This window comes from Cellulomonas sp. S1-8 (assembly GCF_026184235.1).
GTDB lineage: Bacteria > Actinomycetota > Actinomycetes > Actinomycetales > Cellulomonadaceae > Cellulomonas.
Map to the genome: position 1 here is coordinate 341,160 of NZ_CP110806.1, position 112,141 is coordinate 453,300.

Annotated in this window: 110 protein-coding genes (2 of these 110 only partly in view); 49 read left to right on the top strand and 61 right to left on the bottom strand. The window is 74.9% G+C overall.

Annotated features, from left to right (window positions below):
- Both OKX07_RS01570 and OKX07_RS01575 read right to left on the bottom strand, forming a co-directional pair.
- Nucleotides 1-866 carry the 5' portion of a ribonuclease J gene (locus OKX07_RS01570; RefSeq protein WP_265630109.1) on the bottom strand. It extends 814 nt beyond the left edge of the window, so only the first 866 of its 1,680 coding nucleotides appear in the window; its start codon is at nt 864-866; the stop codon falls past the left edge of the window.
- Nucleotides 867-907: 41 nt separating this feature from the next.
- Nucleotides 908-1,345, bottom strand: a complete 438-nt coding sequence (locus OKX07_RS01575; protein WP_265630110.1) for a MerR family transcriptional regulator — start codon at nt 1,343-1,345, stop codon at nt 908-910.
- A 194-nt stretch (nt 1,346-1,539) separates the two neighbouring features.
- On the opposite strand from OKX07_RS01575, the gene OKX07_RS01580 reads away from it, so the two are divergent.
- The gene (locus tag OKX07_RS01580; RefSeq protein ID WP_265630111.1) at nt 1,540-2,598 is read left to right on the top strand and encodes a fatty acid desaturase family protein; all 1,059 of its coding nucleotides are present in this window, start codon (nt 1,540-1,542) and stop codon (nt 2,596-2,598) included.
- A gap of 87 nt (nt 2,599-2,685) precedes the next feature.
- Here OKX07_RS01580 and OKX07_RS01585 read toward each other — a convergent pair whose 3' ends face one another.
- From OKX07_RS01585 to OKX07_RS01600, 4 genes are all read right to left on the bottom strand, one after another.
- Nucleotides 2,686-3,477 (bottom strand): MerR family transcriptional regulator, encoded by a 792-nt coding sequence (locus OKX07_RS01585; RefSeq protein WP_265630113.1) that lies wholly within the window; start codon nt 3,475-3,477, stop codon nt 2,686-2,688.
- 131 nt (nt 3,478-3,608) lie between these two features.
- Nucleotides 3,609-4,013 (bottom strand): GNAT family N-acetyltransferase, encoded by a 405-nt coding sequence (locus OKX07_RS01590; RefSeq protein ID WP_265630114.1) that lies wholly within the window; start codon nt 4,011-4,013, stop codon nt 3,609-3,611.
- A gap of 14 nt (nt 4,014-4,027) precedes the next feature.
- Nucleotides 4,028-5,620 carry a calcium-binding protein gene (locus tag OKX07_RS01595; RefSeq protein WP_265630115.1) on the bottom strand — a complete coding sequence of 531 codons (1,593 nt, stop codon included), beginning with the start codon at nt 5,618-5,620 and terminating at the stop codon, nt 4,028-4,030.
- A gap of 117 nt (nt 5,621-5,737) precedes the next feature.
- Nucleotides 5,738-6,562 (bottom strand): tryptophan-rich sensory protein, encoded by an 825-nt coding sequence (locus OKX07_RS01600; protein WP_265630116.1) that lies wholly within the window; start codon nt 6,560-6,562, stop codon nt 5,738-5,740.
- A gap of 92 nt (nt 6,563-6,654) precedes the next feature.
- Here OKX07_RS01600 and yidD point away from each other — a divergent pair, with 92 nt between their 5' ends.
- The gene (gene yidD, locus OKX07_RS01605) at nt 6,655-6,945 is read left to right on the top strand and encodes a membrane protein insertion efficiency factor YidD (RefSeq protein ID WP_265630117.1); all 291 of its coding nucleotides are present in this window, start codon (nt 6,655-6,657) and stop codon (nt 6,943-6,945) included.
- A 33-nt stretch (nt 6,946-6,978) separates the two neighbouring features.
- Here yidD and OKX07_RS01610 read toward each other — a convergent pair whose 3' ends face one another.
- Complete coding sequence (locus OKX07_RS01610; RefSeq protein ID WP_265630118.1) at nt 6,979-7,578, bottom strand: TetR/AcrR family transcriptional regulator; 600 nt, start codon at nt 7,576-7,578, stop codon at nt 6,979-6,981.
- 74 nt (nt 7,579-7,652) lie between these two features.
- Between OKX07_RS01610 and OKX07_RS01615 the strand changes: the two genes are divergently transcribed.
- On the top strand, nt 7,653-8,381 hold the full coding sequence (locus OKX07_RS01615) for a DUF2306 domain-containing protein (RefSeq protein WP_265630119.1): 729 nt from the start codon (nt 7,653-7,655) through the stop codon (nt 8,379-8,381).
- A gap of 57 nt (nt 8,382-8,438) precedes the next feature.
- On the opposite strand, the gene OKX07_RS01620 is transcribed toward OKX07_RS01615, so the two are convergent.
- Nucleotides 8,439-9,140 carry an alpha/beta fold hydrolase gene (locus OKX07_RS01620; RefSeq protein ID WP_265630120.1) on the bottom strand — a complete coding sequence of 234 codons (702 nt, stop codon included), beginning with the start codon at nt 9,138-9,140 and terminating at the stop codon, nt 8,439-8,441.
- Between the two features lie 111 nt (nt 9,141-9,251).
- Here OKX07_RS01620 and OKX07_RS01625 point away from each other — a divergent pair, with 111 nt between their 5' ends.
- Complete coding sequence (locus OKX07_RS01625; protein ID WP_265630121.1) at nt 9,252-9,656, top strand: cupin domain-containing protein; 405 nt, start codon at nt 9,252-9,254, stop codon at nt 9,654-9,656.
- A gap of 222 nt (nt 9,657-9,878) precedes the next feature.
- Entirely contained in the window at nt 9,879-11,108 is a 1,230-nt protein-coding gene (locus OKX07_RS01630) for an AI-2E family transporter (RefSeq protein WP_265630123.1), read from the top strand.
- Here the strand turns inward: OKX07_RS01630 and OKX07_RS01635 are convergent.
- Nucleotides 11,105-12,082: an alpha/beta fold hydrolase gene (locus OKX07_RS01635; RefSeq protein ID WP_265630124.1), complete on the bottom strand. Its 978-nt coding sequence runs from the start codon at nt 12,080-12,082 to the stop codon at nt 11,105-11,107. The two genes, OKX07_RS01630 and OKX07_RS01635, sit on opposite strands and share 4 nt — an antisense overlap.
- Before the next feature lie 201 nt (nt 12,083-12,283).
- On the opposite strand from OKX07_RS01635, the gene OKX07_RS01640 reads away from it, so the two are divergent.
- Nucleotides 12,284-13,699, top strand: coding sequence for an ATP-binding protein (locus tag OKX07_RS01640; RefSeq protein ID WP_265630126.1), 1,416 nt, complete (start codon nt 12,284-12,286; stop codon nt 13,697-13,699).
- Between the two features lie 65 nt (nt 13,700-13,764).
- Here OKX07_RS01640 and OKX07_RS01645 read toward each other — a convergent pair whose 3' ends face one another.
- The 4 genes from OKX07_RS01645 to OKX07_RS01660 all read right to left on the bottom strand — a co-directional run bounded on the left by OKX07_RS01645 (nt 13,765) and on the right by OKX07_RS01660 (nt 18,245).
- Nucleotides 13,765-16,395, bottom strand: coding sequence for a LuxR C-terminal-related transcriptional regulator (locus tag OKX07_RS01645; protein WP_265630128.1), 2,631 nt, complete (start codon nt 16,393-16,395; stop codon nt 13,765-13,767).
- 131 nt (nt 16,396-16,526) lie between these two features.
- On the bottom strand, nt 16,527-17,138 hold the full coding sequence (locus OKX07_RS01650) for a potassium channel family protein (protein WP_265630129.1): 612 nt from the start codon (nt 17,136-17,138) through the stop codon (nt 16,527-16,529).
- 241 nt (nt 17,139-17,379) lie between these two features.
- Complete coding sequence (locus OKX07_RS01655) at nt 17,380-17,646, bottom strand: hypothetical protein (RefSeq protein WP_265630131.1); 267 nt, start codon at nt 17,644-17,646, stop codon at nt 17,380-17,382.
- Nucleotides 17,647-17,810: 164 nt separating this feature from the next.
- Nucleotides 17,811-18,245, bottom strand: a complete 435-nt coding sequence (locus OKX07_RS01660) for a hypothetical protein (protein ID WP_265630133.1) — start codon at nt 18,243-18,245, stop codon at nt 17,811-17,813.
- Between the two features lie 230 nt (nt 18,246-18,475).
- Between OKX07_RS01660 and OKX07_RS01665 the strand changes: the two genes are divergently transcribed.
- From OKX07_RS01665 to OKX07_RS01685, 5 genes are all read left to right on the top strand, one after another.
- A complete protein-coding gene (locus OKX07_RS01665) occupies nt 18,476-18,919 on the top strand; it encodes a DUF6325 family protein (protein WP_265630135.1) in 444 nt (147 codons plus the stop codon).
- A gap of 56 nt (nt 18,920-18,975) precedes the next feature.
- Nucleotides 18,976-19,299 carry an SHOCT domain-containing protein gene (locus tag OKX07_RS01670; protein ID WP_265630137.1) on the top strand — a complete coding sequence of 108 codons (324 nt, stop codon included), beginning with the start codon at nt 18,976-18,978 and terminating at the stop codon, nt 19,297-19,299.
- Between the two features lie 40 nt (nt 19,300-19,339).
- Complete coding sequence (locus OKX07_RS01675) at nt 19,340-19,792, top strand: SHOCT domain-containing protein (protein WP_265630138.1); 453 nt, start codon at nt 19,340-19,342, stop codon at nt 19,790-19,792.
- 111 nt (nt 19,793-19,903) lie between these two features.
- Nucleotides 19,904-22,063, top strand: coding sequence for an alkaline phosphatase family protein (locus tag OKX07_RS01680; protein ID WP_265630140.1), 2,160 nt, complete (start codon nt 19,904-19,906; stop codon nt 22,061-22,063).
- Nucleotides 22,064-22,232: 169 nt separating this feature from the next.
- Nucleotides 22,233-22,916, top strand: a complete 684-nt coding sequence (locus OKX07_RS01685) for a hypothetical protein (RefSeq protein ID WP_265630141.1) — start codon at nt 22,233-22,235, stop codon at nt 22,914-22,916.
- A 42-nt stretch (nt 22,917-22,958) separates the two neighbouring features.
- Here OKX07_RS01685 and OKX07_RS01690 read toward each other — a convergent pair whose 3' ends face one another.
- The 3 genes from OKX07_RS01690 to OKX07_RS01700 form a co-directional block, all read right to left on the bottom strand.
- Nucleotides 22,959-24,521 (bottom strand): SDR family NAD(P)-dependent oxidoreductase, encoded by a 1,563-nt coding sequence (locus tag OKX07_RS01690; RefSeq protein ID WP_265630142.1) that lies wholly within the window; start codon nt 24,519-24,521, stop codon nt 22,959-22,961.
- A gap of 167 nt (nt 24,522-24,688) precedes the next feature.
- Complete coding sequence (locus OKX07_RS01695; protein ID WP_265630143.1) at nt 24,689-25,969, bottom strand: RNA polymerase sigma factor; 1,281 nt, start codon at nt 25,967-25,969, stop codon at nt 24,689-24,691.
- A 95-nt stretch (nt 25,970-26,064) separates the two neighbouring features.
- The gene (locus OKX07_RS01700) at nt 26,065-26,493 is read right to left on the bottom strand and encodes a YciI family protein (protein WP_265630144.1); all 429 of its coding nucleotides are present in this window, start codon (nt 26,491-26,493) and stop codon (nt 26,065-26,067) included.
- Nucleotides 26,494-26,671: 178 nt separating this feature from the next.
- Here OKX07_RS01700 and OKX07_RS01705 point away from each other — a divergent pair, with 178 nt between their 5' ends.
- The gene (locus OKX07_RS01705) at nt 26,672-27,883 is read left to right on the top strand and encodes an FG-GAP-like repeat-containing protein (RefSeq protein WP_265630145.1); all 1,212 of its coding nucleotides are present in this window, start codon (nt 26,672-26,674) and stop codon (nt 27,881-27,883) included.
- Between the two features lie 35 nt (nt 27,884-27,918).
- On the opposite strand, the gene OKX07_RS01710 is transcribed toward OKX07_RS01705, so the two are convergent.
- Together OKX07_RS01710 and OKX07_RS01715 are read right to left on the bottom strand one after the other, a co-directional pair.
- Nucleotides 27,919-28,872: an SDR family oxidoreductase gene (locus OKX07_RS01710; protein WP_265630146.1), complete on the bottom strand. Its 954-nt coding sequence runs from the start codon at nt 28,870-28,872 to the stop codon at nt 27,919-27,921.
- A gap of 25 nt (nt 28,873-28,897) precedes the next feature.
- Entirely contained in the window at nt 28,898-29,653 is a 756-nt protein-coding gene (locus OKX07_RS01715) for a DUF3159 domain-containing protein (RefSeq protein WP_265630147.1), read from the bottom strand.
- A 190-nt stretch (nt 29,654-29,843) separates the two neighbouring features.
- Between OKX07_RS01715 and OKX07_RS01720 the strand changes: the two genes are divergently transcribed.
- Nucleotides 29,844-30,683, top strand: a complete 840-nt coding sequence (locus OKX07_RS01720) for a helix-turn-helix transcriptional regulator (protein WP_265630148.1) — start codon at nt 29,844-29,846, stop codon at nt 30,681-30,683.
- Nucleotides 30,684-30,725: 42 nt separating this feature from the next.
- On the opposite strand, the gene OKX07_RS01725 is transcribed toward OKX07_RS01720, so the two are convergent.
- From OKX07_RS01725 to OKX07_RS01735, 3 genes are all read right to left on the bottom strand, one after another.
- Nucleotides 30,726-31,706, bottom strand: a complete 981-nt coding sequence (locus tag OKX07_RS01725; RefSeq protein ID WP_265630149.1) for a DUF2332 domain-containing protein — start codon at nt 31,704-31,706, stop codon at nt 30,726-30,728.
- Nucleotides 31,707-31,826: 120 nt separating this feature from the next.
- The gene (locus tag OKX07_RS01730) at nt 31,827-32,201 is read right to left on the bottom strand and encodes a hypothetical protein (RefSeq protein WP_265630150.1); all 375 of its coding nucleotides are present in this window, start codon (nt 32,199-32,201) and stop codon (nt 31,827-31,829) included.
- A gap of 9 nt (nt 32,202-32,210) precedes the next feature.
- The gene (locus tag OKX07_RS01735) at nt 32,211-32,873 is read right to left on the bottom strand and encodes a hypothetical protein (RefSeq protein WP_265630151.1); all 663 of its coding nucleotides are present in this window, start codon (nt 32,871-32,873) and stop codon (nt 32,211-32,213) included.
- A 133-nt stretch (nt 32,874-33,006) separates the two neighbouring features.
- On the opposite strand from OKX07_RS01735, the gene OKX07_RS01740 reads away from it, so the two are divergent.
- Nucleotides 33,007-33,522, top strand: a complete 516-nt coding sequence (locus OKX07_RS01740) for a DUF3995 domain-containing protein (RefSeq protein ID WP_265630152.1) — start codon at nt 33,007-33,009, stop codon at nt 33,520-33,522.
- A 52-nt stretch (nt 33,523-33,574) separates the two neighbouring features.
- Nucleotides 33,575-34,444, top strand: a complete 870-nt coding sequence (locus OKX07_RS01745; RefSeq protein WP_265630153.1) for an AraC family transcriptional regulator — start codon at nt 33,575-33,577, stop codon at nt 34,442-34,444.
- Between the two features lie 33 nt (nt 34,445-34,477).
- Here the strand turns inward: OKX07_RS01745 and OKX07_RS01750 are convergent, their stop codons facing one another.
- From OKX07_RS01750 to OKX07_RS01760, 3 genes are all read right to left on the bottom strand, one after another.
- Entirely contained in the window at nt 34,478-36,127 is a 1,650-nt protein-coding gene (locus OKX07_RS01750) for a CYTH and CHAD domain-containing protein (protein ID WP_265630154.1), read from the bottom strand.
- 94 nt (nt 36,128-36,221) lie between these two features.
- Nucleotides 36,222-36,806 carry a GNAT family N-acetyltransferase gene (locus OKX07_RS01755; RefSeq protein WP_265630155.1) on the bottom strand — a complete coding sequence of 195 codons (585 nt, stop codon included), beginning with the start codon at nt 36,804-36,806 and terminating at the stop codon, nt 36,222-36,224.
- 128 nt (nt 36,807-36,934) lie between these two features.
- Nucleotides 36,935-37,636, bottom strand: a complete 702-nt coding sequence (locus tag OKX07_RS01760; protein WP_265630156.1) for a DUF4386 domain-containing protein — start codon at nt 37,634-37,636, stop codon at nt 36,935-36,937.
- Between the two features lie 310 nt (nt 37,637-37,946).
- Here OKX07_RS01760 and OKX07_RS01765 point away from each other — a divergent pair, with 310 nt between their 5' ends.
- The 3 genes from OKX07_RS01765 to OKX07_RS01775 are packed head-to-tail and all read left to right on the top strand — an operon-like array spanning nt 37,947 to nt 40,141.
- The gene (locus tag OKX07_RS01765) at nt 37,947-38,990 is read left to right on the top strand and encodes a S66 family peptidase (protein ID WP_265630157.1); all 1,044 of its coding nucleotides are present in this window, start codon (nt 37,947-37,949) and stop codon (nt 38,988-38,990) included.
- Nucleotides 38,990-39,520: a GNAT family N-acetyltransferase gene (locus OKX07_RS01770; RefSeq protein ID WP_265630158.1), complete on the top strand. Its 531-nt coding sequence runs from the start codon at nt 38,990-38,992 to the stop codon at nt 39,518-39,520. The genes OKX07_RS01765 and OKX07_RS01770 overlap by 1 nt, the downstream gene beginning before the upstream one ends.
- A 60-nt stretch (nt 39,521-39,580) precedes the next feature.
- A complete protein-coding gene (locus OKX07_RS01775; protein ID WP_265630159.1) occupies nt 39,581-40,141 on the top strand; it encodes a hypothetical protein in 561 nt (186 codons plus the stop codon).
- 13 nt (nt 40,142-40,154) lie between these two features.
- Here OKX07_RS01775 and OKX07_RS01780 read toward each other — a convergent pair whose 3' ends face one another.
- The 11 genes from OKX07_RS01780 to OKX07_RS01830 form a co-directional block, all read right to left on the bottom strand.
- Nucleotides 40,155-40,862, bottom strand: a complete 708-nt coding sequence (locus OKX07_RS01780) for a response regulator (RefSeq protein ID WP_265630160.1) — start codon at nt 40,860-40,862, stop codon at nt 40,155-40,157.
- Nucleotides 40,859-41,929: a sensor histidine kinase gene (locus OKX07_RS01785; RefSeq protein ID WP_265630161.1), complete on the bottom strand. Its 1,071-nt coding sequence runs from the start codon at nt 41,927-41,929 to the stop codon at nt 40,859-40,861. Before OKX07_RS01785 ends, OKX07_RS01780 begins: the two co-directional genes overlap by 4 nt.
- A gap of 107 nt (nt 41,930-42,036) precedes the next feature.
- Entirely contained in the window at nt 42,037-43,011 is a 975-nt protein-coding gene (locus OKX07_RS01790) for a hypothetical protein (RefSeq protein WP_265630162.1), read from the bottom strand.
- A 248-nt stretch (nt 43,012-43,259) separates the two neighbouring features.
- On the bottom strand, nt 43,260-43,700 hold the full coding sequence (locus OKX07_RS01795; RefSeq protein WP_265630163.1) for a hypothetical protein: 441 nt from the start codon (nt 43,698-43,700) through the stop codon (nt 43,260-43,262).
- Nucleotides 43,701-43,708: 8 nt separating this feature from the next.
- Nucleotides 43,709-48,037, bottom strand: a complete 4,329-nt coding sequence (locus tag OKX07_RS01800) for a DUF4157 domain-containing protein (protein WP_265630164.1) — start codon at nt 48,035-48,037, stop codon at nt 43,709-43,711.
- 158 nt (nt 48,038-48,195) lie between these two features.
- Entirely contained in the window at nt 48,196-50,709 is a 2,514-nt protein-coding gene (locus tag OKX07_RS01805) for a CHAT domain-containing protein (RefSeq protein ID WP_265630165.1), read from the bottom strand.
- A gap of 78 nt (nt 50,710-50,787) precedes the next feature.
- Entirely contained in the window at nt 50,788-52,446 is a 1,659-nt protein-coding gene (locus OKX07_RS01810; RefSeq protein WP_265630166.1) for a S8/S53 family peptidase, read from the bottom strand.
- Between the two features lie 9 nt (nt 52,447-52,455).
- On the bottom strand, nt 52,456-52,965 hold the full coding sequence (locus OKX07_RS01815) for a hypothetical protein (protein WP_265630167.1): 510 nt from the start codon (nt 52,963-52,965) through the stop codon (nt 52,456-52,458).
- The gene (locus OKX07_RS01820; protein ID WP_265630168.1) at nt 52,962-53,627 is read right to left on the bottom strand and encodes an RNA polymerase sigma factor; all 666 of its coding nucleotides are present in this window, start codon (nt 53,625-53,627) and stop codon (nt 52,962-52,964) included. Before OKX07_RS01820 ends, OKX07_RS01815 begins: the two co-directional genes overlap by 4 nt.
- A gap of 110 nt (nt 53,628-53,737) precedes the next feature.
- Entirely contained in the window at nt 53,738-54,529 is a 792-nt protein-coding gene (locus OKX07_RS01825) for an SRPBCC domain-containing protein (RefSeq protein ID WP_265630169.1), read from the bottom strand.
- Complete coding sequence (locus tag OKX07_RS01830; protein ID WP_265630170.1) at nt 54,526-55,104, bottom strand: winged helix-turn-helix domain-containing protein; 579 nt, start codon at nt 55,102-55,104, stop codon at nt 54,526-54,528. The genes OKX07_RS01825 and OKX07_RS01830 overlap by 4 nt, the downstream gene beginning before the upstream one ends.
- Nucleotides 55,105-55,380: 276 nt before the next feature.
- On the opposite strand from OKX07_RS01830, the gene OKX07_RS01835 reads away from it, so the two are divergent.
- Nucleotides 55,381-56,484: a hypothetical protein gene (locus tag OKX07_RS01835; protein ID WP_265630171.1), complete on the top strand. Its 1,104-nt coding sequence runs from the start codon at nt 55,381-55,383 to the stop codon at nt 56,482-56,484.
- A 643-nt stretch (nt 56,485-57,127) separates the two neighbouring features.
- Here OKX07_RS01835 and OKX07_RS01840 read toward each other — a convergent pair.
- A complete protein-coding gene (locus OKX07_RS01840; protein ID WP_265630172.1) occupies nt 57,128-58,120 on the bottom strand; it encodes a helix-turn-helix transcriptional regulator in 993 nt (330 codons plus the stop codon).
- A 103-nt stretch (nt 58,121-58,223) separates the two neighbouring features.
- Between OKX07_RS01840 and OKX07_RS01845 the strand changes: the two genes are divergently transcribed.
- A complete protein-coding gene (locus tag OKX07_RS01845; RefSeq protein ID WP_265630173.1) occupies nt 58,224-58,622 on the top strand; it encodes a VOC family protein in 399 nt (132 codons plus the stop codon).
- Between the two features lie 81 nt (nt 58,623-58,703).
- Here the strand turns inward: OKX07_RS01845 and OKX07_RS01850 are convergent, their stop codons facing one another.
- The 3 genes from OKX07_RS01850 to OKX07_RS20375 form a co-directional block, all read right to left on the bottom strand.
- Nucleotides 58,704-59,393, bottom strand: coding sequence for a histidine phosphatase family protein (locus OKX07_RS01850; protein ID WP_265630174.1), 690 nt, complete (start codon nt 59,391-59,393; stop codon nt 58,704-58,706).
- 237 nt (nt 59,394-59,630) lie between these two features.
- On the bottom strand, nt 59,631-60,410 hold the full coding sequence (locus tag OKX07_RS01855) for a class I SAM-dependent methyltransferase (protein ID WP_416220812.1): 780 nt from the start codon (nt 60,408-60,410) through the stop codon (nt 59,631-59,633).
- 100 nt (nt 60,411-60,510) lie between these two features.
- Nucleotides 60,511-60,969, bottom strand: coding sequence for a DUF1905 domain-containing protein (locus tag OKX07_RS20375; protein WP_322746816.1), 459 nt, complete (start codon nt 60,967-60,969; stop codon nt 60,511-60,513).
- A 119-nt stretch (nt 60,970-61,088) separates the two neighbouring features.
- On the opposite strand from OKX07_RS20375, the gene OKX07_RS01865 reads away from it, so the two are divergent.
- Both OKX07_RS01865 and OKX07_RS01870 read left to right on the top strand, forming a co-directional pair.
- Nucleotides 61,089-61,961 carry an aminoglycoside phosphotransferase family protein gene (locus OKX07_RS01865; protein WP_265630176.1) on the top strand — a complete coding sequence of 291 codons (873 nt, stop codon included), beginning with the start codon at nt 61,089-61,091 and terminating at the stop codon, nt 61,959-61,961.
- A 192-nt stretch (nt 61,962-62,153) separates the two neighbouring features.
- Nucleotides 62,154-62,579: a pyridoxamine 5'-phosphate oxidase family protein gene (locus tag OKX07_RS01870; protein ID WP_265630177.1), complete on the top strand. Its 426-nt coding sequence runs from the start codon at nt 62,154-62,156 to the stop codon at nt 62,577-62,579.
- Here OKX07_RS01870 and OKX07_RS01875 read toward each other — a convergent pair.
- The gene (locus OKX07_RS01875) at nt 62,560-63,153 is read right to left on the bottom strand and encodes a pyridoxamine 5'-phosphate oxidase family protein (protein WP_265630178.1); all 594 of its coding nucleotides are present in this window, start codon (nt 63,151-63,153) and stop codon (nt 62,560-62,562) included. The two genes, OKX07_RS01870 and OKX07_RS01875, sit on opposite strands and share 20 nt — an antisense overlap.
- A gap of 92 nt (nt 63,154-63,245) precedes the next feature.
- Between OKX07_RS01875 and OKX07_RS01880 the strand changes: the two genes are divergently transcribed.
- The 4 genes from OKX07_RS01880 to OKX07_RS01895 all read left to right on the top strand — a co-directional run bounded on the left by OKX07_RS01880 (nt 63,246) and on the right by OKX07_RS01895 (nt 66,850).
- On the top strand, nt 63,246-63,689 hold the full coding sequence (locus OKX07_RS01880) for a hypothetical protein (protein WP_265630179.1): 444 nt from the start codon (nt 63,246-63,248) through the stop codon (nt 63,687-63,689).
- A 220-nt stretch (nt 63,690-63,909) separates the two neighbouring features.
- Nucleotides 63,910-64,842: a CPBP family intramembrane glutamic endopeptidase gene (locus OKX07_RS01885; protein ID WP_265630180.1), complete on the top strand. Its 933-nt coding sequence runs from the start codon at nt 63,910-63,912 to the stop codon at nt 64,840-64,842.
- A 5-nt stretch (nt 64,843-64,847) separates the two neighbouring features.
- Complete coding sequence (locus OKX07_RS01890; protein ID WP_265630181.1) at nt 64,848-66,173, top strand: sensor histidine kinase; 1,326 nt, start codon at nt 64,848-64,850, stop codon at nt 66,171-66,173.
- Entirely contained in the window at nt 66,170-66,850 is a 681-nt protein-coding gene (locus tag OKX07_RS01895) for a response regulator (RefSeq protein ID WP_265630182.1), read from the top strand. Before OKX07_RS01890 ends, OKX07_RS01895 begins: the two co-directional genes overlap by 4 nt.
- Before the next feature lie 71 nt (nt 66,851-66,921).
- Here OKX07_RS01895 and OKX07_RS01900 read toward each other — a convergent pair whose 3' ends face one another.
- Nucleotides 66,922-67,905, bottom strand: a complete 984-nt coding sequence (locus tag OKX07_RS01900) for an SMP-30/gluconolactonase/LRE family protein (RefSeq protein ID WP_265630183.1) — start codon at nt 67,903-67,905, stop codon at nt 66,922-66,924.
- 218 nt (nt 67,906-68,123) lie between these two features.
- On the opposite strand from OKX07_RS01900, the gene OKX07_RS01905 reads away from it, so the two are divergent.
- Nucleotides 68,124-68,426, top strand: coding sequence for a hypothetical protein (locus tag OKX07_RS01905; protein ID WP_265630184.1), 303 nt, complete (start codon nt 68,124-68,126; stop codon nt 68,424-68,426).
- Nucleotides 68,427-68,450: 24 nt separating this feature from the next.
- Here OKX07_RS01905 and OKX07_RS01910 read toward each other — a convergent pair whose 3' ends face one another.
- The 6 genes from OKX07_RS01910 to OKX07_RS01935 all read right to left on the bottom strand — a co-directional run bounded on the left by OKX07_RS01910 (nt 68,451) and on the right by OKX07_RS01935 (nt 77,685).
- Entirely contained in the window at nt 68,451-68,993 is a 543-nt protein-coding gene (locus OKX07_RS01910; RefSeq protein ID WP_265630185.1) for a hypothetical protein, read from the bottom strand.
- Nucleotides 68,990-69,667 (bottom strand): winged helix-turn-helix domain-containing protein, encoded by a 678-nt coding sequence (locus tag OKX07_RS01915; RefSeq protein WP_265630186.1) that lies wholly within the window; start codon nt 69,665-69,667, stop codon nt 68,990-68,992. Before OKX07_RS01915 ends, OKX07_RS01910 begins: the two co-directional genes overlap by 4 nt.
- 48 nt (nt 69,668-69,715) lie before the next feature.
- Complete coding sequence (locus OKX07_RS01920) at nt 69,716-70,462, bottom strand: DUF4253 domain-containing protein (protein WP_265630187.1); 747 nt, start codon at nt 70,460-70,462, stop codon at nt 69,716-69,718.
- Between the two features lie 279 nt (nt 70,463-70,741).
- Nucleotides 70,742-72,997 (bottom strand): aminodeoxychorismate synthase component I, encoded by a 2,256-nt coding sequence (pabB, locus tag OKX07_RS01925; protein WP_265630188.1) that lies wholly within the window; start codon nt 72,995-72,997, stop codon nt 70,742-70,744.
- Entirely contained in the window at nt 72,994-73,584 is a 591-nt protein-coding gene (locus OKX07_RS01930) for an anthranilate synthase component II (protein ID WP_265630189.1), read from the bottom strand. The genes pabB and OKX07_RS01930 overlap by 4 nt, the downstream gene beginning before the upstream one ends.
- 42 nt (nt 73,585-73,626) lie before the next feature.
- The gene (locus tag OKX07_RS01935) at nt 73,627-77,685 is read right to left on the bottom strand and encodes a hybrid non-ribosomal peptide synthetase/SDR family oxidoreductase (RefSeq protein ID WP_265630190.1); all 4,059 of its coding nucleotides are present in this window, start codon (nt 77,683-77,685) and stop codon (nt 73,627-73,629) included.
- 302 nt (nt 77,686-77,987) lie between these two features.
- Between OKX07_RS01935 and OKX07_RS01940 the strand changes: the two genes are divergently transcribed.
- From OKX07_RS01940 to OKX07_RS01960, 5 genes are all read left to right on the top strand, one after another.
- The gene (locus OKX07_RS01940) at nt 77,988-79,100 is read left to right on the top strand and encodes a cupin domain-containing protein (protein ID WP_265630191.1); all 1,113 of its coding nucleotides are present in this window, start codon (nt 77,988-77,990) and stop codon (nt 79,098-79,100) included.
- Nucleotides 79,097-79,969 (top strand): fumarylacetoacetate hydrolase family protein, encoded by an 873-nt coding sequence (locus tag OKX07_RS01945; protein ID WP_416220813.1) that lies wholly within the window; start codon nt 79,097-79,099, stop codon nt 79,967-79,969. The genes OKX07_RS01940 and OKX07_RS01945 overlap by 4 nt, the downstream gene beginning before the upstream one ends.
- Before the next feature lies 1 nt (nt 79,970).
- Nucleotides 79,971-80,729, top strand: coding sequence for a maleylpyruvate isomerase family mycothiol-dependent enzyme (locus tag OKX07_RS01950; protein ID WP_265630192.1), 759 nt, complete (start codon nt 79,971-79,973; stop codon nt 80,727-80,729).
- A gap of 105 nt (nt 80,730-80,834) precedes the next feature.
- Complete coding sequence (locus tag OKX07_RS01955; protein WP_265630193.1) at nt 80,835-81,296, top strand: MarR family winged helix-turn-helix transcriptional regulator; 462 nt, start codon at nt 80,835-80,837, stop codon at nt 81,294-81,296.
- Nucleotides 81,297-81,399: 103 nt separating this feature from the next.
- A complete protein-coding gene (locus OKX07_RS01960) occupies nt 81,400-82,167 on the top strand; it encodes a phosphatase PAP2 family protein (protein WP_265630194.1) in 768 nt (255 codons plus the stop codon).
- A 309-nt stretch (nt 82,168-82,476) separates the two neighbouring features.
- Here the strand turns inward: OKX07_RS01960 and OKX07_RS01965 are convergent, their stop codons facing one another.
- The 4 genes from OKX07_RS01965 to OKX07_RS01980 are packed head-to-tail and all read right to left on the bottom strand — an operon-like array spanning nt 82,477 to nt 85,817.
- Complete coding sequence (locus OKX07_RS01965; protein WP_265630195.1) at nt 82,477-83,283, bottom strand: ABC transporter ATP-binding protein; 807 nt, start codon at nt 83,281-83,283, stop codon at nt 82,477-82,479.
- The gene (locus OKX07_RS01970) at nt 83,276-84,061 is read right to left on the bottom strand and encodes an ABC transporter permease (protein WP_265630196.1); all 786 of its coding nucleotides are present in this window, start codon (nt 84,059-84,061) and stop codon (nt 83,276-83,278) included. Before OKX07_RS01970 ends, OKX07_RS01965 begins: the two co-directional genes overlap by 8 nt.
- Nucleotides 84,061-84,831 (bottom strand): ABC transporter permease, encoded by a 771-nt coding sequence (locus OKX07_RS01975; protein WP_265630197.1) that lies wholly within the window; start codon nt 84,829-84,831, stop codon nt 84,061-84,063. Before OKX07_RS01975 ends, OKX07_RS01970 begins: the two co-directional genes overlap by 1 nt.
- Nucleotides 84,828-85,817: an ABC transporter substrate-binding protein gene (locus tag OKX07_RS01980; protein WP_265630198.1), complete on the bottom strand. Its 990-nt coding sequence runs from the start codon at nt 85,815-85,817 to the stop codon at nt 84,828-84,830. The genes OKX07_RS01975 and OKX07_RS01980 overlap by 4 nt, the downstream gene beginning before the upstream one ends.
- 188 nt (nt 85,818-86,005) lie before the next feature.
- Between OKX07_RS01980 and OKX07_RS01985 the strand changes: the two genes are divergently transcribed.
- The 5 genes from OKX07_RS01985 (at nt 86,006) to OKX07_RS02005 (ending at nt 91,445) form a co-directional block, all read left to right on the top strand.
- Nucleotides 86,006-86,854: a PaaX family transcriptional regulator C-terminal domain-containing protein gene (locus OKX07_RS01985; protein ID WP_265630199.1), complete on the top strand. Its 849-nt coding sequence runs from the start codon at nt 86,006-86,008 to the stop codon at nt 86,852-86,854.
- A gap of 155 nt (nt 86,855-87,009) precedes the next feature.
- Nucleotides 87,010-88,761 carry an AMP-binding protein gene (locus OKX07_RS01990; RefSeq protein WP_265630200.1) on the top strand — a complete coding sequence of 584 codons (1,752 nt, stop codon included), beginning with the start codon at nt 87,010-87,012 and terminating at the stop codon, nt 88,759-88,761.
- Complete coding sequence (locus OKX07_RS01995) at nt 88,758-89,948, top strand: thiolase family protein (protein WP_265630201.1); 1,191 nt, start codon at nt 88,758-88,760, stop codon at nt 89,946-89,948. The genes OKX07_RS01990 and OKX07_RS01995 overlap by 4 nt, the downstream gene beginning before the upstream one ends.
- A gap of 157 nt (nt 89,949-90,105) precedes the next feature.
- Nucleotides 90,106-90,522, top strand: coding sequence for a MaoC family dehydratase (locus OKX07_RS02000; protein WP_265631776.1), 417 nt, complete (start codon nt 90,106-90,108; stop codon nt 90,520-90,522).
- Between the two features lie 14 nt (nt 90,523-90,536).
- Nucleotides 90,537-91,445, top strand: coding sequence for an SDR family oxidoreductase (locus OKX07_RS02005; RefSeq protein WP_416220859.1), 909 nt, complete (start codon nt 90,537-90,539; stop codon nt 91,443-91,445).
- Here OKX07_RS02005 and OKX07_RS02010 read toward each other — a convergent pair.
- Nucleotides 91,417-92,373, bottom strand: a complete 957-nt coding sequence (locus tag OKX07_RS02010) for a PaaX family transcriptional regulator C-terminal domain-containing protein (protein WP_265630202.1) — start codon at nt 92,371-92,373, stop codon at nt 91,417-91,419. The genes OKX07_RS02005 and OKX07_RS02010 overlap by 29 nt on opposite strands.
- Nucleotides 92,374-92,482: 109 nt before the next feature.
- Between OKX07_RS02010 and OKX07_RS02015 the strand changes: the two genes are divergently transcribed.
- From OKX07_RS02015 to OKX07_RS02025, 3 genes are all read left to right on the top strand, one after another.
- Entirely contained in the window at nt 92,483-93,340 is an 858-nt protein-coding gene (locus tag OKX07_RS02015) for a fumarylacetoacetate hydrolase family protein (RefSeq protein WP_265630203.1), read from the top strand.
- 62 nt (nt 93,341-93,402) lie between these two features.
- A complete protein-coding gene (locus OKX07_RS02020; protein WP_265631777.1) occupies nt 93,403-95,433 on the top strand; it encodes an acetate--CoA ligase family protein in 2,031 nt (676 codons plus the stop codon).
- Nucleotides 95,430-96,677, top strand: coding sequence for an FAD-dependent monooxygenase (locus tag OKX07_RS02025; RefSeq protein ID WP_265630204.1), 1,248 nt, complete (start codon nt 95,430-95,432; stop codon nt 96,675-96,677). Before OKX07_RS02020 ends, OKX07_RS02025 begins: the two co-directional genes overlap by 4 nt.
- A 245-nt stretch (nt 96,678-96,922) precedes the next feature.
- Here OKX07_RS02025 and OKX07_RS02030 read toward each other — a convergent pair whose 3' ends face one another.
- Nucleotides 96,923-97,480, bottom strand: a complete 558-nt coding sequence (locus tag OKX07_RS02030) for a hypothetical protein (RefSeq protein WP_265630205.1) — start codon at nt 97,478-97,480, stop codon at nt 96,923-96,925.
- Between the two features lie 194 nt (nt 97,481-97,674).
- On the opposite strand from OKX07_RS02030, the gene OKX07_RS02035 reads away from it, so the two are divergent.
- Genes OKX07_RS02035 through OKX07_RS02045 form a run of 3 tightly spaced genes read left to right on the top strand, consistent with a single transcriptional unit; the run spans nt 97,675 to nt 99,966 of the window.
- Complete coding sequence (locus OKX07_RS02035) at nt 97,675-98,817, top strand: hypothetical protein (RefSeq protein ID WP_265630206.1); 1,143 nt, start codon at nt 97,675-97,677, stop codon at nt 98,815-98,817.
- Nucleotides 98,818-98,857: 40 nt separating this feature from the next.
- Entirely contained in the window at nt 98,858-99,538 is a 681-nt protein-coding gene (locus tag OKX07_RS02040; protein WP_265630207.1) for a HEAT repeat domain-containing protein, read from the top strand.
- Nucleotides 99,539-99,588: 50 nt separating this feature from the next.
- Nucleotides 99,589-99,966 (top strand): HNH endonuclease, encoded by a 378-nt coding sequence (locus tag OKX07_RS02045; protein WP_265630208.1) that lies wholly within the window; start codon nt 99,589-99,591, stop codon nt 99,964-99,966.
- A 16-nt stretch (nt 99,967-99,982) separates the two neighbouring features.
- Here OKX07_RS02045 and OKX07_RS02050 read toward each other — a convergent pair whose 3' ends face one another.
- Both OKX07_RS02050 and OKX07_RS02055 read right to left on the bottom strand, forming a co-directional pair.
- The gene (locus tag OKX07_RS02050) at nt 99,983-100,720 is read right to left on the bottom strand and encodes an SDR family oxidoreductase (protein WP_265630209.1); all 738 of its coding nucleotides are present in this window, start codon (nt 100,718-100,720) and stop codon (nt 99,983-99,985) included.
- A gap of 192 nt (nt 100,721-100,912) precedes the next feature.
- Complete coding sequence (locus tag OKX07_RS02055) at nt 100,913-101,905, bottom strand: hypothetical protein (RefSeq protein ID WP_265630210.1); 993 nt, start codon at nt 101,903-101,905, stop codon at nt 100,913-100,915.
- Between the two features lie 124 nt (nt 101,906-102,029).
- Here OKX07_RS02055 and OKX07_RS02060 point away from each other — a divergent pair, with 124 nt between their 5' ends.
- The gene (locus OKX07_RS02060) at nt 102,030-102,800 is read left to right on the top strand and encodes a TetR/AcrR family transcriptional regulator (protein WP_265630211.1); all 771 of its coding nucleotides are present in this window, start codon (nt 102,030-102,032) and stop codon (nt 102,798-102,800) included.
- Between the two features lie 40 nt (nt 102,801-102,840).
- Here OKX07_RS02060 and OKX07_RS02065 read toward each other — a convergent pair whose 3' ends face one another.
- A complete protein-coding gene (locus tag OKX07_RS02065; RefSeq protein ID WP_265630212.1) occupies nt 102,841-103,686 on the bottom strand; it encodes an alpha/beta hydrolase in 846 nt (281 codons plus the stop codon).
- Between the two features lie 220 nt (nt 103,687-103,906).
- Here OKX07_RS02065 and OKX07_RS02070 point away from each other — a divergent pair, with 220 nt between their 5' ends.
- Nucleotides 103,907-104,371: a group II truncated hemoglobin gene (locus OKX07_RS02070; protein WP_265630213.1), complete on the top strand. Its 465-nt coding sequence runs from the start codon at nt 103,907-103,909 to the stop codon at nt 104,369-104,371.
- Nucleotides 104,372-104,399: 28 nt separating this feature from the next.
- Here OKX07_RS02070 and OKX07_RS02075 read toward each other — a convergent pair whose 3' ends face one another.
- The 3 genes from OKX07_RS02075 to OKX07_RS02085 are packed head-to-tail and all read right to left on the bottom strand — an operon-like array spanning nt 104,400 to nt 105,949.
- Nucleotides 104,400-104,822, bottom strand: a complete 423-nt coding sequence (locus tag OKX07_RS02075; RefSeq protein WP_265630214.1) for a RidA family protein — start codon at nt 104,820-104,822, stop codon at nt 104,400-104,402.
- 11 nt (nt 104,823-104,833) lie between these two features.
- Entirely contained in the window at nt 104,834-105,355 is a 522-nt protein-coding gene (locus tag OKX07_RS02080; RefSeq protein ID WP_265630215.1) for a GNAT family N-acetyltransferase, read from the bottom strand.
- Nucleotides 105,356-105,406: 51 nt separating this feature from the next.
- Complete coding sequence (locus tag OKX07_RS02085) at nt 105,407-105,949, bottom strand: AAA family ATPase (RefSeq protein WP_265630216.1); 543 nt, start codon at nt 105,947-105,949, stop codon at nt 105,407-105,409.
- 164 nt (nt 105,950-106,113) lie between these two features.
- On the opposite strand from OKX07_RS02085, the gene OKX07_RS02090 reads away from it, so the two are divergent.
- The 3 genes from OKX07_RS02090 (at nt 106,114) to OKX07_RS02100 (ending at nt 109,455) form a co-directional block, all read left to right on the top strand.
- Entirely contained in the window at nt 106,114-106,863 is a 750-nt protein-coding gene (locus OKX07_RS02090; protein ID WP_265630217.1) for an ABC transporter ATP-binding protein, read from the top strand.
- A gap of 5 nt (nt 106,864-106,868) precedes the next feature.
- Complete coding sequence (locus OKX07_RS02095) at nt 106,869-108,755, top strand: FtsX-like permease family protein (protein ID WP_265631778.1); 1,887 nt, start codon at nt 106,869-106,871, stop codon at nt 108,753-108,755.
- Between the two features lie 166 nt (nt 108,756-108,921).
- Nucleotides 108,922-109,455 (top strand): VanZ family protein, encoded by a 534-nt coding sequence (locus OKX07_RS02100; RefSeq protein ID WP_265630218.1) that lies wholly within the window; start codon nt 108,922-108,924, stop codon nt 109,453-109,455.
- Nucleotides 109,456-109,473: 18 nt separating this feature from the next.
- Here OKX07_RS02100 and OKX07_RS02105 read toward each other — a convergent pair whose 3' ends face one another.
- Complete coding sequence (locus tag OKX07_RS02105) at nt 109,474-110,790, bottom strand: flavin-dependent oxidoreductase (RefSeq protein ID WP_265630219.1); 1,317 nt, start codon at nt 110,788-110,790, stop codon at nt 109,474-109,476.
- A gap of 11 nt (nt 110,791-110,801) precedes the next feature.
- Nucleotides 110,802-111,266 carry a DUF3237 domain-containing protein gene (locus OKX07_RS02110; protein ID WP_265630220.1) on the bottom strand — a complete coding sequence of 155 codons (465 nt, stop codon included), beginning with the start codon at nt 111,264-111,266 and terminating at the stop codon, nt 110,802-110,804.
- A 66-nt stretch (nt 111,267-111,332) separates the two neighbouring features.
- Between OKX07_RS02110 and OKX07_RS02115 the strand changes: the two genes are divergently transcribed.
- Nucleotides 111,333-112,141: the 5' portion of a serine hydrolase domain-containing protein gene (locus OKX07_RS02115; RefSeq protein WP_265630221.1), read on the top strand. 619 nt of this gene lie beyond the right edge of the window; 809 of the gene's 1,428 nt are visible here — the first part of the coding sequence; the start codon lies at nt 111,333-111,335; its stop codon lies off the right edge, out of view.

Here is a 112,141-nt window from a genome sequence, read left to right on the forward strand (position 1 = left end):
TCCACGACGACGCCGTCGGGGATCGTCAGGTAGCCCAGGTCCTGCGCGATCTTCATGTTGCGGACCATCGACCGGCCGACGAACCCGACCTTGCGGTTGTGCTGGACGGCCGCGTCGACGACCTGCTGGATCCGGTGCACGTGGCTGGCGAAGCTGGAGACGACCACGCGGCGCTTCGTCGAGGCGAACACCTCGCCGATCGCGGGCGTCAGGTCACGCTCGGAGATCGTGAACCCGGGCACCTCGGCGTTGGTGGAGTCGACGAGGAACATGTCGATGCCCTCGTCGGAGAGGCGGGCCAGGTGCCGCACGTCGGTGAGGCGCCCGTCGAGGGGGAACTGGTCCATCTTGAAGTCGCCGGTGTTGACGAGCATGCCCGCGGCGGTGCGGACCGCGACGGCCAGGCCGTCGGGGATGGAGTGGTTGACCGCGACGAACTCCAGGTCGAACGCACCGATCGTCGTCCGGTCACCCGCCTTGACCTCGGTGGTCACCGGGCGGATGCGGTGCTCCTCGAGCTTCGCCGTGATGAACGCGAGCGTCAGCCGCGAGCCGACGACGGGGATGTCGGGGCGCTCGCGCAGCAGGTACGGCACGCCGCCGATGTGGTCCTCGTGGCCGTGCGTCAGGACGATCGCGTCGATGTCCTGCCAGCGCCCGGCCAGCGACGTGAAGTCGGGCAGGATGACGTCGACGCCGGGGTGGTCCTCCTCGGGGAAGAGCACGCCGCAGTCGATGACGAGCAGGCGTCCGGCGTGCTCGAGCACCGTCATGTTCCGCCCGATCTCACCCAGCCCGCCCAGGGGTGTGATGCGCAGCCCCCGCGCCGGCAGTGCGGGAAGACGGTTCTGACGTGCGCGGGTCATGGAGCTCCTCGGGTCGGGTGCGGTACGGCGGTGGTGGATGGTCATGGGTGACCACCCGGGTCGACGTCACCGCGCGGGTGCAGCGCGCGCAGCTCGTCGGCGAAGGTCTCGGCGTTGGACAGCTGTTGGCGGAGGCTGGCGCACCGCTCCTCGACGGCGAGCCGGAACGCCTCGAGGCGTTCCGCGACCTGCCCGCGCTCGGCGTCGGCCGTCGCGGGGTCGTCGAGCGCGTCGATCGTCTCGAGCAGCTCACGCATCTCCTCGAGGGAGAAGTCGAGCGGCTTCATCCGACGCACCAGCTGGAGCCGGGCGATGTCCGTCTCCGCGTACAGGCGGAAGCCGCCCTGCGAGCGTGCCGACGGCACGACCAGGCCGACCTCTTCGTAGTAGCGGATCGTGCGGAGCGACAGGCGGGTGCGTTCCGCGACCTCACCGATCTGCTTGTGGTCGACGCCTGTGCGCCCGCCTCCTGCCGTCACAGGGGTCAAATCTACCGGCACGGGAGAGTGACCGGCGACGCGGACGCCCGCGCCAGGTCCGTTCGACCCGCCGAGGGGGGAACTTCCAGCGTACGCTCGGCGTCGTCACCGCCCGGGCCGTTATCTTCGTCCTGCCCGTCACCGGCGTCGGGCACCACGCGCCGTTCGGCCCCTGCGGAAAGGTCCGGAGATCCATGACGACGACAGGCACTGCCCGCGAGCAGTACGTCAGCGACTTCACCGAGCTGAATCGCACCGTGCAGGCGTCCGGGCTGATGCGCCGCCGGCACGCCTACTACTGGACGCGGTTCGTGACGTTGACGGTGCTGCTCGCACTGACCGTCGTGGCCTTCGTCCAGATCGGTGCGTCGTGGTGGCAGATGGTCACCGCCGCGGTCCTCGCGTTCCTGCTCGGTCAGGTGATGTTCCTGGGCCATGACGCCGCGCACCGCCAGATCTTCCAGTCCAACCGGTGGAACGACTGGGCCAGCCTCGTCATCGCCAACCTGTACGCCGGCATGAGCTACGGCTGGTGGCAGAACAAGCACTCCAAGCACCACGCGAAGCCCAACCAGATCGGCGCGGACCCCGACATCGGCACGGGCGCCCTGGTCTTCCACACCGAGGACCTCAAGGCGCCCCGCACCGGCCTGGTCGGCTGGTACACGCAGCGCCAGGGGTGGCTGTTCTTCCCGCTGCTGCTCCTCGAGGGCCTCAACCTGCACATCTCCGGGGTGAAGACGATCTTCGGGCGCGGGCCCGTCAAGCGCCGCCCCGTCGAGATCGCGTTCGTGACCCTGCGGCTCGGCAGCTACCTCGCGCTGGTCTTCTGGTTCCTGCCCGTCGGCATGGCCTTCGCGTTCCTCGGGGTCCAGCTCGGCCTGTTCGGCCTGTACATGGGCGCGGTGTTCGCCCCCAACCACAAGGGCATGCCGCTGGTTCCCCGCGACGCCCGCATCGACTTCCTGCGCCGTCAGGTGCTGATGAGCCGCAACGTCCGCGGCGGTCGCGCCACCGACATGATGATGGGCGGTCTGAACTACCAGATCGAGCACCACCTGTTCCCGAGCATGCCGCGGCCCCACCTGCGCAAGCTGCAGCCGATGGTCCGGGAGTTCTGCGCGGAGCGCGACGTGCCGTACAGCGAGGTGGGCCTGCTCGAGTCGTACGGGATCGTCATCCGCCACCTCAACGAGGTCGGCCTGAAGGCACGCGACCCGTTCCTCTGCCCCCTGGCCCAGGACCTGCGCTGAGTCCCCACGTCGAGTGCGGGGGACACCGCACGAGTGCGGGGGTCGTTTCCCCCGCACTCGACGCGTTTCCCCCGCACTCGACGGCGGTCACTCCCGCGCGGGGCGGACCTGCGCCTGGAGGGTGACGGTGCCGTCGGGGGCTGTGGCCTGGCGGTACACGCCGGTGGTGCGCAGGCCGCGTCGCGCCAGCTCGGCGTCGAGGGTGATCCACGCGTCGGCGACGTCGGCGGGGCGCTCGTCGAACGTCACCGACACCCCCTCGTCCACCGCGTCCACGTCGACGACGTCCAGCCCGGCCGCGCTCACGGCGGGCGACGTGGTGCCGACCGTGACGACGATCTCGTCGTCGGCGGTCCCGTCGTAGGTGTGGACGATCTCGACCTCGCTCACGTCCTGCGCCGCGACGTGGTCGCGGACGCGTGCCAGGAGCGCGGCGACGGCGTGCGGGATCTCGGTCTCGTCCCGCACCGACGAGCGGACGGCGACCAGCCGCAGCGCGGGCAGGGGGGTCAGGTGCAGCGTGCTCATGGCGGTACGGCTCCCGTGCTCGAGGGACGCGAGGCGCGAGCGCACCTCGGCGAGACGTGCCGATGCCTCGTCGACCTGGACCACCAGCTCGCGCTCGCGGGCCCGCAGCAGCTCGACCAGGCGCTGCTCGGTGAGCGTCGCGTCGAGCAGGGCGCCGATCGCGTCCAGCCCGAACCCCAGGGAACGCAGGGACGCCACCACCCGCACCCGCCCGACCTGGCTGTCCTCGTACCGGCGGTAGCCGGTGGACGGGTCGACGGCTGCCGGCTGCAGCAGCCCGAGCTGTTCCCAGTGGCGCAGCATGCGCCGGGACACCCCGGTGGTCTGCGCGACCTCTCCGATGCTCAACATGTCCCGACCATCGGACCCCGTCCCACGGTGTGAAGGTCAAGCGCGGAGTGTCGCCAGTGCCCAGAGTGGTCAGTCGTGGGGCGGTGTGAGCGCGCACATGCCTCATCTGTGACCACTTTCGGCGTGGCGCGTCAGACGAGCCGCAGCAGGCCGGCCTCGGTGGGGCGCAGGCCGCAGGCGTCCTCGTAGAAGTCGACCAGGTGGGGCTCGTAGTCGGCGTGCAGCCAGTGGGCGCCCGCGCGACGTGCCTCGTCGGCCGCCGCCCGGACCAGCGCGCTCCCGACGCCCTGCCGTCCGACGTCGGCGGCCACGCACGTGTCCAGCACGATCGCGTGCACGCCGCCGTCGCCGATGACGTTGACGAAACCCACGAGCCGACCGTCGAGGCGCGCGGTGACCCACGTCAGGCTGTGGTCCGCCAGGCGCTGCCGCCAGGGTGTCGGGGTCGGCGGGTGGTCGAACGCGGCCGCGTGCAGGGCGTCGAGCTCCGCGTCGGTCAGGTCACCGCGGGGCTGCAGGTCGATCGCCGGGTCCACGAGGACATCGTGCCTCAGTCGGTCCGGCTCCCGTCGTGGACCTCGAGGAACGGGTCGGCGACCTGCCCGTCGCCCGTCGGGGCACCCGTGGGAGTGGGGAGCATCGGCCCCCGCGACCCGGTGGGCGTCGGCGTGGGCGGCATCGGCGGGGTGGTCGGTGACGGCGACGTCGGCGGTGTCGGCCCGCGGGAACCCGTCGGCGTCGGCATGGGCGGCGTCGGCGAGCCCGTCGGCGACGGGGTGGGCCCGCGTGTCCCCGTCGGCGTCGGTGTCGGCGGAGGCGGCGGCATGGTGAACGTGGGGGTGGGGTCCGGCTCGTTGCACGACACCAGCTCGTCCGACGGGTCCGCCGTGCACGCGTCGGCGGCGGCGCCACCGTCGAGGCGGTCGTTGCCCTCGACGCCGTCGGCGCCTCGCAGCGCGTCGCTGCCGTCCAGGCCCTGCAGCAGGTCGGCACCCGGCCCGCCCACGAGGGTGTCCTCCCACCGCGAGCCCGTCAGGACGTCGTCCCCGTGGCCGCCGCGCACCTCCTCGATGTCGTGCCAGGACGCCCACGGCGCCGGGGCGCCCACGGAGTCGCCCTCGCCGGGCGCGCCGTCGCCGCCGAGCGCGTCGAGCGTCACCGTCACCGGTGCGGTGCGCGCGCTGTAGTCGGCGACGTCGTGCCCGGGCCCGCCGACGAGCTGGTGGGCGCCGTCGGGTGCGGCGCCCGTGACGAAGCGGTCGTCGCCCTGGCCACCCTCGGCCCGACCGCTGTCCCTGCCGTTGTCCAGCACGTCGTCGCCCCAGCCGCCCTGCAGCAGGTCGTGGCCGTCACCGCCCAGCAGGGTGTCGTCACCCTCGCCGCCGATGAGCACGTCGTCGCCCCCGAGCCCGCGGACGCGGTCGTCGCCGTCGCCCGCGCAGATGACGTCGGCGCGGCGCGTGCCGACCAGGTCGTCCGGGCCGTCGGTGCCGCGGATCGTGCACGGGCGCCCCGGTGCGGTGTCGTAGCGGACGTAGTCCCACGTCGACGTGCCCTGGTACGTCTCGAAGCCCAGCGCGACGGTGCCGCCGCCCGTGCCCGCGAACGTCTTGTCGATGACGGTGCGCCCGTCGACGGTGAGCCGGACCTGCTGCCCGCGCGCCTCCAGGTGGTACCTGTGCATGCGGGAGGTGTCGAGCGGGACGACCTCGCGGTCCGCGTACGGGTACAGGATGCACAGCCCGTCGACCCCGAACCCGAGGTGCATGAGGTCGGTCGTGTCGCCCACCCACAGCAGCGTCGCCGGCGTGCCGGTCTGCTCGTCGAGGCAGCCCTTCGTCGTGTCGCTGCCCAGACGCATGCGGAAGTCGACGTCCCAGCCCGTCAGGCGGTTTGCCGAGCCCGTCCAGTCGGCCGGTGTCTCGTACTCCAGCAGCATGACGAGCGTCTCCTCGCCGATGGTGATCGCACCGCCGCGCGTCGAGGCGACCGGTTCACCGCTGAATCCCCGCACCTGCCACGGGTCCGACGGCGCCCAGCGGAACTCCTGGCGCTGCACGTCACCCGCCCAGGCCGGAGCGGGCAGGAGCAGGGTGGCGGCCAGGACCGTGGCGACGGTCAGGCCGAGCCGGGTACGCCTCATCGTCGAGCTCCCCCTGTGGCAGGTGCTTCGCACGATAGGGACGCACGGGCCCGCGCGGGGCCGCGGCCAGGACGCGAAACGCTTCGTTCTGGCCGCACTGCCCGTCGGGGCAGGCCGTCAGCGGCGACGGGCCGCGACGGTCGTGACGATCGGGGCGAGCAGCGCGACGCCGGCGGCGACGAACGCGGCGGTCGCGACCGTCTCGTCGAGCACCGGGCCGTTCGTGCGGCCGATCCCGATCCACATCAGGCCCCAGGCCATCGCCAGGCCGATCGGGACGACGACGCTCGGCCGGACCCGGCCGAACGCCGCGTACGTCACGGCGAGCGCGGCGGCGGCCGTGATCACGACGACGGACCAGGTGGTCGCACCGAGGCCGAGCTCGCCGACGTCGGCGACGGACAGGAAGGCCGCGGTGTTCGCGAGCGTCGCGACGCTCACCCAGCCCAGGTACAGCCCGATCGTCACGTCGGTGACCAGGGACGTCGCGGTCCCGGTGTGCGGGAGGCGGACGAGCTTGACGTAGATCGTCGCCAGGACGGCGAGCAGCGAGACGATCACGAGCACGCTGCCGCCGACCGAGCCGGCCTGGACGACGCCGATCCACACGGCGTTGAGCAGCATCGACGCCAGCACCCACCACGAGACGGCGCGCAGGCGGGGGTCGGCGCCCTGGCGCGGCAGGGCCTGGACGACCGCGAAGACCGCCAGACCGGTGTAGATGAGCGACCAGATCGAGAACGCCGGGGTGTCCGGTGCGAGCGGGGTCGCGGTCGCGGACAGGGCGCCGCCCGCAGCCTCGGCGATCGGCTGGCCGCCGAACGCGCCCGAGCCGATCGTCGCGCCGACGATGGCGACGACCGCCCCGACGAGGACCGTGACCTGCCGGACCCGGTCACGGGAGGTGGTGGGAGTGTCGAGTGCCCTCTGCTTGGTCTCCATGGGACCAGGATGGCAACAGTCAGCCTGCTGAGCATCTTGAGAGATGTCCGGTTCGGCGCGCCGGACGAGGGGCCCGCACCTACGGTGAGGCGATGTCGCTCCCCGCTGCCGCAGTCGACCGTCTCATCGGGATCTACCAGCGCCGGCTCTCGCCCCGCAAGGGCTGGGGCTGCGCGCACCGCGTGGCGCACGGGGGTGCGTCCTGCTCGGCGGCGGTGCGTCAGCTGGTCGCGCAGCGGGGCGTCGGACGGGCGCTGCTCCCGACCGTGGCGCGGTTCGTCGCGTGCGCCCAGGCGGCCTCGCTCCTGGCGCAGACGGACGTCAGCGGCGTGTGCTGCTGCGGCGGCATCCCGATCCCGTTCCGCTTCCCCGGCCGCGGCTGACCCGCCCGTGGACCGCCCCCTCGCCGGGGGTGGTCAGCGCAGGAGGAGGGCGAAGGCGTCGGCGACCAGGGTCGCGTCGTCGTCGTCGAGCCCGAGCTTGGCGAATCCGCGCTGGCGCGAGAGCACGGCCAGGCCGTGCAGCATCGCCCAGATGCTCCGGGACAGGACGCGCGGGTCGGTGCCGGCCGGCAGGGCGCCCGCGTCCTGCGCCGCGACGACGGCCCGGACGAGCGGCACGAACGTCGGTGCGCCGGCCTCGATCACCTCGTCCCCGCGCTCGGTGAACATGATGGCGAAGACGGCCGGGTGCTCGCGGGCGAACGTCAGGTAGGCCACCCCGAGGGCGTGGAGCAGCTCGCGGGGGTCGGTCGCCGTGCGTGCGCCGCGCTCGAGAGCGGCCCCGAACAGGCCGTACCCCTCGACGCAGAGGGCGTCGAGCAGGGCGTCGCGGTCGGCGAAGTGCCGGTAGGGGGCGGCGGTGCTGACGCCGAGGCGCCGGGCCAGCGCGCTGAGGCTGAAGCCGTCCAGGCCGCGGTCGGCCAGCATCTCGCGCGCGCCGTCGAGCAGCGCCTCCCGCAGGGCCCCGTGGTGGTACGTGGTGCGCTCAGGCGGGGTTCGAGGGGCGGACGGCATGTTGACGACTCTAACATTCGGCCCTATGTTGCAACCGCTCACAATGTGAACGGCTCTCGCATCGGAGGATCGCCATGTCCACCACCACCGCTCGTCGCGCAGAGCCACGCACCCGTGGGCGGGTCAGGCGGGGGGCCGGCCTCGCCGTCGTCGGCGTCCTCGCGCTGACCATCGCCGTGATCTCCCTCGTGACCTACGGGACGGCGAGCCTCGACCAGCTCGCAGCGCAGGGCGGCGGCCTCGGTGGTGCGTACGCGCAGGCCGCGCCGTTCTTCCAGGTCGCCCTCTACGTGCACATCGCCACCGCATCGGTCGCGCTCCTGCTCGGACCGCTGCAGCTCTCGAGCACGCTCCGACGACGACGCCCCCGGCTGCACCGCGTCACCGGCCGCGTCTACCTCGTGGCGGTCGGCGTCGGGAGCGTGACGGGCCTGGCGATCCTGCCGGTCAACAGCGCGGGCCTCGTCGGGGTGTTCGGCTTCGGCACGCTCGCCGTGCTGTGGGCCGTCACCGCGACGCGCGCCCTGCGGGCCATCCGCGGCGGGGACGTCGCCGGGCACCAGGCCTGGATGCTGCGCAACTACGCCCTGACGTTCGCCGCGGTGACGCTGCGGCTCTGGACCGCCCTCCTGATGGGCGCGCACATGGCGGTCGCCGGCCCCGGCGCCGACGAGGGAGCCGCGTTCGCGAACGCCTACGCCGCCGTGCCCTTCCTGTGCTGGCTGCCCAACCTGGTGGTCGCCGAGTGGCTGGTGCGCCGCCGGGGACTGCCGTCGTACGCGCTGCCGACGACCCCGGTCTGAACAGTGGGGTGCGCCACTGGCGGGTGCGCGCGGACGGACGACCCGGCGGGGCCCGGGTCACCCAGGTGAACCCGCCCGCCACCCCCGCAGGAGCGCGACGAACTCGGCGGGCCGGGTCGGGTGCACGTCGTGCCCGGCGTCGATCGTCGCCATCGTCCCGGCGGGGAACCGGGCCGCGAGCCGCGCCAGGCGGCCCTGGTCGACGAAGCTCGTCGGTCCGCCGCCGATCACCAGCGTCGGCACCGCGACCTGCCCTGCCCGCCGCCACCACGCGGGCCGTCGCCGGTCGAGCTCGCGCAGCACGGTCGGTCGGACCTCGTGGTCGTACGGCACCGGGCCGCCGGGACGGTCCGGCGGCACCACGCGGACCGGCGGGGACCAGACCGGCGGGGGTGGAGGCGAGTCCTCGACGACGAGCGCCGCGACGAGGTCCGGCCGCGCCTGGGCGAGCACGATCGCCACGACACCGCCCATCGAGTGCCCGACGACGGTCGCCGCCCGCACCCCCAGCAGGTCCATCAGCCGCGCGACGTCGTCGGCCATCTCGGCGAGCGCATAGCTGCCCGGGCGGCCGCTCGCTCCGTGCCCGCGCAGGTCGGGGACCACGAGCCGGTGGTCGGCGACGAGCCGCGGGACCACCGCCTTCCACGAGGACCCGTCGCTGGCCGCGCCCATGCCGTGCAGGAGGACGACGGCGGGAGCGTCCTCGGGACCGTGCAGCTCGTACGCGAGGACGACCCCGGGCAGCTCGACGCGCATGCGGACATGGTGGCAGCCGCGTCGGCAGTGCGTGACGCGACGACGCCGCCCCTCCGCAGGCGGGATCGGCCCGCCCGCTGCAGGATCGACCTCGACACCATCCCCGACGAGGTGAGGTACCCCGTGGAGCACTGGACGATCGCGACCGCCGCGCAGGAGAGCCCGGACTTCCGGCGCGTGCTGTGGACCGGCGAGCACACGCAGCTCGTCATCATGACGATCCCGCCGGGCGGTGAGATCGGCGAGGAGGTCCACGAGGACACCGACCAGATCCTCACGTTCGTGTCCGGGACGGGCAAGGCCATCGTCTCGGGTCAGCAGCGCAACGTCGCGCAGGGCGACCTCGTCGTCGTCCCCGCCGGCCGCACGCACAACTTCCTCAACACGGGCGAGAACCCGCTGATCCTCTACACGGTCTACGGCCCGCCCGACCACGCCGAGGGCGCCGTCCACCACACCAAGGAGGAGGCCGACGCCCTGGAGGAGGCGGGCAAGGACGAGCCGCCCACCGAGTGACGGGCGCGGCGCCGGGCCCCTGGCCCGGCGCCGCCGGCCGTCCACCGGACGCTCCTCCTCGACGCGGCCCGCCCACGGACGGTCGCGCGCTCACCCGTAGCGGCTGATCCGCCACCCGGGCGGCGCGCGGGACCCTGGGACCCGGAGCAGAGGACGGGGTCCCACATGTTCTTCCGCCGTGCCGCACGACCGCCCCGAGGTGCCGCCGTCACGCCGGCGCCCGTGGTGCCGATCCCTGCCCTCCCCCCGGCCGCCGCGTCGTCGCGCGCGCGCTGGATCGTCCCGCTCCTGGTCGGGGCGGTGATCGCCGCGTGGGCGGGCATCCTGCTGTGGCGTGCCGCGTCGGCGATGGGCACGGTGTTCACGATCGTCGCCATCTCATGGTTCCTGTCCCTGGTGCTCGAACCCCCCGTCGGGTGGTTCGTGCGCCGGGGAGCCCGCCGGAGCACGGCCACCGGCGTGGTCGGGCTGGTGTCCCTGATCGGGGTCGTCGCTGTCGCGTGGGTCTTCGGCGATCTCTTCGTCGAGCAGCTCGTCGCGCTCGTCGAGGGCATCCCGGGGGTGCTCGCGGGACTCCGCGAGGCCGCCCAGGACGGTCTCGGCGTGGTCCTGCCCGAGTCCGACGTGCTGGTCTCCGGCGTGGTGCAGCGGTGGGGGGACGAGGTCGCCCTCGCGGTCGTGAGCATCGGCGACTCGATCATCGGGGCGTTGGTGATGGCGAGCTCGGTGCTGCTCGTCACCTACTACATGACGGCTGCCGGCCCGCGGATGCGCGTGGCGATCTGCCGGACGCTGACGCCGCGGCGCCAGGCCCAGGTCCTCCAGCTGTGGGGCATCGCCCAGACCAAGGTCTCGAACTTCATCAGCTCGCGCATCGCCCTGGCGGCGCTGTGCACCGTGTTCACCGGGGTCTTCCTGACGCTCGTCGGCGTCCCGTACGCGCTGCCGCTGGCGCTGTTCACCGGCGTGGTGTCGCAGTTCGTCCCGACCATCGGCACCTACATCGGCGGGGCGGTCCCCATCGCGGTCGCGCTCGTCGAGAGCGTCGGCATGGGCGTCGCGGTGCTGGTCTTCGTCGTCTGCTACCAGCAGGTCGAGAACCTGGTCTTCTCGCCCCGGATCGCCAGGTCCACGATGGAGCTCGACCCCGCCGTGTCCTTCCTCGCGGTCATCTCGTTCGGTGCGGTGTTCGGTGCCCTCGGGGCGTTCCTGGCGCTCCCGGTCGCGGCGACGATCCAGGCGGTCGCGACGACGTACGGGCGACGCCACGACCTCATCGACTCGGCGATGCTCACGGAGACGCCGGTCCGACGTGACGCGGACGCACCGCCCGGGCAGGCGAGCCCGTCGGACGGGCCGCCGGCTCCGACGGGCCGCTCGTGGCGACGGCTGATCCCCCGCCGCCGGGCCCGGTCCGCCGCTGCGCCCGCGCCCTCACCCGAGACGTCCTAGCTCGCGGTCCCGGTGGCGGGGTCCGCCGGCCCCGGCGGGTCGTCCCCGCTCGACCGGCGCGGGGTCAGGGGGCGGGCGGTGCCCGGCTCCGCGGGATCGTCGACGATCTCCTGGTCGGTCAACCACGCCCGGATGACGTTCGCGAGCTGCCCGGGGTGGCTGAAGTTGATGGCGTGCGCCGCGCCCTGGATCAGCACGACGGCGATGTGGTCGTGCGCCAGCACCTGGACCTCGCGGACCCGGCGCGGCCCGGGCATGAGCGGGTCACGGTCCCCGAGCACGGCGATCGTCGGGACCGGCACGGTCACGAGGCGTTCGAGCGCGGGGAAGCGCGTGAGCTCCTGGAAGGTCCGCAGGGCGTTGACGGCTCCGAAGTCGACGTAGTCCGGTACCGCGACGCGGGCCATGTGCCTGCTCTCGCGTCCGACGTCCGCCGCCAGCTGCCGCAGCGCGCGGGGCAGCGGCTGGTTCTGCAGGCCGCCGGCCGGCGACACGAGGACGAGGCGGTGCACGCGCCCCGGGTCGGCGTGCGCGACCTCGAGCGAGACCGCGCAGCCCATCGAGTTGCCCACCAGGACGACCTTGTCCATGCCGAGCCCGTCGAGGATCCCCTGGAGGTTCCGCGCGAGCTCGGGGATCCCCAGCGGGCGCGGCGTCCGTCCGCTGCGTCCGTACCCCGGCAGGTCCGGGACGACGTTCGTGCCCAGGTCGACGAGCCGGCGAGCCGTCGGCATGAGGTAGGAGCCCGAGATCGCGAACCCGTGCACGTGCACGATCGGCACGCCGTCGGACGTCGGGCCCTGCCGGTAGAACACGCGTACGCCGTCGACGTCCAGCCACCCCTCGTGCCAGCCCTCGTCGTCGGCCGTCGTCCGGGACCGTGCGGGGCCCGCAGGCCGCCGGCGCACGACACGGGGGAGGGGGGACCGCCACGACGGCACCGGCATGAGGCTCCCCTCCCGTGCACGGTCCACGCGCACCCGCGGACCGTCCCTCGACGCTCGCACGGTGCGCGGCCCGTCGCCTCACGCGGTGCGGGTGAGTGGCTGCGGCGGGGTGACGCCGCACGGCGCCGAGTCATCCGTCGGGGGTGACGCCCGCGGCGGCACCGCCGCACGAGGCTGACGAGGGACCCGCCCGATCTCCGGGTGCCGACGGACACGGAGGTGGCGGACATGACGACGAACCCGGGGGCACGATCTGCGGAGGCGACGTCGCTGGACGGGCGCACGTTCACCTTCGAGACCGACCGTGCGGTCCCGTTCCGCGCGGGGGACATGGTGCTGCTGCGCGCGGCCGGGGCCGCCGCGCTCGGGCAGGTGAGGCGGACCACGGCAGGTACCCACGGCGGGACGTCGCACGGCGAGGGGGCGGTCCTCATGGCGCTCGACGCCGACGGTGCGCCGGTCCGTGGTGAGGTGCCACCGTTCCTCGACGCGACGATCGACGGCGCGCCGGCCTCGCTGCTCGCGGCCTTCCAGCATGCGGCCGGTGCGACGCTCCCGGTCGGCTCGTGGCGTGGCAGCACGGTCGACGCGGTCGCGCTGCTGCGCGCCGGAGGCTTCAACCGGCACACGTTCCTGTGCGGTCAGAGCGGTTCCGGCAAGACCTACGCGCTCGGGGTCCTGCTCGAGCAGCTGCTGCTGGCGACGGATCTGCGCCTGGTCGTCCTCGACCCGAACGCCGACTTCGTGCGGCTCGGCGAGGTGCGCCCCGACGCACCCGGGCCGGCGTCCGACCGTCTGGGTGGCGGCGCCGTCCGTGTGCTGCGGGCCGACGGCTCCGGCGGTGAGCCGCTGCGCATGCGCTTCGCGACGATGCCGGCGCGGGCCCAGGCGGCGCTGCTGCAGCTCGACCCCGTCGCCGACCGGGGCGAGTACAGCCAGTTCCTGCGCACGGTCGCGTCACTGAAGGACGGGAGCGTCCCGCACCTCGTGGCCCACCTGCTCGACGGGTCCGCCGACGAGCGTGCGCTCGGGCAGCGCATCGAGAACCTCGGGATGCAGGACTGGGAGGTCTGGGCCCGCGACCTGCCGTCGGCGGCCGAGGTCATCCGCGAGGGGCCGCGTGCGACGGTCCTGGACCTCGGCGGCTTCCACCACCCGCTGGAGCCGCTCGCCGTGAGCCTCGACGTCCTGGAGGACCTCTGGGCGCGGCGCGCGGAGCGGGTCCCGACGCTCGTCGTCATCGACGAGGCGCACAACCTGTGCTCCGCCGAGCCGGGGGTCGCCGTCCAGGAGCGCGTGACCGAGCGGATCGCGCAGATCGCCGCCGAGGGGCGCAAGTACGGGCTCTGGCTGCTGCTGTCGACCCAACGACCCTCGAAGATCCACCCGCAGGTGCTCTCGCAGTGCGACAACCTGGCGCTCATGCGGATGAACTCGACCGCCGACCTCGACGAGCTCGCGGCGGTGTTCGGGTTCGTCCCCCCGGCGATGCTGCAGGCGTCCCCGCACTTCCTCCAGGGCGAGATGCTCCTCGCCGGTGCGTTCGTCCCGGTCCCCACGCTGGCGCGGGTGGGTGCGCGCCTGACCTTCGAGGGCGGGTCCGACGTCCCCGTGCCGCTGAGTGGTCTCACCCGCCACGGGTGAGACCGGGCCCGGACCCACGCCGACGGGCCGGCCGACGACGCCCGGCCCCGGGCGGCCGACGACGCTCAGCCGACGCGGGACGGTGCGTGGCTCGGCTCGTGCGGGACCCGGGCGTCGGCGTCGCCGGCCAGCAGGATGCCGAGCTCCCAGGCCCGTCGCACGGCCTCGTTGCGGCGCGAGGCCCCGAGCTTGCGCAGGATGCTGCGGACGTGCGTGCGCACCGTGTTCACGGAGACGTACATCGTCGCGGCGATCTCCTCGGTGTTCAGCAGGCCGGCCAGGAGGCCGAGGACCTCCGTCTCCTTGAGGGTCAGCGGCTCACGGAGCGGGCGCACCGCCACCGGGTCGCCCTGCGGACGGTGCGGGGCCGCGGCGCGCGGGAGCGCCTGCTGCTGTGCGCCCGGGGGCGCCGTGGGCTGCAGCCACGGGTGGCGGACGGCCACGCAGTCCAGCTCGAGCAGCAGCCGCCGCACCACCGGTGAGGACTCGTCGAAGGGCGCCCGCAGCCGCGTGGGTGCCGCGAGGCGGAGCGCCCGCTCGAGCACGGCGGTGGCCGTCGCCAGGTCTCCCGACTCGGCGGCTCGCGCGGCCTCGGCGAGCCAGGTCGTCACCTTCTGGCCGAGAGCCGACGTCGTGACCGCGTCGGGTGCGCGACCCGTGTCGCCCGCCCCGGCCGGTGCCCGGCGCACGGGGACGAGGCTGTGGCGGCGGAGGGGTTCGGCGGCTGCCGCGGCGGGCGCCGCGCCCTGCCGAGCCGGCGGTACCGCGGGGACGTCGTCCGCGGGGGGCACGGTCGCGGCCTCGAGCCACAGCTCGAGCCAGCTCGGCAGGTGGTCCGTGGGTGCGGCGCCCGGGCCCGCTCGATCTGCCCGGTCCGGCGGGACGAGCAGCCGCGCGTGCACGAGCGTCAGGACCGCCGCCGTGACCTCGTCCCGCTCCTCGTGGGCCGCGGCGGCACCGCGCTCGAGCCGGCGTGCGGCCTCGGCCTCGAGCGCACCCATCCCGGACCAGGCCCCGGTCACGGCCGCGGCGGTCGACGACGGCGCGAGCCCGTCGCGCACCGCGCGCACCGTCGCGTCGGCGCGCAGCAGCAGGTCCGCCCCGGTCCGGAGCCGTCCGGCCGCGGCGTCGATCACGGCGACGGCCCGCAGCGACGTCGCCAGCAGCTCCTCGCAGCCGGGCGACTCCGCGGCCTGCGTCGCGAGCACGAGCTGCTCGCGCGCGGCGGGGGTGTCACCCCGGAGCAGCAGCAGACGGCCGCGGCACAGTGCCAGGAGCGCCGGGATCTCGGGGTGCGCGGCGAGCGTGTGCGGGTCGAGCCGACCGCACAGCCGGTCCGCGTGCGCGAGCGCGGTCAACCCCCCGTCCGGGTCGGACCCGAGGTAGGCGCGGTGGGCATCGAGGATGACGACCGCGAGGCGTCGCGAGACCTGCACCCCGTCCGCGCGCCCGTGGTGGTCGAGGATCGCGGGCTCCGTGGCGACGGCCTGCACGGCGCCGTCGGGCACGACCGCAGCAGCGGGCGGGTACCGTCGCCCGGCGTCGGCCAGGTCCGCGGCCGCCGCGTGGCGCCGGGCCTCGTGCGGCCGGTCGTGCCGTGCGTACCAGTCGGCGGCGCGCCGGTGCAGGTGAGGCACCAGGGCCGGGCGCTCGTAGGCGAGCTGAGCACGCAGGAACTCCCGGAAGAGCGACTGGTAGCGGAAGCCGTCCGGGGAGCCGGGCACCGGTTCGATGAACGCGTTGCCGTGCGACATGAACTCGAGCACGCGGTCACGGGCGGGGACACCGGCGAGCGCCTCCACGAGCCCGGGGTGCAGGTCGTCGACGATGCTCGTCCGCAGCAGCACCTCGCGCACGTCGGCCGGCCGGGCCTCGAGCACCTCCCGCACGAAGTAGGCCGCCAGGCCGCCGCGCAGCTCCCGGACCGCCTGCTCGGTGTCGTACCGTCCCGCGAGCGCCATCGCCGCGCAGCGCAACCCGACCGCCCAGCCGCCGGTGAGCGCGAGCAGGGTGGCAGCGCCCTCGTCGCTCAGGTGCAGGCCGTAGGCCCGCAGGAGATCCGCCTGCTCGCCCGCGTCGAACGCCAGGTCGGACTCGCGGACCTCGGTGACGACGCCGTCCCGCCGGTACCGGTGCAGCGGGAGCAGCGGGTCCGTGCGGGTGAGCACCACGAGCCGCAGCCGGCCGCCGGTGCGGCGCAGGAGCTCGCCGACCGCGGTGGCGGGACCGCGCTGGTCGAGCGGGTCGGCCTCGTCCAGCACGAGGACGAGAGGCTGGGCCCGGTGTGCTATGCCGCTTGCCAGCAGCTCGGGCATCCCGTCACGGAGCTCTGCGGCGCCCGCGCGCGGTCCGCGCGGGCCCAGGTCGAGGCCGGCGTCGACGAGGCTCTCGGTGACCGCCGCCCAGAAGTCCCTCGGCCGATGGTCCGTCTCGTCCATCGTGATCCAGGCGACGGGGCCCGGGGCATCGCCTCGAGCGGCCCAGGACGACACGAGCGTCGTCTTGCCCGTCCCGGCGGACGCGCTCACGAGCGTCAGCGGACCGCGCACGCCACGTGCCACGAGCTCGACGAGGCGTTCCCGCGGCACGAGGTCGGGCGGCACGGCCGGCACCGCGTACCGGATCGACCGCGCGTGGGCTCGCGCCGCCGCCGTCACCGCTGCCGGCGGCTCGGTGGACGTCTGGTCCTGGGTCATGTCCGCTCCTCCGTCGTCGACGACCCACGACCACCGTCCGGCACGGGTGCGGCGGCGAGCGTCGGCATGCCCCTCCACGGCGGCGCGTCCACCCCCTTCCCCGACGCGCCGCCGACTGCGTCGCCCCACGATCAGTCAGGCACGACGAGCCGGGCCTCCCCCGTCGCGGGTGAGTTCTGCGGTCGACCTGCCGGGGCGGGCGCGTCCTCGACGTCCGTGCCGTGGCTCGTGCCGAGGCTCGTGAGAACCCGCAGGGCCGTGCCGACGTAGACGAGGTTCACGAGCATCTGCGCCGTGACCACCAGCCGTGCGAACGTCCCCACCGCGGTGATGTCACCGAACCCCACGGTCGCGATGACCGTCACGGTGAAGTAGAGCGCGTCCGTCTGGGTCTCGATGCCGTCGAACTGCTCGGGCGCCTGGAGCGCGATCACGTTGTACGTGACGGCGAAGAGCAGGACCAGGACGTAGAGCACGGTGAGCACGGCCTCGGCGCGCGCCGCGACCGTGCGGTCGGCCTGTGCCGCCCGCAGGCTGCGCCGCACCAGGAGCACGAACCCGACGAGCGCGACCGCCGAGCCCGCCCAGCGCGCCCCGGTGGCGACGTCGTGGAACGGCCCGTGAGCCGGCAGCGCGTAGTAGCAGAGGGTGAGCAGCACGAGCGTGAGGCTCGTCCGTCCCAGGAACCTCAGGACGAGGTGCGCGGTGCCGCGCCGCGCCGCGACCGGCGGGGCGGCGGTCATCGCGGGCCCGGGTCGGCAGGCGAGGGGACCCACCGTGCTCGGACGAGCGACAGTCCCCGTGCCGCGACCATCGACGCGATGTCGTCGGGCCCCTGTCCCGGGGGGAGGTGCACCGAGAAGACCGTGACGAGGGGGACCGACGCGCATGCCGAGCTGCCGAGCCAGCAGCAGCCCGCCGGGCCGGGGTCCCCGATCACCCGCAGCTCGTAGCCCGGACCGGACGGCTGCCGGCGGGACCCGCTCACGACGAGGGCCCTGCCGCGTCGTCCCGCACGGCGGTCGCGCGGTCCTCCAGCGGCCGCAGGTCGGGAACCCGGCGGACCTCGAGGAGCTCGAGCCCGAGCGCCCGCACCCGCGCGAGGAGCCCGAACAGCGCGGCCTCGTCGGGGAGGTCGCCGTACAGGACGACGCTGGCCCGCTCGGTCGCGACCGACACCGCCCCGAGGTGGCGCAGGTCGTCGAGGGACACCACTCCGGCCACCGACACCTCGTACGTCCCCCCGGTCATCCCCCGACAGTGCGCCCCGCCGGGCCGCGGGGCGTCATCCGGCCAGGGTGAGGAGACGCACGGGGCCCGACACGCGAGAGGCGCCGCGCACCCGGGGTGCGCGACGAGGGCACCTTCCCCCAGGCCTTCACCCACCTGGCACTGATCGACGCGGTCGCGCCAGGTCAGTAGTCCAGCGGGGCGGACCTGCGTCCGCGCGCGGTGAGCGCCCAGATGATGAAGACGTCGAGCGCGATGATGGTGAGCGCCCAGAACGGGTAGTACGGGATGAACGCGAAGTTGGCCAGCGCGCTGGTCGCGGCGAGGATCACGCCGACCACGCGGGCCCAGGTCTTGTCGGCGAGCAGGGCGAACCCCGCGCACAGGACCAGCAGCCCGAGCACGAGGTGGATCCACCCCCACGTCGTGAGGTCGAACTGCGCGACGTACCGCGGCGTCACGACGTAGAAGTCGTCCTGGAAGAGCGCGACCGAGCCCTGGATCGCGTGGAACGCCCCGATCATGATCATCAGCACGGCTGCGAACGCGGTCCCTCCGACGGCCGCGTCGCTCGCCGGTGCCTCGACCTGCTGGTCGCGCGTTCTCGTCTGCTCGCTCATGACCGAGTTCCTCTCGTCCGTCGTGCGCCCTGTCCTGCTCCCGTGGATCGTCGCGATCCCGGGCGGTCGCTGTCGTCGTGCGCGCTGGATGAGATCGCGCGGCAGGTGGCGAGCCGGCGGGGCCGGGCTGCACGGGGACGCCGTTCTCATCCGCCTCGGATGATGTCCCGGGGTACCGGGCGCCCGACGCTGGAGCTCCAGTACCGGACGAGTGCATCGAGGTGGTCGGCGTGACGATCGAGGACCTGGGGGACGTGGGGCCGATCGACTACATGGTGGTCGAGTTCCCCGAGAACCGGATGACAGGTGAGGGACTGCCTCTGCTCGTCGACCTCGTGGACCGTCAGATCATCCGGGTCCTCGACCTGGTCTTCGTGCGCAAGGACCTCGACGGCACCGTGAGCGGGATCGTCCTGGCCGACCTGGACGCCGACGGCGACCTCGACCTGACCGTCTTCGAGGGAGTGTCGTCGGGGCTGCTGGGCCAGGACGAGGTCGACGAGGCCGGTGCGGTGCTCGAGCCCGGGAGCGCCGGCGGCATCCTCGTCTACGAGAACCGGTGGGCCGCGCCGTTCGCCGCCGCCCTGCGCCGCGGGGGCGCGCAGCTCGTGGCCCACGGCCGCATCCCCGTGCAGGCGCTGCTCGCCGCCGAGGAAGCCAAGGAGCCGGTCTGAGCCTCGGGCGCAGACGTCGTCACCCCCTCACCCAGCCAAGGAAGGGAGCGCCCACCATGGGGCTGCTTCGAGGAGTCGCACGTACCGCGGTGGTCGCGGGGACCGCCACCGCCGTGTCCAACCGGGTGTCCCGTCGTCAGGCAGGTCGCTGGGCCGCGCAGGACGCGGGCCAGGCGCAGGAGGCCCCGCCTGCCGGCGCGCAGCAGCCGGTCTACGCCCAGCCCGTCGACGTCCAGCAGGCTCCCGCGCCCGCAGCCGCGGAACCGGTCGACATGAGCACCAAGCTCGCGCAGCTCAAGGACCTGGGGCAGCTGAAGGAGCAGGGCGTCCTCAGCGACGCCGAGTTCGAGGCCGAGAAGAGCCGCATCCTCGCGCAGTGACCGTCCGGCCACCCACCTGAGCACAGCGAAAGGGATCATCATGTCGACGTTCTGGGATGTCCTGTGGTTCATCTGCATCACGTACCTGTTCGTGGCCTACCTGATGGCGTTGTTCCACGTCCTGGGCGACCTGTTCCGGAACGAGAAGATGGGCGGGTTCGCGAAGGCGCTGTGGACCATCGGCCTGATCTTCGTCCCGATCCTCTCCCTGCTGCTCTACTTCGTCGTCCACGGCAGGGCCATGGCGGAGCGCGCGACGGAGTACATGATCGCGGCCAAGGCGAGCCAGGACGCCTACATCCGCGAGGTCGCCCAGGCGGCACCTGCCGGGGGCGGCGCGAGCCCGGTGGAGCAGGTGGCGCAGGCCAAGGCCCTCCTCGACGCGGGCGCGATCTCCCCCGAGGAGTTCCAGGCGATCAAGGCGTCGGCGCTGAGCGGCGCGATCGCACCGGCCGCCTCGCGGTCCTCGCGGTCGTCCGTGAACGCAGGGTGACCGCGGACCCCTCGTCCTAGCCCGCCGCGCGGTCGACGCCGTCGGCCCCTCCCGCCCTGCGCTCGCGGCGGGAGCGGCCGACGGCGACGCGCGTCGCAGGAGGTGTCGCACATGCACGAGCCCCCGGATCGACGACGACGAGGGCTGCGCGGGGCGGACGTCGCGTCGGCGGTGGGGTCGCTGGCCTCGACCGCGGTCGCGCTGCTCGCGGTGGCGGCACTGTCGGACAGCCTCCGGCTGGGCGTCGTCGAGGCCGTCGGGGTCGCCGTCCTCGTCGCGGTCCTCGACCTGGTCGCCCGGCCGGTCCTGCGGCTGCTCGCGCACCGGGGCGGGGCGGGCGTCGCCCTCCTCCTCGGACTCACGGTGCAGCTGGGGGCCGTGCTGCTCGCGCTGCGCGTGGTGACGCGCGACTCGGCCGTCCCGGTGCGCACGGCGGCCGTGACGCTGCTCGTGGTCGGTCTGACGGGGGCGGTCGTGCGGTGGTGCCTCGCCTCGGGCGACCACGAGTACGTCGTCGCCGACCTGGTCGCGCGGGCGCGACGGCACGACCCGTCGCGGGGTCGGTCCGGCGCGGCGGGACGGCCGGGCGTCGTCATCGTGCAGATCGACGGGCTGCCGTACCCCCTGCTCGACCAGGGCGTCGTCTCGGGCAACCTCCCGACGCTGGCGCGGTGGGTGCGGTCGGGGCGGTACACGGCGCAGCCGTGGTGGGTGCGGGTGCCCTCCACGACCCCGGCCAGCCAGGCCGGGCTGCTGCACGGGTGCAACGACGGGATCCCCGCGTTCCGGTGGTACGACCCCGAGCTGGGCCGGCTCGTCGTCGCCAACCGGCCCGCCGACGCCGCCCTCATCGAGCAGCGGCTGTCCGACGGCGCAGGGCTGCTCGCCGAGGGCGGCGTGAGCATCGGGAACCTCTTCTCGGGCGACGCGCCCACGAACCTCCTGGTGATGAGCCGCGCGGGCCGACGGGGAGGTCTCGGCCCGGGCGGGGCCTACCTCCGGTTCTTCGCCAGCCCGTTCGTCCTCGCGCGGGCGACGCTCTCGACCGTGGGGGAGATGGTCAAGGAGCTGTTCCAGGCGCGGCAGCAGCGTGCCCGCGGCATCGAGCCCCGCACGCACCGGGGGTGGGACTACGTCGTGCTCCGGGGACTGACGAACGCGCTGATGCGTCACCTGACCGTCGGGCTGGTCGCCGACCAGATGGTGCGAGGTGCGCCCGTGATCTACGTGAACTTCGTCGACTACGACGAGATCGCCCACCACGCGGGCCCGGCGCGCCGGGAGTCGCTCGACGCGCTCGCGGGGATCGACCGGGTCCTGCGGACCCTCGAGGAGATCCTGCCCGCAGCGGGCCGCGACTACCGGTTCGTCGTCCTGTCCGACCACGGCCAGTCGCAGGGGCCGACGTTCCGCCAGCTCACCGGCCGGTCGCTCGAGGACGTCGTCCGCGGGCTGACGACCGTCGACCCGGACGGCGCCGTCGCGGCGACCGGCGACGCGGAGAGCTGGGGCCAGCTCAACACCCTGCTGGCCGACGTCCTCTCGGCGTCGCCCGTCACCTCCCCCCTGGCCGAGCGGCACGCGCGCAGGGCGTCGCGCGGCGGCACCGGGGCCGGGACCGACGCCCGGGGACGGCGCGGCCAGGGTCCGCCCGCGGTGTGCGACCTCGTCGTGGCCGCCTCCGGGTGCCTGGGCCTCGTGTGGTTCCCCGCCGCCGCGGGCCGCGACCTCGAGGACCTGCGCTCGCGTCATCCGGCGCTGGTCCCGGGCCTGCTCGCGGAGCCGGCCGTCGGGTTCGTCGTCGTGCGCAGCTCCCAGGGTCCGCTCGCGCTGTCGACGACGGGCGTGCACGTGCTGCGCACCGGGACGGTGACCGGCGAGGACCCGCTCGCGGACTACGGGCCCGACGCCTGCCGCGACCTGCTGCGCGTGGCCTCGATGGTCGAGGCCCCCGACGTCCTGGTGCACTCGACGGTCGACCCCTCGACCGGGGAGGTCCACGCGTTCGAGGAGCTCGTGGGGTCGCACGGGGGGCTGGGCGGGGACCAGAACCACGCCGTCCTGCTGCACCCGGCGGAGTGGCCGCTGGCGCAGGACGGCTCGGATCCCGACGGCCGGCACGTGCTGCGCGGCGCCGACGCCGTCCACCGGCAGCTGGTCCGCTGGCTCGAGGACGCCGGGCTGCGGACGGTGGGCGTCGACGGCCGGCGCGACGACGTCCCGTCCACCGTGCCGAGGACGTCGACCTCGACGGTCGATCCCGCCTCGTGAGACGAGGCCGTCGCGAGACCGGGCTGAGTCAGCGATGAGCTCCTGGTACGACGACTCAGCCCGGTCTCGTCGAGGCGCCGTCCCAGGACGTGGTCCTCGGCCGGCCGTTCCTCACGCGGCGCGTCGTGGCCGACCGGCGCTCACCTGAGACATGCGTACGGTGGCCGCCATGGCCACCCGACCCGCGGACGACGTCACCTCGCGCGCCGACGTCGCGACTGACCCCCTGGCGCCCCTGCGCGACGCGGACCGCCGCGCCCGCCGGATCGCCACGGCCACCGTCGGCGGCACCCTCGTCGGGATGGCCGCGGCCGCGACCATCCCGCTGTGGTCCGCGCAGGAGCGCCTGCGGCCGGTCCTGTCGGCCGGCGACGTCCGGCAGGCGGTGCTCTGGGAGTGGGACCTCGGCCTGCACGACGGGTGGTGGGCGTTCGGGCTGGTCCTCCTCGTGCCGTGCCTCATGGTCGCGGCGGGTGCGGTCGTCGCGCGGCGCCGGCTCACGCGGGCGTCAGGCGCGGACGCCTTCCGCTCGGCGACGACACCTGCCGCCGGACCCGGCCAGGGTGGGGTCACGGCCGCTCAGCGTGAGGCGCGGGAGCGGGGCCGGCGCGGGAGGATCCGCACGCAGCAGGGCCACGTCGTCGCGCGCGAGCGCCGGGCCCTGAGCGTCTGGACGACCCTCGGTGGGACGTTCGCGCTGGTCCTGGGGACGTGGTTCGGCACGGCGCTCGCGGTCTCCGCGTCCGGCCTGCGGGCCACGACGGCGGGGGTCTGGCTCACGGCGGCGTCGTGGTGGGTCGTCCTGGTCCCGCTGGCCCTGTGGGGCGTGCTCACCACGGCCCGTCGGCGCTGACCTCCCGGCGCCGCAGGACGCACGCGGGCGGCCGCCCCCGCGTCACCACTGCGAGCGGGCGTAGTCCTTCAAGAAGCAGCCGTACAGGTCCTCGCCGGCCTCGCCGCGGACGATCGGGTCGTACACCCGCGCGGCGCCGTCGACCAGGTCGAGGGGGGCGTGGAATCCCTCCTCGGCGAGCCGGACCTTGGTGTAGTGGGGGCGCTCGTCGGTGATCCAGCCGGTGTCGACGGCGGTCATGAGGATGCCGTCGTCCAGCATCTCGGCCGCGCTGGTGCGCGTGAGCATGTTGAGCGCTGCCTTGCTCATGTTGGTGTGCGGGTGGCCGGGGCCCTTGTAGCCGCGGGAGAACACGCCCTCCATCGCGGAGACGTTGACGATGTACGTGCGGCGGGCGGGCGATGCCGCGAGGGCGGGTCGCAGGCGGCTGATGAGGATGAACGGCGCGGTCTGGTTGCAGAGCTGGACCTCGAGCAGCTCCATGGGGTCGACCTGCTCGACGGTCGCGACCCAGCTGTTGGTCTCGGCGACGTCGGGGATCAGGCCGCCCGCGTCGATCGACGTGCCGGCGACGAGCCGCTCGAGGGACGCGGCCTGCGCCGTCAGGGACTGGGCGACGAGCTCGTCGGCGTCGCGGGCCGCGCGCTCGATCGCCAGCGCCGGGCTGGACAGCTCGCTGACGGACCCGGCCAGCGCTCGCGGGTGCGCGTCGCTGGTGTGCCCGAACGTCGTGATCATGCGCGCGGCCTCGGCCGGCAGCGGCGCCGACTCGGCGTCGGCGATCCGCGAGTACGCGCCCGGGAGCCGCCGCACGGTCTGCGCGGCGTTGTTGATGAGGACGTCCAACGGGCCCTGCGCGGCGACGTGGTCCGCGAGCGAGACGACCTGCGCCGGGTCGCGCAGGTCGATCCCGACGACGTGCAGCCGGTCCAGCCAGTCGGCCGCGTCGTCCATAGCGCTGAACCGCCGGACGGCGTCGCGCGGGAACCGGGTCGTGATCGTCAGGTCGGCGCCGTCGCGCAGCAGGCGCAGCGCGATGTACATGCCGATCTTGGCGCGGCCCCCGGTGAGCAGCGCGCGGCGGCCCGTCAGGTCCGTGCGGGCGTCCCGCTTGGCGTGGTGCAGGGCCGCGCACGGCGGGCAGAGCTGGTGGTAGAACGCGTCGACGACCGTGTAGTCCTGCTTGCAGACGTAGCAGGCGCGCGCCCGCAGCAGGGTGCCGGCGGTCGCGGCCGTCGTCGCGGACGTCAGGCCCAGGCCGTTGGTCTCGTCGTCGATGCGCCCCGGGCTCCCGGTGGCGGTCGCCGCGACGACGGCGGCGTCGGCCTCGGCGATCAGCCGCCGCTTCTCACCCCGCCGGTGCTTCTTGGCGGCCTTGAACAGCGACGACGACGCGCGCCGGGCCGCCGCGTGCTGCGGGTGCTCCTGCGGCAGGACGGCGACCTGGTCCATGACCCGCAGGAACGTCGCGAAGTCGCCCGGGGTGACGCCGGGCTGCTCGGGCTGCGTGGCCTGCTCGGGCTCAGTGGCCTCGGAGGTGGCACCGGGGGTGCCGTCCGGGGCGTCGTCGGCGTGCTGCGCCGGCGTGCTCGTCTGCGCGCTCATGCGCCGTCCGTCCTGCGTGGGGTGGGCCCGCGCGGGGTCGCAGGCCCGGAGAATTCTACGCGGCCCCGCGTCGGGACGGGTCCTGCCGGCCCGCGTTCACCCCGTGACCGTGACCATGACCGTGACGGCGCGGCACGGCGCGCCGGGGGCATCCGCGCAGGGGCCCGTCAGCCGGGGTCCGGGGAGCGGTCCGGCCGCCCGCAGCCGGCGGCGCGTTCCAGCAGCAGGGCCCGCTCGCGCGCGTTGCGGGTCAGCGACGCGGCCCGCTCGAGCTCGAGCCGCGCCTCGGCGTGCCGCCCCAGCCGGGTCAGGAGGTCACCGCGCACGCTGGGCAGCAGGTGGTAGCCCTGCATCGACGGGACGGCCACGAGCTGGTCCACCAGCGCGAGCCCGGCCTGCGGCCCGAACGCCATGGACAGCGCGACCGCACGGTTCAGCTCGACCACCGGGGACGGGGTCGCGGCCGCCAGCTGCTCGTAGAGCGCGGCGATGCGCACCCAGTCGGTGTCCTCGAAGCGACGTGCCCGGGCGTGGCAGGCGGCGATCGCGGCCTGCAGCACGTACGGGCCGGGCGTGCCGTCGAGCAGCGCCTCGGCCCGTGCCAGTGCGGCCGCGCCGCGGCGGAGCAGCAGCCGGTCCCAGCGGGCCCGGTTCTGGTCGGCCAGCAGGACCGGCCGACCGTCGGGGCCCGTGCGGGCGGCCGTGCGGGAGGCCTGCAGCTCCATGAGCGCGACCAGGCCGTGCACCTCGGGCTCGCGCGGTGCCAGCCGGGCCAGGACCCGGCCCAGGCGCAGGGCGTCCTCGCAGAGCGCCGGCCGCATCCAGTCGTCGCCGGTGGTGGCCGAGTACCCCTCGTTGAAGATGAGGTAGACAACCTCGAGGACCGAGGAGAGCCGGGCGGCGAGGTCGTCGCCCTGCGGCACCTCGAACGGCACCCGGGCCTTGGCCAGGCTCGCCTTGGCGCGCACGATCCGTTGCGCCACGGTCGGTTCGGGTATCAGGAAGGCCCGGGCGATCTCCCCGGTGGTCAGGCCTCCCAGCAGGCGCAGGGTCAGTGCGACGCGGGCCCGGGTGGGGAGCACCGGGTGGCAGGCGACGAACATGAGCCGCAGCAGGTCGTCACCGATGCCGTCGTCCTCGGCGACCGTCGCGCCGACGTCCGGGGTGGACTCCTCGAGCTCCCGTCCGACCTCCTCGACCTTGCGCCGCAAGGTCGCCTCGCGCCGGATCCGGTCGATCGCGCGACGCCTCGCGACGGTCATCAGCCACGCACCGGGGTTGCGCGGCACGCCCTGGTCGGGCCACTGCTCGAGCGCCGCGACCAGGGCGTCCTGCGCCAGCTCCTCGGCCACGCCGACGTCACGGACGAGCCGGGTCAGCCCGGCGACGAGCCGGGGCGCCTCGATCCGCCAGACGGCCTCGACGGCACGGTGGGCGTCGGTGGACACCGTCACCGTCTACCCCACCGCGCCATCGGGCGCAACGGTGCCCCTGCCGGGCGGGCTCGCGCGGGGCGTCACGCGAGGCGCCACGGCGGTCCTGGTCAGGTCCCGGCGACGGTCGCGCGCCGCCTCTCCACGGCCTCCTGCTGCTCGGGGGTGAAGCTCTCACCGAAGTCGTCGGCGTGGAAGACCCGCCGGATCTCGATGTTGGTCGGCCCGTCGCCCGACCGCTCGACGGGGCAGCGCTCGAACCACGCGACGCACTCCTCGAGCGACTTCATCTCGACCAGGAAGTAGCCGGCGACGAGCTCCTTGGTCTCGGTGAACGGCCCGTCGACGACGGTCCGCTCGTCGCCGTCGAAGTAGATCCGGGCGCCCTGGGCGCTGGACGCGAGGCCGCCGGCGTCCAGCAGGACGCCCGCGTCGACCATCTCCTGGACGAACCCGCCCATCGTGTCGAAGTCCTCGGTGGCGGGCAGCACACCGGCCTCGCTGTCCGCCGTGGCCTTGACGATCACCATGAACCGCATCGCTGTCTCCTCCGGGTCGGTCGTCGTGTCACCTGTGCGTCGAACGGGGACCGGCCCGGTCGACACCCGGGGGCAACCGGGCGACCGGGGTGCGATCCGGCCCCGATCCGGGCCCCGGTGCCCTAGCCTCTGACCGTCCCTCCCCGCGTCACCGACGACGCCCGCCACAGAGGTCCTCATGCACCGGTCCCTCGTGTCCTGTCTCGCGGCAGCCGCCCTCGCCGCGGGCTTCCTGACGGCCCTGCCGACCGCCGCGTCGGCTGCGCCGGGGCCGGGTGAGCCGGTCCTCGACATCGCGCACTCGCTGCCGACCGGCGGGATGAACCTGTGGCGGCTGCCCATCGCCGCGGAGAACCCGACGCTGGGCCAGCCGATGCTGCAGGCGACCCTCGAGGCGGGCGGCTTCCGCTACGACCGGTCGCGCACGGCCACCGGCGACTTCGGCAACGTGACCGGGGTCGACGACGGCAGCCCCGACCAGCTGATCTCCCACGGCCAGCCGAACGGCGGCGTGCTGCTGTGGGTCGTCGGCGGCGGTCCCGACGCGACACCGCGGCTCTGGGCGGACCTGCGCGGCGGCGGCTGGAGCTGGGAGAGCTCCCGCCAGCTCGTCGGCGACGCCGACGGCGACGGGTACGACGACGTCATCTCCGTCCACCGCACCGACGCCCCCACCGGTCCGGCCGCCAACGTGTGGGTGCACCGCGGCACGGGCGCCGGCTTCCAGGACCCGGCGCTGTGGGCGGTCGTCCCGCGCACCGTCGGCCCGTCCATGCCGTCGGACTTCCTGCCCGGTGAGCCGTTCGTGGACGTCCGCTACACCGTCGCCGACCTGAACGGCGACGGGTTCGACGACCTCGTCGCGACGCACCGCGGGAGCCGCCGACCGCTCGCCGGGATCGCGATGTACTACGCCCCCTGGATCAACACCGGAGCGGGCTTCGTCGCGCGCGCCGGCGCGGGGCCGGCACCCGCGTCCCAGGGCTGGTCCTACGACGCGAGCCGGGACGTGGCCGCCGACACCAACGGTGACGGGACCGACGAGCTCTTCACGATCCACCAGCAGCCGGGCGACGGCATCCTCGTCTGGGAGCGCTGGGGCGAGGCGCTCAACGTCCACGACCTGCGCTCCGACCTGCGCACCGGCGGGTGGAGCTACAGCGGCTCGCGTCAGGTCGCCGCCGACGTCAGCGGTGACGGCATCGACGAGCTCGTGAGCATCCACGACCAGGTCGGTGGCGGCCTGCTCGTCTGGGCGCACGGCTTCCAGCGACGCGGGAACCTGGGTGCGCTGCCCTCGGACCTCAGCGTCATCGCCGACCTGCGCGGCGGCGGCTGGGACTTCCGGGCGAGCCGCGAGAGCGTCGGCGTCGCGAACGGCACCCGCTAGGCGCACCGGCCCGGCGTGCCGGACCCCGGGGCCCGTCACGCCACCCCGGCGGCCGTCGCGAACGACACCCCCGCCAACGCCTCGGACACCGTCCAGACCTTGGCCGCCTCCTCCGGGTCGCGCAGCGGCCGGTAGAGCGCGTGCTCGGCCGGGCCGCCCCCGAGGTTGCCGAACCCGTCGGGCCCGTAGATCCGCCCGCCGACGGCCTGCGGCGACGTCGCGGCGTACAGCGCGGGCAGCGCGGCGCTGTCCGGCGTCCCGAGCAGGATCCCCGCACGCGACAGCCGGCGGATCGTGGCGATCTGCGGGGTGTCGCGCTCGCGGCCCAGCTCCGGCCGGGCGCCGAGCAGGCTCGTCGGGGCGACGCCAGGGTGCGACAGGTTGCTGGTGATGCCCCAGCCGGCGGCGCGGCTGCGCCGCTCGAGCTCCTGCCCGAACAGCCCGAACGCGATCTTCGACTGGCCGTAGGCACGTCGGCCGTCGTAGAAGGTCTCCCAGCTGAGGTCGTCCCAGTGCATCGCCCCGCTCCGGGCGGCGACGCTGACCTGGGACGTGATCCGGGCACGGCCCGCGACCAGCAGCGGCAGCAGGTGCGCGACGAGCGCCACGTGCCCCAGGTGGTTGGTGCCGAGCTGCAGCTCGAAGCCGTCGACGGTGGTCTGCCGCTCCGGTGGGGTCATCACCCCGGCGTTGTTGATCAGCAGGTGGATCGGCTGCCCGTCGGCGCGCAGCTCCTGGCCGAGGGCCGCGACCGACCCCAGGGACGCCAGGTCGAGGTCGCGCAGCGACACGCGGGCGCCGGGGTGCTCGTGCCGGATCCGGGCGACGGCGGCCTCGCCCTTGGACCGGTTGCGGACGGGCAGGATCACCTCCGCGCCGGCGCCGGCGAGGCGCTGGGCGATCTTCAGGCCGATCCCGTCGCTGGCTCCGGTGACGAGGGCGCGGCGGCCGGACAGGGCGGGCAGGGTCAGGTGGGGGGTGCGAGGCATGGCGGTGCTCCAGGTGTCGGGGGTGTCAGCGGGTGGTGGTGCGCGGAGCCGTGGCGGCGGCCGGTGACGTGGCGAGCGACGTCGCGACGCGGCGGGCGACGACGAACGTGAGGGCGAAGTGCACGGCGAACGACGGTGTGGCGACCACCTGGATCACGCCCAGCACCGCCGGCTCGTCGGCCAGGTAGAACACGACCCGCAGGACGAGGTTCGCCGCGGCCATGGCCAGGCCGATCAGCGAGCTGACCGTGTAGACGCTCCGCAGGGCGGGGCGCCGGGGCCAGTCGCGGGGGCCGTTGACCAGGCGGTTGACCATGAGGCCGGTCAGGGGGCGGCCGGCCAGCAGCGAGACGACGTACGCGAGGACGAACACGACCGGCAGCACCATCGTCGGCAGGAAGAACGCGCGTGCCTCGCCGGCCAGGGCGGCGACGGTCGCGCAGACCCCGGCGACCACGAGCCCGGCGATCGCGGCACCCGGCGACTCCCGGCGGGCGAGCCGGACCCCGCACGCGACCAGGGCGGTGACACCGAGGGCGACGAACGCGACGCCCAGCCCTCCGGCGGCGTCACCTGCGACGAAGGCGATCGTCGGGGCGACGCCGACAGCCATGCCGACGGGCCCGCCGACGCGCTCCAGCGCCCGCCGGGCGGCGGCGCGTGCCTCGGACGTCGGGACCGGGTCCGGCAGGCCGAGCACCCGACGGGCGGTCGCGCTGGCTCCGGTCGGTGCGACGGCGGACACCGGGGGCAGGGTGGCGGGCGCTGGTGGACGACTCATGGGTTCCTCCTCGGTCGGGCTGTGCTGCCAGCGTCACGCCGTGCCGGCGGCCCCACCAGGGCCTGCCGATCCGCCCCAGCCGACGGCCGGGGCAAGCGGGCGTCGACGCGAAGGGGGGATCGACGGGCCGTGGCACGCCTGCCGGTCCCGGGGTAGGAACGACGTACCGAGCGCGAGGAGAGTGGACCGGGTGATCGACCGAGCAGGACTCGCGGAGTTCCTTCGCAGCCGACGGCACGCCCTGCAGCCGCAGGACGTCGGACTGCCCCGGGGCGTCCGACGTCGGACCGCGGGGCTGCGGCGCGAGGAGGTCGCCGCGCTGTGCCACATGTCGATCGACTACTACGCGCGCCTCGAGCGCGAGCGCGGCCCCCGACCGTCCGCGCAGATGATCGCCTCGATCGCGCAGGGCCTGCACCTCGGCCTCGACGAGCGCGACCACCTGTTCCGCCTCGCGGGGCACCAGCCGCCACCGCGTGGTGCGCTGAGCGAGCACGTCAGCCCGGGCCTGCTGCGCATCCTGGACCGCCTGACCGACACCCCGGCCGAGGTCGTCACCGAGCTGGGCGAGACCCTGCGGCAGACCCCGCTGGGCGTGGCCCTGCTGGGCGACACCACCGGGTACACCGGTCCGGCGCGCAGCCTGGGCTACCGGTGGTTCACCGACCCCGGCACCCGGTCGCTGTACCGGGCCGAGGACCACGCGTTCCTGTCCCGGCTGTACGCCTCGCACCTGCGGGCGGTCGTCACGCTGCGCGGCCCCCAGTCACCCGCGGCGCACCTGGCCGACCTCGCCCTGGCGCGCAGCGAGGAGCTGCGACGCCTGTGGGAGACGCACGAGGTGGGCCTGCGCCCGCACGAGGTCAAGCACCTCGTCCACCCCGAGGTCGGTGCGCTCGAGCTGCACTGCCAGACGCTCCTGGACCCGCAGCAGTCGCACCTGCTGCTCGTCTACACCGCGGTGCCGGGCACCGAGAGCTACGAGAAGCTGCAGCTGTTGTCGGTGATCGGCGCGCCCGCGCTCGTCTGACGCGGCCCGGGACCGGCACCGGCACCGCCACCGGCGGGACGCTCAGTCGTCGAGCCCTCGCACCGAGCGCCCGTGCGGGTCGGCGTACGCGCGCGGCACCCCGTCGACCGAGACCACGAAAGCGCGATCGACCCGGTCCGACGCGAGCGCCGTCGTCACGGGCAGGACGCGCGCGCCCTCGTTGCTGATCCAGTGACCGGGCAGGCCGGTCACCATCGCGACGAACCTGGCCCTCGCCGCGGCGTCGAGGTAGGCCAGGACGGCGCTGTGGACGACGACGAGCGTGGCGTCCGGCGGTGCCTGCGCCGCGAGCGCCGGCAGCGCGTCGAGCAGGTCACCGGCCACGACCCGCGGCGGGTCGCGGCGTGCCACGCCCAGCGCGGCCCGCAGCCGGGTGCGACGGTCGTCGTGCTCCGGCCAGACGAGCGTCTCGAGCCAGGCGCACGCGTCGTCGTCGACGACGTCCACGGGGGCCAGGTCGATGCCCGCCCGCCACACGACGTCGGGCAGGCGCGCCGGCGCGTCGACGCCGGGACCGAGCGCACAGGGCAGGACCACGTCCGCGGGGCCGTCGGCGGGGTCGATCGCCGTGCCGTCGTCGTAGCGGTAGGAGTACCGGTCGGCCAGGAGGCACAGGCCGGCGGCCGCGCCCACCTCGAGGAGCGCGAGCGGCTGGGGGAGCGCAGCGAGGAACGGCAGCAGGACGGCGCAGCGACCGGCCTCGTTGGTCTGCGTCGCGCGCGCGAGGATCGTCGCCCGCACGGCCGGCCACTGCGCGAGGAGCGTCGCGCGCAGGTCGTCGTACGCGCCGTGCGCGCCGTGCCACCGGGCCGCGGCGAGGACCAGGTTCGGCTGCCGCTTGCCGGGCGGCAGCGTCGCCAGCAGGTCCGCGACGACGGCGTCCTCGCCGACCCCCAGCGCCCACGCCTCGTACACCGGCGAGACGCCCCGCGCCTCGCGCTCACCGAACGCGCGGTAGGTCGTCGCGACGTCCGCCGCGCCCAGGTGGATGGCCGGGTCCATCGCCACAGGATGCCGTGCCGGGGCGACTTCCCGGCGCGCCCCGGCCGTCGGTGGCTGGTCGGTGCCGGGCGTGCAGCGTCCCGCTCCGAGGCGACGCGTGTGCGGAGGGTCGCAGCGCGCTCAGGGCCGCGTCAGGTACCCGTCGCGCAGGTGCTGCGCGTACGCCTCGGTGACCTGCGGCGTCGCCCCGCGCTGCCCGCCGGTGCGTTCCCGCATCGGGATCACCGGCACGCGGACGCCCCCGCGGGTCCGCACGACGGCATGCCCACCGTCGAGGCCGACACCGGCTCGCAGTCCCTCGCGGACGCCCCCGGGCAGCTCCCACACGCGGCGCCACCGGTTGAGCCCGACGAGGACGGTCGCGTCGGGGCGGCGGACGACGACGAGCGCGAGCGGGCACGGTGCGCCCGCGTCGTCCACCGTCTCCTCGTCCACGGCGTGGAGCCCGGTCAGCAGGCTGCCGTCGGCGTCGGTGATCGGCAGGTCGAGAGGCACGCGCGGAGCCTAGCGTCGTCGTCCCGGGGGACGGCCGGTCGGGGTGACGAGCGGGGCGAGCACCACCAGCGCGGCCGCCGCGACGACGTGCCACACGGCGTGGCCCTGCAGGACCGACGCGGGGTCGCACAGCGGTCCGCCCGTCCGGGACAGCGCGCCGACGCTTCCGCCGACGGTCAGGAGCCCGACCGCGACGGCGACCCGAGGCCGCACGTCGGCTCGGCGACGGGCGCGCTCGAGCAGCAGGAGCGCGGCGACCGCGGCCACCCCCACCTGCGCCAGGTCACCGGCCCGAGGCCATGCCAGGACGACCACCAGGAGCGCGCCCGTCGGGACGGCCCACCACCACCAGCGGCGTGGCCGGCCGCTCAGCGCGGCGACCGCGTCCGCCGCGAGGAAGCAGAGCACCCCGGCGAGCGGCAGGTCGTGGGCCGCGTCGGACCAGCGGGGGTCGGGCCCGTGCTGCACGAAGGAACCGACGCCGACGCCCGCGACGAGCACCGCGTACGCCCAGGGCACGGGCTGCCCCGCCCGCCTGCGCAGGACGACCAGGACGACGGCGGCGGCGACGAACACCCACGAGGTGATCGCGGAGACCGGCTCGACGAGCGGCCCCGCGGCCGACCACTCGCACCCGGGCCCCGGCCCCTCGACGACGGTGACGGTCTCCACGCCCCCATCTCAGCGGCCGACCGATGCGCTGTCACGCCGCGGCACCAGCATTCCCGTGCAGCGTTCGGGACGCTGGACGTCCCGAACGCTGCACACGAGCGGGGGTCGTCGGCGTGGTCGGTACCGTGACGGCATGACCTCACCGGGGGTGCCGCCCGCGTGGGTCGGGTGGGGAGCCGCGGTCTGCGCGTTCGCCTTCGCCGCGGTCAGCCTGGCGTGGGCGCTGGGCAGCACGGTCGGCCTGGACACCCTCGGCGGCTCGATCGAGCGGATGGCCCGTGACCGGGACCCGACGCTGCTCGCCGCCAACGCGGTTGCCCTGGTGCTCAAGGTGCTCGGAGGCGTGCTGGCGCTCGCGCTGGTCCAGCCGTGGGGACGCCGGCTCCCGCGTCGTCCGCTGCTCGCGCTGGGCTGGCTCGGCGCGACGGTCCTGGTGCTGTACGGCGTGCTCCAGGTGGCGTCGGTCGCCCTCGTCGCGGTGGGTGTGATCGTCCCGTCGGAGCCGATCTCCGACCAGGCCCTCGCGTGGCGGCTGCTGCTGTGGGAGCCGTGGTTCCTCGTGTGGGGGCTGCTGCTGGGCGGCGCCACCCTGCGCAGCCAGCGCCTACGCCGCCCGACGACATCACCTGATCCCGACGGGCACAGATGATCGGGTCGCGCGGTGCGCGGGCCCACCACAGTGGGACGCGGAAGGGGGCACCGTGATCGCCTGGCTCAACCGGCTCGTCGACCTCGTGGAGGAGAACCTCACCGAGGAGCTCGACGTCGTCCGTCTCGCGGCGGCGCTCGGCACCACCGAGTACCACCTGCGCCGCATGTTCTCTTCCCTGGCGGGGATGCCGCTGTCGGAGTACGTGCGCCGCCGGCGCATGACGGTCGCCGCGGCGGAGGTCGTCACCGGGTCCACGGACCTGCTCGGCATCGCCGTGCGCTACGGGTACGGCTCGGCGGAGGCCTTCGGCCGGGCGTTCCAGTCCGTGCACGGTGCCAGCCCGGGTCGCGCACGGCGAGACGGCGGCCCCCTGCGCACCCAGCCGCGCCTCACGTTCCGCCTGACCGTCGAAGGAGCACGTCCCATGGATGTCCGCATCGTCACCCGGCCCGCCTCCCGCCTCGCCGGGCACGCCTGGCGGGTCCCGCTCGTGCACCACGGGGTCAACCCCGTCATCCGGCAGCACGTCGCCGACCTGTCCCCCCAGGAGCACCTGCGGCTCAAGGCCCTGGGCGACGCGGAGCCGCACGGGCTGCTCGCAGTGAGCACCGACATCGACCCGGACCGTCGGGAGGGGACGGAGCTGACGTACCTGCACGGCGTGGCCGTCACGGACGCGGTGGCGGTCCCCGACGACCTCGACGTCGTGACCGTCGCGGCGGGCACGTGGGCCGTGTTCCGCGCTGCGGGTCCCTACCCCGACACCCTGCAGGCGGTGTGGGCCGCGACCGCGACCGAGTGGTTCCCGTCGAACCCGTGGCGCCTGCGGCCCGGGCCCGAGGTGGTCGCCGTGATCGACCGCGCCGACGACTTCAGCACCGCGACGGTCGAGCTGTGGCTCCCGGTGGAGGGGGCGTGAGCCGGGTCGGCGCGGTCGGCGCCCCGCGACAGGTCAGCCCAGCCAGCGGCGCAGCTTCTTCCTCGACGCGGCGGACCAGGCGTCGTCGGCCAGGGCGGCGGTCTGCTCGGCCCGGACGTCCTCCTGCGCGTGGAGGCGTCCGTAGGTGAACGCGGTGCCGGGCTCCGTGGTGCGGGCGGCGAGGTCGTAGAGCCGGGCCCGGGTGTTCAGGGAGTCGAGGTGGTCGCCGAGCGCCTCCTGGACCCCCTCCATGGCGGCGGCGAGACGACGGGCGTCCTTGCCGAACACGGGGACGACCGCCTCGGCCGCGTACCGCGCGCGCTTGGCCGCCTTGCGTGCGTCGTGCAGCAGCTCCTCGCGACGGGCCGGGTCCTGCGTCCGGTGCGCCGCGCGCATCGCGGCGCGCACGCGGCGGTCGCTCCGCGCCACGAGCGCGGGCAGCACCGAGCCTGCGGCACGACGCGCGCGCTTCCTCAGCGGCGGATCGGCGATGAGCTCCCGCAGCGCCGTCAGCAGCGCCCGGTACCGGTCGCTGTCGAGCTGGGCGAGGACGTGGTCGTGGGCGGCGCGGTAGTCGTCGTCGAGGTCGCGGCGCACCGCGTCGTCGACGGCGTCCTGCAGGCGCGCGCCGTCGGGCTCGTGGTCCACGGCCGATCCCACCCGGTCGCGCAGGACCTCCGCGTCGCGCGCCGTGCCGAGCACACCGGCGAGCCACCTCAGCTCCGTGCCGATGGGCCGGGTGCGGCTGGTGTCGAAGAGCGGCGCGAAGGTCGTGAGCGCGCTGCGCAGGCGCCGGCTGGCGACCCGCATCGCGTGCACCGCGCCGGGGACGTCGAGGCGGACCGGGAGGTCCTGGGAGCGGATCTGGTCGACCTGCGCACCGAGGTGGGCCAGGGCGACGTCGGCGGCGGGCGTCGACCTGCGCGGGCGCGCCGGACGTCCGGACCGCTTCCCGCGCGACCGGCCGACGCGGGCCGTGCCGCTCGACGAGGCCGCGCCGGTCGACGAGGCCGCGCCGCCCGACGGAGCCGGGCCGAGGGTCCGGGTCAGCGCCGAGGTCGAGGTGGCCGGCGTCGATCCTGCCGCCCGCAGGACGGAATCGAGGGCGTCGAGGAGGCCGTGCGAGCCGTCCACCTGCTCGACCGCGATCTCGCGCCAGGTGGTCGGTGCGTCGTCGGGCTCCTGGCCCGCCGGGGCGTGCAGGCGATGTGCGGTGACCCGGTCGTCGGCGACCTCCGCCTGGACGCGCCCGTCGGCGTCGACGACGCGGTGCAGCGCTCGTCGCGTCTCGATCAGGGCGACCGGGACGAGCGCGCGTCCCTCCGTGACCGCGGACGTCGTCGCCACCAGGTGAGGCGGCACCCGGGTCGCCCCCCGGCCCAGGGGCAGTCGGACCTGCGACCGGGTGCGGCCCGCGACCGGCACCGTCAGGTACCAGCCCGCGCCGGGCCCCCCGGTGCGCCGGTGCACCGTCACCCCGACGCGTGCCAGGTCGAGATCGGCGGTGTCGAAGTACGTCGTGCGCCGACGGTGCGTGCCCGCGTCGTCCGCCGCCCACGTCGGCCCGTCCTCGGGCTCCGCAGCGCGGGCCGACGCGACCGGCCCCGCCAGGTCCGGCAGCTCGAACCCTGCGTCGACGTCGTACCGCGCCTCGACCACTCGATGTGTTCTCGCCTGAGCCATCGTCCAGTGGTACCACCCGGGGACGTCGCGCACCCGGTGGTCGGCGGGATACCGCGCAGCACGCGCGCGAGTTGTCGCCTGACGGGGAGCGCGCTCACCCGGGAACGAGGCGATCGGGGTCGGCGATGCGGGCGTGCAGGTGCATGTCGTGCCACCCGTCGGCGTGCAGGCCACGGCCGACCGCGGTGCCCTCGGCCGCGTAGCCGGCCTTCAGGGCGACCCGGCACGACGCCGGGTTGCGGGTGGAGTGGTCGAGCTCGGCGCGGTGCACGCCCCGGTCGAAGGCCCACGCGGTCGCGGCTCCGAGCGCGGCGGCGGCCACGCCGCGCCCCCGGGCGTGGGGCAGCACCCAGTAGGAGAGCCCCACGCACGCCTCGTGCAGGTTCACCTGCCGGATGCTCACCTGCCCGACGACGTCCCCGCCGGCGGTGACGGCCCAGCCCGCTCCCGTGTCCTGCGCCCACCGCTCCTCCCAGTGCGCCACCCAGGTCGCCGCCTCGGTGGCCGTCATGGTGCGGGCGTGCCAGTGCTGGACGGCGGGGTCGCGGTAGGCGTCGACGACCGCGTCCGCGTCGTCGGGCCGCCAGGGCCGCAGGACGAGGTCGCCGGCGCCCAGGACGGGCTGCGCGATGCGCGCGAAGGCGCCGGCGGGCAGGGCGGGGGCCGTGGTGGTCGCCATGCCGCCGATGCTGCCGCGGTGCGGCTCGCGAGCGCACTGACATCTCACGAGGGAGCCCGGCCGGCTGGGCTCGCGAGCCGTGCCGCTCCACCTTCGCGGGCGCCGGCACCGCGGGGTGACGTCCCCGCTCACGCGTGCGCGTCGGTCCCCGGCGCGGTGCGGGCCGCGGGCCGGATCCCCAGCGAGACCAGGTAGCCGAGCATCCACAGCTCGCCGAACGTGGCCGGGAAGGTGAGTGCGTCGACCAGGGCGTCCGGCGCGTCGGGCAGGCTGGCGGAGACGAAGGCGCTCACCAGGTACCCGGCCCCGCCGACGATGAGGACCCAGCCGAGCGGCACCGGCCAGCGTCGCGACGTGACCACGACGTATCCCATGGGGATGAGCCACAGGCCGAAGAACAGGGCGCCGACGCCCCAGGCGTTGTACGCCAGCTCGTACAGGAGCTGTGCCGTGGCCGCGGTGTCCCCGGCCGGTGCGAGAGCGGGGTCGGCCACGACCGTCCGAGCGGTCCAGAGGAAGGTGGCGCCGACGAGGATCGCGACCGCGTTGAAGCACCCGAAGACGGCGACGGCGACGGCCGCGAACCGGTCGAGGTCCCGCAGGAGGCGGTGGAACCAGAGCGCGGCCAGCACCTGCGAGACGACGAGCGCCATCTCGATCACGAGGCCGGCGTCGGCCAGGGACGCGTGCTCCACGAGGTTGGCCGCGGTCGCGTCCGGGTCGCCCGCGACGTACAGCCGCGGCCGGATCAGCAGGAAGCCGAGCATGCCGGTGATGCCTAGTGCCAGGTACCACAGGCCGGTGATGCGGGCGGTGCGGACGGTGTCCATGTCAGAGCGCTCCTGTCGGGAAGGGAGTGGCATCGATGTCAAACATCTTTGACATCGACCGTAGGTCCATGACGGGGATCGTGTCAAGAATCTTTGACATCCCCTTGGTGCTGCCTCCGGTGCCGCCGAGCGCTCGTCGCTGCGGCTAGGGTCGGCTGCTCAGCTCACGTGACGTCGGCCGCCAGGACCGTCCGACCCCGGGGCCTGATCCCCAGCACGACGAGGTAGCCGACCATCCAGAGCTCGCCCAGCCGAGCGCCGCCGGGACCACGCTCTCGCTCCGTGCGGGCGGGACTGGTTGGCTGTCCGGATGTCGTCCCTGGTCCCTGCGCGCAAGCTCGTCCCCGGCGACCGCGTCGCGGTGGTCTCGCCGTCGTTCGCCGCGCCCGGGTTCGCCCCCGCCGTGCACGAGCAGGCCATGCGGCGGCTCGTCGCCGCGACCGGCCTCGTGCCCGTCGAGTACCCGACCACGCGGCGGCTCGGCGCGTCGCCCCAGGACCGCGCGCGCGACCTCGACGCCGCGTTCGCCGACCCGACCGTCCGCGCCGTGCTCGCGACGATCGGCGGCGACGACCAGATCACGGTCGTCCCCCTCCTCGACGCCGATGCCGTCCGCGCGGACCCCAAGCCGTTCCTCGGCTACAGCGACAACACCAACCTGCTGAGCTGGCTGTGGCAGCTGGGCGTCCCGGGCTTCTACGGTGGCTCCACCCAGGTGCACCTCGGACCCGGCCCGGCGGTCGACGACGTGCACCTCGCCTCGCTGCGCGCCGCGCTCCTCACCGGCGGGACGCTCACGCTGACCGAGCCGGGGGAGTCCGAGGACCTCGGTCACGATTGGCTCGACCCGCGCGCCCTCGTCGAGCACGGCGAGCGCGAGCCGACCGAGCCGTGGACGTGGGCCGGACCGGCGCGCTCCGTCACGGGCCGCACCTGGGGCGGCTGCCTCGAGGTGCTCGACTGGCTCGCCCTGGCGGACCGCATCCCGCCGACGGCGGCGCTGGAGGGCGCGATCCTGCTGCTCGAGACCAGCGAGGAGCTGCCGTCGGCCGGGACGGTCCGGCGGTGGGTGCGCGCGCTCGGCGAGCGCGGCCTGCTCGCGGCGGTCGCGGGCGTGTGCGTCGCGCGACCGCCGGTGACGGCCTTCGAGGTGCGCCTCGACGCGACGGAGCGCGCGGCGCGCCGGGCGGAGCAGCGGGACGCCGTGGTCGAGGAGGTCCACCGGTACAACCCCGGTGCCGTCGTGTGCGTCGGGGTGCCCTTCGGCCACACGCGGCCCCAGTGGATCGTCCCGTACGGCGGTGAGATGACGCTCGACGGCGTCACCCGGACCGTGACGGCGTCGTACGCGTGATGCCGTCGATCCCGGACCCGGTGCCCGACACGGGTGTCCCGCGCCGTCCCCTGCTGCGCGCCGCCGCGCTCGACGACGCCGAGCGGGCCGGCGCTCTCCACCACGCGTGCTGGGTGGAGACCTTCGCCGGCCTCGCGAGCCCCGAGCTGTGGGACCGCTTGACGGTGGACCGCAGCGTCGCGACCTGGCGACGCCTGCTCGCGGGCGGGCTCGACGCCACCGTGGCCGACCTCGACGGCGCGCTCGTCGGCGTCGCCGTCGCGGGACGGGCCCAGGACCGCGGTGGGCACCCGCCCGTGCGGGAGCGTGAGCTCGGGAACCTGTACGTGCTCGCGGCTCACCACGGCACGGGTGTCGGCCAGGCGTTGCTCGACGCCGTCCTCCCGCCGGGCACCCGCGCCCAGGTCTGGGCCGCCCGGGACACCCCACGCGCCCGGCGTTTCTACGAGCGCAACGGCTTCCGCGCGGACGGCGCCACCGAGGACGGGTCGACGTTCGGCGGGGTCGTGTCGTTGCGCCTGGTCCGCTGAGCAGTGCGTCCGCGTCCCGCACGTCGGCCATGGTCCGCACGGCGGCGCTACCGTTCCCCGGTGACCCGCACCCGCCACGTCGTCCTCGTCGCGTCCGCCGTGCTCCTGCTGGGGGCGTGCGCGGGACTGCGCGGTGGGGCCGCGTCGACCGGTCCGCTGGAACCGCCCCCGGACCTCGCGGACCGGCTGGCGTTCGTCGGGATCGCGCCCGACCTCGTGTACGTCACCGACGTCGAGGGGTTCGACCTGGCGACGCAGTCGGTGGGCGTCAGTGGTGACGAGGGCATGTCGGCGGCGTACGTCGGCGCGGCGGGCATGGTCATGCTGACGACGTCGCGGGACGCGACCCCCGGGGTGGCCCCGTGCGCCGACCTGGCCGACGCCGCGGGCCCGTCCGTGCAGTGCACCGGCGAGCGCGACGGCGCGTACGTCCTGCTCGACGGTGACGGCGTCGAGCCGGCCGTCCTGCGCGCGGCCGGCGAGGCCGTGCGCGTGCCGCGCGAGGACGAGCTGGACGCGCTCTTCGCGGACCTGCCGGAGGTCTCGGAGCCCGTGGAGCGCGGTGACCTGCCGCCGGGCGGGGACGGCGCGCCGGTCGACCCGCCGGGCGTCGGCGGCTGACGCGCGCGCCGGGTCAGTCGCGGACGGAGCGTGGCGTCCGTCCGGGGCCGTCGGGCGTCGCACCGCCCGGGACCACCAGCCCCGTCTCGTAGGCGAAGACGACGACCTGCGCGCGGTCCCGCAGGTCGAGCTTGTGCAGGACGCGCTTGACGTGGGTCCGGACCGTCTCCTCGGAGATGAAGAGCCGGCTCGCGAGCTCCGCGTTGGACCAGCCCGCGGCGAGGGCGACGAGCACCTCCCGCTCGCGCTCCGTCAGCGCGCCGACCGCCGCGACCTCGGCGGCGGGGCGTGCGGCGGGTGCGGGCCGGGCGAACTCGGCGATCAGGCGCCGGGTGACCGACGGCGAGAGGAGCGCGTCGCCCGCGGCCACCACCCGGACCGCGGCGATGAGGTCCTCCGGGGTCGTGCGCTTGAGCAGGAAGCCCGCCGCACCGGCTCGCAGGGCGTCGAAGACGTACTCGTCGTGCTCGAACGTCGTCACGATGACGACGCGGGTCTGCGGGACCTCGGCGGTGACCTGCGCGGTCGCCTCGATGCCGTCGAGCACGGGCATCCGGACGTCCAGGAGCGCGACGTCGGGCCGCTCCGCCCGGATGAGCGCCACCCCGGCACGGCCGTCCGCGGCCTCGCCGACCACGACGACGTCGTCCGTGCTCTCCAGGATCATCCGGATCCCGCCGCGGACGAGCGCGTCGTCGTCGACGACCACCACGCGGATCACCGGGCCACCGGGACCGTGCACCGCACACGCCAGCCGCCGCGGGCGTCGGGCCCGATGTCGGACGTGCCGCCGAGCGCGTCGACGCGTGCCCGGATCCCCTCGATCCCGCGGCCCGGCGCACCGGCGGCGGGTGGGGTGGCCGGGCGGTCCGTGACCGTCACGTCGAGGGCGTCGCGGCCGTACCGGATCTCGACGTCGGTCGGGGCGCCGGGGGCGTGCTTCGCGACGTTGGTCAGGGCCTCCTGCACGACCCGGTAGGCCGCGCGGTCGACGCCGGCCGGCAGGGCGCGGGGCTCGCCGACCACGGTCAGCCGCACGGGCACCCCCGCGCCTGTCACGCGCTCCGCGAGCTCGCCCAGGGCGTCGATCCCCGGGGACGGCCGCGGTGAGGTCGGGTCGAGCACGCCGAGGGTGCGGTCGAGCTCGGCGAGCGCGTCACGACCCACGGCCTCGACGGTCGCCAGGGCGTCGGCCGTCAGGGCGACGTCGCGGCCCAGCATCCGCCGCCCCGCCCCCGCCTGCAGGATCATCACGTTGAGGGCGTGGCCGACGATGTCGTGGACGTCGCGCGTGATGCGCTCGCGCTCCTCGAGGACGGCGTGCTCCTGGCGCCGCCGCTCGGCCTCCGTCGCGAGCACCGCGCGCTCGGCCACGAGGTGGCGCCGCTGCTGCTCGGACTGGCCGGCCGCCCAGGCCAGCGCCCACCCTGCGATGAGGACGGCCGGGAGCAGCGGGACGTCCGTCGCGGGGACGAGGGCCCAGTAGCCGGCGACGCCGAGCAGGCCGATCACCAGGCCGACGACGGCGCGCCTGCGGGTGGCGGCGTAGGCGCCCACGGCGTACAGGCCGATCACGTTCGGGTACGGGTACAGGCCGGCGTCGTAGAACCACGCCGCGATCGCGAGCAGCGCTGCCGATCCGGCCAGGTACGCCCCGATCGGCCAGCGCCGACGCACGGCCAGGGACCCGCCGATCACCGCCGCGAGCACGAAGGGCAGCGGCGACCCGGTGTCCTCGGCGGCGGCCTCGATGGTGAGCAGCATCGTGGCGAAGAGCGCGAGCGCCACGTCGAGCAGGGTCCTCGCCCGGTCCGACGCCGCGGACCGGACCGGGAGGCCCGGGGCCCGGAGGCGTGACCGTGCCACGTCGTCCACCGCCGCCTCCCGACCGTGCGTCATGCGGCGCGCCGCGCACCCAGCACAGCATCCTTGACCGACCACCCGAGCGCGGCAACCACCGTCAGCGCGGCGAGGCCGATCCCGGCCGCCGCCGGCCACGACAGCTCGAGCATCGACCGCCCGGCGTAGGCCTGGGCGGCGACGCCCGCGGTCAGCGCGACGTAGGCGCCGGCCGCGACCGCCATCGTGCGGGTCCGACCGGCGGCCGGCAGCGCGGAGCGGCCGAGCAGCAGGGCGAGCACCCCCAGGACCTGCAGCCCGTGCAGCGCGACCGCGTGCGCCAGGCGCCCCGAGCCCGCCGCCCCGATGACGACGGTCGCCGGGATCGTCTCGTACTCGTCGACGTGCGCCAGGCCCCGACCGATGAGGTCGCCACCCAGCGCGGACCCGACCAGCGTGAGCGCCAGGCCGACGAGCACCGCGACGACCGTCGGCGCCGGCCGCCGCAGCCGCGCCGCCGCCCACACCGTCAGGACGACCAGCCCGAGGGTGTAGACGCCGACCGCGACGGCCATGAGCGTGAAGACGAGCGCGTCGACGGGGTCGCCCAGGACGTTGAAGTGCGACTCCGTCCCGCGCCACGTCTGCGCCGTGATCAGGGCGACCTCCGCGACGCCGCCGCCGACCAGCATGCCCGCGGCGGTGCGGCCCCACAGCCGGCTGTGCGGCAGCGTGCCCAGGACCCACCCGGCCGCCACGGTGGACATCCCGAAGGACACGCCGAACAGGATCGCCTTGCGCCAGGAGAGCGGCCCGTCCCACCCCCCGCCGTCGACCGCGAGGACGACGACGTGGACCAGACCGGACACGACGAGCAGGACCCCCGCGAGGTAGACGACCCGCTGGTAGCCGTGCCGGGGTGCGGCGTCCCGCAGCGCACCGTCGGCCTGCGCGAGGATCCGCTGCACCGGGCCGGCGGGTGCCGGGTCTGCGGGTGCCGGGCGGGAAGGTGCGGTGCGGATGACGTCCATGTCGCCATCGTCGCGAGCGGGCACGTCCCGGCGCGTCCCCACCGGTGGTCATCTTGCCGTCACCCGCCGGGGTGATGGACGCGCCGGCTGACCTGGTCGACGCCGGGCCGACGGCATGGCGTGCAGCCCTTCGCCGCCCTGCCTCGATCGGCGTCGATCGCGGTACCGGCCGTACGTGGACGTCTACCGGTGGCCGGGCCGCGTCCTGCACGTCCACCGTGCCCGGACGAGCCGAGCCGTCACCACTCCTACGGCGCCTGCCACCACGTGTGCCCGGCGGGGATGCCGGCCGGGACCGGCGGGCGGCGGCGCGCCACCACGACCGCTAGCTCCCGGTCCACCTCGGCCAGGTCGAACGCCGGCAGCGGCGGCTGCGGCCACGTCCCCATGTCCAGCAGGTCCTGGTAGCCGGTCCGTGCCAGGAGCGCCTCCTGCAGCGCGTCGTCGTCGTCCGGCTCCAGGGCCAACGAGTCGATCGTCAGCGCGGCCTGCCGGACCAGCTCGCCGACCGCCGCCGCCGCGGTCCGCACCGCCTCGCGCTCCGCTGCCACCGACGGCTCCGCGACCAACGACGACGCCAGCGCCGCCTCCGCACGCCCCACGCAGGTCAGCGCCTGCCGCGCCGTGTCGGACCAGTTCTGCAGGGCCGCCGCCTCCAGGTGCTGCCGGGCGGCGACGAGGTGTGACACGGCCGAGGTCACCGGCCACCCGGCTTTCCGTGGCTGGCGATCAGCGCCCAGTTCTCCCGGGTGATGACGATCGTCTGCACGTCCTTCCCCTCGCTCGAGCGCTTGAAGACCATCCTCAGGGCACCCTCACCAGCGTCCTCGACCTTGACCAGAGCACCGTCGGACACCGTACGCCGCGCACTGGCCAGATAGGCCTGCGCCCGGCCCGCGGGCGTCGACGCGGTGCCTTGCTCGCTCAACGGCAGCTCGCTGAAGTGCTTGTCCGGGTGGTACGCGGCGTTGGTCTCGCTGCCGAAGGTGAGCTTGGTGGCGTTGCCGCGGACCAGCTCCGGGGTCGCGATCCCGTCGACGTCCGCCCAGCCCAGGCCACCCAGGTCCCTCATCGTGCCCGCCCGCGTGGTCAGCGCGGTCTCGACCAGGGTGATGTCGTCGGTCAGGATCTTCGCGGCGGCGGCCTTCTTGTTCACGTTGGCGTACTGCGGGGCGGTGAGCGTCTTTGCCGTCTCGTCGACCTGCTTCTTGAAGAACTCCCACCGGTCGACGAAGTCGTTGGGGCTGGCCGCGCCGTCGGCCGCCCACGTCGCCGCCTTCTGCCGCGCACCCTGGTCCACGGCCGACGCGAGGCCGCCGCCGTCCTTCATCGTCCTGGTGATCCGCTCGACCACGCGCGGCTCGGCGGTCAGCAGGTTCGGGTGGCTGCCGACTCCGTAGGCGTCCAGGATCGCCGTCGCCTCCGGCGGCATCGGTGGGCGGACGACCGGGAACGTCGGCTGCACCGCGGCGACACCCGGTGTGCCGACGCCCATCTGGATCTCGGACGGCCGGATGCCGCGGTCGAGCAGCCCGTTCAGCTCCGCGGGCGAGTGCCTGCCGAGCAGGCCCACGACCTGTTCCGGCTTCTCCATCCGCGGCACCAGGGCGGCCAGCTCGGAGGCGTTGGCGCAGCGGGGCAGCGCGGCCACCGCCTGCTCGGGGGTCAGTCCGGTGGCCGGGAGCCGGAGCACGCCGGCCTGGTCGCCGGCGGACAGCCCGAGCAGCCGGTCCGCGATCCGCGGGTCCTTCGCCCAGTCCAGCACCGCCTCGGCGATGTGGGCGTTGTCCGCGCTGCGCAGCAGCAGGCTCAACCCCTCGGCGTCGCCGGTCTTGAGGAGCAGCCGCTCCGCCGTGACGACGTCCGGTGCGTGGTCGAGCACCAGCCCCAGCCTGCGGGAGTCGCCGGCCAGGTCGATCATCCGGGCGATCGTGGTGGGGTCGCCGTGCATCAGCGCGTACTGGAGGTGGCGGACGTCGCTGGTCCTGGCGAGCATCCGTTCCAGCAGCACCGCGTCGTTCGTGGTGCTCAGCAGGTCCTCGAGCTTCGCGAAGTCCTTCACCTTGGCCATCAGCTGCTCGGCCAGCACGGGGTTCGACTTCATCAGGGTGCTCAGGTGGGCCAGCTCGGCCGGGACGTCTCCGGCGCCGCGCCCGGCCAGCCGGAGCGCGGCCCACACCGCCGCCAGGCCGCCCACCAGCAGGATGTTGATGCCCAGGCCGATCCACGCGGTGCGCAGGGCGGCGCGCGCCTGCTCGACGGTCACGCCGCCGACCGCACCGGTCGGGTCGAGCAGGGCGAGGTCCACCAGCTCGTACGCGTCGACGACGCCCTTGACGCCCATCGCGATGCCGGCCGCCACGTCCACGCCGGCGAGCACCAGCCCGGCGGCGCCGGGGACGACCAGCGAGGCGACGGTCAGCAGCCCCAGCGCGATGAAGATCAGGAACTGCCGGTCCAGCTGGGCGACCCGCTCCTCCCACTGCCAGCGCGCGATCGCGTACGCAAGGAACGGGTTCTGCGGCACGATCGCCCAGCGGTCGAGCGCCGCGCCGAGCGTCACCCAGTGCTCGTAGCCGACGAGGCCGAGCCGGACCCGCGCCTCGTCGTACACGGCCCGGGAGTAGTCCACCGGCTTGTAGTCGCCGTCGAGGATGCGTTGACGCACCTTCTCGAACCCGGCCACCGCGTCGGTGAGGTCGTCCTTCTTGTCCTCGGCGGTGTCGTCGTCCTGCAGCGCCTCGGCCTGCCCGCGCATGAAGTCGCGGGCCTGGATCAGCTGCGGCAGCTCGGTCGCGGTGACCATCTGGCCGTTCATCTCGGCCGAGTCGAGGTCCCCGGACTGCAGGCGGGTGATCAGGTCGTCGAGGAAGTGGGCGACGATCCGGAACCGCGCGGACGCCTGGGCGCGGTAGGTGGGCCAGCTCGCCAGGTGCTCCTTCATCTCGTCGCGGTTGCGGGTGACCTGCTCCAGCGCGACCGTCTTGAGCATCGGCACCCAGGTGTTCGTGATGAACTCCTCGGCGTACTGCGCCTCGGCTCGCACGATCCCCGCGATCGCGTCGAAGCCGGTGTCGAGCTGCCCGGCGATCTGCATCCTCGCGGCCGTCTGCTGTGCCTCGATCGCCGACCTCAGCCCGCCCAGGCCCTGGAACACGGCGAGCAGACCGGCCACGCCGCGCGCGTCCTCACCGTTCACCGACCAGGCCGCCGCGATCCCCTGGTACCACGCCAGCAGCCCGTGCTCCAGCAACGCACCCGGCTGCAGCGACGCGGTGAGCGCGCTGGTCAGCGCGGCGACGGCCGCGACCTTCTGGCTGTAGCCGTAGGGGTCCTGCGCGATCGCGAACTCCTCGCTGGTCAGCTGCGCGGGCCCGACGCTGGCGAACCGGTCGGCGAGGCCGGCGTGGAAGGCCTGCAACGAGCGGCCGACCGTGACGAGGGTCCGGACGGCGGTGAAGGCGGCCCGTTGCCCGACGTCCGACCAGAAGGCTCCGACGAAGCCGGGCTGGGTCGGGGCCCACCGGGGGAAGTCCTTGCCGAGCGCCTCGAGCAGCTCCGCGCGCAGCCCCGAGATGTCGGCCGTCTGCACGAACTTCTCCGGGGTGCGCCCGTCGGCCACCCATCGGTCGAGCAGGAACTTCTCCATCGTGCGCGGCGCGGCCTCGGCGACGTACCGGGTGACGAGCTCGCGGCGGAGCGCGTCCATCTCACCGGTCGGCTCGAGGGCGGACACGTCGAAGTCGTCCGGGATCAGGCGGGTGTCACGGAGGGTGGGCAGCCACTGAGCCAGGAACGCCTCGCTGTGCGTGCGCGTCATGTCCGCGGTCGCCAGCTCCGACGGTGCCGGGTCGGTCGCGGCGTAGCGCGCGTAGATGATCGGCCCGAGCAGGTCCGGGTGCGGCGACAGGCCCGGAGCGGGCTGGGGACCCTGCGCGCCCTCCCGGTCCAGGACCGACAGGGCCAGCTCGAACCGGTCCCGGCGGGCGGCGTCCAGCACGGTCCGGTCGGGACCCGGCGAGGTCCCGCGCAGCGCGGCGACCTCCGCGGCCCAGTCGATGTCCCCGGGGCGCAGGGTGCCGGACGCCTCCAGGTTCTGCTCGAGCGGGTACCGCAGCGCCGACGCGCGGATCGCCGCGGCGCGGGCCGCGAACCGCGCCGGGTAGCGGGTCAGCACCCGGGCGGACGGCCACCCGGCGAGGTCCCGGCGCAGGTCCTCGGCGACCGGTGGGCTCTGCAGGTAGACCTGGCTCTCGTGCACCGGGCCGGCGTCGTCCCGCAGCGCGGCGACGATCTGGGTCTCGATGACGGCGATGTCCTGCGGCTGCGCGCGCAGGTGGTCGACGAGCCCCCGCTCGAGGTCGGCGGTCTTCCACCAGTAGCTCACCGTGGTGCCCGCGACGTCGACGCCGAGCAGCAGGTCGGTGTCGGTCAGGTCGCCCGGCGACCGCCGGACCTCGCCCGTCGGGTGCGTGCGCACGTCCGCCGTCCGGCCGCTCGTGATCGCGTCGGCGACGGCCTCGGCCTCCTTCTCCGCTGTGCTCTCCGGGTCGCTGACCGTGAGGCCGCCGTCACCCGGGGAGGCCGCCGGCGCGGGACCGCCCTGGAGGGTGTGGGCGACCTCGTGGGCGATCAGGTGGTCGCCCGACGGGGTCCCGGGGCGGTACCGCCCGGCACCGAAGAACACGTCCTGCCCGGTGGTGAACGCCTGGGCGTCCAGCGAGTCGGCGAGCCCGGCCGCAGCGGGGTCGCGGTGCACGCGCACCCCGGTCAGGTCCGCACCGAGACCCGACTCCAGCCGGGCCCGCACGTCCCCGGCCAGCGGCTCGCCGCCGCCCAGCCGGCCGGCGATCTGCGGCGCGAGCCCCGACGGGTCAGCCGGTGCGCCGCGCCGCTGGACCATCCGGGCCACGGCGCGGTTCCCGGCGTCCAGCAGCCCGAGCCCGGGGGCGGGCGCGCGCCTGGCGTCCGGCTCGGCCTGCCGCGCCGGCTCCCTCGGGGTACGCCGTCGATCGCTCTGCGCCATCCGTCCCAGTGTGCGCGGCTCTGCCCGCGTGCCACCCCGCGCGAACGGGCAGAGAAGACGGCACGACCGCGCCGCGGGCCGGGAGGTGTCGGCAGGGGAGAGGGTCGTACCTGCGACTTCTGTGGTAGACGGGTGAGGCGCAGCGCGCGTCGGCCGCCTCACCACCCCGCCCCGTGGACCGCGAACGGGGTGCGGACGCGCAGCGACGTCGAGGCGTCGCGCAGCGCCTGGGACGGCGGGCTGCCCGTCGCCAGCTCGCGGTGGACCGCGCCCAGCAGGTCGCACGCGGCGTCGTCGTTGACGCTCGCACCGGCCGCGACCACGCAGCGCGCTCCCGCGTGGAGCCAGGCCTGCGCCATGCCGAGCGCCTCGCGCCCCCACCCGCTCGCCGAGCGTCCCAGCTCGCACGCCGACAGCACCACGACCGCCGGGACGCGGTCGAGCGCGTCGATGTCGTAGCCGAACCACGGGCCGTCGACCAGCTCGAACGCGGAGAACAGCGGGTTCTCCGCCGAGTGGCGGCCGTGGGCGACGACGTGCAGCACGTCGACGGACCGCGCGAGGTCGCCTACGGCGGACGCGGTCGCCTCCCCGTCGAGCAGCACCCGCGGGGTCGACCAGCGTGCGGCGCCCGCGCGCACCTCGTCCGCGGCCCGGGCGACGCCCGGCCCCGCCGCGAACCCCGCCCGGACGGCTCCGTCCAGCCCACCGAGGCCCGGCGCGCCGGCGGCCCGCTGCTCCAGCCAGCGTCCGGCCGACGTGGGCCGGGTCAGCGCGACCGGGGCGAGGGAGCCGAGCATCTCCCAGGGCACCCGGGACAGCACCCCGGTCGGCGTCAGGACCAGGCGGTCGTGCCGCAGCAGGTGCCGCACGGGCGCGACGAGGAGCGCGTCCAGGCGTGCCAGCCGCTCGTCGAGCGAGGCGCGGACGACGGACGCCATCGCCGGGGGCAGGTCGGCCCCCGCCATGTCGAGGTCCGGCAGGAGCCCGTCGAGCAGCGTCCGCACGGGGGCCCACTCGCCCAGGTCGACCACACGGGCGTCGTCCGACACGACGAGCGCCGCCAGCCGGTCACCGGACCACACGTGCGCGAGGAGGTCAGCGCCGGTCGCGGCGAGCTCGGCGCGGACGGCGTCGAGCGGGACCAGCGCACCCGACGCCCCACCTGCCGCACCCTCGCGCGCCCACGTCCGGCGCCGGACGGCGTCCCGCAGCTCGGCCTCCCGCCGGGTGTCGCCCGACGCACCGCCGAGCAGCCGCAGCCGTCGGAGCTCGGTGAGCTGCGCGGCGGTCTCGGGCTCGGCGGGCGGTCGCAGCGGCAGCACCCGGCTCGCGAGGCTCCGCGCCCGCTCGGACCACTCGAACACCCGCCGCGGATCCCCACCGGCGACCGCGGCGCGCAGGCCGTGGAGCACGAGGGTGCGCCCGCGCAGCGCCGCGCTGGACTGCAGGTCGATGCTGCCGAACGCACGCTGCCACTGCTCCAGCTCGTCGAGGCCCGCGGACGCGTGGGCCAGCACGCGGGACGGGCGTCCGCGGGCCTCGGCGAGCTCGGCCCGCACCTCCTCGGAGAGCAGTCGCACGGAGATCGAGGCCGAGGCCGGGACGCGCACACCCCGGACCTGCTCGCCGGCGACGTCCGGACGGCCCGTCCGCAGGGCGAGGCGTGCGGCCTGCAGCCGGACGGCGGCGGCCTCGACGGTCAGACCGCGCGCCGTCAGCGCGCGCGCGGTCCCGTCCGCCCGCTCGGCGAGCACCGCGACCCGTCGCCCCGCCGGACGTGACCCGGCCGGCGGCCCGGTCGGCAGCGCGAGCACCTCGCCGCTGACCGCACAGGCGTCGGCGCGCAGCGCACCGAGCTCGTTGCCGCGCGCGCGGAACCGGTGCGCGGCCCGGCGCGCGGAGGCCGCCGCGGCCGCCGGGTCCACCGCGAGCAGCGCGTCGGCGAGCGCGAGCTCGGCCTCGGCCTGCGCCTGCCGCAGCCGGCGCCGGCGGAAGACCTCGAGCACGTCGGTCAGCAGCGCCGCGGCCTCGGCACTCTCACCTGCGGCGCGCAGCACCGCGGCGCGGTCGGTGTCGCAGACCGCGAGCGCGACGGGGGACAGCGCCACGAGGACCGCACGCGCCTGCTCCATGAGCCGCAGCGCCCCGACGAGGTCCCCGCGGACGAGCGCCGCGTACCCCTGGTTGTGCTGTGCCTTGGCCTGCTCGACGGCCTCGGCGCTGCGGGCGAACTGCTCGGCGGCGCGCGTCAGGTCGTCCTCGGCGCGCGTGACGTCGCCCTGGTCCAGGTGCACGAGCCCCCGGTTGAGGAGCACGCGGCCCAGGCGTGCGGGGTCGTCCGCGAGCGCGCCGGTCGAGGCGGTCAGGTGCTCGAGCGCGGCCTCGACGTGGCCGCGGCGCAGCTCGATGAGCCCCATCTGGCTGACGAGGACGGCGCGGGTGTGCGGGCGCAGCCCGGTGACCGCGAGCGCCGCCCGGCACCGCGCGAGCGCCTGCTCCGGGTCCCCGGTCTCGGCGAGCAGGTACGCGCGGGTGCCCTCGATCCGGGCCGCGAGGTCCGGGTCGTCGGTGCGCCGGGCGGCCTCGAGCAGGCTCCGCTCGGCGCGCGCGTGCCGGCCGGCGTTGCCGTGCTCGACACCACGGTCGTAGAGCTCGCGCGCGGACGGCATGGCCCGATTGTGTCCGCCGGGCAGGGCGCAGACCAGGCGCCTGCCCGAGTGGGCCGGGCGCCCGCTCGTCCTCCCGCCTCACCCCCCGAGCGGCGGCTCCTGCCGCAGGGCCGCGAGCGCGCGCTTGCGCGCCGCCTCCCGCGACGACCCGTCGCCCGCGGGGATCTGCCCCAGCAGCCGGTCCGCGACCCGTCCCGCGACCACGGGCGCCGCGAAGGAGGTGCCGCTCCACAGGGCGAACCCGCCGGTGAAGTCGTCGGGGTCGATGGTCCGGCGCGTCCGACCACCGTGGACCGTCCGGGCGAGCGGCTGCGCCCCGCCGGTGAAGGCGGGCATGGTGCTCAGGACGGCGGCCCCGCGCTCGTGGGTCTGCACCCAGGGGCCGTCGTTGGTGAACAACGCGTCCGTCCCGTCGGGGTTGAGGGCGCCGACGGCGACGAGGGGTACCGCGTCGGGGTCGCGCTGCGGCAGCGGGTCGACGTCGCCCGGTGCCGTCCGGGCCGGGTCCCACGGCGCGAACGCCGCGGGGAACATGGGGCGGTCGGTCGCGTCGTTGCCGGCCGAGCAGACGACCACCGTCCCGCAGCGCCCCATGGACGCGAGGATCTCGTACAGCGTCGGGTCGAACAGCGCGTCGTACGGGGTCTCGTGGTAGTAGCCCATCGACAGGTTGAGCACGTCGACCGGCAGGCCGTCCGGGAGCCCGCCCGCGTGGTGCAGGACGAGGTTCGCGATGGCGGTCAGCGCGTCGACCAGCTCGGACTCCACGACGGCGCCCTCCGACCCGACGACCCGCCACGCCAGCACGTCGGCGTCGGGGGCGGCCTGGTGGACCAGCCCGGCGATGAACGTCCCGTGCCCGGCGACCCCGTCGAGCGCGCCGTCGAGCGGGCCGTGCTGGTCGGGGTGGCGCTCCGGGTCGTCGTGCGCGGAGGTGTGCCCGATCGTCGGGCCGGGGACGGCGATCGTGTTGACGTGCCCGAGCCACGTGTGGTCCCCGCACCCGGTGTCGAGCAGCCCGACGACGGGCCGACGACCCTCGACCTTCTCGTGCCGCGCCGGCGGGGCCCCGACGAACGCGACCGGCTGGAGCCCCCCGCTGCCCGCCGCGGCGTACGTCGAGGCCGCACCCCCGGCCGCCGCGTAGGGGTTGGTCGAGTGGAACGGGTTGGTCGAGTGGAACGGGTTCGTGGAGTGGAACGGGTTGGTCGAGTGGAACGGGTTCGTGGAGTGGAACGGGTTCGCGCCGATGCCCGCGCCGATCGTCAGGACGTGGTCGAGCCCGACCCCGCGCAGACGGTCGTCGTCGGCGGGCAGCTGCGCCCGCAGCGCCTGGAGCAGCCGCCACGCGTCGGGCGCCGCCGCACCGGGCGTGGCGCGCAGGAGCAGCCGCACGAGCCCGGGCCGCCCGGTGGCCCACGGCAGGCGCCGCCGACGCGCCGCGGTGTCCTCGTCCGGCTCGTCGAGCACGACCCGGCGGTAGGCGGGATCGCGCTCGACCGTCCACCCCAGCTCCGCGGCGATCTCCTGCAGCGCGCCGATGGCCTCCTGCGTGGGGCCGAGCGTCGAGACCAGCAGGTGCCCCGGGACGTACCCGGTGGGCGCGACGCCGTGACCGTCGACGTCGTCGTCCGCTGGCTCGAGCACCGCGAAGGGCGGTCGACTCGGGACGTGGCGGCGGAACCACCCGGGCCCCGCAGGCTTGCCGTCGTCGGCCTTCGGTCGCTGCGTGGCCATGCAGATCTCCTAGAGGGTGAGGGGTGGGGTCGTGAGCCAGAGGGGCGCGACGCCGTCGTCGGTGGGCGGCTGCCCCTCGGGGACGGCGAGGAGCCGGAGCGCGACGGTGCCCGCGGCGACGTCCGCGATCTCGAACCGGCCGTGCGGGGTCGACGTCGTCCGCAGCTCGACGGCGTCGCCACCCCGCGCGGCGCGTCGGTCGAGCCGCACGTCGTAGGTCGCGGACGGGGTGATCCACCCGTCCAGGCGTCGGCGCCCGTCGGCCAGCGAGCTGAGGCGCACCATGACGGTGACGGCACCCGAGCCGAACGTGAGCGTGCGGCTGTCCGGCCCGCCGCGCACCCCGGCGAGCCGTTCCGTCGACTCGACGAGCGTGAGGATCTCGTACTCCTCGTCCAGCCCCTGCGTCGCGAGCGCGGCGAGGACGGAGCCGACCAGCCCGTCCGGTACCGGGTCCCGGTGCTCCCACATCGACCGCAGCCGCACCAGCAGCATCCGGTCCTCGTCCTGCGCGGTCACGGGGCACCTCCTTCGGCCAGCAGTGCCTGGCGGAGCCGCGTGAGGCACCGGCCGCGTGTCGGCCCGATGCTCCCCACGGGCATCCCCAGGTCCTTCGAGAGCCGGGCGTAGTCGGGACGGTCGTCGAAGGCGACGACGCGCAGCAGGCGCCGGCAGCGCTCCGAGAGCAGGCGCACGCACCGCCAGAGCAGGTCGTCCGAGTCCCGCGTGACGGCCTCCTGCTCGGCGGAGTCGACGTGGTCGGCGAAGTGCTCGAGCACGTCGTCCTCGACCAGGACCGACGGGCTCCTGCGGCGGGCGACGCGCCACGCCTCGCGGCGCGCCGTCGTCGTCAGCCAGGCGGCGACCGCCTGCGGGTCGGTGATCGACTCCCCGCGCCGCACCAGCGTCATCCAGGTGGTCTGCACGACGTCCTCGGCGTCGCCGCGCTCGAGGCCGTAGGCCCGCACGACGTGCCACAGGACGGGCGTCATCACCGTCACGAGGTCGTCCATGGCGCCGGGCCTGCCGTCGCGCCAGGAGCGGAAGGCGGCGGCGGCGCGGTCCCAGGTGGACGGCGCGGTCGAGGGCGCGGGGGTGGGCTCGGGGGAGGGCGCACCGTGCTGCGCGCGCCGCTCGGGCGCGTCACCTGCGGCATCCCCGGCCATGGTGGTCATCTTCATGGTGGCCACAGGAGGTACGCAACGAACGTCGTGATACGCGGCACGTCCGGGCACAGTGACCGGCGCCGACGGCGGCAGGTGCTGCCGCCGTCGGCGCGTGCCCTGCGGGGTCAGGCGGACACGGAGAGCCCCTGCAGCCACGCCTGCCAGGCCGGCTCCTCGCGCCGCACGTAGTCAGCCGCGTCGGCGGAGAACAGGTAGGCGCGGACGCCCGCGGTCGCCTCGCCCTCGCCGTACCCGTACGTGAAGAGGGACAGCATCCCGGGCACCGGTGCGGTGAGCCGGACCAGCGTCTGGCGCTCGCCGACGCGCTCCACGGTGCCGGTGGCGCCGCGCACGTCGACCGTCGAACCCACGTCGCCCAGCCCGAGCGCGTCGCGCAGGGCCGACCACAGCGCCGACGCGTCGCCGGGGTGGGACGCGGTGACCTCCAGCTGCGTGGCCTCCTGACCGGGGAAGTGGGCCAGGTACAGGCGCAGGTTGTCGAAGAACGGCAGCCAGGAGGAGCCCATGTCGTCCCACCACTCCTGCTCCCACTCCGCGCCGGTCCCGAACCCGCTGGTGGTGACGCGCACGACGCAGGTGCCGCCGGACTGCGCCTCGACCAGGAACTCGGACGTCAGCGGGCTGAGCGTGTCCGGGTCCTTGCCCATGAGGGCGGCCCAGTCCTCCTGGTAGGCGATGCGGCGCGGCGGGTCCCAGCCGGTGACCTGGCCGTCCGATCCCATCTCCGGTCCCATGGAGAAGTGCAGGGAGCCGCCCTCGCGCTCCTCCATCCGGGTCGGCAGGAACCAGGCGCTCATGCCCTGGGCGGTGGCGACGGCCTCCCAGACCTGGTCCGGGGTACCCGGGACCTCGACGGTGAACTCCAGGCGGTACGGCACGTTCAGGGCGGTGCTCATGAGTCCTCCTGCGGACGGGGGTGGGCGGCGACGACGAGCCGGTACGGCCGCCCGTCGTCGTGGTGGTAGCGCGCGGTCAGGTCGAGCACCGCGGCGGTGAGGTCGTCGGCGAAGGCCGCCCGGTCGGCGGCCGACCGGAAGCCGATCTGCGTGTCGATCGTGAGCGTCGGCAGGCGCTTGCCCGACGCCCCGGCACGACGCGCCAGGGTGCCGACCTCGCGTACGAGGCGCCCGGCCAGCGCGACCAGGTAGCCCGCCGACAGGTGGTCGTCGTTGGCGTCCGGGTCTGCCGCGGACGCGCTGACGGCCGCCGGCGAGACGACGTACGACGCCGCCGACGCCTGCAGCACGCGCTCGGTGATGCCGCCGTGCCGACGCTCCTCGGCCAGCTCCACCAGGCCGTGCGCCTCGAGCGCCTTGAGGTGGTAGTTGACCTTCTGGCGCGCGATGCCGACGCGGGCGGCGAGCCCGGCGGCGGAGGCCGGGACGGCCAGCTCGCCGAGGAGCCGGGCCCGGACCGGGTCCAGCGCGGCTGCTGCTGCGTCCGCGCTCTCGATGACTTCGATGTCCTGCACGGCTACACCGTCCCATTGACAAGAAAAACTGTCAAGGGTCGGGTCGGCGCCCGTCTCGGGTGTCCGCAGCGCCCCCGGGACAGCGACGTTGCGTTCTGCACACCGGCCCGCGGCGGCGCCAGTGCACCGGGTGCGGCACCACGTGGCCTCGGCCACACTCCTACGCATCCGCCGCCGACGGGCCTGGCATCCGCACGAGGGACGCCGTCTGCGGGCCGGTGCAGCGACGAAGGCCGGTGCAGGACGAAGGCCGGTGCAGCGACGGAGGGAGGCGACGTGCGACGACGTGACACCTGGCGCCGAGCCCTCCTGGCATCAGCCGCCGGTGCCGGCCTCTGGGTCGCCGGCGCGGCGCTCGCGGCTCCCGCCCAGGCGTCCGAGCCGCCGTCTGCCGGGCTGCTGGGTGGTGTGGTCGACGTGGTCGACGGCGTGCTCGCGGGCGTCGACAGCGCGGTCGGGGCGGTCGTCCCGGCCGACGCGACGTCGCCGGTCGGGGACGTGCTCGGTGCCGTGCTGGCACCCGTGACGCCTGTGGTCGCCGACGTGGTCGCCCCCGTCGGCGAGGTCGTGGCTCCGGCCACCGCGGCGCTCGCACCCGTGACCGACGTGGTCGGAGACGTCGCCGCACCCGTGACCGACGTCGTCGGAGACGTCGCCGCACCCGTGACCGCACCCGTCGCGGACCTCGTGGCGCCCGTGACCACGCCGGTCGCGTCCGCGGTCGCGCCCGTCACGGCCCCGGTGCTCGGCGCGCTCGACCCGGTGGTCGACGCGGTGGTCGACGCGCTGGCGCCCGTGCTGACACCCGTCGGCGACCTGCTCGCCCCGGTGACGTCCCCGCTCGCACCCGTCGTCGCGCCGCTCGCGCCCGTGACGGGGGGCGCACTCGCACCCGTCGTCGACGGGCTGGTGGCCGGCGTCGGCGAGTCCGCACCCGGTGCCGGGGCCGCGCCTCCCGGCACGCCGGCGGTCCCGGTTCCGGCGGTCTCGGTGGCCGACGCGGTCGCGGTCGACGTCGTCGAGGTTCCCGCGACGACCACGGCACCCGCCGTCGCCCGGTCCGTCGACCGGCGCCCTGCCGCGGACGCCGAGCCCCCGCGACCGGCCGCGGACGCGCCCGTCGTCGCCACGCCGGTGCTGACGGCCACCGCTCCCGATCACCCCGTGGCGCCGTCGGCGCCCGCAGCGCCGCCCGCCGTGCCGACGGCGCCGTCCGCCTCGGGTGGCGCAGCCCCCACGACCTCGGCGAAGCCCGCCGACGTCGCCGTGCTCCCCGGCACGGCCCGCACCGGCGCGCTCGTCGCGCACGGTGCCGCCGCGGCCGACGACGACGTGGCCCCGGCCGGCCTCGCGCCGCGACCCGGCGCCCGCCCCGCCTGACCCGCCCCGCTCACCGGCCGAGGTCCGCGATCGTCGCGACCTCGTGCCCGGCGAGACCACGTGGACCCGTCGCGCGCGACGGGATCGATCTCCCGCGGCGTCAGCAGCGGGACCGACGACGCCGACCGGAGGACGACGACGACCGGTCGACGACCGGGTGAGCGACGGCCGGGCGGTACCTGCGGACACGGTGACGCCCAGGCCGGGCCGTCGGGGTGGGCGAAGGACGGGTCGGAGGGGGCCCGAGCCTCGCCCACCGCGACGGCCGTCGAGAGACCAGGGGACGAGAGGGACGAGCATGTGCGAGAACGAGACGACAGGGCGGGTCGCACACCCCGCCGAACCGGGGCTCCCGGAGCAGCGCGGTCTGACGGACGCGGGTGACGACCCGTGGTCGTCGGCGCGCACGGACGCGCCTCACACGGTGGTGCCGGCGGACGACGACGTCCGCCGCTGGGCGTGGCGGGTCACGGGCTGACCGGGGACCCACCGGGTCGCGCCGCGACGCGTTCGGGACGTCAGGCGTCCCGAACGCTCCACGGCGTGGCGCTCGACGGGTCACAGGAGGACGCGTCGCGACACCGCCCACCCGCGACACGGACGCAGGTCGCCGAGCGCCAGTCCTCGTGCAGCGTTCGGGACCTCAGGTGTCCCGAACGCTGCTCGCGGGGGCGTCCGCCGGCGGCGGGGTGGCGTTCCGTTCGACCAGCGCGGCGCCGATCCGGGCGAGCTCGGCACGCACCGACGCGGGCTCGACGACCTCGACGTCACCGCTCCAGCCGGCGAGGTGCCGGGCGACGTCGAGTGCGGTCGGCGCCGTCACGTGCGCCCGGGCGCGCCCGTCGTCGTGCGTGCCCGCGGGTTCGCAGTGGCGCCCCATCCGGTCCCGAAGGATCGGCAGCAGGCGCGGGTCGATGAGCACGGTCGCGCGCAGCGTCGAGCGCCGCTGCTCGACCTCCTCGACCGTGCGCGCCCAGAGGAGTTCGACGTCGAGGTCGTCGGGGCGCTGCGCGGGCAGGTCCGTGACCTCGGCGTGCTCGACGCGGTCGAGCCGGAACGTGCGCGCGCCGCGCTCGGTCCCGGCGAGCAGGTACCAGGTGCCGTCCTTGTCGGCCAGGCCCCAGGGGTCGACGAGGCGCTCGGACGGCGCGCTCGTGCGGCCCGCGTACCGCAGGCGGACGCGGCGGCGTCGGACGACGGCGTCCTCGAGCTCGTCGGCGAGCGGGGGCCGGGACCGGCCCTCCTCACCCCAGCCCACGGGGTCGACCACCACGGCGTCGGCGGCCGCGGCGGCCTCGGCGCGGAACGTCCGGGGGAGCGCGCGTAGCACCTTCCGCAGCGCCGAGCGCGCCTCGGGCCGTCCGCGCCCGGACGACGCCGGCCCGAGGAGCGCGAACAGGGCGCGCGCCTCGGGCGCCGTGAGGCCCGTGAGGTCGGTGCGCGCCCCGCCGACGAGCTGCCAGCCACCGCCGCGCCCGGCCTGCGGGTACACCGGCACGCCGGCCGCGGCGAGCGCCTCGAGGTCGCGGCGGGCGGTCGCGAGCGACACCTCGAGCTCGCGTGCGACCTCCGCGGCCGTGGTGCGGCCGCGGGTCTGGAGCAGCAGGAGGGTGGCGACGAGCCGGTCCGCGCGCATGGGACGAGCATGGGCCACAAAGTGCTCACTCCGTGAGCACTTCACCGGCGAGGGTGGAGATGTGAGGGCGGGACGGACCGCCCGCCGACGAGAGGACCACACCATGCTCCGCGGACTCGCCACCGTGAACGTCTACGCCGCCGACCACGCCGCCGCGACCCGCTGGTACGCCGAGCTGCTCGGCATCGAGCCGTACTTCGAGCGTCCCGGGTACAACGAGTTCCGCGTCGGCGACTACGAGCACGAGCTCGGGATCATCGACCGCCGCTACGCCCCCGCAGGGGAGCCCGACGTCCCCGGCGGTGCGATCGCGCACTGGCACGTCGACGACCTCCCCGCCGCCGTGGACCGGCTCCTCGCGCTCGGTGCGACGCTGCGCGAGCCGATCACCGAGCGCGGCGCGGGCTTCGTCACGGCGTCGGTGGTCGACCCGTTCGGCAACGTCCTCGGCGTCATGACCAACCCGCACTACGTGCAGATCCTGGACCGCGACCGGGCGTGAGGGTCACGTCGCGCAGCGTTCGGGTCGTCAGGCGTCCCGAACGCTGCGCGGGCGTCGAGCGCGATCCCGGTCGGGACGCCGTCAGGCGCGCAGGTGGGCCACGTCGCCCACGGTCACGACGGCGCGGCTGTGGAAGAACCTGTCCTCGCGCAGCGTCGTGATGCTGCCCGACGGCACCGGGAACGCGACGTGGCCTGCCGCCTCGATCGGCATGCCGATCCACGCGGCGACGACCAGCCCCGCGGTGAAGCCGTGGGTCACCACGACGAGCTCGTCGGCGTCCTGCGCGAGCAGGTCCGTCATGGCCTCGTAGACGCGGACGGCCACGTCGAGCCGGGTCTCCGCGCCCGCGATGCCCACGTGGTGCCGCAGACGGTCCCCGACGGCCGGGGGCGGCACGAAGCGCGCGTCGAGCCACGACTGCGGCCGGCCACCGGCCTCCCCGTACGAGATCTCCCGCAGCCGCGGGTCGAGCGTCGGGTCGATGCCCCAGGCCTCGCCGACGATCTCGGCGGTCCGGCGCGTCCGCCGCAGGTCCGACGCGACGACAGCGACCCGGGCCGAGGCATCGATGCGCGCACCCAGCGCCGCGGTGATCGCCGCCGCCTCGCGCTCCCCGCGCGGCGTCAACGCCGAGTCGAACTGCCCGCCGACCAGCCCGTCGACGTGGTGCGTCGCCTCGGGATGCGTCACGACGCTGACCGTGCGCTCGCGCGCCGGCACCACGCCGGGGATGGGCGGGAGCGGGAAGGGGGGTGATGTGGCGGTCACGGGTCAAGGGTGGCACCGCTCGTCGTGCCGCCTGTGCAGGCCACACGTCTCCTTCGCGATGTGCGCGACCAGCGAATCGAGGTGCAGGCAACCCGTCGCCGTCGACGGCCCCGCGAGCACCGAGCACCTCGACCGACCCGACCCCCCGCCACGCCGTCAGGCCGGGGGCGGAGAGTGTGAAGCGTTGATACCGCAGGGCGGCAGCAACGCTTCACACTTCTGGAGCTGGGGGCCGGTTCAGGCGTGCGCCACGACCAGGCGGAGGGCTCCGGCGCGCTCGGGCTGCGTGCGCAGGTGCCCGTGCGCGCGGTCCCAGGCGCCGCTCGCGAGGTCGGCGCGCAGCCGGGCCAGGCCGCGCTCGGCCACGTCGGCGCCGGCCATGGCGAGCGCGGACGTCGCACCGAGCACCTCCGGACGCAGGAACGCCTCGGGGCGTCCGTAGAACGCCTCGCCGAACCCGTCGACGCAGTCCCACGGCACCGGGACCGACTCGACACGGACCGCCGAGCTGCCCGCCGCGAGGGTGTCCGTCAGGTGCTCGATCGTCGGGAACCGCGCCTGCTCCAGGGCGAAGACCTCGGGGACGTACTCGGCCAGCCAGAACTCCTGCAGCGCGACCGCGTCGAACGTGAGGACGACCACCGGCCCGCGGCTGACGCGCCGCATCTCACGCAGGCCCTGGTCGACGTCGCCCCACTGGTGGACGGTCACCGTCAACATCACGGCGTCGACGCTGTCGTCGTCGAGGGGCAGGTGCTCCGCGGTCGCGTCGAGGGCCGGTGCGGCACCCACGGGACGCTGGGCGCGCATCGTCGCGGACGGCTCGACGGCCAGCACCCAGCGGTCGCTCGGCTCGTACGACCCTGCGCCGGCCCCGACGTTGAGGACCGTCCGGGCCCCGCCGAGTGCCGCGTGCACCCGTGCCTCGATCCGCGGGTCGGGTCGGCGCACCGCGGCGTACCCGGTGCCGTGCCGCTCGTAGTCGAAGTCCCCTGCCGGTGTCCCGCGCTGCGCCACGGGAGACATCGAACCATCGGCCGGTCGCCCCGCCGGTCGTCATCCCGGCACGTGGGCCCCCGCGTGCCGACCCTGCGCCGAAGGGTGCCTGCGGCGGACGTCAGGGGGCGGGGTGTCCCGCGGCGTCCGGGACGCGGCCGGGCGCCTCGGCGGCGGGGTCGTAGTAGTCGTCGTCGTCCGCCGGGTCGTGACGGACGACCCGGCGGGGTCGCGCGGGCGCCGACGCGGCCCGGTCGTCCGGGTCGTCCTGCGGCTCGTCCCCGGGGCCGTCGGGGTCGTCGACGACGACCACGAGCGCGACGTCGTCGCCCAGCTCGACGCCCTCCGCCCGCCGGGCGGCGACCTTGACCGGGACCATGAAGCCGCCGTCCTTGGGGAAGATCGACGTCGTGAACGTCGTCGCGCCCAGGGTCACGCTCGCGGGGATGCAGCCCCAGCCGTAGGTCACGCGCGACGCGACGACGCGCAGGCGTGCCACCTCCGGGTCCGGGAGCGCGACGAAGTGGTACGGCGCCGGCCCGCGCCACCACACCACCTCACCACCGAACCGCAGCTCCACGCAGGCGAGCATGGCAGCGCCCACCGACACCCGGGAAGCCCCGCACGGGGCGCACGCCCCAGGGCGGCACGCAGAAAATGCCCTGCCGTCGCCGCCGCGCGCGCCTACCGTCGGACGCGATGCACGACGACGAGCTGACCCTCACGACGGACCAGGTGCGTGCCCTCGTCGCGGACCAGCACCCGCGCTGGCGCGACCTGCCCGTGCGGGCCCTGCCGCACCGCGGCACCGACCACGCGATGTTCCGGCTCGGGGACGACCTCGCCGTCCGCATGGCGCGGATCGTCGGGGCACGGGACGCGGTTGAGCACGAGGCCGCGTCGACCGAGCGCCTCGCGACGCTGCTCGGCGTCGAGGCGCCCGTGCCCGTGGCCGTCGGCGAGCCCGGGCACGGGTACCCGTGGCGGTGGTCCGTCGTCCGGTGGGTCGACGGCGCGACGCCGACGGAGCCGACGCCCGCGCTCGCGGACGACCTCGCGGACGTCGTGCTGCGGCTGCGCGCCCTGGACGTCCCGGGCCGGGTCAATGCCCGACGTGCCCACCCGCTCGCCGACCTCACGGACCTGCTGGTCGCCGACGCGCGGGCCGTCCGCGACGAGATCCCGCTCGATCTCGTGCTCCGCGCGTGGGAGGTGTCGTGTGCGGCCGATCCGTGGGACGGGGTCGGTGTCTGGCTGCACGGCGACCTCGCGCCCGGCAACCTCGTCGTGCGCGACGGCCGGCTCGTGGGGCTGCTCGACTGGGGCGGGGCCGGGCTCGGCGACCCCGCGGGGGACCTCGGCCCGGCGTGGAACCTCCTCGACGCACCGTCCCGCGCCGTGTTCCGCGCTGCGCTCGGCGAGGACGACGCGACGTGGGTGCGCGGGCGTGGCTGGGCGCTGCGGCAGGCGCTGCTGCAGCTGCCCTACTACCGCACGCGCTACGTGCCGCTAGCCGACCACGCGCGCGCGACGATCCGCGCGGTCCTCCAGGACGCGGGCCTGACTCCCTGACGCGCCCGGGGTCGAGCTGCAGCGTTCGGGACGTCAGACGTCCCGAACGCTGCAACGCGATGTCGTTGGGGGACCTCACCGGCGGATCGCTCGCGGCAGATCGTCCGTGGCGCGGGCGCAGCGACGCGGAATGGGCGCGGGTCGGGCTGCGGTTGTCCCTCACATGAGCCGTCCCCGCCACCAGGAGCCGCGATGAGCGCCGACCCGTCCCTGACCGCCGACGACATCGAGCTGCTGCGTCGCCCGCTGCACGGCTTCCTCACCGTCGCCTCCGGTCCCGTGCCGCCGCAGCCGCGTCCGGTGTGGTTCGAGCTCGCGGACGACGGCACCGTCCAGCTGTTCACCGGCCCCGACACCCTCAAGGTGCGGCGGCTGGGCCGCGACCCCCGCGCGTCGATCGTCGTCGCCGCCCCGGTGGGCGAGCGGGAGCACTGGGTGTCGGTCTCCGGACGGGTCACCGTCGAGGCCGACGGTGCGCACGACCTGGCCGCGCGCCTCGCCGCCCGCTACTGGGACCTGGCCGACCCGGTCCGCGCGCAGGACCTTGCGGGGATCCTCGCGGAGGACCAGGTCCGGCTCGTGCTCCACCCGGAGAGCGTCAGCCGCTACGCGTACTGACGGCCGACGGGAAGCGCCAGCGCGTCTGGCTGTAGGGCTCGGCCTTCGCGAACGCGAAGACCGTCCGCGGCGCCACGCGGAACACGAGGGCGGGGGTCGCGGCGGCGTCCTGGTGGAACGTCCCGTCGTGGACGTCGAAGCGCCACTGCTCGCCGTGCGCCGCGACGTACGCGTCGGCGACCCGCCGCAGCACCGCGTCGTCGCGCTCGCGCACGGCCTCACCCTCCACGACGACGTCGAGGCCGGCGTCCGTGAAGCCGTCGGCGGCGGTGAGCACGCACGCCGTGGCGTGCTCGAGGTTGCGCGCCTTCTGCTCCTGCGCGCCGGTGCAGAACCACAGCGCGTCGTCGAGCCACACCGCGAGGAGCGGCGTCACGTGCGGCCGGCCGTCGCGGCGGACGGTGCACAGCAGCAGCGTGCGCGCCGTGCGCAGCCGGTCGCGCGCGGTGGACCAGGCGAGTGGCTCGGCGCCGGGGGAGGAGAACCGCGGGTCGAGCTCGGCGGTCGGCTCGGCGGTCGGCTCGGCGGTCGGCTCGGCGGTCGTCGTCGCGGACGTCGTGGGATCCGTCGTCATAGGAGGGCAGACCGCGTCGGCCGCCTCGACTCATCGGTCCCGGCGGCGGTCCCCGGCGGCGGTTCCGGCACGCCGGGGGCTACGGTGCGCGCATGAGCAACCTGAGTGCGGTCGGCGACCGTGACGCGTGGCGCTGCTGGCTGTGCGACGAGCCGGTGGACCCTGACGCCTCGGTCAACTCCGACCTCGGCCCCAGCGTCGACCTCGGCGCCGTCGGCAAGTCGAAGAAGGCCCCGGCCGGTGCGGAGCGGCTCGCCCACCGGGCCTGCAACACCCGCAAGGGCGCGGTCAAGCCCGTCGTGGCGTGGTCGCCGGACCTGTTCGTCGTCGACCCCGCCCCCATCGCGGAGACCGTCGAGCGTCTGGGCCGCAAGGGCGGACGCGAGGTGGTGGCGCGCTGCCCCAGCCGTGCGGACGCCGACGAGGCCGCCGCGTGGCTGGTCGACCGGCTGTCGCGGTTCGCCCCCGACCTGGCCGTCGCGACGCAGGTCGAGCCGGGCGGCGGGCAGTTCCTGCTGGTGCTGCGCGCCGCCTGACGCCACCGCGCAGCGGCCTCGACGTCACCCCCACCCCGTCGACCGGAACCTCACTCACCGCTGGTGCGCCCGTGCGGTGAGTGACGTTGCGCTCGGGGGTCGTGACGCCTGCATCCTTCGATGCAACCGCCGACGTTCCACCCTCCGCCCGGCGCGGCAGCAGGTCGCCGTTTCCTAACGTCGAGTCACGTCAGACCGACCCCGACGAAAGGACAGTCCGATGAGCGTCGTCACTGCTCAGGCTCCCGCACCACCCCGGCGGGGAGGCGCGCTCGACATCGTCCGGCGCCGCCCGCTGCTGTCGTTCTTCGTGCTGGCGCTCCTGGCCAGCTGGATCGCGTGGATCCCGTACATCCTGTCGAACCACGGCCTGGGCATCTGGGACTTCAGCTTCCCCGGCGGCACGGGCGGTGGGCAGCTGCTCGGCATGCTCCCCGGCGCCTACCTCGGCCCCATCGGCGCGGCGCTCTTCGTCACGGCGATCGCGGACGGCCGTGCGGGACTGCGCGCGTGGGCGCGCCGGCTGTGGAACTGGAAGGTCAGCTGGAAGTGGTACGTCGGCATCCTCCTGAGCGTCCCCGCCGCGTTGATCCTCTCCGGTCTCGTGTTCTCCGGTGGGCAGGCGCACATGCCGTCCGCGATGATCCTGGGCGCCCTCGTGCCCGGGCTGCTCGTCCAGATGGTGACGACCGGCCTCGCCGAGGAGCCGGGCTGGCGCGACTTCGCGCTGCCGCGCATGCAGCGCATCATCGGTGCCCCCGGTGCGGCCGTGGCGATCGGCGCGCTGTGGGGCGTGTGGCACCTGCCGCTGTTCGTCACGGAGTGGGCGGACTGGAGCGGGACGGCGTGGTACCGGGGGCCGGAGTTCGTCGCCTTCTGCATCGCGTTCAACGTCGTGATGACCTGGGTGTTCAACCGGACCGGGCAGAGCCTGCCGATGGCGATGCTGCTGCACTGCAGCGTCAACAACTTCTCGGGTGTGTGGGGCGAGATCTTCCCGATGTGGGACGGCCCGATGTTCCTGCACCTGCTGCTGGTGACGGCGACCGTGGCCGGTGCGGTGACGCTCCTCGGCTCGCGGGGACGGCTCGGGTACCACCCGGACCCCGCCGACCACCTCGAGCACCAGCTCCCGGCGGCACGTCTATCGTGACGTCGATGATCGAGCGTCCTGCTCAGCACCGCCGCCGGCCGACGGACGTCGTGCCGGCGGCGTGCTGGGTGCTGTCGGTCGGGCTGCTCGCGGCGTCCGTCGTCGTGAGCAGCACCGACCCGGCGACCGCGAGCGGCGTGCCGGGGTTCGACGACGCCGCGTGGTGGTGGTCGGTCGGGGTGCTGGCGCTGCAGGCGGCCGCGCTGGCGTGGTGGGGCGGGCGTCCCCGTGCGGCCCTCCTGGCCGTCGCGGCCCTGATGCCTGCGCTCCTGGTCCTCGGTGACGGGATCGGGGTCGGGCTCATCGCGGTGATGGTCGCGACGTACCGGGCGGTCCTCGCGCGGCCCGCACGGCGTCTGACGCCGACGCTGCTGGGTGCCGGCGCGCTGGTCGCCGCCGCGGTGGCGGCCACAGCGCTGCGCGGTGGCGTCGACGGGTGGCCCGCGGTCGTCGCCGGCCTCCTGCAGGCCGTCGGCGGGGTCGGCCTGCCGGTCGTCGCCGCGAGCGTCGTCGGCTCGCGACGCGACGCGCTCGACGCCCTGGCGGGCACCGCCGAGGCGCAGAGCCGGGAGCGTGACGCCCTGGTGCAGGTCGCCGTCGAGCGGGAGCGGACCGCGATGGCACGCGAGCTGCACGACATCGCGGCCCACCACCTGTCGGGCATCGCCGTGATGACCGGGGCCATCGGCCGGCAGATCGACGTCGACCCGGACGGTGCCAAGGTCGCCGTCGCGCAGGTGCGGGAGCAGAGCACGGCCATGCTGCGGGACCTGCGCAACCTCGTGGTGCTGCTGCGGGACGTGGACGGGCCGGGAGAGCCCGGCGGCCCGGTGCGCATGGAGACCCTGGCGGGCATCGGTGAGCTCGTCGCGGGGGCGCAGGAGGCAGGGTCGGCGGTCTCGCTGGAGACGTCCGGCCCGGTGGCGGAGCTCGCCGCCTCGGGTGCCGTCGGTCCGCTGGCGCAGCTCGCGGCGTACCGCGTCGTCCAGGAGGCGCTGGCGAACGCCGCCCGCCACGCGCCCGGCGCGCGCTGCGAGGTGACCCTCGACGCGCGCGACGAGGGCCGTGTCGAGGTGGTGGTCCGCAACGGTCCGCCGGCCGAGGGGGAGGCGCCCGCGCACCACGACCCCGGCTACGGTCTGGTCGGGATGCACGAGCGCGCCGAGCTGACCGGCGCCACCCTGCGGTACGGGCCGACGCTCGCCGGTGGCTGGCAGGTCACGCTGTCGGTCCCCGCGACCGTCGCCCCGGCCGTACCCCCATCCGTACCCCCGGCCATACCCCCGGCCGTCGACCCGGCGCCGACGACGAGTGAAGGGCAGGACCGATGAGCGAGGCCGCCGCCGTGCGGGTGGTCGTGGCGGACGACCAGCCCCTCGTCCGCATGGGGTTGTCCACGATGCTGGCGACCGAGCCGGGCATCGAGGTCGTCGGACAGGCCGCCGACGGCACCGCCGCCGTGGAGCTGGCCCGCGCGCTGCGGCCCGACGTGGTCTGCATGGACATCCGCATGCCCGGGAAGGACGGCATCGCCGCGACGCGCGAGCTGTGCGGACCCGACGTCGACGACCCGATCCCCGTCCTGATCCTCACGACCTTCGACGTCGACGAGTACCTGTTCGGTGCGCTCGAGGCCGGCGCGTCCGGCTTCCTGCTCAAGGACGCCGAGCCGGCGACGCTCGTCGAGGCCGTCCGCTCGGTGGCCGCCGGGCACGGCATGCTCGCGAACGCCCTGACCCGGCGCGTCCTGCGCGAGGTCGTCACGCGGCGCCGGACGCAACCCGTGACCGCCGCCCGGGCGAGCGAGCTGCTCACCCCGCGCGAGCTGGACATCGTCCTGCTGCTGGCGCAGGGCATGTCCAACGAGGAGATCGCGCGCGAGCTGTTCCTCGAGGTGTCGACCGTGAAGTCCCACCTGGCCCGCGTGATGCCGAAGCTGGGTGTGAAGTCGCGGCTGCAGGCGGTCGTGTGGGCGTACCAGAACGGGATCGTCGACGTCGGGGGCTGACGCGCCCGTCGTTCGGCGGCTCATGAGCCCCGCAAGGCCGCCGAACGACGAGCTGGGCAGACGGGGAGACGTCAGGGGACCGGGATCCGCGACACCGTGAACGGTTCCGGGGTGCCGCCGGCGGACCGGGTCTCGAACTGGCTGTTGACCACCAGCAGGCTGCGGCCGGCCCGGGCGATGGTCGTCGGGTCGTCGAACGACGGGTCCGTCGTGCGGGACACGACGGTCCCGGAGGTCAGGTCGCGGGAGAGGCGCACGGTCACGACGGACGGGGGGCCGGCCGTCCACTCGGCCGCGAGCAGCCGGTTGCCGTCGAGCAGCAGGCCGTCGCCGGCGACGGACCCGCCGCCGAGGTCGATGACCTCGACGCTCCCGTCGGTCAGCCCGACGCGGAACAGCTCACCGGTCCGCGTCTTCGCGACGACGGCGGTCCGCCCGTCACGCGAGATCACGAGGCCGTTCGCGTTGACGTCCTGGTCGTACGTGAAGACGGTCCCCTCGAAGGACACGACCGGCTCGAGCAGCTCCGTGCCCGTCGTCGTCCGCTCGCTCGCGGCGATCCGGTAGAGGATCGGGCGCATGGAGTCCGTGACGTACACGTCACCCTGCGCGCTGACGGCGATGTCGTTGACGAACGTCGGCGTGCCGTCCTGCGCGACCTGCCACGACCCGGTCAGCTCGCGCGTCCGCAGGTCGTACGCCCACACCCGTCCGGTGGCGCCGCCGGCGACGAGCAGCGTCCGGCCGTCGACCTTCAGCCCGACCGCCATCGCGCGGCCGTCCTGCCCGCCGGGCAGGAACGGGGTGGCCGTCGGCTCGTCGAGGTCGCCGCGGTAGATGGTCCCGTCGGTCGTGCTGCTGACGTAGAAGTCGTCGCCACGGGCCGCGACGCCCTCGGGGTACACGTCGTCCGCGGCGGCACCGACGGGGTCGAGCAGGTAGGTCGTCGGCCGGCCGCGGCCGGGCCCGTTCGGATCGTGCGCGGCCGCCGGGACGGCCGCCACGAGCGTGAGCGCGACGGCGGCGGCAAGGGTGGTTGTGAGGCTGGAGCGCATCGGTGTACCCCTTCGACGGGGGCGTCCGTCTCACCGGGCGCGGGCCCCCACCGACGCCGGGAGTGCGCCGGGGATCGGGACGAACCAGCGCGGCACCCACGGTAGGGACGGCCCTGCGCGCAGGGCCAGACGTCGGTGGGCCCACGGTCCCGTGCGGGCCGTGGCGTGGACGACGCGGTGGAACGGGCGGGCGTACCGACCGCACCTACGCTCGGGACATGGACCCGGCGCAGGCCCGCCGCGAGCTGCCGTGGTGCGGGCCGCTGGACCACAACCCCGCCAACGTCATGCGCACGGTGGACGGTCGGCTCGTCGTCCTCGACCTGCTCTACGCGGACGGCCCGGACCTGTACGCGACCGCCGCCTCGGACCCTGACCGCGTCGTCGCGCTGATCCCCGAGGACGAGCGACGGTTCATGACCGAGATCCCGCTGACCACCTCGGGGCCGTGGGATCCCGTGTGGCTCGAGGCGACGCGAGCCGGGCTCGCCGCGGCCGACGCGCGGGCGGCGAGCGGGTGATCGAGGACGGGCCGGGCTGCGGGGTCACAGGCCCTCGAGGACGTCCGCGGCGAGCGCCTCGAGGTACTCGCCTGGCGGCCGTTCGACGGGGTAGGTCGGCCCGAACACCTCGTCGGTGATCGCGACGGCCTGCGCCGGGGAGGTGATGCCCAGCCGCCCGAAGAGCAGGGCGAGGTCGGGCAGGTCACGATCGCGGCCGGCCAGCATCTTCATGGCGAGCAGGTGACGCTCGGAGGAGACCAGGACGTGGAGGCCCGGCAGGACGATCTCGGTCGCCTCGGTGTCGGGCGCTGCGGGGACCCGCGAGGTGATCCGGTCGTTCAGCCACTCGACGGGCAGGTCGTGCCGGTCGGCGACGTCCCGGACCGCGGCGGCGAGCTGTCCCCGGTCGGAGCGGAACACAGCGTCGATGTCGCGGGTGCTCGCGCGACCGTCGAAGAGCAGTGTCATCGCCGCGCCGCCCGCGACGTAGACGGTCGCCGTCCAGCCCCGCGAGTGGAGGTACGCGCCGACCTCGGTCAGCAGCCGGTGGACGTCCTCGCGCGCGAGCGCCGGGTCCGGGGTCATGCGCCCGTGAAGTTGCGGGCGTCGAACCAGATGCCGAGGCGCGACAGCTCGGGCGGCGTGTTCTGCATCGCCATCACCGCGCGGGCGCCGCGGCCGCTGGGCCACCACCATGCGGCCAACGGCTCGCGCTCGGTCCAGGCCGGTGCGCCGCGCCCGAGCAGTCTCATCCGGTACCGCACGGCGCCGGCGAGCAGCGCGTCCCACCGGTCGTCCCCGGTGGAGTCCGGTGCGGCGAGCATGACGTCGAGGCGGTCGAGGGCCGCGACCAGGGGGACCTGGTTCACCGAGTCGCACACGAGCCTGCTCGCCCACGCGGCGTCACGGTCGTTCAGTGCGTCGCGGACCCGCTCGGCCACCTCGGGGAGAGTCAGCCACCACCGGACGTCGCGGTCACGCTCGGCCTCGATCGTCGATGCGGCGGTGAACGCGTCGCGGACCGCGGCCATGAACGGGTCGGCGTAGTCGACGCTGAGCAGCCGCCGCCTGCCCCGCGGCGTCGCCCGCACGACGTGGGCGTCGACGAGCCGGCCGACCTCCCGGGCGACGGACGACGCCGGGTGGCCGGTGCTGCGCGCAAGGTCGGCCGCCGTGCGCGTGCCGTCACCGGACAGCACGAGGTCCCGCAGGACGTCGCGTTGCACGTCGGTGCGGAACAGCACCGTCGAACCGGCCATGGACCGAGCCTATCTCTCAGAAGGTGAGACATAGGAGGGAGCGACCCGTCAGTCCCACCAGAAGTACCAGGACCCCGATCCCACCTGGTCCTGCGCCAGCTCCCTGATCGTGCCGACCCCCTGGTCGACGACGTCACCGCAGTAGGCGTACTGCTCGCGCGCGACGGCGTGCGCCTCGGCCGGGGTCGTGGGCGGCCGTCGGACGACGACCTCGAGCACCTGGTCGCCGGTGAGGGACACCAGCTCGGCACCGAAGCGCTCGTGCCAGTCCCGCAGGACGACGCCGTGGTCGACGGGTTCCATGTCGTAGTTGACGCCGCCCTCCCAGCCCAGGATCACCGGCACCTGCCAGCCGTGGGTCGCGGGCACGAGCGCCACCAGCCCGTCCTGCTCGGCGGCGGTGAAGGTCGGGGCATGGCGCCGCACGACGGGCGGGGGCTCGTCCCCGGGCGGGGTGTCGTCGACGTCCAGGTCGGCGTAGCGCGCGTGCCGCTGCGCGCGCAGCGCGACGAGGTCGGCCGTCGACATGGCCGTGGCTCGCCGCAGCTCGGCCGCGTCGTCGTAGTCGTCGCGCGACTCGGGGGTCAGCGCGGCGGCGAGGTCGCCGAGGTCGCTGCCCAGCAGCACCGGCCACAGGCCGCTGGCGGGGTGCTCGTCGCGCAGGCGGTGCCACCAGGCGACGAGGTCCCCTGCCGGCGCGGCGAACCCGCGCACCTCGACGCCGGAGCCGGTGACGCCCAGGACGTGCGTCGGCGGCGTCGCACCGGGCAGGGAGGCCGCCGGCAGGGAGCTCACCGGTGGGGAACCCGGCGCCGGCGGGGACGGCGCCGGTCGAGGCGACGGCGAGGGCTCCGCGCTCCGGGAGTCGCCGCCGAGGATCCTGCGCCACCAGCTCATGGGCTCATCGCACCACGACGACGCCCAGACCGAGCCGGAACGACCAACGATCAGCCGAACGGACGAGGTGCCCACCCGCCCCGCAACTGTGGCCCCCGACAGTGGTCGCAGATGTGCCCACGATCCACGCCGGGGAGTCCAGAGGTGACCACGATCCACTCGCCGACGCCCGGCTCCTCAGCCGTCGCCCAGGATCGCCGCTGTCAGACTCGCGCTGAGCGTGGGGTCGGCGTCCAGGCGCGCGTCGTCCAGGCTCACCGCGGGGACGACGCCCATCAGCGCGTTCATGACGAGCACCTGGTCGGCGGCCCGCAGGTCCGCGGGCGTGAGGCGGCGGTCCTCGACGGTGTAGCCCCGGCGGGGCAGGAGCCGCCGCACCTCGGCCGCCGTGGTGCCGGGCAGGGCGTGCGCGGAGAGGGGGAAGCGCACCGTGTCGCCGTACACGCCGCACACGCTCGCGGTGTTCGTCTCCGAGACCGCGCCGTCGGCGTCGAGGACCACCGCCTCGTCGGCGTCGTGGTCCCGGGCCCAGTCGCCCGCCAGCTTGTAGTGCAGGTAGCTGAGGGTCTTGTGGTCGGCGAGGTGGGTGTGCCGGGCGTGCGGGTACGTCCGCAGACGCAGCCCGCCCCGCAGGGCGAGGGCCTCGCGCGGCGCGTACGGCCGGGCGGTGGCGAACAGGACGGGCGACAGCGGTGCGTCGCTCGGGTTGCCCGCGGCGGCGACCAGCTTGACCGCGGCGGTCGTCTGCGCGAGCCCGTTCCGCTCGACGAGGTGCGCGATGACGTCGGCCCAGGTGACGTCGGGGGGAGCGCCCCCGAACAGCGCGCGCCAGGTGCGCTCGAAGCGCTCGACGTGGGCCCCCAGGAGGATCGGGCGGCCGGCCTGGACCCGCAGCGTCTCGAAGAACCCGTACCCGGACCCCAGGCCTTCGCTGTCGAGCGGCACCGTGGCGGCCGAGCGGGGGAGGAACTTCCCGTCCCGCCAGACCGTGCGGTCGGCGTGGTCCTGGCCACCGCCCGCCTGCAGCGCGTCCATCAGCGTCCGCCCCTTGTGCAGCGTCTCCTCGAACTCGCTGGCCGGGTCCGAGTCGAAGACGATGCCGCCCCCGACGGAGAACACGGCCCGGCCACCCGTGAACGTCGCCGTGCGGATCGCGATCGATAGGTCCATCGTGCCGTCGAACCCGACGTAGCCGATGCTGCCCGTGTAGACGTGCCGACGGACCGGCTCCAGCTCGTCGATGACCTCCATCGCCCGGATCTTGGGGCAGCCGGTGATCGACCCGCCGGGGAAGGTCGCGCGCAGCAGGTCGACGGCGTCCGTACCGGGATCGAGCTCGCCCGTCACGGTGGACACCAGGTGGTGGACGTTCTCGTACGTCTCGAGGCGCTTGTGCTCGGTCACGCGCACCGAGCCCGGGCGGCAGACCTTGCCGATGTCGTTGCGCAGCAGGTCGACGATCATCGACAGCTCGGCGTCGTCCTTCGGGCTGTCCTGCAGCTCGGCCCGCAGGGCGGCGTCCGCGGCCGGGGTCGCGCCGCGCGGCCGGGTCCCCTTGATGGGCCGCGTCTCCACCTCCCCGGCCCGCAGCCGGATGAACCGCTCGGGTGAGGTCGAGACGATCTGGTGGTCTCCCGCGTCGACGTAGGAGAAGAAGGGCGCCGGGTTGGCGGCGAACATGGTGGCGAACAGGTCGAACGGGTCGCCCGTGAACGGGGTCTCGAAGCGCTGCGACATGTTCACCTGGTAGACGTCGCCGTCGACGATGTACCGGCCGATGGCCTCGACGGCCGCCAGGTACTCCTCGCGGGAGAACGCCGACGTGCACGCTCCCGCCGCCCGCGGCGCCGGCTCCCGGCGCGCCGCCGGTGCCCGCAGCATCTCCGTGAAGCGCGCCACCCGCCGGCCGACCGCCGCGTCGTCGTCGTCCTGCAGACGCATCACGAGGAGCGTCGTCTCGTCGGTCACCCGGTCCTGGACCAGCAGGACGCTGGGTGCGACGAGGTGCATCAGGGGCAGCCCGAGGTCGTCGACGCTCGTCCGGGGCAGGTCCTCCAGGCAGTCCTTCAGGTCGTACGCGAGGTAGCCGAGCAGCCCGCCGGTCAGCGGCAGCCCCTCCTGCGGCGGCAGCTCGACGTGCCGGAGCACCCGGCGCAGCGTCGTGAACGGGTCCTCGTCCACCTCGACGCGCCGGTCGCCGTCGACGAGCGTGGTCCGCGTGCGCTGCCCGCGCAGCGTCAGCCACGGGTCCACGCCCAGGACGTGGTGGCGCGCGCTGTCCAGGTCGCCGCCGCTGAGCAGGGCGACCGTCCCGGGCCGGTGGGCGAACCGGCGCACCACCTCGACGAACGGCTCGTCCAGCACCAGGGCCTCGCGGTGGACGCCCGTCACCGTGCGGAACGACGCCGGCCGGCCGTCGGTCGCGACGCTCATGCGCGCACCCCGTCCAGCGGGCCGGTGCGCAGGAAGTTCTCGATGAGCGCGAACCCGTGCTCGGTGAGGAAGCTCTCGGGGTGGAACTGGACGCCGGACAGCGGGTGGCGGACGTGCTGGACGCCCATCGGCACGCCGTCCGCCGAGCGCGCGTTGACCCGCAGCCCGTCGCCGATGCCCGTCGTGGCGAGCGAGTGGTACCGCGCCACGGTGAACGGCGCAGGAACCCCGGCGAACAGGCCCGTGCCGTCGTGGTCGACGGCGCTGCGCTTGCCGTGCATCGGGACCGGCGCGTGCACCGTGCTCCCGCCGAAGGCCTCGACGATGCACTGCATGCCCAGGCACACGCCCAGGATGGGGACCTCGCCGTGGAGCCGGCGGATCAGCTCGGTCGAGATCCCGGCGGCGCTCGGGCTCTTCGGTCCGGGGCTCACCAGCACGTAGTCGGGCCGCGCGCGCGCGACGTCGTCCACGGTCAGCGCGTCGGCGCGGAACACCGCGATCTCCAGGTCGTACCTGCGGAACATCTGGACGAGGTTGAAGGTGAACGAGTCGTAGTTGTCGATGACGACGAGCCTGGCACTCATGGTGGACCCGGTCCTTCCTCAGGCGAACGCCGGTCGCGGGCGCTACAGGGTGGTGAAGCCGCCGTCGACCGGCAGGTACGTGCCGGTCATGAAGCGCGACAGGTCGCTCGCCAGGAAGACCACGGCGCCGGCCATGTCCGCGGGCAGCGCGTTGCGGCGCATCGGGGACCTGGCGGCGATCGACTCCTTGACGTGGGGTGCCATGGGCATGGCGGCGTCCGTCAGTGTGAGGCCCGGCGCCACCGTGTTGGCGCGGATGCCGTGGGGGCCGAGCTCCGTGGCGATCGAGCGCACGAACGCGTCGACGGCGGCCTTGGCCGTGCTCTGCGCGAGGAACCCCTCGGAGCTGCGCTTCGACAGGGTGCTCGAGACCGCGATGATGCTGCCGCTGCCGCGTCGGACCATCTCCGGGGCGACCGCCTGGCACGGGTGGAACACGGCCTTGAGCTCGTTGCCGACCTTCCGCTCGAGGTCCGCCCAGTCGTACCCGAGGAAGGGCGCGTGGCGGAAGTGCATGTGCGCGTTGGCGACGAGGACGTCGACGCGCTCGAACCGCCCGTGCACGGCCGCCACCATGTCGGCGACGTCGTCCGCGCGCGTGACGTCCGCCCCGAACACCTCGGCCGTGCCGCCGTCCGCCTCGATGAGGCCCTTGACGTGCCGCGCCTGGGCCTCGCTGTCGCGGTAGTTGATGGCCACCGTCGCGCCCTGCTCGGCGAGCAGGAGCGCCGTGGCGAGCCCGATGCCGCGGCTGCCGCCGGTGACCAGCACGACCTTGCCGCGGAGCAGACCGGAGTCCGCCGCCCGCGGCTTCGACGTGCGTGCCGCGGTGGGCGCCGACGACGCGCCGCGCGCACCCACCGGCAGCCGCGCGATCTCGCGGTCGATCACCGCGGCGAGGGAGTGCAGGCGCGGGGAGTCGAAGAGCTCGGCGAGGCCGATCGCGATCCCGAACTCGTCCTTGGTCCGGGCCAGGACGCGCATGGCGGCCAGCGAGTGGCCCCCGATCTCGAAGAAGTGCGTCGCGCGGCCGATGCGCGCGGCCGGCACGTTGACGACGAGCCCCCAGATGTCCGCCAGCGTGCGCTCGGTCGCGGTCGCCGGGGCCTCGTACGCGCCGCTCTGCTGCAGCTCGCCCTGCGCCTCGTGCAGCGCGCGGCGGTCCAGCTTGCCGTTCGGCAGCAGCGGCATCGAGTCGAGCAGGACGAACGCGTCGGGCACCATGAAGGCGGGCAGCCGGTCCTGCAGGAACGCGCGCAGCTCCGCGACGTCCACGGGCTGGTCGGGCCGGTGGGTGAAGAACGCGACCAGCCGGTCGCCGCGGCCCACGACGGCGCGGGCCCGGACGCCCGGGAAGCCGCTCATCACCTCCTCGACGTGGCGGACGTCGAGGCGTGACCCCCGCACCTTGATCTGGAAGTCCCAGCGGCCGATGAAGTCGAGCGTCCCGTCGGGCAGGTACCGGACGACGTCGCCCGTGTTGTAGAGCCGGTCGCTGGGCGTGCTGCCGAAGGGGTTGGGCGTGAAGCGCTCGGCGGTCAGGGCGTCGAGGCCGTGGTAGCCCTCGGGCAGGCCGACGGACGCGACGTGCAGCTCACCGGGCACGCCGTCGGGCACCAGCCGGCCGTGGCGGTCGAGCACGTAGAGCCGGGTGTTGGCGATCGGGGTGCCGATCGGGACGAACTCGGACTGCCCGTCCAGGCTCGACGTGTCGTGGTAGGTCACGTCGTTCAGCTCGGTGCACCCGTAGTTGTTGATCAGCCGCGCGTCCGGGAGCACCTCGCGGGCGGCGAGCACCAGGGCCCGGGGCAGCGGCTCCCCGGCGGTGATGCAGATCCGCAGCGCGGGCAGCCGACGGCCGGTGGCCGCCAGGTGCTCGACGACGCTCGCCAGGTGCGAGGGGACGATGTTGAGGCGGCTGACGCGGTGCTCGGCCAGCGCCTCGACGAAGGCGGCCGTGTCGCGCACGGTCGCGTTGTCGATGACTGCCTGGGGGCACCCGTTGAGCAGGCCCGCGAACAGCTCCTTGACCCCGACCGCGAACGCGAACGTCGTCTTCTGCCCGACGACCTCCCCGGGCTCGAACGGCAGGCTCGCCTCGAGCGAGCTCAGCCAGTTGACGAGCTGGCGGTGGGGGACGCGGACGCCCTTGGGCGTGCCGGTGGACCCGGAGGTGTACATGACGTAGGCCAGCGCGTCGGGGGGTGCGGGGTGGGCGCGCGGGGCGTCCGGGGTGTCCGGCCCTGCGTCGTCGACCTGGTCGACCCGCACGCACGCGGCGTCGTCGATCCCCAGCGCCGCCTGGTGCGCGGCGTCGCAGACGACGACGCCCGGGCGGGCGTCGTCGAGGATCTGCTGCAGGTACGCCGCCGGGTACGCCGGGTCGAGCGGCACGTACGCCGCCCCCGCCCGCCACACGCCGAGGAGCGTGGCGAGCAGGTCGCCGCCCCGCGGCAGGCAGACCGCGACGACGTCCCCCGGTGCGGTGCCCCGCGCGGCGAGCGCGTGCGCCACCCGGCCGGAGCGCAGGGCGACCTCCCGGTACGTCCACGCCCCGCGGGAGTCCCAGCACGCAGGCGCGTCGGGGGCCAGCGCCACCTGCGCGTCGAAGCGCTCGACGAAGGTCCAGGCGGGCGCCTCGGTCACGCGGGCGCGGTCGGAGCGCCCCAGCAGCTCCGCGACGTCGGCGTCGCGCAGCAGCGGCAGGTCGAGGACGCGGCGGTCCGCGTCGGCGACCATGCCCTCGAGCACCTGCTGGTGGTGGGCCAGCAGGCGCTCGACGGCCTGCCGGTCGTACAGGTCGGAGGCGTAGACGACCTCGACCTCGAGCCCGTCCGCGTCGCCCGTGTACGACAGCTCGATCTCGCACCGGGCGGGGGCGTGCTCCTGGGCGAGCAGCGTCAGGACGTCCTCGTCCGTCTCCCCGGGCTCGGGGAAGGCGCGGAACGTCACGCCGCCGGGCAGGGGCGCGTCGAGCGAGGTCTCGGGGAAGTTCTGGTGCCGGATCACGACGGGCACCAGCGGGTTGGCGCTGCCGCGGCGTGCCACGTCGGTCGCCTGGAGGATCTGCTCGAACGGCACCGGGTGCTCGAACGCGCCGAGCACCTGCGCGCGCACGGCCTCGAGCAGCCCGGACACGGTGCCGTGCTCGTCGATGCGCAGGCGCAGCGGCAGGATGTTGACGAAGAACCCGATCAGCGGCTCGAGCGCGACGTCCGGCCGGTCGGACGTCGTGGTCCCGAGGCACAGGTCGGTCTTGTCGGTGTAGCGGCTCAGGGTGACGCCGAGCCCCGCGAGCAGGGACATGAAGAGCGTGCAGCCGTGCCGGCGCGAGAAGCGCTCGAGCTCCTGGGAGAAGGCCTGCGGGTACCGGTGGACGACGGTGCCGCTCGTGGTGCCGGACCGCAGCTGCCGCGTGCGCACGGTGGGGAGCTCGAGGGAGTCCTCGTAGCCCGCGAGCGTCTCGCGCCAGTACGCGAGGTCGTCGGTCAGGTCCGCGGTCCGCTGCATGCGCGCGTAGTCCTGGTACTGGACCGTCAGCGGCGGCAGGTCCGGCTGCTCCCCGCGGCAGAAGGCCGCGTAGGCGTCCTGGAGCTCGGCCAGCAGGATCGCCTTGAGCGACCAGGCGTCGGCGGCGATGTGGTGGACGCTGAAGAGCAGCAGGTGCCGGTCGCTCGCCAGCCGCAGCAGGCGGGCGATGCAGATCGGGCCGCGGTGGAGGTCGAAGCGGTGCTCCAGGAGCCGGTCGAGGTGCTCCAGCATGCCCGCGCGGTCGACGTCGACGACCGGCAGCCGCACGCGCCCGGGCGGTGCGACGAGCTGCCGGGCCTCGCCCGCGGCCGTCTCGCCGTACGTGGTCCGCAGGCTCTCGTGCCGCGCGACGACGAGGTCCAGGCTGCGCTCGAGCGCGTCGACGTCGAGGTCGCCGTGGACGAGCAGGGGCAGGGGCAGGTTGTAGCTCGTCGTGCCCGGGCTGCGCCGGTGGTGGACCCACAGCCGCTCCTGGAACCACGACAGCGGGCTGCCGGCGTCGCCCGGTGTCCGGAGCGCCCCGACGCCCGTCGGCGACACCGACGGGCGCACGCTCTCGTCAACGGCCATGCGTGTGTCTCCCCTGTGCGCCGTCGCGCCGCTCTTCGACCCCCACCCCTGGGCGCCCGCCGAAGCCGGCGGGCGTGTGCCGCCCCGCGGCCCCGCAGCCGCGGCCGTCACTGTAGCGCTTCGGACATTTCGCCCGGGGTTCGTGCTGTTGAACGGACGGCTGCGCTCACCTGGTTCCCGGTTGTGGTCGCAGATGTGACCACGACCGGGAGCTCGGCGGTGCAGGTCTGCCCACTTCCGGACCTGCCCGTTGTCGGCAGGGGGAGGGGCGCCTAACGTTGGTGCGCCAACGAGCCACGCCGATGTCGCCTGAGGAGAGCACCGTGCAGCAGATGGACGGCACCGCCGACACCCCCGAGCTGAAGCAGCTCTACGCGGACTTCGAGGCGCACAGCCTGGCGCCGCTGTGGACCCAGCGGGACGACCTCATGCCCGAGGCGCCGGCACCGAAGGCGGTCCCGTACCTCTGGCGGTGGAAGACCCTCTACGACATCGCGCAGCGATCCGGTGAGCTCGTGCCGGTGGGCCGCGGGGGTGAGCGGCGCGCCATCGGGCTGGCGAACCCCGGCCTGCCCGGCACCGCCTACGCGACCCCCACCCTGTGGTGCGCCATCCAGTACCTCGGCGGCCACGAGACCGCCCCGGAGCACCGGCACAGCCAGAACGCGTTCCGCTTCGTCGTCGAGGGGGAGGGCGTGTGGACCGTCGTCAACGGCGACCCCGTCGCCATGCGGCGCGGTGACCTGCTGCTCACGCCGGGCTGGAACTTCCACGGCCACCACAACGACACCGACCAGCCCATGGCCTGGATCGACGGCCTCGACGTCCCGTTCTCGCACTACGCCGACGTCGGCTTCTTCGAGTACGGCTCCGAGCGCGTCACCGACGAGGCGTCGCCGGACGTCTCCCGCTCGGAGCGGCTGTGGGCGCACCCCGGCCTGCGGCCGCTGTCCGGGCTGCAGGACCAGAGCAGCTCCCCGCTGGCCGCGTACCGGTGGGAGCACACCGACCGTGCCCTGACCGAGCAGCTGCGGCTCGAGGACGAGGGGTACCCGGCGACCGTCGAGCAGGGGCACGCCGCGATCCGCTACACCAACCCCACCACCGGCGGCGACGTGATGCCGACCATCCGGTGCGAGTTCCACCGGCTGCGCGCCGGGGCCGCGACGCCCGCCCGCCACGAGGTGGGCTCCGCGGTGTGGCAGGTGTTCGAGGGGAACGGCACGGTGGTGCTGGGCGGGACCGAGCACCGCGTCGAGACCGGTGACCTCTTCGTGGTCCCGAGCTGGGTCCCGTGGTCGCTGCACGCCGACACCCGGTTCGACCTGTTCCGCTTCACCGACGGGCCCATCGTCGACCGGCTGCACTTCACGCGGACCTACGTGCCCGGGCAGCGCGACGAGGACCTGGCGTGAGGCTCGGGACGCTGCGCGTCGCGGGCTCCGACGCCGTCGGGCCGGCCGACGGGTCGCCCCGCACCGCGACCGTGGCGGTGCGGGTGGACGACGACGTCGCCGTCGAGATCCCCGGCTTCGACGACGTCGGCGCACTGCTGGCCACGACGGGGTGGCGCGCCACCGCGGCGGCGGCCGACGGTGCCCGCCACCCGCGCGCGGCCCTCGCACCGCGGGCCTGGGCCCCACCCGTGCTCCGGCCGTCGAAGGTCGTCTGCGTCGGGCTCAACTACCGGCACCACATCCTGGAGATGGGGCGGGACCTGCCGGCGTTCCCGACGCTGTTCGCCAAGTACCCCGAGGCGTTGATCGGCCCGTACGACCCGATCGTCCTGCCCTCCGTCGCGGCCGACGCCGTCGACTGGGAGGGCGAGGTCGCCGTCGTCGTCGGCGCGACGGCCCGCCGGCTCGACGAGGCCGCCGCGGCGGACGCGATCGCCGGGTACGCCGTTCTCAACGACGTCACCATGCGGGACCACCAGTACCGCACCACGCAGTGGCTGCAGGGCAAGACCTTCGAGGCGACCACACCGTTCGGGCCGTGGGTCACGGTCGCGGAGGCGCCTCTGACCGGTGAGCTGCGCACGGTCGTCGACGACGAGCAGGTGCAGCGCACGCCGGTCGAGGACATGGTCTTCGGTCCGGCCGCCCTCGTGGCGTACATCTCGCAGATCCTGACCCTGCACCCGGGCGACGTCATCGCGACCGGGACGCCCGGGGGCGTCGGGCACGCGCGCAGGCCCCCGCGCTACCTGCAGCCCGGGAACACGCTGGTCACCACGGTCACCGGGCTCGGCGAGCTGCGCAACGACGTCGTGGCGGAGGGCTGACGTGGCGGGCCGGACCGACCGGACGACGGACCCGCACCTGCGCGCGTCGCTGCTGCTCGCCAGGCGGGGGCAGGCGTACTTCTCCCGCAAGCTCAACGAGCTGCGCAACGACGAGCTCGACGCCCCGTCGCTCGTGCCGGGGTGGACCCGCCGGCACGTCGTCGCGCACGTCGGCCTGAACGCCCGCGCGCTGACCCGGCTGACCGAGTGGGCCGCGACGGGCGTCGAGACCCCGATGTACGCGTCGCGCGAGGCGCGCGACGCGGAGATCGAGCTCGGGGCGACGCAGCCGGCGCGCGCCCTGCGGCACCTCTCCGCGCACGCGGCGGTGCACCTCAACGTCGAGTGGCGGGACCTCACCGACGACGCCTGGGGAGCGCAGGTCCGGACGGGCCACGGCCGGGTGGTGCCGGCGAGCGAGACGGTGTGGATGCGCACCCGCGAGGTGTGGGTGCACGCGGTCGACCTCGACAACGGCGGCTCGTACCGGGACTTCCCGGCCGAGCTGGTCGACGCGCTGCTCGCGGAGGTGGTCTGCGCGTGGCACGCGCGTCCCGACGGGGTCGCGGTGCCGGTGCTGGAACCCACGGACCGGTCGGTCCTCCTGGGTCACCCCGCACCCCCGGCCGACGCGGGCCCGGCCCCCCGCGTGCGCGGCCGCGCCGCCGACCTGGCCCGGTGGGCGACCGGCCGCGGTGGAGCGGGCCTGCTGACGACGTCCGACGGCTCACCCGTCCCGCCGCCACCGCGCTGGCTGTGACCCCCTGACTGCGGAAGTGGGCACTTCTTCGCACTGGGATCACGAGAAGTGGGCACACACGTGACCACTCCGCCCCGAGGCGCGCGGGGGTGCCACCATGGCGTCGTGACCGAGCCGCTGCCGATCGATCTCGCGCACCACACCGGGTTCCTCGTGCGCCGCACCCAGCAGGTGCACCTCGCGGCCTGGGCGCAGGAGGTGGGTCCCCGGCTGACGAACGTGCAGTTCGGTGTGCTGAACGTCCTGCACATCCGCGGTGAGGCCAGCCAGCGCGAGCTCTGCGACGACCTCGACCTCGACAGGTCGACCGTCGCCGGGCTCGTCGCGCGGCTGGAGGCGCGTGGTCTGGTCGCCCGCGTGCGGGCCGACGCGGACCGACGGCGCAACGTCGTCCGCCTCACCGACGACGGGCTCGACGTGCTGCGAGGCATCGTCTCGTCGGTCGCGCGCGTGGACGCGGTGCTGACGTCCGCCCTGACCCCGCAGGAGCGGGAGACGCTGCAGCGGCTGCTCACGAAGATCCTGGGGGACGACCGGGCGGGCGCTCCGGGCGGCGGGTCGCCGTAGCGCGCGGCCACGGATGGCGGGCCCCGTGAGCGGCAGCGTCGATGCACGTAACGCGCCGGGGCTCACGGAGCCGCCCACGAGGGGCGCGGGTAGCGTGGGTGAGATGCCCGCATCGCCGCCACGCCGTCTGCTCGAGTGGTACGCCGACCAGCCCCTGCTCCGGGCGGTGCTGCCCGGAGTGCTGCTCGTGGCTCTCGGCCTGCTCGTCTTCGGGGCCATGCTCGAGGCGGTCCAGGAGCGCGACGACTTCTCCCTGTTCGACCGGCCGGTCCTGGAGCTCCTGGTCGCCATGCGCAGCGACGTCGCCACCGCCGTCCTCGCCGCGCTGACGTTCGTCACCGGTCCGACGGTGCTGCCGATCATCGTCCTCGTCGCGTGCGTGGCCTGGGGCCTGCTCCGGCGCGAGTGGTGGCGGCCGCTCCTGCTCGCCGGTGCCATGGTCGGCTCCACGCTGCTCTCGCTCCTGGTCAAGGGCATCGTCGCCCGGCCACGCCCGCCGGAGGAGACGATGTACATCCCCGGCTCGGAGACGACCGGGTCGTTCCCGTCCGGCCACACCATCGGGACGGCGACCTTCCTGCTGGTCGCCGGGTACCTCGTGGCGAGCCGGCACCGCACACGGCGGGTCGTCGTCGGCTGGCTGGTCGGCGGCGTCGTCGGTGCCGCGGCGGTCGCGCTCAGCCGCCTGTACCTCGGCTACCACTTCCTGACCGACGTCGTCGCGGCGGCCGGTCTGGCCGTCGTCGTGCTCGGCGTCGTCACGATCGTGGACCGGATCCACGTCGTGCACGGCCTGCCACCGAGCGAGCCGGAGCCCGGCTGGAGCCCCCAACCTCCACCCGAGCTCAAGCACCCGTCCCCCGGCCCCTAGCTCCGCCTCCGCGGGACCCGGCCCGGGCCAGCGTGCCGGTTGTGGTCACAGATACGACCACAACCGCCAGGTCCGAGGTGCAGGTGCGACCACTTTCCGAGCTTCACGAGGTGCGCAGGTGGTTAGGTCAGGCGGGCGCTCGCGGATGCGCTGGCGTCCGTCGCCGAGGCCTGACCACAGGTGAGCACCCACGTCACCGTGGACGGTCACGGCACCACGACTCGCCCGGTCCACGACCTGAGACCACCACTCCGCGGTCTCGTCGGCGCTGCATCTCACGGGTCGGACCGCGGAGGTGACCCCGGGTCGTCATGCGTCCGAGGGCACCCCTTCCCCCCGCTTCGCCCGCTGGATCTGCCCGTACACGTGCGTCCGCAGCTCGGTGAACCGGGGCAGGGCCCGGGTCGAGAGCTGGTCGCGCGCGGCCGGCAGGTCGATCGCCAGGTCCTCCTGCACGAACGTCGGTGAGCTCGACAGCATGAGCACCCGCTCGCCCAGGTACACCGACTCGTCGATGTCGTGCGTGACGAACAGGACGGTGACACCGAGGTCCTGCCACACCCGCCGGACCAGGTCCTCGAGGTCGGCCCGCGTCTGCGCGTCGACGGCGGCGAAGGGCTCGTCCATGACGAGGATCTCCGGCTGGTAGGCCACGGCGCGGGCGATCGCCACACGCTGCTGCATCCCTCCGGAGAGCTGCCACGGGTACGTGTCCAGCGCGTGCCCGAGGCCGACCTCCTCGACCGCCCGGTCCACCGCGGCCGCCCGCTCGCCGCGCGCAACCCCTTGCGCCTTGAGCGGCAGCGCCACGTTCTCGCGCACCGTGAGCCACGGGTAGAGGCTGCGCCCGTACTCCTGGAACACCAGGGCCATCTTCTTCGGCGGCGCGGTGACCTCGGCGCCGTGGAGCAGGACGGAGCCCGACGTCGGCGGCAGCAGGCCGGACAGGCACTTGAGCAGCGTCGTCTTGCCGCACCCCGAGGGCCCGACGATGCAGACGAGCTCACCGGGCATCACGTCGAAGCTGATCGAGCCGATGGCCTCGACCGGTCCCGACGCGCCCTGGTAGGTCTTCTTCAGGTCCCGGACGGACAGCAGGGGCGTGTTCTCAGGCACGGGCGACCTCTCTCGAGCCGTGGTACCAGTGCAGCACCCGTCGTTCGACGAGCTGGAAGACGGCGGCGACCGCGACGCCGACGAGGCCGAGCAGCAGGATGCCGGCCCACATCTCGGGGATCATGTACTGCCGCTGGAAGTAGACGATCTGGTAGCCGAGCCCCGACGACGAGGCGAACATCTCCGAGATCACCATGAGGATCAGGCCGATCGACAGGCACAGGCGGATCCCGGCCATGATCTGCGGGCTCGCCGCCGGCAGGACGACGTAGCGGTAGGCCAGGACCCCGCGGATCCGGTACGACCGCGACGTGTCCGTGAGCACGGGATCGGTCCCGCGGACGCCCTCGATGGTGTTCAGCAGGACGGGCCACACGCTCCCCGACACGATCACCGCGAGCCGCATCGTGTCGTCGATCCCGAGCAGCAGCATGAGGACGGGCACCAGCACCACGGGCGGGATCGCCCGGAAGAACTCCAGCATCGGCTCCAGCAGGGCACGCAGCCACGGCGTCGCACCGATCGCGGTGCCGGCGACGATGCCGATGACGATCGCCAGGAGCACCCCGACCGCGAACCGGCCCAGGCTCGGCAGGACGTCGCCGGTGATCGTCTCGGGGGCCAGCCAGGTGGTGACGAAGGCGTCGAGCACCTTCGACGGCGCGGGGTAGTAGAGGTTCGTCGTGCCGCGGGTGGCCAGCGCCCAGGCGGCGACGAGGAGCACGGGCAGCCCGGCGGCGTAGCCGAACGAGACGAGCGCGCGACGCGCGGCGGTCATCAGGCGACCCCTTCCGAGCGGACCGACGGGTGCCAGTGCAGCACCCGGCGCTCGACGAGGCGGGTGGCGAGGTTCACCAGGAGCCCCAGTCCGCCGGTCACCAGGACGAGGGCGTAGAGACCCGGCGCGTCGGGCGCGGAGCGGTAGACGTCGATCTGCCGGCCGATCCCCGGGTTGCCGATGACCAGCTCCGCCGTGATCGTCAGGACCAGGGCGATCGACGCCGCGAGCCGGAACCCCGTGATGACGTACGGCAGGGCCGTCGGCAGGACGACGTGGCGCAGGCGCGCCAGACGCCCCAGACCGAAGCTGCGGGCGGTGTCGTCCGCGACGGTGTCGACGTCCCCGATGCCGTACAGGACCTGGATGAACACCTGCCAGAACGGCGCGTAGACGACGATCACCAGCGCCGCCTCCCGCGACAGGCCGGCCACCAGGACCGCGAGCGGGATGATCGCGACCGACGGGATCGGGCGCAGGAACTCGACCGTGCTGTGCGTCGCCCGGCGCAGGAACGGGACCAGGCCGATCACCGTGCCGGCGACGATCGCCGCGACGACCGCGATGCCGAGGCCGAGGGCCCAGGTGACGACCGTGTCGCCGAGGGCCGACCAGAAGGAGGGGTCGCCGAGCTCGGTGACCAGGCGCGCGGCCGTCGTGGAGAACCGCGGGAGGTACGCGGGGTCGACGACCTCGGCCCACGCCACGAGCTCCCAGGTGAGGGCGAAGCCGACGACCCCCAGGATCCCGAGCGCGGCCCCACGCCTCACTCGACGACGAGGGCGTCGAGGTCCGGGGCCGACTCGAAGAACTCGTGCTCGACGGCGAGGTCGGCCAGGCCCTGCAGCACCTCGCGGTCGATCTGCGTGGTGAAGCGGGGCAGTGGCAGGCCCATCGCGGCCTCCTCGGGCAGCGACATCTCGTCCACGAGCGACTGGCGCATGGTCTCGTCGTTGTCCTCGGCCCACGCGAACGCGGCCGTGAAGGCGTCGCGCACGGCCTGGACCAGCTCGGGGTCGTCGGTCAGGGTGGCGCCGGTGGTCTGCAGGACGAGCGTCGGCAGGCCGGGCAGGACGGCCTGGTAGGGGTCGACGACCCGCGCGCCGCCGGCGCCGACGATCATCGACACGAACGGCTCGGGCACCCACGCGGCGTCGATGTTGCCCGCCTCGAGCTGGGCGGCGGCGTCCGGGAAGGCGACCTCGACGAACTCGATCGTGCTGGGGTCCCCGCCGTCCGCCTCGACCGCGGCCATGATCGTCAGGTCGCCGGCGGCTCCGAGGGAGTTCACGGCGACCTTCTTGCCGGCGAGGTCGGCGGCCGTCGTGATGTCGCTGCCGGCGCCCACGACGACCGAGTTGATGTCGTCGCCCTCGGTGAGGCTTTGCGCGTAGTTGGCGACGATCTTCACGTCCAGGCCCTGGATGCTCGCGCGCATCGCGCCGAACGGCTGGCCGAGGGAGAAGTCGATGTCGCCGTTGATCAGGGCCGGCATGGCCTGCGCGCCGCCCTGGATCGGCTGGACCGTGACGTCGAGCCCGTGCTCGGCGAAGATGCCCTCCTCGACGGCGGCCCACAGGGGTGCCGTCTCGCTGATGCTCAGCGCCCCGATGGTGACGGCGACGGGGGAGTCGGCCTCCGGTGCTGCCGACGACTCGGCCTCGTCCGCGGGTGCGGGCTCCGCGGTGGAGCACGCGGCCAGCCCGAGCGACAGCGCCGCGACGAGCGCCGCCACGAGAGCGGGACGTCGGTTCATGGGGTCCTCAATTCTCCGTTGAATCTCGGGTGACGGGCCCGCCGGACCACGCGCCGTCGGGATCGACCACGCCCGGACCATGCATGACACTCGTCCAGCAATCGTGCAGTTGAATGTCACGTGTGTCAATGCTCCACGGCGCCGTCGGTGCCCGGGATGTCCCCCGACGGCGTGCGAGAATCGCGCGCATGTCGACGCCGTCCGAGGACGCGCTCGAGCGGGGCCGCGCCACGGTCCGGCGACGGCCGGAGCAGCTGCTGCTCGCGTTCACGGGCGAGCTCATGGTGGCCGGCGGGGCGGGCCCCCTGCCGGCGTCCGTGCTGATCGCCGTGCTCGGTGACCTCGGCGTCGGCGAGGCGGCGACGCGCGCGGCGCTGACCCGGATGACGGCCCGCCGGCTGCTCGCCCCCGTGCGCGCCGGGCGCACCGTCTCCTACGTGCTCACGCCGGAGAGCGTCCGGGTGCTGGGGGAGGCGCGGGACCGCGTCTTCGACGACGACCCCTTCGCACCGCGCGGCACGGGCTGGACGCTCGTCAGCTTCTCCGTGCCGGAGAGCCGGCGCGACGTGCGGCACCGCGTGCGCGCGCAGCTGACCTGGGCCGGGTTCGGTCTGCTGCGCGACGGGCTGTGGATCGCGCCGGGTGAGGTCGACGTCGCGCGGGCCCTGGGCGGCGTGCACGACGACGGACGCGACGACGACGAGCTGGAGCTGCTCGCGTTCCGTGCCCACGAGGTCCCCGGGTTCTCGGCTGCGCGAAGCGTCCGGACGGCCTGGCGGCTCGAGGCCATGAGGGCGCGGCACGAGCAGTTCCAGGACCGCTGGCAGGGCGCGGAGCCCGACGCGGCAGGGGCGCTGCGCGACGTCACGGCGCTCGTCGCCGACTGGCTCGACCTGCTGCGGGCGGTGCCGCGACTCCCGCCCGAGCACCTCGCGCCCGACTGGCCGGCCGCGCGGTCGGTCGAGGCGTTCCGCCGCCTGCACGCGGCCCTCGCGGGGCCGGCCCGCGCCGAGCTGGCCCGACGGCTCGAGGGCTGAGCCCGGCCCTGCGCCCGGCGCTCGGACGCCGTCGTTCGACATCCTTCTGACGATCGTCACCAGAATGGTTGACGTCCGCGGGTCGCGACGGGCACGATCGCCACGTCATCGCACCGCCGCGTCGCGAGCGCGGCCCGCCCACGAGGATGTGAGCAGTGGCAGAGGTCCCGTCGCCGTCGTCCGGTGACCTCGATCGCGCCAACTACGCGACGATCTGGGACGCCGTGGCACGCGCCGTACCGGACCGTGTCGCCGTGCGGGCCGACGGCGCGGCGGTCACCTACGCCGCGTTCGAGGAGATGGCCGCGCGCCTGGCCGCGACGTTCGTCGCGCACGGCCTGGGGGTGGACTCGACCGTCGCGATCTTCATGTACAACCGCGTCGAGTACCTCATCACGCTGTACGCCGCGTACAAGATCGGCGCGATCCCGGTCAACATCAACTACCGCTACCACGGCGCCGAGCTCGCCCAGCTGCTCGAGGCCTCGAGCCCTGCCGCGCTCGTCCACCCGAGCAGCCTCGCGGCGGCGGTGCGGGACGCCGCCGGCCACGTCGCGCTCCCCGCGCTCGTCCTCGTCGTGCCGGACGGCGCGCCCGACGGCCCGCCCCCCGACGGGCCCGTCCCCCCGCCCGACGACGTCCCCCCGCCCCCCGGGATGCCCTTCTCCGCGGCCCTCGACGCCGCGCCGCTCCCCCCGCAGCCGCGCGGACCGGAGCACAGGATCTTCATGTTCACGGGCGGCACCACCGGCCGGCCCAAGGCCGTCGTGTGGACCCACGGCAACCTCTTCGACAGCCAGCTGTACTCGATCTACGGCACCCTGCCCGTCGACCCCCCGGCCTCCCTGGACGACGTCACGGCGATCGCCGCGCGCGAGGACCTGCCCCGGACGGTGTGCCTGCCGCTGCCGCCGATGATGCACGCGACCGCGCTGTTCAACGTCATGAACGCGGTGGTCCTCGGGGGCACCGTGGTGTTCCTGCCGACGGCGCGGTTCGACCCGCGTGCGGCGCTGCGGGCCGTCGAGGAGCACGGAGTCACGCGTCTCGTCGTGGCGGGCAACGCCGTCGTCGGGCCGCTCGTCGACGTCCTGGACGCGGGGGACGGCGCGGACGTCTCCGGGCTCACGACCGTCCTCAGCTCCGGCATGGTGTGGTCCGACGACCTCAAGCGGCGCCTGCTCGCCCACGCCCCCGGGGCGACGCTGATCGACATCGTCGGGTCGAGCGAGGGCGGGCCGTTCGCCTACGGCGTGGTGCGGGGGCCCGACGACCTGCCGAGCCGCCCCCGCCTCGCGCCCGGCGCCGTCGTCCTGTCGCCCGAGCTCGAGCAGGTGCAGGACGTGGTCGGGGCGACGGGGGTGCTCGCCTACCGCGGCCCGATGCCGCTGGGGTACCACGGGGACCCGCGGCGTACCGCGGAGACGTACCCCGAGATCGACGGGGTGCGCCACGTGATGCCGGGCGACTACGTCCGGGTGCTGGGTGACGGCTACGTCGAGCTGCTCGGCCGCGGCTCGGGCGTCGTCAACACGGGCGGGGAGAAGGTGTTCCCCGGCGAGGTCGAGCAGGTGCTGCTCGCGCTGCCGGGCGTCGTGGACGCGGTCGTCCTCGGTCTGCCGGACCCGCGCTGGGGCGAGGTGGTCACGGCGGTGGTCGTCGTCACCCCCGGCACCGTCCTGACGGCCGGGCAGGTGCAGGACGAGGTGGGCCGGCGGCTGGCCGGCTACAAGAAGCCGCGGCGGCTGTACGTGGTCGACGAGCTCGCGCGCAGCCCTAGCGGCAAGGTCGACATGCACCGGCTGCGGCGACGCATCGCCGACCTGAGCGAGGTGCCGCCCCCCGCGGACCCGGGCCCCGACCCCGCCCCCGACTCGGCCCCAGGCCCCCCGGAGAGGACCCGATGAGGTTCACCGACGCGCACATCCCGTTCGGCATGAGCTGGACCTCGCCCTTCGCCAAGTGGCAGGGGCCGCTCGCCGAGCTCAACAGCCTGGACATGGCGGTCGACGTCACCGGCCGCGCCCTGGCGGACCGGGGGCTGCCGCCCGAGGAGATCACCGAGTGGACCCTGGGGTGCACCGTCCCCCAGCAGCACTCCTTCTACGGCGTCACCCTCGTCTCCCGCCGCCTGGGGGCCGGTGACCACGGCGGGCCGTGGATCTCCCGGGCCTGCGCGACGTCGGCGGCCGTCATCGAGCACCTCGCCACCCAGGTGCAGCTGGGCGCGCACACGACGACGATCGGCGTGATCACGGACCGCACCAGCAACGGCCCGCTCATGCTCTGGAGCAGCGGCCGGGGGCCCGGCGGCGCACCGGTGAGCGAGCACTGGGTGCTGGACCCGATGACGCTCGACCCCACCACGGGCCAGAGCATGAACGACACCGCCGAGAACACCGCGCGGGCCGCGGGCTACACCCGCGAGCAGGTCGACGAGGTCGCGCTGCTGCGCTACGAGCAGTACCGCAGCTCGCTCGCCGACGACCGCGCGATCCAGCGCGCGTACATGGTGCCCGTCCGCATCCCGGGGCGCCGGGGGGACGACTGGCTCGAGGCGGACCACGGGGTCTTCCCGACGACGGCCGAGGGCCTGGCCCGGCTGCGCCCCGTGGCGCCCGACGGCGTCGTGACGTTCGGCGCGCAGACGCACCCGGCCGACGGGTGCGCCGGTGTGGTCGTCGCGAGCGCCGCACGGGCACGCGAGCTCGGCCGCGACGGGGTCACCGCGCAGGTCCTGGCGACGGGGTTCGCCCGCGCCGAGCCCGCGTACATGCCGCGGGCGCCCGTGCCCGCCGCCCTGCGCGCGCTCGCGGACGCGGGCCTGGAGGTCGCCGACGTGGACGTGGTGACGACGCACAACCCGTTCGCGGTCAACGACCTGTGGTTCGCCGAGCAGACCGGCTACCCGCTGGAGCGGATGAACCCGTACGGGTCCTCGCTGGTCTACGGCCACCCGCAGGGTCCGACCGGCGCCCGCGCCGTCACCGAGCTCGTCCACGCCCTGCACGCCCGCGGCGGCGGCGTCGGCCTGTTCACCGGCTGCGCCGCCGGCGACTCGGCCGGGGCCGTCGTCGTCCGGGTCGACGGATGACCGCCCCCGTCCCGCCCACCACCCTCACGAGAGCGAGCGACCGATGACCCCAGAGCCCGCAGCCCCCGAGCCCGCAGCCCCCGAGCCCGCAGCCCCCGCGTCCCCAGCCCCCACGACCCCCGGCCTGACGCTGGTCGCCCTGCCCGACCTGGCGTCGATGGCCGGGACGACCTTCGGCCCGTCGTCCTGGCGCACCATCACCCAGGAGCAGGTCGACCGGTTCGCCGACCTCACGGGCGACCACAACCCGATCCACCTCGACCCGCAGTACGCGGCGGGCACGCCGTTCGGCGGCACGATCGTCCACGGCTACCTCACCCTGGCCCTCGTGGTGCCGCTCATGGCCGAGCTCGTCGAGGTGACGGGCGTGGGCACCGGCGTGAACTACGGGCTCGACCGGCTGCGGTTCCCCGCGCCGGTGCGGGTCGGGTCGCGCATCCGCGTGACGTCGACGCTGACGTCGGTCACCGACGTGCCCGGCGGGTACCAGGCGGTCTTCGAGAACACGTTCGAGGCCGAGGGGCAGGCCAAGCCCGCCGCGGTCGCCGTCATGATCGTGCGGTACTACTCATGAGCGGGACGATGGGCATCGACCTGACCGGACGCGCCGCCGTCGTGACCGGGAGCGGGCAGGGGCTGGGCCGGGCGTACGCGCGGGCACTGGCCGCCGCCGGGGCCGGGGTGGTCGTCAACGACGTGAACGCCGAGGCGGCGCAGGCGACGGTCGACGCGATCGTCGCCGACGGCGGGTCGGCCGTCGCGGTCGTCGCACCCGTGGGTCCCACGGCGACGGCCGACCGGCTCGTCGCCGCCGCGGTCGAGGCGTTCGGACGGCTCGACGTGCTCGTCACCAACGCCGGTGTGCTGCGTGACCGTGTGCTGTGGAAGACGACCGACGAGGACTTCGACCTGGTGATCGACACGCACCTGCGGGGGACGTTCACCTGCGCCCGGGCCGCCGCCGTCCACATGCGCGAGCGCGGGGAGGGCGGCCGGATCGTGCTCGTGGGCTCGCCAGCCGGTCAGCACGGCAACTTCGGTCAGACGAGCTACGCGGCCGCCAAGGCGGGCGTCGTCGCCATGGCCCGGACGTGGTCGCTCGAGCTGGCGCGGGCCCGGATCACCGTGAACGCCGTCGTGCCGACCGCGATTACGGCGATGACCGCGACCATCCCCGTCTACGCGGACGTCGCCGCGGCGTACGACCGGGGGGAGCCCCTGCCGCGGGTGGTGCGCCAGGAGCACGCGCTGGGCGGACCGGAGGACGTCGCGCCGCTCGTGGTCTGGCTCGCCTCCGACGCGTCCGCGGACGTCACCGGGCAGGCCATCGGCATCGGCGGGGACAAGCTGTCCGTCTACTCCGTCCCGCAGGAGCGGGGTGTCGCGTTCCGTGAGGGCGGGTGGACGGCCGAGGCGATCGCCGCGTCGTGGGAGAGCGAGTTCGCGCCGCACGTCCAGCCCAGCGGGATCACGCTGCCCCCGCTCGACCTGACGTGACCGGCGCGGGTCGCGGACCCGGCGGGTCGGAGACGACGGAGAACTGGACGACCCGGTCGGCGAGCTCGGGCGAGTAGGCGCCGATCACCTGCCGGACCCGCACCGAGGCGGGTGCGCCCAGCTGCTCGTAGGTGTCCCGGAACAGGTCCCGCGCCCGGTCCCGCGGCCAGTCCGTGGGCAGCAGCCGGCGGGGCAGGTCCGGGTCCAGGCCCGGGAAGGCCCGCCAGGCGTCCATGAGCTCGGTCCGCCTGACGAGCGCGTCGACGGGGGAGATGGCGCCCTTGCCCAGTGCGGCGTGCGTCGGCTCCCAGGCGGCCACGAAGGTGCGGTAGAGGTCCGCAAGGCCGTCGAGGTCCCAGGCGCTCTGGGGGGCCAGGGTCGCGCCGGGCAGCGCGGGGGAGGTGGCGACGAAGGCGGTGGCGTGGGTGACGCCGAGGTCCCCGAGCTCGGCGAGCGCCTGGTCGTGGCGCGGGTGCGGGGAGATCCACAGCGCGTCGTAGAGGGGTGCGAAGCCGAGCCAGCGCAGCCGCGTGCGCAGCGCCTCGCGGGCCGAGCGGTTCGTCTCCGGCACCGAGAAGGCCACGAGGCTCCACCGGCCGTCCCAGTCGGCCCCGTCCCCGGCGCCGAAGGCCACGATGCGCTCGGCGCCCTTGCGCATGACGGCCTGGGCGCGCGGGGTCAGCGCGTAGAACGTGTGGCGGCCGCTGCGGGTCGAGACGAGCAGCAGGTGCTTGACCATGCGGCTGAGCGCGGCCCGCGCGGCCACGTCGCTGACACCGAAGTCGGCGAGGAGGTCCACGAGCGCGGCCGACGGCAGCGGGTCCTCCTGGCCCCACCAGTAGTCGCCGAGGAGAGTCAGGAGCAGGCTCGGCGGGGAGCCCTGACGGGTGCGCGGCGTGCTCGTGCCGCCCTCGCTCGTCCCAGCCACGTGCTGCTCCCCTCCCGCCGGTCGCCTCCCGCTGCGGCAATGCTTGACACATTCTACGCCGCCCGCAGATAGTGATGTCACATTCACCACCAGCTCGGGAGCCACGACGATGAGGCTAGCCAGCACCGTCGACGCACGCCTGCACGTCGTGCTGAGCGACCGGTCGGTCGACGTGACGGACGCGCTCGGGCTGCGGCCCGGCGCGGGCGGTCCCCTGCTGGCGTTCCTCGACGACGGCGGGTCGATCGCCGAGCTCCAGGCGCTCGACCTCGACGCGTGGCCGTCGCAGCCGCTCGACGTCGGCCGGCTCGCGGCACCGATCGCGCGGCCGGGCAAGGTGGTCGGCGCCCCCGTCAACTACCGCGACCACCAGGCCGAGATGGGCGAGCAGCGCACCATCGCCGACTACGGCGTCTTCCTCAAGGCGAGCTCGTCGGTCATCGGGCCGGCCGAGCAGATCCGGCTGCCGTACCTCGACGTCCGCACCGACCACGAGGGCGAGCTGGGGGTCGTCATCGGGCGGACCGCGAGCCGCGTCCCGGCCGAGCGCGCCCTGGCCCACGTCTTCGGGTACGCGCCCGTCCTGGACATCACCGTCCGCTCCGGCGAGGACCGCTCGACCCGCAAGTCCTTCGACACGTTCACGCCCTTCGGCCCGTGGGTGACCACCGCCGACGAGGTCCCGGACCCCGGGGCGCTCGACCTGCGCTGCTGGGTGGACGGCGAGCTGCGGCAGCACGCGTCCACGGCGGACCTGCTCTACGACGTGGCCGAGCTCATCGCCTACACGAGCCACGTCATGACGCTGCACCCCGGTGACATCATCGCGACGGGCACCCCCGCCGGCGTCGGCCCGATCGCTGCCGGGCAGCGGGTCACGGTCGAGATCGAGGGCCTCGGTCGTCTCGACGTCGGCGTCACGGACGACGGCGCGATCGCGTACGCCGACCGGCCGGGCCCTCGGTGACGGCGGTCCGGCCGGCGGCCGACCCCGCCCCGCACGCACGCGCGGGGCACCCGCTGGACGTGATGTTCCGTCCGGCGAGCATCGCCGTCGTCGGCGCCTCCGCCCGGCCGGGCAAGGCCGGCCACGCGATGGTCCAGGCGCTGCGGCACTTCCCCGGCACGCTCCACCCGGTCAACCCGCGCGGCGGTGAGGTGCTCGGGCACCCGGTCCTCACGTCGCTGCGCGAGTCCTCGGGCGTGGACCTCGCCGTGCTCGTCGTCCCGCCCGAGGCGGTCCCGGCGGCGCTCGAGGACGCCGGCGACGCGGGCGTGCGCGCCGCCGTGGTGTGCGCGGGCGGGTTCGCGGAGTCGGGCCCCGACGGCGCGCGGATCCAGGACCGCGTCGTCCGCGTGGCGCGGGAGGCAGGCATCCGGCTCCTCGGGCCCAACACCTCGGGGTTCATGAACCCGGTCGACCGGACGACCGCCAACTTCATGCCGTCCGTCGCCGACCTCGCACCGGGCTCGGTGAGCGTCGTGGCGCAGTCCGGCGGCGTGAACCTCGTCCTCGCGTTCCTGCTGGCCCGCGCGGGGGTGGGTCTGCGCCTCGGTGCGGGGCTCGGCAACGCGGTCGACGTCGACTTCCCCGAGCTGCTGGACTTCCTCACCCAGGACGACGCCACCACCGCCGTGGGGCTGCACGTCGAGGGCGTCGCCGACGGGCCCGCGCTGGTCGACGCCCTGCGTCGGACGACCGCGCGCAAGCCCGTCGTGGCGTTCAAGGTCGGCCGGTCCGACGTCTCCGAGTTCGCCCGGTCGCACACCGGTGCGTTGACCGGCTCCTACGGGGTGACCCGCGCGGCGCTGCAGCAGGCCGGGGCCGTCGTCGTCGACAGCCTGGAGGAGATGGTCGCGGCGCTCGTGGCCCTGCGGGCGCTCCGCCTGCCCGCCGCCGACCGCGTCGGCGTCGGGCTGGTCACCGGGCAGGCGGGCCCGGGCCTGGTCGTCACCGACGCGCTCGGCGCGCGGGGCATCGACCTGCCGGCCCTCACCGACGCGACGCAGCACCGCATCGCCACGCTGCTCCCGCCGCTGACCTTCCAGCGCAACCCGGTGGACACCGGTCGGCCGTCGCCGACGTTCGGCGACGTGGTCGCCGCCGTCGCGTCCGACCCGGTCGTCGACGTCCTGGGCGTGTACGCGCTGGACGAGCCCGACGCCCTCGACCCCGTCGCCGCGCTCGGACCGGCCGCGGGCCGCGTGCTCTTCGCGAGCGGGGGACCGCCGGACGCGCTGGCCGAGCGACGCCGCGGGCTGGACGCCGCCGGCATCCCGATGCTCGCGGGCCCGGGGGACCTGGCGACGGCGCTGGCCGCGGTCGTCACCGACGCGCGGGTCCGGGCCGTCGTCGATGCCCCGCCCGTGACGGCGACGCGGACCGTCGGCCGAACGCTCGACGAGGACGAGGCCAAGACGCTGCTCGAGTCGTACGGCGTGCGCACCCCGGCACGACGGGTCGCCGCCGACCGGGCGCAGGCGCACGCGGCGCTCGTGGAGCTGGTGCGGGACGGGCGCCGGGCCGTCGTGAAGGTGCTGGCCGCGGACGTGGTGCACAAGTCCGACGTCGGCGGCGTGCACGTCGGCGTCGGCGACGGCGTCGGCCTCGAACGGGCCCTCGATGCCATCGACGCGATCCCGGCGGACGGTGGGGTGTCGCGCCGGTACCTGCTCGAGGAGCTGGCCGCGCCGGGCGCCGAGCTCCTCGTCGGGGCCGTGCGGGACCCCGTCTTCGGCCCCGTCGTGCTGCTCGGCCTGGGCGGCGTGGCCGCCGAGCTCGGCGGCGAGCCCGTCCTGCGGCTCGCACCGCTGTCGGACGCCCGCGCCCGCGAGATGGTCCGGACGTTGCCGCCCGCCGTCCTGGCGGGCTTCCGCGGTGCCCCACCGGTCGACGTCACCGGCCTCGCCGGGGTGCTGCGCGCCGTCGGCGACCTGATCAGCGAGCACCGCGACGTCACCGAGGTCGACCTCAACCCCGTCCGGATGACGGCCGCCGGCCCGGTCGTCCTCGACGCCGTCGTCCTGGCCGCACCCCCGACAGGAGAGCCGTCATCGTGAGCGCACACCCCGTGGAGGCGGAGCCGGCCGACGTCGACCGCCCCCGCGACGTCCTCGTCGTCGGCGCAGGGCCGGTCGGACTGACCGCCGCGCTCGCGCTGCGCGCCTACGGGGTCCCGGTCACGGTGCTGGAGGCGGGGCCGCAGGGGCGTCAGCGACCCGGCAGCCGGGCGATCTTCACGCACAGCCAGAGCCTGCAGATCCTCGACCGGATCAGCCCCGGGCTCGGCGCCGAGCTCTCCGGGCACGGCGTCTACTGGAACACCCAGCGCACGTTCCACGAGGGCAAGGAGGTGTACGCCAAGACCTTCCCCGACCCGCCCGCCGGGGCGTACCCGCACTTCACGAGCCTGCCGCAGGTCCGGATCGAGGCGTACCTGCAGGCCCGCGCCGTGGCCGCCGGGGTGACGTTCGCGTGGGAGCAGGAGATCGCGGACGTCGCCGCGGACGACCACGGGGTCACGCTCACCACCGCGCAGGGGCGTCGCTGGGACGCGCCGTACGTCGTGGGGGCCGACGGCTCGCGGTCGGCGGTGCGCAAGCAGATCGGTGCGCGGATGGAGGGCAGCAAGGACGACGGCTGGTACGTCGTCGTCGACGTGGCGGAGATCGACGAGCCGACGCTGCCGCGCGAACGGCACTTCCACTACGCCCACCCGGCCGTCGGCGGGCGCAACGTGCTGATCGTGCCGTTCGCCGGTGGGTACCGCGTGGACCTGCAGCTCGTGGAGGGCGACGACCCGGACGAGCTCGCGTCACCGCAGGGGGTGCGGGCATGGCTCGACGCGGTCCTGCCTCCCGGCTACGCCGATCGCACGTCGTGGGTCTCGACCTACCAGTTCCTCCAGCTGGTGGCGCACGACTTCGCCGACCCGCACCGCCGCGTGCTGCTCGTCGGCGAGGCCGCGCACCTCTTCGCACCGTTCGGTGCTCGCGGCCTGAACTCGGGGATCCCGGACGCCGAGGCCGCCGCCATCGCCGTCGCGGCGGCGTCCCGCGCCGCGGGCCCGGCCGCGCGCACCCCGGTCGAGGCGTTCGCGCTCGCTCGTCGCTCCGCCGCCCTGTTCAACCGCGACGCGGCGGGCGAGGCGCTCGCCCACCTGCGCCCCGACGCCGAGGTCGCGGCACGGATCCGGTCGGCCGCCGAGCGTGCCCCGGCCGACACGGACGCCTCGACGTGGCTCGAGAAGGCCCCGTACGGCCCCCGCGGCGTCCCCCGAGCAGACACCCCCTACCGCTACTGACCCCCACCCCACCCCACCCCGCCGACCGCAACTTGACTCCCCGAACGCGGTCCCCATCGGGGAGTCATGTTCCGCTCGCCGGGGGAGGGGGCGCCGACCGGAGCCCCACTCCCCGATTGCGACGCCCTTCGAGGAGCCACGTTCCGCTCGGCGGGGGTGGGCGTCCGCCGACCGGAACCTCGGTCCCGGTAGCCAACGACCTTCGGGGAGTCAGGCAGCGGTCGGGGGGTGTCGGCCGCCCGGTGTCAGTCCTCCGGCGACCAACCGTCGGGCGGGTCTACCGTGTTGCAGAGCTCGAACATCGGCGTGATGCGGTCCACCTGGGCGAACACGTACGCCCCCCAGGCCTGCTGCGCGGTCTCGTCCCAGGTGTCGGGGTCCTCACCGTGCTCCTCGAGCAGCGCGACGGCGTCGGCGGCGCCCGCAGCCATGGCCCGCACGAGGTCGACGTCGTCCAGGTAGCCGGCGTCGGCGTCCGCCGCGACCCGCAGGTGCTCGGCAGCGACGGTGAGTGCGCGCTGCTGCTCCTGGAGCAGTCCGAGATCGTCCCCGGGGAGCGTCATCGCGTCGAGCTCGGCGCACGCGGCGAGCGCCGCGTCGAGCGCGGCCCCCGTCGCCGGCGCCGCGGCGGCTGTCACATCGGGGGTCGTCGTCGCCGTCGCCGCAGAACCCGTCGTGTCTGGGGTCGTCGCTGTCGCATCCGGCTCCGGCATCGAACCCTCGGGAGCCGGGCCGGCGCACCCCGCCAGGGCCAGCGCCACGCCGAGCACGCAGGCGAGGGGGAGGCGTCGGGTGGTCGTCATGGCACTCCTCGATCGGGCGGCCGGCTCCCGGGTCCCGGTCGAGCCGCACCTGTCCATCGTCAACGGCGGCGCCGGACTGGAGGGTGCGGCGCCGACTCGCCCTGGGCCGGCGCTGCCGTCGCCTGCCCCTGCGGGCAGGACGCACCGACCGGCCCGGCGGTATCCTGAGGCGGTCCCACGGGGGGAGGACGCCGGTGTCCGATCGCCTTCGAGCGCACCCGGAGCCGCGGTACGCGCGCGGGCGGGGCGCACCTGCCGCTCGACGGAGCACGTCCGGGTCGTGGGCCGCCGATCTCCCGGGCCTGCCGCGCGACGCGGGCAACGCCGCGGTGACGCGTGCGCTCGCGCCGTCCGGCGGAGCAGCCGCGGCCGCGCGCCACGTTGCGGCGGACGACGGGGCCGGCGCGACGCACCGGGCCGGTGAGCTCAGGACGACGGTCTCGGTCGACATCCGCCGTGAGCCGCAGCGACCGGATGCCTCGACGATCGACGGAGACACCCCCCGGACGCCCCGGCGCCGCTGGGGCGCGACGGCCGACCACGACGCGTCGGAGGAGGTCGTCGACGACGGGGTCAGCGCGGAGGTCGTCGATGCCGCCCTCCTGGCGCAGGTCGTCGTCCCGACCGAGGTGGAGCCCGGGCAGACGGTGCGGCTCCCGGACATGGTCGTCCCCGGCGACCTCCTGGCACCCGAGCAGGACACCATCGGCGCCGCGATCACGTACGCGCCGACGCTGGCCCAGTCCGGCGCGGTCTCGCCCTTCGGCTCGACGCGGTGGAGCACGTTCTCCATCACGGGGACGACCGTCACGCCGTCGCCGGGCGCCTACAGCGTCTCGTTCACCCTGGTCAACCCCATCACGTACAACGTCGCGTCCGGCGGGAAGACCGACATCCCGTCCGAGACCTCCGCGGCCATCACGCACGCGAACTTCGCGACCGTCGCGAGCGACCTCACGCCGAACATGGGCGACCTCGGGGGACGTCCGCCGCGGACCCAGTTCTGGGCCGAGGACCTCACGCTCCGCCACGAGAACTTCCACGCGAGGGAGCGGCAGGGGTTCGCCACGACCGGTGCCCAGGTGGCGCAGGCGTGGCTCTCGAGCCAGACCGCCACGTCGATCGTCGACATCGTCCGGCTGGTCGCGCAGGTCCCCGGGCGGGTCATCGCCTCCTCCCAGGCGGCAGCGGGGGACCTCCAGACGAAGGAGTCGCGGGCGTACGGTGACGGTCTGGCGGCGTACCGGGGGCGGGCGGACGCCGTCCGCGCCCGCGGCGCGAGCGGCAGCTACCCGGGCGCGCCGCCGCCGCCCGCCCCACCGGCAGCGACGCCGTGAGGGGCATGCCGGACTGCTGCACGACGAGGGGAGCCCGCTCGTGAGCGAGCACACCGGCGAGCCGATCCGGCTCCCCGACATCGAGTACACGGGACCGGACCTCAACCTGCCCGCACCGCCGGACGACCTGGAGTACACCGGGCTCGAGGACTGGAAGTCCGACACGATCCTGGCGCTCAACGGCATCGGCGGCGACGTCGACGCGCTCCGCACAGCCCTGGAGACGCAGCGCGACGCGCTGCTGTCGGCGGCGGCGCACGCGAGCTGGAGGTACCCCGCCCTGGCGGACCGGCTGCGCGGCCTGCTCGACGACCCGGACGACGCGGTGCGGGTCGACGCGGCGTACGCGCTCGCCCGGCAGGGCGACCTGGCCGCCGTCGCGGCGCTGCAGGACGCGCTCGAGCGGCCCGTCGGCCCTTACCTCAGCCCGCTGACCGCGGCCGGCTACCTGGCGCAGCTCGGCGACCCGGTCGGCTACCCGCTCGTGCGCGACGCGCTGGGCGACGTCGACCGCGCCGTGAACATGCTGGCCTGCAAGCAGCTGCTCTTCTTCCTGCCGCTCGACGGGCGGACCGGCGGTGCGACGACGGTGGATGCCGCCGCGCTGTTCACCCGGGCGTTCGCCGATCCCGATCCCGACATCGGCGAGCAGGCCCGCGCGGAGCTGGAGCGCTCGCCGCTCCCGGCCGCCGCCCGTCTGCTGGCGGACGGCGCGCGCTGACGGCCCCGAGGTGCCGCCGGACGGCCGGGTCGGCTCCTACGCTGTCGCCCATGACCAGCACGACGCGTCGGGTGCGAGTCGCACGCCGCCGCCGGCGTCGGCTGAGCCGGGTCGAGAACGACCTCACCGACCTGCAGTGGCGTGCCATGCAGGCCGCGTGGGGCGGCTGCGCCTACTGCGAGGTGACGGGCCGTCCGCTGCAGCGGGACTGCGTGCTCCCGATCTCCCGTGGAGGTCGGTACACGCTCGACAACGTGGTCCCGGCGTGCGGCTCGTGCAACGCGAGCAAGTGCAACGCGGAGGTCACGACGTGGCTCCGGCGCAAGAAGCTCGACGAGCGCGCGTTCCTGCTGCGCCACGCGGAGGTCCGGCGGGGCCTCGCGGAGCAGTCGCCCGGCGACCTGCCGTCGCCGGACGACATCGGCTGACCCGTCGGTTTGCGCCTCAGCTGCCCTGGCCCATGCTCCACATCGCCCAGGTCTGCGTCCGCATCTCGCGCGGCTGCTGCAGCGTCGTGACGATCGCGTGGGCCACCATCTCCGGGCGCAGGTACTCCGCGAGCGACGGGTCGCCCTCGGTCCGGCCCTTGCCGATCGCGAACTCCGTCTCGACCCCGGCGGGGTTGATCGTGGTGACGCGGATCCCCTTCTCGCGCAGCTCGCGGTCGATGCCGCCGGCGAAGCCCTGCTGGGCGAACTTCGTCCCGGCGTAGACGGCCTCGTCGGGCCCTGAGCGGAAGCCCGCGACGGACCCCACGATGACGACGTCGCCCGCACCGGAAGCGAGCATCGGCGGGAGGGCGGCGCGGACCGTGAAGACGGTGCCGGTGAAGTTGGTGTCGACCATGGTGCGGATGTCCTCGTCGCTGCCGTCGAGGACGGAGCCGTACGAGCCGATGCCCGTGTTGGCGACCACGGAGTCCAGCCGGCCCCAGGTGTCGAGGGCCGCCTGCACGAGGCGGGCGTTGTCGGCGGGCTCGCGCACGTCCATCTGCACGGGCACGACGCGGTCGCGGCCCAGCTGCTCGGCGAGCTCGGTGAGCCGCTCGAGCCGGCGAGCCCCGACGACGACGTTCGCGCCCGCGGCGACCAGGGCCTCGGTGGTGGCACGTCCGATGCCGGCGGAGGCACCGGTGACGGCGACGACGGTCCCGGTGAGGTCACGAGGCTGCATGAGGGTCATGCACGCGACGGTAGTCACCTGGGGGGAGCGGCGCGCGGGCAGGGGTGCGGGCCGCGCACTGCCTGGCTACTGCAACACCTACTGCAACACACCCGTTCTCCAGTAGATGTTGCAGTAGGTGTGTCGTCACGTCAGCCGCCACGCTGCCCGAGGGGCCTTCGGCGACCGGCCTTCCCGTGCGGGCGACACCGGTCAGGGACGGCCGGGGTCGCCGCCGGGGCCTGCCACCGCACCCACCAGGTCCGCGTGAGCGGGTTCGGGCGTCGCGCCCGACCCCCGGCCCGTCGCGACGACGACGGCCGCGGCGAGGGCCGGCAGCACCACGAGGACGAGGCCCGTCGCCCAGGTCACGCCGTCGGGGGCGACGACGGGCTGGGCCCGCAGCGCCTGCACCAGCGCGACGACCGTGAGCCCGGCCCAGGCGGTCGCGACCAGGCCGACCGTGAGGCGCTGCCGCCGCAGGCTCAGGTCCAGGCGGTGCGCGGCGGCGAGCCACGCGAGTGCCAGGGCCGCCAGCGGCAGCACCTGCAACCCGTGCAGGCCGAGGAAGTGCGAGACCCGGAGGTCGCCGTGCTCGGTCGACCAGCCCAGCAGCGGCAGGCCGGGGCCGCCGTCGGCGCCGCCCACGGAGTGCGCGCCGATCCGCGGGCCCTGGACGTCCTGCCCGGGCCGCGGGCCCGGCATGAGGAAGCCGATGAGGCTGCCGCCGAGCATGATCAGCACCGCGAGCCTCACGGCGAGCGCGAGGGGCCCTGCGCCGAGCCGCGAGCGGGTCAGCAGCAGGCCGAGGCCGGCGACGGCGAGGGCGAAGACACCGACGGCGGCGCCCATCACGGTGAAGACCACGGCGTCGAGCGCGGTCTCGTTGTTGAAGTGCGACGCGCGGCCGCGCGCGGCCTGGCCGGTGATGAGGACGGCCTCGAGGACCATCGCCCACCCCGTGAGCTCGAGCAGGACCCGGACCGCGCGGGTCCGGTCGACCCGGGCGTAGATCCAGAGCATCGCCGGTCCGAGCGCCAGGAAGGACAGGCCGAACTTCAGGGGCTTGGCCCACAGCGGGGCGCCGTCGACGGTCGTCGGGTCAGTCAGAGCGAGGACGAGGAAGAGGGGGACCGCCGGGACGTGCAGCAGGGTCAGGACGGTGTAGGCGCGGGAGATGCCCCACGCCGCGGTCAGGGTGGACACGGGGCCTCCAGGTGCGGCATGGCGAACAGTGTTCGCCTGATGAGGAGGACGTTAGCGAACACCGTTCGCCATGTCTACGCCTCGGCACGGACGTTCGGCGAACGAAGTTCGCTAGCCTCACGGGATGCCCCCCAGCCCGTCCGACGACGACGCCCGGCGGGCCGCCGTCGCCCCGTCACCGCCGGACGGTGCCGACGGCGGTGCCGCCGTCGCCGGCCGCACACGTGGCCGCGGCCTCTCGGAGCAGCGCGTCGTCGCGGCCGCCCGCGAGCTGCTCGTCACCGGCGGACCGGACCAGGTGGTCGTCCGCGAGGTCGCCCGCCGCCTGGGGGTCGCGCCGTCGTCGCTGTACAAGCACGTCGCCGGCAGGGACGACATCCTCACGCTGCTCATCGCCGAGTGCTGGGCCGAGCTGGCCTCGGCCTGCGAGCACGCGCTCGACGGCGCACCCACGACGGGACTCCGCGCCCGCCTGCGAGCCACGTCGCTCGCCTTCCGCGCATGGGCGCTCGCGCACCCGGCCGAGTACCAGCTCGTCCTGGGGTACCCCCTGCCCGGGTACGTCGCGCCGCCCGGCGGTCCGACCGACGCGGCCTCCCGGCGCGTCGGCGCCGCGTTCTACGCGCAGTACGACGCGGCCCGACGGGCGGGTCGGTTGCGCACGCCCGTCCTGCCGCCACCGCAGGGAGTGGCGGGCACACCCCGGGCGGGCGCGGCGCTCCCCGAGTTCTCGGTCGACGAGACCTACCTGTTCGTCATGGGATTCCAACGCCTGCAGGGCCTGGTCGCGTTCGAGGTGTCGGGCCAGCAGCTGGGCGGCATCACCGACCACGCCGCGTACGTCCTCGACCAGGTGGAGCGGCTGCTGGACGAGATCCTGACGCCGGGCGACTGAGCGTCACCGTCGCGGCGACCGAGACGACAGGGACCGGGGGTCAGGCGGCGGGGGCCAGCGCCCACCGCAGGGCGTCGGGGAGCAGGACGCCACCGTGGTTGGGGCTGTGCCCGCCGTCGCCGAGCACGAGGCGCACGTCGTAGCCCGCCTCCGCAAGCGCGGCGCCGACCCGCAGGTTCTCCGCGAGCCAGTTGCGTGTCGGCGCGTTCCAGTTCAGGTCACGGTGCCCGGCCTGCAGGAAGACCCGCAGCGGCTTCCGGACGGTGCGCGGCAGCAGGTCCGGGTACGGGTTGCCGCCGGGCATCTGGGCGAAGCTCGACAGGAAGCACACGACGCGGCGGAAGCGGTCGGGCCGCAACCAGGCGGCGGTGAAGGCGGCGTTGCCCCCGCTGCTGCCCCCGCAGACGCCCCACTGCTCGGGGTCGTCCGTGACCGCGTACCGCGCGGTGACCAGCGGGACGACCTCGTCGAGCAGGAACGTCACGTAGCGGTCGTCGAAGGCGTCGTACTCGACGTTGCGGTTCTTGGGCTGCTCGGCGCCGACCACGACACCGGGCTCGACGAACACGCCGATCGTGAACGGGATGTCGCCCCGGTGGGCGAGGTTGTCCAGGACGATCCCGCCGCGCACCTCACCGGCCGGGTCGAGGTACCACCCGCCGTCGTTGAACACCATGAGGGCCGCCGGGGGCGGGGTGCCGTCGTGGGCCGGGACGTGGATCCACACCCGGCGCGACGTCCCGGGGTAGCCGACGCTGTCGTCCAGGCGCAGCTCGACGGTCTCGCCCGCCGGCACGTCGGGGTCGCGCTGCGAGTCGGGGCCGTGCGCGTACGTGACGCCGGCGAGGTCGAGGGGGAGGGGGCGGTACGGCACCGGGGCGGACACGCTCCGGACCCTAGGGCGTGCCCGCCGTGCCGTCGTGGGGATATCGGCGCGGCGTCGGGCCCGTGGGCAGCCGCCACCACGTGACGCGGTGGCGGCCTGACGTCGGGGAGGTCACGGGCGACGGCACCCGCGGCGCCCCGCGTTCGCCGGAGGCGTACCGTCCGCCGTTGTGCACGGCGGCGTCTCCAGGCCAGGCTGGCGAGGACGGAAGGGGTTGCCCGTGACTGCGTCCGACGTCCCGACCCGCGATGCCCTGACCCTCTACGAGCACGTCGGCGGGGAGGCCGGCGTGCGTCGGCTGGTCGAGAGCTGGTACCCGACGGTCCTGGCGGACCCCCTGCTGCAGCAGCTCTTCGGTGCGGGGCACGACGACCACATCCCCCACCTCACGGCGTTCCTCGCGGAGGTCTTCGGTGGGCCGCGGGTCTACACCGAGCGGCTCGGCGGCTTCCCCGCGCTCCTGGAGCACCACAGCGGCCTGGGCATCGACGAGGAGCAGCGACGGCGGTTCGTCGAGCTCTTCCTCGCCGCCGCGGACCGCGTGGGCTGGCCCGACGACGAGCGCACCCGTACCGCGCTCGTGGAGTACCTCGAGTTCGGCACCGAGGTCGCCGCGCAGAACTCGCACGCCCGGTCCGAGCACGACCTGCACCCCTGCCAGGAGGTGCCGGTGTGGGAGTGGTGACGACCGGACGGGAGGTGAGGGCGGCAGATCAGGTCGCGTCGGCCTCCCTACGGATCGCGATCGCCTCCACCTCGACGAGCTGGTCGTCGTAGCCCAGCACGGTGACCCCGAGCAGCGTGCTCGGGGCGTCGTGCTCACCGAAGGCGGCACGGACGACGTCCCAGGCGGCGCCGAGGTCGGCCTGCTGGGAGGACGCGACGTAGACGGTGGTCTTGACGACGTCGGTCAGCTGCGCGCCGGCGGCCTGCAGCGCGACGACGAGGTTGGCCATGACCTGCTGCGCCTGGCCGGCGACGTCCCCGACGGCCACGGTGGCGCCGTCGGCGTCCAGGGGGCAGGCGCCGGCGGTGAAGACGAGCCGGCCGGGCGCGGTGACCGCGGCGTAGGCGTACGGGGCGTTCGCCGTCAGCTGCTCGGCGCGGACGAGGGTGATCGCGGGCTCGGACGGCATGGCCCCATGATTCACGAGTCGCTCGTCCCCACCCGGTACCGGCGCTTGGGTGGTCCGTCGTCCACCGGCACCAGGTCCTGCAGCACGCCGCCGCACCGCTCGATGGTCCTGGCGGACGCGACGTTGTCGTCGTCGCACGTCACGAGCGCCCGCTCGACGCCGACCGACCGGGCGACCGCGAGCGACCGCCGCAGCATCTCGGTCGCGTACCCGCGGCGACGGTAGGCCGGCCGGACCGCGTAGCCGATGTGACCGCCGACGCGTGCGAGTGCCTCGTTCAGCTCGTGCCGGACGGACACCCGCCCGACGAGCACCCCGCCGACGTCGGCGACCAGGAACGTGGCGGGCACGCGCCCAGGCGGCAGGTCCACACCCGCCTGCTCGGCGGCCAGGTGGGCGAGGTAGCCGTCCCAGTCGTCACGTCGGCCGTCGAGGAGGAAGTCGAAGCCCTCAGGGGCGAGCTCGTCGTGCGCGCGCCAGGCCTCGCGCTCGTCGGCTGCCGTGAGCGGCCGCAGCGCGAGTCCGGGGGTCATGGCGCCGAGGCTCCCAGACGACCCGCCGATCGGACAGCGGAATCCTGGGTGCTAGACGACTGACGGAGGCCAGCGGTGTCCGCGCCACTCGTCCCACGTCGCGAACCCCGCCGGCGGGGCGCCGAGCGGCTCGCGGCCGTCGAGCTCGCCCGGGGTCGGGACGTCGAACGCCGCAGCCCACGTCTCGAGCTCCTCGTCGGACATGGGCCACGTCGTGTCCGGCTCGTCGGCCCGGCGGCGGTCGAGCCGCCGGCGCTGCTCGTCCGGCTCGAGCGCGAGGTAGCGGATCGCCACGTCCGCACCGCGGTCCGCGGCCGCCTGCCGCAGGGCGGAGCGCTCGTCCCGGGCCCACAGGCCGAAGTCGAGCACGACGTCGACGCCGAGCTCCAGGGCGCGCAGCGCGATCGCGATCAGCCGCCCCTCGATGACGTCCGACGTGGACGGCGGGTTCGCCGAGCCGTGGAGCGCCTTGACCCACTCGTCCTTCGTCAGGCGCAGCGCCCGGTGCTCGGCCTCGAGGCGTCGCGCCTGCGTCGTCTTGCCGGTCCCCGGCAGCCCGACCATGAGGAACAGCGTGGTCCGGGCGGTCGTCACGTCGTCATCCTCCTCCCGTCGTCGCCGACGGGGGTGCGCGGAGGCCTTGCATCGAAGGATGGAACCCGCGCAGGGCCTCCTTCGGAGGCTCGATGGACACCCCGCCCACTTCCTAGGTTCGAGATCAGCACCACGACCCCGACTCGACCACCAGGGAGCACATCATGGCCACGCAGACCACGGCGCAGGTGACGGGTACCGCCGTCCGCCTCGTCGACCTCCACAAGACCTACCCGGCCCGCGAGCCGGTCCACGCGCTGCGGGGGGTGTCCCTGGAGCTGCTCGCCGGCTCGGTGACCGCCATCGTGGGGCAGTCCGGCTCGGGCAAGTCCACGCTCCTGAACTGCGCGGCGGGGCTCGACACACCCAGCCGCGGCTCGGTCGTCGTCGGGGGGCACGACCTCACGACGCTGCGACCCGACGACCTCACCCGGTTCCGCCGCGAGCACGTCGGCTTCGTCTTCCAGGCCTACAACCTCATCGGCCACCTGACGGCCCGCGAGAACGTCCGCCTGCCGCTGCTGCTCGCGGGCCGCCAGGTCGACGCCGCGTGGGAGTCGGCGCTGCTGACGTTCCTCGGTGTGCCGGATCTCATGGACCGGCTGCCCGGCGAGCTGTCCGGTGGGCAGGCCCAGCGGGTCGCGATCGCCCGGGCCCTGATCACCCGGCCCGCCGTCGTCTTCGCCGACGAGCCCACGGGCGCGCTGGACTCCCGCACGGGGGCGGCGGTGCTGCAGGTGCTGCAGGACACGGCCCGCGAGCTCGGGCAGACGGTCGTCATCGTGACGCACGACGCGGGGGTCGCCGCCGCCGCCGAGCGCGTCGTCGTCCTCGCGGACGGGCTGGTCGTCGACCAGCTCGAGCGCCCCACCGCCGAGCAGGTCACCGCTCGCCTCCTGTCGAAGGGTCGGTGACCACCATGTGGCAGCTCGCGTCCTCGGGCGTCCGCGCCCACCGCGGGGCCTTCGCCGGCACCGCCGTCGTCCTGGCCGTCGCCGCGGCGGTCCTCGCCGTCACGGGCGTCCTGTTCGAGTCGGGCACGCGCCTGCAGTCCGGCGGGGACCCGGCCTCCGGGGCTCTGCTGGTGTCCCTCGCCTCGTCGTACGCCGGCACGCTGATCGTCGTCGTGGTGATGGTCGTCGCAGCGACCGTCAGCCTCGCGCTGCGCAGCCGCCGACGGGAGTTCGCACTGCTGCGTGCGGTCGGCGCGACCCCGTCGCAGGTGCGGCGAGCCGTCACCCTCGAGGTGGGGGTGGTCTCGCTCGTCGCCGCACCGCTGGGTGCGGTCGCCGGCCTGTTCGGTGCTCGCCTCCTGGACCCCGTGCTCGTGCGCAGCGGGATGGTCGCACCCGACTTCACCTCGGCGCTCTCGCCGTTGCCCGTCCTGGTCGCCGTCGCGCTGATCGCGGTCACCGCGATCCCCGTGGGACGGCTCGGCGCCCGGGAGGCCGCGCGCACCGCACCCACCGCCGCGCTCCAGCAGAGCGCCGTCGAGGACCGGCAGGTCGGGATCGGCCGGCGGGTCACCGCCCTGGTGATGACCCTCGGCGGGCTCGGCGCCGCGTTCTCGTCCCTGTGGATCCCGGGCGCGATGGGGAGCGCCACGGCCTCGATGTCGGCCTTCCTGCTGATCGGTGCCACGGCGCTCGCCGGACCCGTCCTGGTCGGCTGGATCTTCGACCGCGTGGCGCGGATGCACCCGTCCGGCGGCAATCCGGCCACGATGCTCGCCGTCCGCAACGTGCGCGGCTTCTCACGACGGCTGACGACCGTCGTCGTGCCGCTCGCGCTGGTCGTCGCCGCGGCGACCGTCCAGACGAGCGTGAACCGGGCCATCACGACCGCAGTCCAGCAGGAGTTCGTCGCCTCGGTCGCCGCGGACCTCGTCGTCACGCCCACCGAGGGTGCGACGCAGGACCTGACCGCGCAGGTGGAGGCGGTACCGGGTGTCGCGACCGTCGTCCCGCTCGCGACCGTCCCGGGCGAGGTGCGCACGGACACCGAGGGTGGCGCCCTGGCGTGGGAGGCGACCGCGCTGCGGGTCGTCCCCGCCGGCACCACGGCGCTCGACCCGGACGTCGTCACGGGCTCGCTCGCCGACATCGACGCCCCGGACACCGTGGCCGTCAGCAGCGACACGGCGTTCACGTCCGGTGCCGGGCTGGGGGAGACGCTCACGCTCCGCCTCGGCGGCGACGAGGTCGACGCGACCGTCGTCGCGGTGTTCTCCCGCGGCCTGGGCGTCGCAGGGATCATCACCGGTCCCGCGACGGCCGAGGCCCACGGGCTGCCGGTCGTGGCGGACACCCTGCTGGTCGACCTGGCCGACGGCGCGGACGCGTCCGACGCGGCGGCGGCGATCACGGCCCTGGGCGCGTCGGCGGCGGACCCGCAGACCCACATCTCCACCTCGATGGGGTCGGCCGGCGGCGAGAACGACATCGGGACGGCGCTGCTCCTGCTGCTGCTCGCCGTCGTGGCGGTCGGCGCGGCGAGCACGCTGGCCATGACGACGGTGGCGCGGCGTGACGAGCTCGCGCTGCTGCACCGCACCGGCACCACCCGTCGCCAGCTCATGGCGATGACCATGGTCGAGGCGACGATCACCGGCGTGACGGCCTGGGTGGTCGGCACGGTGGCGGTGGTGCCGGCGGTGATCGGTGTGAGCGCCGGTCTGTTCGCCGGCCTGCCGGTGGTCGACCTGCCGTCCTACGGCATCGTCAGTGCGGCGGTCGTGCTCTTCGCGCTGGTCGCGACCGCACTGGCGGCCCGCCGCACGACGGCGGTGGCGACGGCCGTCGCGTAGCAGACGACCACCCGACGCCCGCACACGGACCCTCCACCCCGCACCCCGGGGTGGAGGGTCCTGTGCGTGCCCCGGGCTACGCTCGGCGTCTTCGTCAGTCGACGGGCCGCGTGCCCGCAGCGCCCGGGAGCCCGACCTGTCCGTCCTCTACCGCGAGATCCCCGCGATGCTCGTCGTCGCGCCGCTGACGGCCGTCGCCCTCGGGCTCCTGCTGTGGCGGCTGCACCGCCGCGGCGGCATGACGGTCCTGCGGGTGCTCGTCGGCGTGGCGCTGTGCGTGTACGTCGCGGGGATCGTCGCCAACACCGTCCTGCCGATCTACCTCGACAAGCCCGACAGCGACATGCCGTGGCACGCGTACCTCAACCTGACGCCCCTGGCCGACACCGAGGTGGCGGACATGGTCCGCAACGTCGTGGTGTTCGTGCCGTTCGGCGTGCTGCTGCCGCTCGTCACGGGCACCCGCTCCGTCGTACGCGTCGTGCTGTCCGGGTTCCTGCTCAGCCTGCTGATGGAGACGGCGCAGCTGGTGAACGCGCTCGTCGCGAACGGCGGGCACGTCGCCGACGTCAACGACCTGCTCGCGAACACGCTCGGTGCGCCGATCGGGTACGCGCTGCTCCGCCTGGGGGAGCGCGTCCCCGGCGTGCGGGACGTGGTGCGCGCCGCGACCTGGCCGCCGCCGCGGCCGCGCTCGTGACGGGGTCGACCGACGACCTCACCTCACCCGGGTGCGCCCCTGCACGTCGGCGGTCACCGACACCCGCGCCCCCGGCGCGATCGTCGACCCGGCCGTGTTGAGCTGCTCGATCGCGAAGCCCGCGGCCGCCTTGTAGCCGGCCATGAACGCGGTGCGCTCGACCTCGGGGACCACGTCGTCGATGTCGTCGAAGTCCCCGCCGCACCGCTCGTCGACGAGGTCGAGCAGACCGAACGGCCCGGCGCCGCGGTTGCGCAGGACCAGCTGCGAGATCGGCCCGCACAGCTGTGCGTCGAACGCGGCGAGCGCGTCGGGGGTCACGCCGCGCCGGAGCAGCGCGGCACCGAGGTGCCGGGCGTCCATGATCGCCTGGCTCGCACCGTTGGACCCGGTCGGGTACATCGCGTGGGCGGCGTCGCCGACGAGCAGCACCGGGCCGTCCTGCCAGGTCGGGACGGGGTCGCGGTCGATCATCGGGTTCTCGTAGACGACCTCGGCGCGCGCGAGCAGGTCCGGCACGTCGAGCCAGTCGTACGTCCAGCCGTCGAAGTGGTGCGCGAACTCCTCGACACCCACCTGCCGGAACCAGCCGCTGCGCTGCCAGGCGGTGTCGTCCACCCGGAGCTCGGCGATCCAGTTGACGGTGGCCAGCCCGGTGCCGGGGTCGACGGGCGAGATGGGGTAGACGACGACGCGGTGCCGGGCCGAGCCCAGGCCCACGAACGACGACCCGGTGCGCACGGGCACGGCCTGCGTCGTGCCGCGCCACATCATCGTGCCGCCCCAGCGGATCGGGGGCTGGTCGGGGTGCATCTGCGCGCGGACGGCCGAGTGGATGCCGTCGGCGCCGATCAGCAGGGTGCCGGTCTGCCGCCACGCGGTCCCGTCGGGGTGCTGCCCGGTCGCCGTCACCGTGCCGTCGGCGTTCCTCTCGTAGCCCGTCACGCGGTGGCCGAGCCGGATCGCGTCCACGCCGGCCCGCTCCTGGACGACCTGCGCGAGCAGCAGCTGCAGGCGCCCGCGGTGCAGCGCGTACTGCGGCCAGCGGTACCCGGCGAGCAGGCCGCGCGGCTCGCTGTAGATGTCGTTGCCGTTGCGTCCGACGAGGGCCCACTCGCGCGCGGGGACGCCGATGCCGTCGAGGACGTCGGGGCCGATGCCCAGGTCGTCGAGCTCGCGCACCGCGTTGGGCTGCAGGTTGATGCCGACCCCGAGCGGCGCGAGCTCGCGCGCGCCCTCGAGCACCGTGAACGGCACGCCGATCTGGTGCAACGTCAGCGCGACGGCGAGCCCCCCGATCCCGCCGCCGGCGATGAGCACATGCGGTGCAGACACGTTCGAGGCCCTCATTCCACGCTGTAGAGGTCGATCTGCACGGTGCTCGCGTCGCGCGCACCGGTCCCGACGAACACCATCCGGTTGAGCCAGCGGTAGTCCGGGTGCCCGCTCTCGAGCCGCGCCGTCGAGCGCATGGAGTAGGACTCCGGTGGCGTCGGGGCGCCGGACGCGAGCTGCGCCATCACCTCAGGCGGACCGTGCCGGTACCCCGTGTTGACGACCTCGATCACCGCCCCGTCCGCGGTCCGGAACGCGTACCGCGCGTCGAGCTCGGCCACGCCGTCGTGGGCGACGGACTGCCAGTCGGCGCCGAGGTCGAGGATCGTCCCGCTGACCCGGCCCGTCACCCGCCCGCCCACGATGGGGATGATGCGCCGCTGCCCGAACCGGCCGAGCCCCAGGTCCATCATCGGCGCGAGATCGACCTCGAGCGTGCAGAACGGCCGCACGGTCGGTGGCTGCAGTGCCAGCAAGGGTCCCTCCCCGGGACGTCGGGTGCACCGCACCTTACTGGGCGTGCCGACCGCTACGGTGCCCGGATGCGCCCGCGACTCCCGCTCCTGCCCCGCTCCACCCCCGCAGCGGCGGGGGTGTCGTCGCGGGCGGTGGCCGCGCTCGTGGACCGGCTCGAGGCGTCGTCCGTCGAGTGCCACTCCCTGGTGGTCGTGCGCCACGGCCACGTCGTCGCGGAGGGCTGGTGGGCGCCCTACTCGGCCGACCGCTCGCACCTGCTGTACTCGCTGACCAAGTCGTTCACGGCGGCCGCGGTGGGTCTGTCGATCGCCGACGGCCTGCTCTCGCCGGACGATCGCGTGGTGGACGTCCTGCCCGACCACGTCCCGGCCGACGTCTCGGAGCAGGCCCGTCGCCTCACCGTGCACCACCTGCTGACCATGACCACCGGTCACGGCGCAGACAGCCTCGAGGAGGCGTGGCGGCTCGAGCAGAGCGACCTCGTCAAGGGCTTCCTGCGTGTCCCGTTCACCGACGCCGAGGGCACGCGGCACGCCTACGACAACCCCACGACCTACGTCCTCGCGCGCATGGTCGAGCGGGTCACCGGCCGCAGCCTGCCGGACCTGCTCGACGAGCGGCTCCTTGCGCCGATGGGCGTCGTCGACGCCGAGTGGGACCGGGTGGGCAGCGGTGCCGCGTACGGGTTCCACGGCCTGCACCTGACGACCGAGGGTGTCGCCGCCTTCGGGGAGCTGCTGCGGCGCGGCGGCCGCTGGGGCGACCGGCAGCTCCTGCCGCGCGCGTGGGTCGAGCTCGCGACCAGCAAGCAGGTCGACAGCGTGCCGTACAAGGACGACGACTCCCACGACACCGACTACACCTGCGGCTACGG

Bases quoted from the DNA above. Each gene is read 5' to 3' on its own strand.
- OKX07_RS01645 (WP_265630128.1), bottom strand. From the start codon at position 16,395: ATGACCCAGGACCAGACGTCCACCGAGCCGCCGGCAGCGGTGACGGCG.
- OKX07_RS01960 (WP_265630194.1), top strand. From the start codon at position 81,400: ATGCCCGCATCGCCGCCACGCCGTCTGCTCGAGTGGTACGCCGACCAG.
- OKX07_RS01905 (WP_265630184.1), top strand. From the start codon at position 68,124: ATGGACCCGGCGCAGGCCCGCCGCGAGCTGCCGTGGTGCGGGCCGCTG.
- OKX07_RS01995 (WP_265630201.1), top strand. From the start codon at position 88,758: ATGAGGTTCACCGACGCGCACATCCCGTTCGGCATGAGCTGGACCTCG.
- OKX07_RS01750 (WP_265630154.1), bottom strand. From the start codon at position 36,127: ATGGCTCAGGCGAGAACACATCGAGTGGTCGAGGCGCGGTACGACGTC.
- OKX07_RS01890 (WP_265630181.1), top strand. From the start codon at position 64,848: ATGATCGAGCGTCCTGCTCAGCACCGCCGCCGGCCGACGGACGTCGTG.
- OKX07_RS01840 (WP_265630172.1), bottom strand. From the start codon at position 58,120: ATGCGCGCGGACCGGCTCGTCGCCACCCTCCTGCTGCTCCAGACCCGC.
- OKX07_RS01675 (WP_265630138.1), top strand. From the start codon at position 19,340: ATGTCGACGTTCTGGGATGTCCTGTGGTTCATCTGCATCACGTACCTG.
- OKX07_RS01710 (WP_265630146.1), bottom strand. From the start codon at position 28,872: ATGCCTCGCACCCCCCACCTGACCCTGCCCGCCCTGTCCGGCCGCCGC.
- OKX07_RS01790 (WP_265630162.1), bottom strand. From the start codon at position 43,011: ATGGACGTCATCCGCACCGCACCTTCCCGCCCGGCACCCGCAGACCCG.
- OKX07_RS01875 (WP_265630178.1), bottom strand. From the start codon at position 63,153: ATGACGACGGATCCCACGACGTCCGCGACGACGACCGCCGAGCCGACC.
- OKX07_RS01705 (WP_265630145.1), top strand. From the start codon at position 26,672: ATGCACCGGTCCCTCGTGTCCTGTCTCGCGGCAGCCGCCCTCGCCGCG.
- OKX07_RS01765 (WP_265630157.1), top strand. From the start codon at position 37,947: ATGTCGTCCCTGGTCCCTGCGCGCAAGCTCGTCCCCGGCGACCGCGTC.
- OKX07_RS01680 (WP_265630140.1), top strand. From the start codon at position 19,904: ATGCACGAGCCCCCGGATCGACGACGACGAGGGCTGCGCGGGGCGGAC.
- OKX07_RS01825 (WP_265630169.1), bottom strand. From the start codon at position 54,529: ATGAGCACCGCCCTGAACGTGCCGTACCGCCTGGAGTTCACCGTCGAG.
- OKX07_RS01940 (WP_265630191.1), top strand. From the start codon at position 77,988: ATGTCGCCTGAGGAGAGCACCGTGCAGCAGATGGACGGCACCGCCGAC.
- OKX07_RS01900 (WP_265630183.1), bottom strand. From the start codon at position 67,905: ATGCGCTCCAGCCTCACAACCACCCTTGCCGCCGCCGTCGCGCTCACG.
- OKX07_RS02095 (WP_265631778.1), top strand. From the start codon at position 106,869: ATGTGGCAGCTCGCGTCCTCGGGCGTCCGCGCCCACCGCGGGGCCTTC.
- OKX07_RS01610 (WP_265630118.1), bottom strand. From the start codon at position 7,578: ATGCCGTCCGCCCCTCGAACCCCGCCTGAGCGCACCACGTACCACCAC.
- OKX07_RS02075 (WP_265630214.1), bottom strand. From the start codon at position 104,822: ATGCCGTCCGAGCCCGCGATCACCCTCGTCCGCGCCGAGCAGCTGACG.
- OKX07_RS01930 (WP_265630189.1), bottom strand. From the start codon at position 73,584: ATGAGTGCCAGGCTCGTCGTCATCGACAACTACGACTCGTTCACCTTC.
- OKX07_RS01755 (WP_265630155.1), bottom strand. From the start codon at position 36,806: ATGGCGACCACCACGGCCCCCGCCCTGCCCGCCGGCGCCTTCGCGCGC.
- OKX07_RS01685 (WP_265630141.1), top strand. From the start codon at position 22,233: ATGGCCACCCGACCCGCGGACGACGTCACCTCGCGCGCCGACGTCGCG.
- OKX07_RS01820 (WP_265630168.1), bottom strand. From the start codon at position 53,627: ATGAAGATGACCACCATGGCCGGGGATGCCGCAGGTGACGCGCCCGAG.
- yidD (WP_265630117.1), top strand. From the start codon at position 6,655: ATGTCGCTCCCCGCTGCCGCAGTCGACCGTCTCATCGGGATCTACCAG.
- OKX07_RS01585 (WP_265630113.1), bottom strand. From the start codon at position 3,477: ATGTTGAGCATCGGAGAGGTCGCGCAGACCACCGGGGTGTCCCGGCGC.
- OKX07_RS01810 (WP_265630166.1), bottom strand. From the start codon at position 52,446: ATGGCCACGCAGCGACCGAAGGCCGACGACGGCAAGCCTGCGGGGCCC.
- OKX07_RS01660 (WP_265630133.1), bottom strand. From the start codon at position 18,245: ATGAGCGAGCAGACGAGAACGCGCGACCAGCAGGTCGAGGCACCGGCG.
- OKX07_RS01980 (WP_265630198.1), bottom strand. From the start codon at position 85,817: ATGAACCGACGTCCCGCTCTCGTGGCGGCGCTCGTCGCGGCGCTGTCG.
- OKX07_RS01805 (WP_265630165.1), bottom strand. From the start codon at position 50,709: ATGCCGTCCGCGCGCGAGCTCTACGACCGTGGTGTCGAGCACGGCAAC.
- OKX07_RS02050 (WP_265630209.1), bottom strand. From the start codon at position 100,720: ATGACCCTCATGCAGCCTCGTGACCTCACCGGGACCGTCGTCGCCGTC.
- OKX07_RS01985 (WP_265630199.1), top strand. From the start codon at position 86,006: ATGTCGACGCCGTCCGAGGACGCGCTCGAGCGGGGCCGCGCCACGGTC.
- OKX07_RS01620 (WP_265630120.1), bottom strand. From the start codon at position 9,140: ATGCGCGTCGAGCTGCCCGGGGTCGTCCTCGCGTACGAGCTGCACGGT.
- OKX07_RS02090 (WP_265630217.1), top strand. From the start codon at position 106,114: ATGGCCACGCAGACCACGGCGCAGGTGACGGGTACCGCCGTCCGCCTC.
- OKX07_RS01615 (WP_265630119.1), top strand. From the start codon at position 7,653: ATGTCCACCACCACCGCTCGTCGCGCAGAGCCACGCACCCGTGGGCGG.
- OKX07_RS02000 (WP_265631776.1), top strand. From the start codon at position 90,106: ATGGCCGGGACGACCTTCGGCCCGTCGTCCTGGCGCACCATCACCCAG.
- OKX07_RS01640 (WP_265630126.1), top strand. From the start codon at position 12,284: ATGACGACGAACCCGGGGGCACGATCTGCGGAGGCGACGTCGCTGGAC.
- OKX07_RS01655 (WP_265630131.1), bottom strand. From the start codon at position 17,646: ATGACCGGGGGGACGTACGAGGTGTCGGTGGCCGGAGTGGTGTCCCTC.
- OKX07_RS02060 (WP_265630211.1), top strand. From the start codon at position 102,030: ATGCCCCCCAGCCCGTCCGACGACGACGCCCGGCGGGCCGCCGTCGCC.
- OKX07_RS01870 (WP_265630177.1), top strand. From the start codon at position 62,154: ATGAGCGCCGACCCGTCCCTGACCGCCGACGACATCGAGCTGCTGCGT.
- OKX07_RS01650 (WP_265630129.1), bottom strand. From the start codon at position 17,138: ATGACCGCCGCCCCGCCGGTCGCGGCGCGGCGCGGCACCGCGCACCTC.
- OKX07_RS01970 (WP_265630196.1), bottom strand. From the start codon at position 84,061: ATGACCGCCGCGCGTCGCGCGCTCGTCTCGTTCGGCTACGCCGCCGGG.
- OKX07_RS02100 (WP_265630218.1), top strand. From the start codon at position 108,922: ATGCTCGTCGTCGCGCCGCTGACGGCCGTCGCCCTCGGGCTCCTGCTG.
- OKX07_RS01910 (WP_265630185.1), bottom strand. From the start codon at position 68,993: ATGACCCCGGACCCGGCGCTCGCGCGCGAGGACGTCCACCGGCTGCTG.
- OKX07_RS01880 (WP_265630179.1), top strand. From the start codon at position 63,246: ATGAGCAACCTGAGTGCGGTCGGCGACCGTGACGCGTGGCGCTGCTGG.
- OKX07_RS01670 (WP_265630137.1), top strand. From the start codon at position 18,976: ATGGGGCTGCTTCGAGGAGTCGCACGTACCGCGGTGGTCGCGGGGACC.
- OKX07_RS01760 (WP_265630156.1), bottom strand. From the start codon at position 37,636: ATGGACACCGTCCGCACCGCCCGCATCACCGGCCTGTGGTACCTGGCA.
- OKX07_RS01725 (WP_265630149.1), bottom strand. From the start codon at position 31,706: ATGGACCCGGCCATCCACCTGGGCGCGGCGGACGTCGCGACGACCTAC.
- OKX07_RS01690 (WP_265630142.1), bottom strand. From the start codon at position 24,521: ATGAGCGCGCAGACGAGCACGCCGGCGCAGCACGCCGACGACGCCCCG.
- OKX07_RS01845 (WP_265630173.1), top strand. From the start codon at position 58,224: ATGCTCCGCGGACTCGCCACCGTGAACGTCTACGCCGCCGACCACGCC.
- OKX07_RS01740 (WP_265630152.1), top strand. From the start codon at position 33,007: ATGACCTCACCGGGGGTGCCGCCCGCGTGGGTCGGGTGGGGAGCCGCG.
- OKX07_RS01595 (WP_265630115.1), bottom strand. From the start codon at position 5,620: ATGAGGCGTACCCGGCTCGGCCTGACCGTCGCCACGGTCCTGGCCGCC.
- OKX07_RS01865 (WP_265630176.1), top strand. From the start codon at position 61,089: ATGCACGACGACGAGCTGACCCTCACGACGGACCAGGTGCGTGCCCTC.
- OKX07_RS02020 (WP_265631777.1), top strand. From the start codon at position 93,403: ATGTTCCGTCCGGCGAGCATCGCCGTCGTCGGCGCCTCCGCCCGGCCG.
- OKX07_RS01885 (WP_265630180.1), top strand. From the start codon at position 63,910: ATGAGCGTCGTCACTGCTCAGGCTCCCGCACCACCCCGGCGGGGAGGC.
- OKX07_RS01580 (WP_265630111.1), top strand. From the start codon at position 1,540: ATGACGACGACAGGCACTGCCCGCGAGCAGTACGTCAGCGACTTCACC.
- OKX07_RS02015 (WP_265630203.1), top strand. From the start codon at position 92,483: ATGAGGCTAGCCAGCACCGTCGACGCACGCCTGCACGTCGTGCTGAGC.
- OKX07_RS02080 (WP_265630215.1), bottom strand. From the start codon at position 105,355: ATGACCCCCGGACTCGCGCTGCGGCCGCTCACGGCAGCCGACGAGCGC.
- OKX07_RS02045 (WP_265630208.1), top strand. From the start codon at position 99,589: ATGACCAGCACGACGCGTCGGGTGCGAGTCGCACGCCGCCGCCGGCGT.
- OKX07_RS01770 (WP_265630158.1), top strand. From the start codon at position 38,990: ATGCCGTCGATCCCGGACCCGGTGCCCGACACGGGTGTCCCGCGCCGT.
- OKX07_RS01915 (WP_265630186.1), bottom strand. From the start codon at position 69,667: ATGGCCGGTTCGACGGTGCTGTTCCGCACCGACGTGCAACGCGACGTC.
- OKX07_RS01935 (WP_265630190.1), bottom strand. From the start codon at position 77,685: ATGGCCGTTGACGAGAGCGTGCGCCCGTCGGTGTCGCCGACGGGCGTC.
- OKX07_RS01700 (WP_265630144.1), bottom strand. From the start codon at position 26,493: ATGCGGTTCATGGTGATCGTCAAGGCCACGGCGGACAGCGAGGCCGGT.
- OKX07_RS01715 (WP_265630147.1), bottom strand. From the start codon at position 29,653: ATGAGTCGTCCACCAGCGCCCGCCACCCTGCCCCCGGTGTCCGCCGTC.
- OKX07_RS01600 (WP_265630116.1), bottom strand. From the start codon at position 6,562: ATGGAGACCAAGCAGAGGGCACTCGACACTCCCACCACCTCCCGTGAC.
- OKX07_RS01800 (WP_265630164.1), bottom strand. From the start codon at position 48,037: ATGGCGCAGAGCGATCGACGGCGTACCCCGAGGGAGCCGGCGCGGCAG.
- OKX07_RS02030 (WP_265630205.1), bottom strand. From the start codon at position 97,480: ATGACGACCACCCGACGCCTCCCCCTCGCCTGCGTGCTCGGCGTGGCG.
- pabB (WP_265630188.1), bottom strand. From the start codon at position 72,997: ATGAGCGTCGCGACCGACGGCCGGCCGGCGTCGTTCCGCACGGTGACG.
- OKX07_RS01895 (WP_265630182.1), top strand. From the start codon at position 66,170: ATGAGCGAGGCCGCCGCCGTGCGGGTGGTCGTGGCGGACGACCAGCCC.